This is a genomic window from Pseudomonas sp. MF6747 (assembly GCF_963890955.1).
In the GTDB taxonomy this organism is placed as follows: domain Bacteria; phylum Pseudomonadota; class Gammaproteobacteria; order Pseudomonadales; family Pseudomonadaceae; genus Aquipseudomonas.
In genome coordinates, this window is record NZ_CAWPSZ010000004.1 from 1 (window position 1) to 114,017 (window position 114,017).

Consider the following 114,017-nt stretch of genomic DNA (forward strand, 5'->3'; position numbering starts at 1 on the left):
CGACATCAGCAAAGTCGACGCGCCGCTGGACGGCATCCTCGTGGTCAACCAGGCCGACGGCAAACTGCTGGTGGTGTCCAAAGACATCACTCCCGAGGCCTTCGCCGCCTACACCACCAAAGGCCAGCCCCGACACCACAACCTCCCCCCGCGCCGGCGAACCCAAAGCCCCCGAGCGTATCTTCAATGCCCTGCTCAACCAGGCCAAAACCCTGGCAGCCGCCGGGCCGGGCGATAAAACCTTCAAACCCAAGGTACTCGCCGCACACACCGACACCCCCCTGAAACCCGCCAGCCAGATCAAACCTGACGACTACAAGGAAGTCACCGCCCTGCCCGCCAAGCTCGATATCGACACGCTCAAGGTCGTGTCCGAAGACAAAGACACCGGGGTGATCTATTTCGAACAAGACGGCAACAGATTCAAGATCACCCGCGAAGCCGCCGAACAAGTCCAGGAAGGCTTCGACACCCTCAAGGGCCTGCACTTCGGCCACGCGATAGCCCCCGTCAACCAGGGCGGGCCAGACGCAGGCACCCCACTGTATGACCTGCTGCACACCCTCGCCGACACCCAAGACACCCCCGCCGGCAAAGCAATCCGTGAAGCCCTGAGCAACCCCGACCAGCAACTGCTGCGTGAAGACGACCCCGGCGTGCGCCTGGCCGCTATCAAATCGGTGGGCCAAGCCAAAGACGGCGTGGTCAAGGTCGCCCTGGAAAACGGCCAGACCCTGGTGATTTCCGAGACACTCACCCCTCAAGCCTTCGCCAGCTACAACAGCGCAGGCGTGACCAAAGAGGCCCTCGCCGACGGCAAGGCCAAGGGGTATGAAGAAGTCACCAGCCTGCCCGGCGACCTGGATTTCAGCCAGCTCAACGTGGTATCCGAAGACCCGAAATCCGCGGTGATCCTGTTCGAACATCAAGGCAAAAAATACATGATCAGCCAGTCCGAGGCCGCCCTGCCGCAGCCCGGCGCCGACCTCAACAACCCCAACCCCAACGCCGGCAGCTCGTTCTATCAGTTCCTGCATGCGGTGCACGCCAGTGAAGGTTCCCAGGCCTTCGACTACATCAAGAATGCCCAGTCCCTGCCCGGCCAGGCACTGCTGCGCAAAGATGAGGCCAGCCTCACACTGGGCGACATCAGCAAAGTCGACGCGCCGCTGGACGGCATCCTCGTGGTCAACCAGGCCGACGGCAAACTGCTGGTGGTGTCCAAAGACATCACTCCCGAGGCCTTCGCCGCCTACACCACCAAAGGCCAGACCCTGGCCGGTATCGAGAAGGCCAAGGGCGACGGCTACAGCCTGGCCGGGCCGGACGATTACCTGGCCTCTACCGAAGACATCATGAGCGTCGGCGGCGTCGGTGATTACGGCCCCGGCCTGATCGCCTTCACCCAGCACAAGCCCGGCGGCAGCGAAGAGAAAATCGTCGTCAGCGAAGACAGCAACCCGCAGATGTTCGAGCAGATTTCCAGCTACCGCACCGATATCGCCCAGCAAACCACCGACGTCGACGCCTTGCGCGCCAGTAACGGCCTGCCGCCGCTCAAGGACGTCTCCGTCGACAGCCTCACCACCACCGAAAAAGACGAAAGCGGCAACCCGCTGTCGGTGCAGGACCTGTCGATGAAAACCCTGGTGGACAGCTACCGTGCCGGGGTCAAGGACGGCAGCATCGGCAAGGACGACCCGCGCGCCAAGTTCCTGCGCGCCGTGGAAGCCAAGAGCATGGCAGACAACGGCATGTCGATCATTCCCGAACATGGCTTCGGCAACCAGGGCATTGCCACCACGCCTATCGACGTGACCTCGCGGGATGTACGCGACAACATCTTCGACACGCAGTCGATCGACAAGACCATCAGCGAACTGCTCGGCGACTCGACCATCCAGGCCGACATCAAGGCCAATCACGACGCAGCATTGGGCAAAGTCGACGGCGGCCAGGCCAAGGTCGATGAGGTTCACCAGAAGTTGCTCGACAGCACCTCCTCGGAAAACTTCACCCAGTACATCAAAGCCCTGCAGGACGGCGGCAAGACCGAACTGGCCACCCAGGAAATCCAGACCGCCTACACCGCGCTGGCCGACATGGACCCGGCCAAGGCCGACAATTTCCTGCAAAACCTGCAGATCGACGGCTACACCGACGCCGTTGAAAAGCTGATGGACGACCCGAGCAAAATCAGCGACGACAACACCGCCCTGGCCACCACGGACAACACCCTGGCGATCTTGTCGATGCTCAAGGGCGGCGCCGACGGCCTGCCGCGCCAGGCGCTGGGGGTGTATTCCAAGTTTGTCGACCAACTGCTCAAGGACAAAGGCGCCGCCGCCGACTTCGGCAAGGCCATGATTTCGTTGGGCGACACCTGGCAGAAAAACGGCGTGATCAGCTTCAGCGATATCGACCACGCGGTAAGCAAAGAGATCATGCCCGGCCTCAGCGACGAGAACCGCAGCGCCTTTGTGAAGAACCTGAGCTTCCTCAAGGACAACGGCGTACTGGGTTCGGTCGGCGGCGCCATCGGCATGGGCCGTATCGTCTACCAACTGGCGGGCCAGGGCGGCAAGCTGGCCGACACACCGATGAAACGCCTGGGAATCGCCAACGATTTTCTCGGCTTTCTCGGCACCGGCTCCCACTTCGCCACGCTTGGCCTCAAGGTGTACGACAAGCTGCGTGGCACCAACGCCTACAAACTGATGGGCTTTGACCGCTCCCTGCCCGACCTGTGGGCCAAGCCCGGTGAGGGTTACCATGCGCTGCCCAAAGACGCCGAGGCGGTGCAGAAGAAGTACTTCGAGATCGTCGACCAGGCCATGGACGACGGCAAGGACGTGGGCAAGGCGCTCAACAGCGGCGGCTGGAGCGACGAAGGCGCGAAGAAGGTTCAGGAAGGCATAGAAAAAGGCATCGCCAGCCGTGGCGGCGTGGCCGGTGCCGGCTTTGGCGCCAAGTTCGCCAGCAGCGCGATCAAGGTCATCGGCATGGCCACCGACGTCGCGGGTGGTGTGATCAGTGTGGTCCAGGCTGCGTTCACCCTGCGTGACGGCGTGCGCGAAAAAGACCCGGTCAAAATCGCCTCCGGTTCCTTGTCGATGGCCGGCGGTGTCAGCAGCCTGGTGGCCGCAGGCGGGGGGGTGTTGACGACCCTTGGCGTCACCGGGCGGATCATTCCGTTTCTCGGGCCGGTGGGTTTCCTGATCTCTGGCGCTCTGTCGTTTGTCGGCGCGATCCTCAGCACCATCCAGTCGCACAAGCTGCACAAGATCTCGATGCAGAACTGGGACCAGATCCAGGACTTCAAGCAGGACGGATTACTCAAGCCCAACGGCGATGAAGCCTATGTGTGGCTGCAGACTTACCTGTCCGACTGGGGCCAGCGCGACGCGCCGCAGGACCAGAGCATTTTTGACTTTCGCAAGGAAGAATGGGATGCGCGTTCAAGCATTCGGGGCGGCGATCACCGGCGTGACCACCCGGACTACATCGGCGATGGCAACAACCGTAATTCGGAGGACTACAAGTATTCACTGAAGCCGTCGGAATGGACCAACGACAACCACGACATTATCTGGCGCGTGGGCGACGGGTATGGCGGTGAGTATCACGATGTAGACAAGCCCTGAGGCGTGTCGGATAAGGCCCCCATCGGATGGGGGCCCGTTCGCGGGGTGCATTCAGTTGGTGTCGAAACCCAGCTGGCGGTACAACGTTTTCATGTCGTAATAATCGGTGCATTCGACAATCTTGTTGGCTTCAATCCTGATCACGCAGGTGCCGTCGACATTGATCTTGCGGTGAGTCGCCGGATAGCCGAACAGCTCGCCCTCATGGGTGCCCGTCATATGCCACTGGATCGTCCCGCCGCGCTCGCCAAGGCTGATCAAGTCGCGGATAACCTCGAAATCGGGCAATGCCTTTCTGATCAGGTCGAAAAAGTCGCCCAGCGCCGGGCGCCCTCGCATGATTTGCCCTGCGGCCTTGTCTTCATAGACGGTCGCCTCGGAAAAGATCGCGAGAAACCGGTCTTTGTCGGCGGTAGACCAACTGTCGGCCCACTCTTGGATCAATGCACGGTGTTGATCTGTCATGGTGAATCTCCTGGGAAATTTGGAACAATGCAGCGCCACCCGATTGGTTGACGCCTGCGTCCATCGCCCGTGACAGATACACCTTCAGCTCCTGCTGAGCAGATACTCCCTCCGTACCAAAGCGCCAGACAAGCGTAGTACGCGCGGCGATTAAATCAACCGTGCCGCGACCAGCCAGTCCGCTACTGCCTGGAACGAAGCATCCGGCACCGGATCACCGGGCACGGTCTTGCGCGCGATGTCAGCGGCCAGGCCCTTGTCCGGCGCATGCGGAATCCCCAGGTCATAAGCCTCCTGCAACATCAGCAGCGCCTCCTCCGGTGACGCCCGGCACACGATCACCGGCACTGGCGTCTCACCACGCACATAGCGCACGCCAATCACCCAGCCATCGGTGGTGCCGATCATCATTGACGCCCTGCCCAACCCCAGCTTGGTCGCCAACGCCTGCATTTCATTGCGCTGGCGGCGCCGCTCGCTCTTGATCAGCGGGTCGCCGTCGATGTCCTTGCGTTCGCGCTTGGTTTCGCTGCGGGTCATTTTCATGTCGCGGCCGAACAGCCAGCGCTGCATGATCACGTCCACCGCACCGACCAGGATGAACGCGCACAACACGGTGAACACCAGCGGCTTGAGCACCAGGAAAAACGTCGACTCCATGCACTCCGCGCCACAGCGTGAAGACTCCATCAGCGCCTGCAACGCATGCTTGCCGATCACATAAAACGCGATCGCCAGCACATGCACCTTGATCAGCCCCTTGATGAACTCCACCAGGTTGCGCAGGGCAAAAATCTTCTTCAAGCCCTCAGCCGGGTTGATGCGCTTGAACTCGGGTTTGATCGGGTCCACCGAGAACACAAAGCCGCGCATGGTGATGATATTGGTCAGGATCACCACGCCGGTGGTCACCGCCATCACCGGCAAGGTAATGCTGATGACCAGTTGCTCGGCATGGTCGAGCACCCGCGGCCACACCGTGGCGAACGGCTCAATGTAGATGTGCGCGGTGAGGTCGATCAGCGCCGTGACCTGGGCCTTGGCGCGCGGCGCCAGGATCGAGATGCACAGCGTGCAAAACAGGATGACCATGCCCGACACCAGGTCCTGGCTCTTGGCGACCTGGCCTTTCTGGCGTGCGTCCCTGAGCTTCTTGTCCGTGGCCGGCTGGGATTTTTCTTCGCTGGTATCGGCCATGGGCTACTCCATGCCGGCCAGGGTTTTGAGCAACTCGACAGTGCCGCGAAATTCCGCCAATTGATCGAGCATCAACGGAATCAAAAAGCCGATGTAGATCACCATCAGGATCGAGAAAAACAGGTTTTTCACCGGCAGCGACAAGTCGAACATATGCAGGTTCGGCGCCATCCGCGACAGGTAGGCAAGCATCAGGTCGGTGATCAGCAATGAGATCAGCAAGGGCGAAACCATCAGCACGCCGACGCGCATGATCTGGTCGAGAATCGACAGCACCGCCAGCAACGCCGAGCTGGCAAACACCGGCGTGAATGAAGTCACCGGCCATAACTGGTAGCTGTGGTAATAGCCGTCGACCATCAGGATAAAGCCGCCGGACATGAAGAACAGCGTGATCAACATCACCGTAAGCAAGGTCGCCATCACGCTGGATTCACCGGATGACAACGGGTCCACCAGCTGCGCCATGGTCGAGCCACGTTGCAGGTCGATCAACTCCCCCGCCACTTCCGCGGCCCAGAATGGAATACCGAACAACAGGCCGATGAGGATGCCGATCAGGAACTCCTTGATCAGCAGCCCGGCGATAAACACGCTGCCGTGCTCGGGCATTCGGGTCAGCGCGTCGAACACCGGAAAGAACATCGGGATCGAAATGGCCACCGCCACACAGCCGCGAATCATGCCGGTAAGGCCCAGGCGGTTGAACGCCGGGGTGATCACCACCACCCCCATGGCGCGGCAGGCGGCAAGCGAGGCGGCGCTGATCACCGGGTAGGCGACCTCCAGAAACTGCGCGGTAAGGCTGGCATCCATGGGCAGTCAGCGCGTCCACAGCGGGAAGTTATCCAGCACCTGGCTGCCCAGCTCCGCAACTTGGCCTGCGAGTACCGGGCCAAGAAACACGATGGTCAACAGCACCGCCACCAGCTTCACCACCTGCGGCAAGGTCTGGTCCTGAATCTGCGTCAGCGCCTGGAACAGCCCCACGCTCAAGCCCACGATAATCGCCACGCCCAACGCCGGCGCGGAGAGCATAAGCACGGTCATCAGTGCCTGTTTCATCAATGACAGGAAAACGTCCTGGCCCATGGGTCGTGCCTCAGCCGTAACTCAGAATCAAACCGTGCATCAAGCGCGACCAGCCACTCAGTGACACGAATAAAAAGATCTTCAGCGGGATCGAAATCAGGTTCGGCGAGACCATCGACATGCCCATCGCCATCAACACGTTGGACACCAGCAGGTCCACCACCAGGAACGGGATGTAGAGCAGAAAGCCGATCTCGAAGGCGCGGGTCAGCTCCGAGCTGACAAACGCCGGAATCAGCACCACGAGGTCATCGTCACGCAGGTCGGCGCGGGCTTCCGGCGACCAGATGGTCTCGGTGGCCTGCACAAAAAAACCGCGCTCGGACTCATTCGCAAAACGCTTCAAATGCGCCTGCAGCGGCGGGCGCAGCGCATCGCCCAGGTCCTTGAGTTGCTCGACATGCTCGATATTGAGGTCGCGTCCCTCGACCTGGCGGTACATGTCGCCAATCAATGGGGTGGTCACGTACACCGACAGAATCAGCGCGATGCCGTACAGCACCAGGTTAGGCGGTGTCTGCTGCACGCCAAGGGCGTTGCGGATCAGGAACAGCACCACCGAAATCTTCATGAACCCGGTGAGCGTGACCACTGCCAACGGGATCAGCCCGATCGTCGCAACGACCAGGATGATCTCGATCAGGTTCGGCTGATAACCGGTCATGGGGTGGCAAAACTCAGCAGGCGCACGCCCAGGCCGTCGCCGATTTTTACCAGTTGGCCCTGGCCGACGCGACGCCCGTTGACCATCAGGTCAACGCTGTCCACGCCGGGCGTGTTGAGCTGCAACAGGCTACCCGCACCCAGTTCCCGCAATTGCGCCAGGGTCAGTTCCAGGCTGCCGACCTGGCACACCAGTTTGAGCGGCAAGTCATCCAGGGCCGCGGCGGCATCAACATCAGTCATCGTGTTCTCCATGTGCAAAAGGGGGGCTTGTAGTTCTTCCTGCAACTGCAATGCTTCACCCTGGTATTGGCAGCGGGCCTGCAAGCGCCCGTCCAGGTCGAGCAACAGGCCCGAGCCCTGCTCCAGCATCAGCACATCGCCGGGCCGCAGGCTGCGCAATTCGCCCAGGGTCAGCCACTGCCGCCCGGCCACCACCGCCAGGGTCTGGCGCAGGGCGGGCAGCGGGTCGGGTTCGATCTGGCCGTATTGCGCCAGCAGCTGCGCCACCAGCACGGCAGCGCCTTCGCTCAGGTCCAGTTGCGCGCTCATGGCCGGCTGGTTGCCAAAGGTCAATTCGAGCGCCAGGTGCACGGCATAGGCGCGCTGATCGTCAGTGGCCTCGACTAACTGCACCGGGTGGCCGAGCACGGGTTCCAGGGTCTCGATCAGGTCGAGCACCGCCAGTTCCAGCAGCAACGAGCGTGGCAACGATGGCAGCAATTGCGCATCGAACTGCAACGCCAGCGGCACCAGTACTTGCTCCAGCGCGGCCGACGACAGGCGCAGGCGCACCGGGGCGCGACCGAGCAACAAAAACACATCGCGCGAATTGCCCAGGCCTTGCGCTTGGGCGGCCCAACTCACGCGCAACGCTTGCCCGGCGCAACGGCCCTGCCAGGCGCGACGGCGACGGTGCAGCTGGTTATGCAGCGCCAACAGCGCCGGGTCGTACTGCGTCAGCCAGGGTGCCAACGGGTCGGCAAGGGCGGTGATCATGTGCCGGTGCCTTCTTCGCGCAATTCACCGACACGGCGCTCATCACTTTCACGCCCTTCCAGCAGGCTTTGCCAGGCTTCGGACTGGCGTTGACGGCTCAGGCGTTCCTGGCGAAACAGGTCACGCTCGCGCTCCTGGCTTTGCAGGGTGGTGGACACGTGGTGCACGTCGTTCTCGAGCACCTGCTGGTCATCCGACAGGCCGCGCAAACGTTCCTGAGCCGCCTGCCAGCTGGCCACCGACAGCCCCTCGGTCAGGGATGCATAAACCTGGCGGGCTTCCTCGGCAATCGCTTCACGGTGCAGGCGCAGTTGCTCCCTGGCGTCGTTCAACACGTCGTGGGTCTGCGCGCAGCGTTGCTGTTGGGCGGCCAGTTGGTTGGCGGCGCGTTGTTCACGCAGCACCCGTAGGGTTTGCAGGGTGCGCAGTTGGTCGGTTTTCATTGGGGTTGCTCCTTTCTGATGCCAGCACAGCAATCTGTAAATCCATGAAAATCAAAGGTGGGAGCTGGCTTGCCTGCGATGGCGGTGGGTCAGCTTGCCCTTGTGTTGCTGATATACCGCTATCGCAGGCAAGCCAGCTCCCACAGGGTTTTGCATGGGCCTGAAGTTCACTGTTGTTCATTGACCTCATGCCAACACCTGGCGCATGCGGATCAGGGTCTGGTCCAGGCTGCTCGGCTCGCCGGCGTTCTGGCGCAGGAACGCTTCAATGGCCGCATGGCGGTTGATGGCTTCGTCGGCCAGCGGGTCGCTGCCGGCGGAGTACTCGCCGACGCGGATCAGCATTTCGATTTCGCCGTAGCGCGCCATCAGCTCACGTATGCGCATGGCCAGGCGTTTGTGTTCTTCACCGGCGACCTGCTCCATCAACCGGCTGCGGCTGCGTAACACGTCAACTGCCGGGAAGTAGTTGCGCTGGGCCAATTCCGCGCTGAGGGCGATATGCCCGTCGAGGATTGAACGGGCTTCTTCGGCCACCGGGTCACTGGCCGCATCCCCTTCCGTCAACACGGTGTACAGCGCGGTGATGCTGCCGGTGGGGCCAGGGCCGGCGCGTTCGAGCAGGCGCGGTAAGGCCGAGAAAAACGACGGCGGATAACCGCGACGGGTTGGCGGTTCGCCCACGGCCAGGCCGATTTCGCGTTGGGCGCGGGCAAAACGCGTCAGGCTGTCCATCAGCAGCAATACATTGCGGCCCTGGTCGCGGTGGTACTCGGCCAGCGTGGTGGCGACAAACGCCGCACGCACGCGCTCGGCCGCCGGGCGATCCGAAGTCGCAACCACTGCCACGGTACGTGCGCGCGCCTGGGCGTCGAGTTGCACGTCGAGCAGTTCGCGCACTTCCCTGCCCCGCTCGCCGATCAGGCCGATCACAATCACATCGGCTTCGCTGTTGCGGACAATGCTGGCGAGCAACGACGACTTGCCCACGCCCGGCTCACCAAAAATGCCCATGCGTTGGCCCTGGGCCAGGGTCAGCAGGCCGTCGATGGAGCGAATGCCCAGCGCCATCGAACGCACGATCAGTTGCCGCGAAAACGGTGCGGGCGGCTCGGCATGCAGTGGGTAACGCTGCAAGGCCAGGGTCGGCGGGACGCCATCGCCGTCGAGAAAATCGCCCATGGGGCTGATCACCCGGCCCAGTTGCGCATCGCCCACGGCGACGCCCAGGGTTTCGCCGGTCGCCGTGATTTGCGTGCGCGTCGACAGGCCTTCCATGGAGCCGATCGGCGACAGAATCGCCTCGTCGCCATCAAAGCCGATCACCTCGGCGCTCAAGCTGCGGCCGCTGCCGGGGTCGCGCAGTTGACACAGTTCACCGATGCTCGCACCGGCCACACTGGCGCGCAGCAGGACACCGCGAATGCTCAACACCGTGCCGTGCATCGGCCGTGGACGGGCTTGCGCCAACCGTTCAGTCAGGCGCGGCAGCAGCTGTTGCAGGTTCATGCCACACCTTCTTCGGCAAAGGGCAGCAAGCTGCGGCGCAGGGTTTGCAACTGCGCCTCCAGGCCCAGTTCGACGGACCCGGCTGGGCTGTTGAGGCGCGCCTGACCGGCGCTCAACTGCTCATCGGCGTCCACGGCAATGGCCAGGCCTTCGTGCTTGAGGCGTTGGCGCAAGGCCTCGACTTCGGTCGGCGGCACCCACAGGGTCAGTGCCTGGTCCTGGCGAAATGCACTCAGGGCCTGGCGGGTGCAACGCACCACCCGGTCGGCGCTGTCCAGCTCACCCAACACCTCGCGCACGATGCCCAGGGCCAGGTCGGCCAACGACGCTTCCAGGCTGCTCAAGTAGTGCTGCACCTGGGATTGGGTTTGCACCAGCAACTGCGCGACTTGCTCGGCGCCTGCCTGGCGCGCGCTTTCAAAGCCCTCGGCGCGGGCGGCGTGCAGCCACTGGTCGCTGTCGGCCTTGATCTGTTCGGCCTGGTCCTTGGCGGCTTGCAGAAAAGCAAATCCATCGGTCCACAGCGCTGCTTCTTCGGCACGCAGGATGCGCGCGGTCGGCCGGCTCGGTAATTCACTCATGGGCGTTGTCCTCGGCCGCAAGGCTCGCCGCAGCGGCCTGGACGATTTCCAGGTCGCGGGGCAAGCGTGCGCTGTGGCCCTGGGGGAAGGCGAAACGCAGGCGCAGCCAGCCCTGCAAGTCGGCGTGCTGAGCCTGCAGCCAGGCGGCAACACAGCCTTGGCCGTCGCGGTCGATGGCCTCGATCAGCTCCGATGGCTCGCGCAGCAGGTCCGCGGCGCCGCCAAGTTGGCGCTGCGCTAGCGCCTGGCTGAATACCTCGGCACCGAGTCCTTCGCGCAATTCGTTGACCACCTCACGGCGGATCTCGCGGCTCAGGGTCGAGGCATGCCAGATGGCACCGCACAACCGTGGCAGGCGTGAAAACTGCGCAGGTGACAACAGCAACACCGCCAGGTCGGCAGCGGACGGCGTCACCAGGTGCGCAATCGGCGCCAACTGATAATGGTTGACCAGCAACTGCTCCAGGCGCTGACGAAAACGCGCCTGGCCTTGCATGGCCTGCAGCACTTCATCGGGCAACTCATCGGCGAAACAGGCGCCCAGGCTCGGCCCGCGCACAAACTGCAGCGGCTCGGCGATCAGCCCCTGCCAGCGTTCAACCAGGCTCATTCACCCTCCTTGAGCACATACATCGCCTGGGACTGACGCCGCGCCCAGTGTTGGCGAGCCAATACCCCAAGCGCGCCGAGGGCAATCAGCAGCAAGCCGCCAAACATCACGCGTGCCTGCGCCAGGTTGTCTTCCAGCAACCACAGCCCCATGAAGCGCGCCAACCGCGGTTGCGCCGGGTTCTGGCTGATGGCGACGGCGGCCTTGATCGCCGTCACCGAGACGCCGTCGTAGCTCAGGCCGGAAATGCCGTTGGCGACCAGGGTCTTGATCTGCGGGATCAGCGTATTGATGTCGGTGCCCGGGTCGTAACGTACCAGCACCGAGGCCGACGACGGTGAAATCACGCGCTTGAGCAGGTCGTTGTCGGGCAGCACCACGTGCACGCGGGCGGCGACGATGCCGTCGATCTGCGACACCGAGTGCGACAGTTCTTCGCTCAGCGCATAGATCATCTGCGCGCGCTCCTGCACCGGCGACGACACCAGGCCATTGCCCTTGAACACCTCGCCCATGTTGGAAAAACTCTGTTGCGGCAGGCCGGCGTTGTCGAGCAGCGTCATGGCTTCGGCAAAGCGCTCCTCGTCCACCACCACTTTGAGCTGGCCGTTGTCCTGGGTCTTGCGCTCCGCCGGGATGCCACCGCGCAGCAGCACCGCGACCATGGCGTTGGCATCGCGCTCGCTGAGGTTGGTATAGAGGTCGGTGTTGCACGCCTGCAAGAGGCTGGCGAGCAGGCCGATCAGCAGCAGGCGCAGCGCGCGGTTTGGGCTTGGCATAGCGTTATTGCCCCTTGAGCAACGTGTTGGCGGACCCGGAAATCTGCGTCGCACCGCGCACCACCATCTGGGTTTCGATGGAGTAATCGAACATCTTGCCCAGGGAGTGCACGATCTGGTCGACCTGCTGCTCGCCGACTTTTTTGCCCGGCTCGCCCTGCGGCGAAGCACTCGCCGTGCGGATTTCCACCGAGGCCGGCGGCGGCGCCGACGGGTTATTGGTGAGCACGTCGGCGCGTTCGGAAAACGCGCGCGTACGGTCGATGAAACTGTTCATGCGCTCCATCAGGCCCGAGCCGATCTGGTGCGGGCTGGCGCCTTCGGGCATGCCCTTGGCGGTATTGGCCATGTGCTCGAACAGGTTCTGCGAGGCCCCGGCGGGCCCCGCACCGGCGGACGGCGGCAAGGCCGTGGCGCCGGCGGCGAGACTGATAGTCATAGGGGCTCCCTACTCTTCGTCGTCATCGGACATGGCGTCGTTCAGCAGTTCCTGCATCTTCGGCATGATGATGAACTGACCGCCGATGGTGACGGCCTGGGTGATCAACGCATCGTTGAATTCGGCGTCGCTGGTCTCCGACGGTTTGTCGGCGGCCTTGGCGTTATCCACCGCGGCGTTGAACTTGGCTTCAGGGCTGGCGCCACCGGGGGCGAGGTTGCTGTCTACGGCCGTTACGGACATGGTGCTGCTCCTTTACTGGGTTGGGGTTTCGGTACTGACTTGTGCGCCACGGAACACTCGCACCCCGCGCTCGCGCGCCACCGGGGCGGCCACGACCGTGGGTTGCAGGTGGTCGACATGCTGTTGCACCAGCGCCAGGTACGGCGGCGGGCCGGAAACAAACACTTCATCGCCCTCGGGACCGTTGCGCATGGAGAGTTGCTGGCCGAACACGTCGAGGGTGTTCAGGTAGGCCTGCAACTGGTCCAGGTTCAGGGCGCTGGCCTTGAACAGCTTGGTGCTGATTTCATCGCTGGCATTGAGGTACAACAGGTTGCCGTCGAAGTACCAGGTCAGGCCGTTGGTGCTGCACAAGGTCTGCAGGAACTCACCGGCGGTGGCTGCGCGGATGGTGCTGCGCGCCTTGCCGCGTACCTTGTCGGAAAGCACCAGCGGCACGTCGAGGTTGTGGCCGAATTCTTCCAACGCGCTGCGAACGTCCTGATCGACCAGCACGTAGGCGTAGGGCTGCGAGAACCACGCGGGCTCCTCGGCCGCGTTGGCAAAACCCGCACCGAACAGGCATAGGAGCGCCATCAAAAATATGCTTACATGGCCTGCGCCTTCGCCCGACGAGTTGTGACGATGACCCACAAATTTCTGCTCGCCAGCACTTTGCTGCTGGCTGCCTGCTCCAGCAAACCTGCGACCGATACCGACAAATCCCTGCAACTGGCCAACGACCTGAGCAAGCGCGGCGACTACAGCAGCGCGGCTGCGTTGTACGAGCGCGCCACCCAGCAACCGGGTGCCGGCATTGAGCTGTGGCTCAAGCTCGGCCAGGCCCGGCTCGACGCCAAGGACGCGCTGGGCGCCGAACGCGCCTTCCAGCAGGCGCTGGGGTTTGATGCCCACAACGCCGACGCCCTGCTCGGCCTTGGCACTGCGCAGTTGCAATTGGGCAAGACCCAACGCGCCGTGACGGCGTTGGGGCAGGCTGCCCAGATCAATCACCTGCCGGTGGCCTACACCCGCCTGGGCATCGCCCAAGTGCTGAATGGCCAGGCCAGTGCCGCACAAACCGCCTTCGCCAAAAGCCTGAGCCTGCAGCCCGATGACCTCGACAGCCGCTGCAACCTGGCCCTGGCTTATGCGCTTGGCGGGCAGCCGCAACAGGCGCTGGATACCATTGCGCCCGTCACCCAATCGCCGCGCGCATTGCCGAGGCATCAGCGCAATGAGTTGTTGGTGATGGTGTTGGCCGGTTACGAGCAGCGGGTTGCAAGCCTGCCCCTCGACGACATCCCCGCCGCGGAACGCGCGCGATTGGTGATGGAGGCCAAGCGAATTAAGGCGATCAGTGATCCGGTGGTGCAGGCCAAAGAGTTGGGGTTGGTGGACCCGCGTTGAGACACGACCGGGCCGCTGTTGATCTGCTTTGGATTGTGATCTCAGGCGCACCGTTAAACCACGCTGGCCGAACGTAGGTTTTGGCGCGTGGGGCCAAGCATGGCCCAGTGCGGCGGCACAGGCTCCAAAGCCTGCGTGAGGGCACGCCGAGCCTGGGCGAGGTGCCGAGTGGTGGGCCGAGGACGTTTTGGTTACTTTCTGATCCTTCAAACAGTCACCCGCTGTAAGAGCGGAACCATAAGTGGCCGTTACCGCAGCCATGGCTATGTACTCCGACCCAAGACCTATGCCGCCTGTCAGATAGCTTTCGCGAGCAAGCCCGCTCCCACATTTGGATTGCAGGGTGTCAGGGAGGTTTGGGTGGGTCGGACGGGCGGCATCGCAGGCAAGCCAGCTTTCACGTGGGATAGGTGTGCACCTGGTCATTGTTGGCCTCCGGTGGCGCCGGCTTTGGCTTCTTGCTGATCTTTGCGCCGCTGCAGCTGCTCGCGGTCGAAGCCTTCGATGTAGACCTGGGCGGCGCGGCCGACCGGGGCGGCCATGGCCGGGCCGGTGGTGCGGCCTTGGGTCAGGTCCTGCCTGCGCTCGACCATCTGCATCAAATTCAAATTGTTCGCGCAGCCCAACGGCAGCGTCGGTTTGAAATCTTCGTCCAGCCCGATTGCGTCCTTGGCCGCCGGTTGCTGGCACTGGCTCGGCAAGCCATCAGCGCGAAACTCCGGCGCGTAATACACCGGCGCCAAGTGGGTCTGGCAACCCATCAGCGCCAGGGGCAAGAGCATCAACACACGCAAAGCAGTCATCGCAGGCCCCCTCATCAATTCATGTAAAAACCGAACGCGCCGCCGCTGCGCGGTCCGCTGGCTGCGGCCGTCGCCGGTTGTGCGTCCAGCGGCGTGGCGAGCGTACGACTGCGCACCGGCTCCACCAGGTATGGAGTAATCAGGATCACCAGTTCGGTTTCATTGCGCTGGAAACGCTTGGAGCGAAACAGGTTGCCCAGGATCGGCAAGTCGCCAAGCAGCGGCAGCTTCTCGATGTCCTGGCTGCTTTCACGTTGAAACAGGCCGGCAATCGCAAAGGTCTGCCCGCTGCCGACTTCCACCCGCGTGTCGGCGCGGCGCACGCTGAAGGACGGCACATGGAAGTTGCCAAAATCCACGGTGCCGCCACTGACCACGCTGCTGACTTCCGGACGTACTTGCAGGGCGATGCGGCCGTTGGGCAACAGCGTCGGGTTGAACAGCAGTGACACGCCGAACGACTTGTATTCGATGCCCACCAGGTCACGGTTGACCGGCACCGGGATCGCCACTTCGCCACCGGCGAGGAAGCTGGCGGTCTGGCCGGTCATGGCGGTGATATTCGGCTCGGCCAATATCTGCAAAATGCCGTTGGCCTGCAGCGCGTCGAGCATGCCGTCGATGTTCACATTGCCCGAGCCGGTGCCTGCCGTTGCCAGGCCACCGGCCGTTGCGGCTGCCAGACCGCCGCCGGTGATCAGGCCGAAGGAGAAGGTGCCGTTGCTGAACATCGCGTTCCAGTTCACGCCGTAGTGCAGCAATTCGGAGCGCGACACTTCGGCAAACCGTACGCGCAAGTTCACCTGGGCCGCGCCTGCGTATTCGGTGGTGTTGATTGCGCTCTGGAAGCCCTGGCCCTGAGGGTTGAGCAGCGCGTTAAGGTCCGTCGCTTCGGCCACCGAACCGACGGTGCCCTTGGCGATCAGGCGGTTGCCGGCCCCGCTGATTTGCGCGCCATTGCCAGGGTGCAATGCCTGCATCGGCGTGGTCACCGCGGCGGTACCGCTGCTGACCGACAAGGTCAGGCTGGCCAGTTGTTTGCCGTCATTGCCAAGGGCAATCAGGCTGGTATTGCCTGGCGCCTTGCCGAAAATATAAATCGTGCCCGGCGACACCACTTGCAGGTCGGCCACATTCGGCTCGGCGACCAGTACCGAATCCACCGGCGCCACAAAATGCAGAATGCGCCCTTCTCCGGACGCCAGGTTGATCGAACCCGAGGCCCCGTTGGCAATGTCCTGAGCCTGACTTGCAGCGGTGACCAGAGCCAGCAACAACATACAAAAACGCATCATGAGGCAGACGCCAGGGAGGTGACGGAAGCCGCGGCAGGCGCGCGGCGGTTGGAAATATCGGTGAGGCTGATGGTCACCAGCGCTTGCAGGTTGTACTCGGTGGCCAGCTCGCGGAACGACAGCACCGCCAGCTCCAGTTCACCGCGCAACACCAGACGGCGCAGGCTGCGCCGCAGCTCCGGGTGCACCAGCAATACCGCGCTGTTGACCTCGCGGGTGTTTTCACAGGCCTGGCGCAGTTGCGCGAGCAAGGCGCGGCTGACGTCTTCGGGGATCAATTCGCGCTGCGGCTCCTGACGACGCAGGGACGCGCGCAGTTGGTCTTCCAGGCCCGGCGCCAGCACCAGTGCACCGATGACGCGGTTACGGTCGGCGTACTGATGGCTGATCTGCCGCGCCAACGCCGCACGCAAATGTTCGGCCAGCCGCCCGGCATCGGTCTCGCGGGCGCCCCACTCCACCATGGCTTCGAGCAAGGCGCGCTGATTGCGGATCGACACGCCTTCGCCGACCAACAGGCGCAAGGTCTCGGCAACACGCTGCAAGGGGACCAGGCGCAAGGCTTCCTTGACCAGTTCGCCGTACGTGGCTTCGGTGCGTTCGAGCAGCAGCCGGGTTTCCTGGATGCCGAGGAAATCGGCGGCATAGCGGCGCAGGCTGCGTTCCAGCACGCCGCGCAAGACTTCGTCGGGCAGCAGGAAACCGATGCCGGCGTTGCGCAGGGTCTCTTCGTGCTGGCGCTCGATCCAGTGGGCATTGCGGCCGTTGAGCGGTGAGTCGGCTTGCACAGTGGCGATGTCCAGCAGTTGCACGTGCACCGGGTCGTCCTGCACAAGCAGGCAATTGATCGGCAGTTCGCCTTCGCTCACCGGCACGCCTTCCAGCGACACGCGGAAACTGCCCGGTGCGGCCTTGGCCTCCATGTAGATGCCCGGCACCGGCACATCCACGCCCAGGTCAGTACGGATGTCATGACACAGCGCTTCGACACGCTGGCGCAGCAACTGGCGCGGCGCGCTCTGGGACAGTCCGCTGCCAAGGGTGAGCAGCACGCGAGTATCGGGCAGCAGGTTGTCATCCAGTTCGGCCTGTGCCTCGACCACCGGCTCCGGGGGTTCGGCCAAGGCTTCCAGCTCGCCCTGGGGCTGGCGGGTGTGCCGGCGATACATCACGAACGCTGCGCCGCCAAAGGCTGCGGACAAGCCGAGGAATACCCAGGTCGGAAAACCGGGCAACAGGCTGACGCCGATCATGATCAATGCCGTCAGGCCCAGTGCCCGGTAGCTGGCGCCCAGCTGCTTGATGATCTCGCTGCCCAGGTCGCCGGCTTCACCGTCGCTGTTGACCCGCGTGACCACCGTGCCCGCCGCCACCGAAATCAGCAGCGCCGGGATCTGTGCGATCAGGCCGTCACCCACGGTCAGCAGCGAGTAGGTGTGCACCGCCACACCGAACGGCATGTCGCGCTCGATCATGCCGATCAGCATGCCGCCGAGCAGGTTCACCGCCAGAATCACCAGGCCGGCGATGGCGTCGCCTTTGACGAATTTCATCGCGCCGTCCATCGCGCCGAACATCTGGCTTTCGCGCTCCAGGCGCGAACGCCGGCGGCGCGCTTCGGCCTGGTCGATGTCGCCATTGCGCAGGTCGTTGTCGATGCTCATCTGCTTGCCGGGCATCGCGTCCAGGGTGAAGCGCGCGGCCACTTCGGCCACGCGTTCGGCGCCTTTGGTGATCACCACGAACTGCGCCACGGTGATGATCAAAAACACCACCATGCCGACCACGACTTGGCCGGCGATCACAAAATCACCGAAGGCCTTGACGATATGGCCGGCGTCGCCGTGCAGCAGGATCAAGCGGGTGGTGGTGATCGACAAGGACAAGCGAAACAGGGTGCTGAGCAGAATCAGCGGCGGCAGCGCGGAGAATTCCACGGAATGGCCGATGTAGAACGCGACGATCAGGATCAGGATGCTCAGGGCAATGTTGAGGCCGATCAGCATGTCCACCAGGTAGGTGGGCAGCGGGATGATCATCATCACAATCGCCATCAGCATGAATGCGACGATGATCACGTCGGTGCGCTGCGCCGCCATGCGCGCCAGGTTGTTCAGGCGGTTGAGGGCACTCATGCGCCGGCCCTGCGCGCAGCCAGGTAGCGTTTGAAGCACTGGCGCGCTTCGTCCTTGCGCTCGCCGTACCACAGCGCGCGGGCGCGCAGCAGCAACAGGCTGGCGGACTCGCCTTCCAGTGCCACCAACCGGTCGAGGGCACCCAGGGCGCGGGTGGCGTCGCCGCTGTCGGTGAACGCGAGCACCAGCGAGCGCAGCAACACGCCGTCTTCGGGCGCGACACTGACGGCAATCAGCAACATCACCAGCGCGCGCTGGGACTGGCCGTTGCGCCGGTACAGCTCGCCAATGCCCTTGAGCAATTGCACGGCGTCGTCGTTATCGCGGGCCATCAGGCATGTACCTCCGAGCGTTGCTGTTCGAGGGTGCGGCGCATCTCGATCTCTTCGCTGATCAGGTCATGGGCCAGTTCCTTGATGTCCGTCTCGGCATCGAGGGACGGCAGGATGTGTTCCATCACGTGTTCCAGCAGCTCCAGGGAGCGGGCGCTGCCGAACAGCAGGGAGTCAACGCCCGCGGCGCTGGTGAGTTCTTCGAGGTCACTGCGCAGCGAGCGGCGGGTTTGGGTCTTGCGGGTTTTGAGCACCGCTTCGAACGCAGTGGCCTGGCGTGAGTTGACCGGGCGAACGGCTTCGACGGGGGCGCTGCGTACGTCGCTGGGGATGAGCGGGCGGGGTTCGACTTTCATGCGTGGGCCTGCGAGCAGCGTTTATGGCTGGATAGGTACTCCGACCCAGGACCTCCAGCGCCTGACAGATAGCTTTCGCGAGCAAGCCCGCTCCCACAGTTGGGCGTGGGGGTGTCAGGTTGAACTGGGTTGGCCGGGAGAACGCCATCGCGAGCAAGCCCGCTCCCACAGTTGGGCGTGGGGGTGTCAGGTTGAATTGGGTTGGCCGGGAGAACGCCATCGCGGGCAAGCCCGCTCCCACATTTGAATGGCGTGGCGGCGGGTTGAATTGGGTTGGCGGGGGGGACGCCATCGCAGGCAAGCCAGGTCCCACGGGTGGGTTGGGTGCGTTCCATGGGGCGACTCATAAGGTGAAGGTGAAGCGCTCTTCGCCGCGGGCGAGGATCACTTGGTTGTTCTCGATGCGCTCCAGCACCCAGTTGTCCGCCAGGGGCGCGCCGGGGTACAGGCGCTTGCCGCTGTCGTTGATCACGTAGGGATTGGTGCCGAACCACACGGCCTGGAAGCGCACACGCGGGCGTGCGGCGTCGGCGCGTACGCTGACGCGAGGGTTGAGGACGATCTGTTGGCCGTAACGTTCATCGAAGGCTTGTTGCAGGGCCAGCCACTGAGGTTTTTGCGACTGTTCGAAGCTGCCGACGGCACTGAGCTGGCCGTTGGCGTCAGTGACCTTTATGGCATCCAGATGGGCAGCCTGGAGTTGCTGCTCCAGCCAGGTTTTGGCGTGTTCACGCGACGGTTTTTGCAGCGCAGGCACCTGCGCCGCGACCGCGGTTTGGGTGAGCGGCGTGTCGTTGCGCACTGCCAGCGCACCCGCACACAAAAACAGCAGGACGATCGCGACAATCCAGGGCGTGAATGTGCGTGTGGCGTCCGAAGGTTTTTCTGCCCCCTCAGGCGAGGCCAGGCTTACTCCCGCCGTGCCGATACGCAGCTGCAAAGGCAGTCGCGCACGATGGCCGCTGCCTTGGGGAATACGCACATTGTTGCCAAGCACAACATCGCCGCCCAACGCTTCGACTGCCACCTGGCCACCCTCAAACCGCAGGCGCAGGTGCAGGCCAGCGATGCCGGGATCGCTGAGTACCAGGTCGGCCGCGAGGTCCGCGCCGAGGGTGTAGACAGGCTGGTCGAGCACCAGGGAACTGCCCTGATGCAAACCGCTGGTCACAGTCAGGGTCGGTGCGCCAATACCAGCGACCGGACCCAAGGAAATCAAGGCTGTCATGTTCGGGTTTGCCCCCTTGAGCATGTGCAACGGGGTCAACAATCAGAAGGTGAAAACACTCAGCAGGTAAACGGGCAGCGCCGGCGCCGCCCGTTTTGGCGAATCAGTTCTGCGGACGCTGTTTGGTGGCGTCGAGCTCCGCTTTTTTCGCGGTGCTGATTTCAGTGATCTTGGCCGACTTCTCGATAGCCATGTTGAAGGTCGCTTCCATCTTCGCGATAGCGTCGTCGGCGCCGCCGGCTTTTACTGGTGGGACATCAGCCATGTTCATCTCCTTGCATCGATAGGGAAGTTATTCAGTTGCGCAACAGCACACTGAAAGTATGCAAACCGGTGAATGCCCAAAACGTCAGACAGTGAGCCTTCGAACCGTCGTTGGTTTGCATGGCCCCCATACTACTCACGATCAAAACGCCTTCGCTGTGAAAGCTTGTGAAACGTTTCGCTGACAGGGTGTGAAAGGTTTGGCTCAACCTGGCAGTGAGAAAAACTCATGCATCTGGGGCCGTTGAACTTTTTTCAAAAAATACACACACGCAAAAGGCCCAGTGTTTGCGGGCCTTTCGCGGCATCATCTGGACAGTTTTCGAACTTACAGCCCGTGGTTGAGTGTTCGATCCGGGACGTTATCAGCGCTATTTTCGCGACGACTTCACATTTTTCGCTAATAGCCTTTTGCCCAACTTTGCAGATATTTCCATTTGTAACAAAAGCGACTTGATCATCACGTTTGATAGCTCGGCGCGAGTGGCCTTAATGCCCGCGAGCAACTAATTGCCTGCGCCGAATTAGTACAGTTGCACTAATAGCCGAAATCGTTAGTGCGCAGGTCCTGATATATGAAAGAACTTCCAGGTGATCATTTATGCCAGCGATCCCAAGTAGTCGTGACCCTGTTGACACTCCGGGCACAGACGGCTCGCAGAAAAAATTCGAAACCGCGTTGTTCACGGCCGTCAACCAGCCGACATTCGATCCGTCGAAGATCCGCGGCCCTTCGATCCCCCTGCCCTATCAGAATGTGCAGGCGCCGGTGAACAACAGCATCACCTATACGCCACTGGGCAGTGACAAGCCGGTAACCCTCAAGCAAATCGACAACCCCCGGCTCTACGAGAAACTGGTCGACCAATACAATGCACAACAGGCCGACGCCAGCGTCGAAAAAAACCTCGCCGACAGCAAGGCCGCCGGGTACACCGAAGCCGACGCCAGTACCGTGGCGCCGGGGCTGGGCAACTACAAGGCGATTGGCAGCACGACGGAATTGGGCCCGGGCCTGATCCGATACGAAACCACGTCCGGTGACAAGATCGTGGTCAGCCAGAAACAAACCCCGACGTTGTTTGCCCAGGTCAGCGGCGACTCGAGCAAAATGTTCGCCATCAACGCCAGCCAGGCCGAAGGCTATCGCTTGGCCGGCCCCAACGAAACCATGGACCCGGCTGCCAACATCGGCGCACCCGAGGAAGTCGGGCCGGGCCTGATTCGCTATAACACCGCTTCCGGCGACAAAGTCATTGTGTCCCAGGACATCACCCCCGCCCTGTACGACCAAGTGGCCAAGCTGTATGCCGGCACCACCGGCGCGGCCGGCGCCTCGGACACCTCGTGGATCGACACCTCGTCGTTCGGCGTCTCCGGCGCCGAGGACTGGGACACGATTACCGGTAACACCAGCGGTACGCCAACCAAGGAAGAACTCGACCTGAACCGCCCGCGCGCCGCTGCGCAATTGCTCTCGCAAAACTGGGATGCCTGGGGCCTGCATGGTGCGCCGATTGACTTCGCCAACCCGCCCACGAGCCTGCCGCCCGAAGCCCAGGCGGTGCTCAAATACGTGGCCAGCAGCCCGAACCTGATGGCCGCGCTGGACAGCGGCGGTCGCGGTAAAGCCGACAACGTGATCACCCATTCCGACGTCGACCACTTTATCGACAACGCCAACAAAGACCTTGGCGCGGCGTCGAAATCCTTCGCCAGTTTCATGGGCAGCAAGCCCGGCGAACTGGCCACCGCCAACGCCAAGTCCGCTGCCATCGTGATGGCCAACGAGAGCCTGGTCGCAAGTTCCGGTACCGCGATGCGCCCAGGCGATAACCAGCGCAGCAACGACGGCATGATTCGCCCCGACAACCTGGAGGCGCTGGGCAGTGATTCGGCCTTGAGCAACGAACTAACGGGTGCTGCGGCCATGTGGTCCAGGCCCGGAATGTTCCACGCACTGGAAACCGGTGGCGACAACCCGGCGACCGGCAAATCGGACAACATCGGTACGCGCGACAACATCGGCGCGTGGCTGGAAAAACAGGCGCCGAAAACCGACAGCGACACGCTGACCTTCCTCGACGGCGCCGCCACCCGCGATGCCGTGGCCGGTGTCGACACCTCCAAGCTGACCGCCGACATTCTGGCCAACCCGCAGAACTACAGCGGCGCACAAAAGGCTGCGGTGCTGGTGCAACTGACCGATGCGCAGACGCGCCTGCTGGTCAGCGACTACGTGCCCCATGCCGGTTTGATGGACAAGTACACCTCGCCGAACTGGGGCCTGAACCCCAACGAGGACAAGATCAAGGCGCAGTTGCAGAGCGGCATCGAGACCCTGTCGGCGGACCCGGATGTGCAAAGCTTTCTGCAGAACAACCGCGGCCCAGCACTCAGCGACATCGTCAGCAGCGACCCGACCATGAAGGTCGCCCTGCAGAACTACTTCGCCGATGGCATCGAGTCGGGCAAGAACCTCAACGACAACCTCAATGCCAAGGATCAGAACGGCAAGCAGATCGACATGGGCATGGGCCTGCAAAACGCCGCCAACGATGCAACCATCGCCAACCTGGCACTGGGCGGCAAGGGCCATGTCGACTTGAGCAAAGTCGCCGCCAACGCCGGGCAAAGTGACGCGATCCAGAGCTACTACAAGAACGAACTGGTCACCGGCAAAGCTTTCACCGACGCCGTGGCCGGTGGCATGGACCCGACCGTGGCGGCCAGCAGTTTTGCGGCCAGCGCCGCGTCGGCCCAGGCCTTCCTCGGGGACAAGGCCACAGCAGACGACGCCGCGACCTTGCAGGTTAATTTCAACGAAAACCTCAGCGATGCCCTGCTCGGCGGCGCGACCACCGACACCCTCAATGTGACGCTGGGCGATGGCAAAGGCAATTTTGACGAGGCCAAAGTCACCGCCGCGATCAACGATGCCCAGCAGAAAAACCCCGAGATGTTTGTTACCGCCGATGGCGGCAAGATCGACCCGGCACAAGTGGTGTCGATGCTGCGCTCGGTGTGGGACATCGGTCGCCAGGGCAACAAGATTGCCGACGCCTTGCCCAAGGCCATCGAAGGCATGAAGTTCGGGGATGTGAGCCCGGCGTTCAAGCAAGGCCTGCTGCACATCGGCAGCGCGGTGTTGATGAGCGGCGTGCTGATGGCGCGTTCGGCCAACGGCAGCAATACGCCGGTGGCGGACGCCAACCGCGTGTCGGCGGGGCTGCAATTCGCCGGCCTGTTGCTGGAAGGCGGCACCAAGTACGCCAAGGAAGCCGGTTACGGGGTGACCTGGGTCAACCGTCCGGACGGCGGCACCATCGGCGACTTCCCGGGCAAGGTGCCGGTGGGCAAAGGCCCGTTGTCAGCCGAACAGATCGCCAATATCGGCGCGGCGGGCAAGATCATCGGTTCGGCCGGTGGGATCATCGGCGGCGTGATCGGGATTATCGGCGGTGTCGATTCCCTGAAGAAAGGTGATTACCTCACCGGCAGTTTCTCGGTCGCCACCGGCGTACTCGGCACGGGCGCGGCCGTCGCCGGCCTGGTGGAAGCCGGCGCCGGCTTGTATGGCGCCACTGAGATCGGCGCAGTGGCCGGCACCATCAGCGGCATCCTCGGCGGGGCCACGGCGATCCTCGGCGGGATCGGCAGCGCGTTTCTGCCGTTCGCCCTGGCCGATGCCCACGGCAAGGCGCAAGACGCGTTCTACGGTCAACTGGCGCCGGTGCTGCAGCAATACGGTTTGACCGGCGGCCCGACCATGGACGGCGATTACCCCGCCGATCCGATCCCCGCCATCAACACCTGACCTCCCCCGACAGCCTGGCGCAAACGCAGCTGCGCCGGGCTGTTTCCCACGCCTAAAGGTTCAATGACATGACGTATTCAACTCGCCGCCACCTCACCGATGACGCCACCCTCGAGATCCACTTCGGCCCCTTCCAACTGCTGCCCCAACGTCATCGGCTGCTCAAGCACGGGCAACCCGTGGCCCTGGGCAGCCGCGCCCTGACCTTGCTGATCGCCCTCGCCTCCCGGCCCGGTGAACTGCTGGAAAAAGACCGCTTGCTGGCTATCGCCTGGCCGAAAACGGTGGTGGAAGAATGCAACCTGCGCACGCAGATCAAGACACTGCGCCGCGCCCTCGGCGACGAAGAGGCGTTCTACATCGCCACGGTGCCGGGCCAGGGGTATCGGTTTGTTGCGCCCACTTGGATCGAACGTACGCCCGTCACGCAACTAAAAGCGCCGGTGGTTCTCAGCCCGTATGGTTGCCGCCACTGCCGAGGCGCGGGGATGGCGCCGCTGTATGCCCAACTGGGTATGCACAACAGCTGACCGACAGGTGCCGCGAGCGGCGTTATTCTGGCAAGCGTCTTTGTCGTGGCAAGCCCACTTGTTGTGGCAAGAGGGCTTGCTGTGGCGATCGGGCTTGTTGTGGCGAGCGGGCTTGCCCCGCGTTGGGGCGCGAAGCGGCCCCTGCTACAAATACCCAGGTTTATCAGGCAAACCGACTAGCCGGTTTTGGGGCCGCTGCGCAGCCCAACGCGGGGCAAGCCCGCTCGCCACAACAAGCCCCCTTGCCACAACAAGCCTGCTCACCACAACAATCCCGGCTGCCACAGCAAGCCCGTTTGCCACAGCAACATCGCTCCCCACAACAAGCCCGCGCCCAGCGGTTTATAGGTGCGGCGTATAGCTGATCGCACTCAGGTCCAGGTGCCCGTCCTTCAGCGGCGGGCACCAGTAGTAGCCACCCGTCAACGGTGTACTGATGCGGTACAGCCCGTCCACTATCCCGTCTTCCAGCCCGCTCATGCGCCGCAGTTGGGCTTCAAATGCATCAAAGGAATGCCCGAAGGCGAGGAACATCAACCCTGCCTGACCGTTCTCGGCCCAAGGCATCGAGCGGCGCACCACGAAGGCTTCCGGCGTGAAACTTTCCTGCGCGGTGCGTTTGGTGTGCGCGGACTCGGGTGCGTCGTCCAGCTCTTCGTTATCGCCATGGCGGCGGCCGATGATGTGGTCGCGCTCTTGCGCAGGCAAAGCGGCAAAACCGTCGAGGTCGTGCTGCCACTGCTGGATCGCGGCAAAGCTGGCGCCGCTGTCGGTCATCGCGGCTTCGACCGCGGCGTCGTCGTGGGGGTTTTCAGTGCCGTCTTCATAGTCGGTCAAATCGAAGCCGGTCTTGTAGCGGAAACCTTCGGTCATCTGCACCAGGCGAAAGGCCGGCGCCATGGCTTTTTCAACACTGCGGCTGCGCAACAGCAGCTCACCGCGATCCACGCCATGCAGCCATACCCACAGCGCCTGCTGGGTGGAGGGGTTATGCGCGCCCGGGCCGCTGACGGCAGGGAACGCGCGCAAGCCGTCAATGGTTGCGCCCAGTGCAGTCACCAGCGGCTCACCCAAACCCACCACCGCGGACGAATCGGTCAACTGCACCAGCGCGTCCAATGCGCCGGGTACGGCAGCCAGGCAATCCACGGCAAAAAACAGATGGCGTGCCTGCAAGGGCACCGGTGCGGCAAGAATGCCCGGCTGGTACTGACTCATGTGAACTCCTTCAAGAAAGCCGCGTAGTTTAACCGCCGCACGCCTGCTTTTGCTCAGGCTTTTCCAGGTCACGCGGGTCCAGACCCAATTGCGCCTTCAACTGCGTCCAGCCCGTGGGCGTGACCCGTACCGCGCGGGAATCTTTCGAGCGGCGCAACCAACCGGCTTCGCACAACGCGCTGAGCAACTGCACGCCCAACGGCCCGGCCAAATGATGGGTGCGCTCTGATGCTGATCGCCGCGCGCGTGCTGCAGGGCGTCGGCGCGGCATTGCTGGTGCCCGCTTCCCTGGCACTGATCAATCAGGCCTACCTCGACAACCCTGCCGGGCGCGTGGCGGCTATCGGCGTATGGCCCGGGTGCGGCGGCATCGCCATGGCCGCCGGGCCGTGGGTGGGGGGCGTGCTGATCCAGATGCTGGGATGGCGAAGTCTCTTCCTCGTCAATCCGCCACTGGGACTGCTCGCCGTCGCACTGAGTGCGCGCCTTGCCGCCAGTGCCAGACAACCGCGGGCAGCGGGCGGGCTGCGCCTTACGGTGCAACTGTTCGGCAGCCGCGTGTTCAGCCTGTGCGCGGCGGTTTCCCTGGTATCTGCATTGCTGCTGTACGGCCTGATGTTTTTACTCGGCCTGTATTTCCAGCGAACGTTGGGCTTCTCGCCACTGTGGACCGGCGTCGCATTTTTGCCGCTGACGGTGCTGGTGAGCATTGGCAGCCTGATGGCCGGCCAATTGGTGCGCGCGTTCGGCAGTCGCTGGCTGATCGGCGGCGCCCTGGTGCTGTACGTGGCCGGCTTCGGCCAGTTGCTGATGAGCGGCACATCCCCCGACTATGCCCTGCTCGTGGTGCCCCTGCCGATCATCGGCCTGGCGGCGGGGCTGATCACTCCCGCCACCACCGCCGCGCTGATGAACGCGGTGCACCCGGCACAGGCCGGAATTGCCGCCGGCACCCTCAACACCGCGCGACAAATCGGCGCAGCGCTGGGCGTGGCGTTGGCAGGGACGCTGCTGTAATGCGTCTGGCGCTTGCCACACAGCCCTTGGATGGGTGACTCTCTAGTCATGTTTTGCAACTATTCCAGGGGTAGCGACATGACCACCAGTAACCTGCTCGACCAGCTGTTTCCGACCTCCGCCGCCGATATTCCCGAGCAATTTCGCCTGGCGGCGCCCATTGAACAGCGTGATTACCTGGTCGACGGCCAGTTGCAGGTGTGGAACGGCCCTTTGGCCCAGGTACTGAGCCCGGTGCAACTGGGCGATGAGCGCGTGCATATCGGCAGCACGCCCCTGCTGGACGCCGACACCGCCCTGACTGCCCTCGACGCCGCCGTGCGCGCCTATGACCGAGGCCAGGGCGAATGGCCGACGATGCGCGTGGCCGAGCGCATCCAGCATGTGGAAGCTTTCTTGCGGCGCATGCGCGAACAGCGTGATGCGGTGGTCAAGCTGCTGATGTGGGAGATCTGCAAGAACCTCAAGGACTCGCAGAAAGAATTCGACCGCACCTGCGACTACATCACCGACACCATCAATGCCCTCAAGGAACTCGACCGCCGCAGCAGCCGCTTCGAGCTGGAACAGGACACGCTGGGGCAAATCCGCCGCGTGCCGCTCGGCGTGGCGCTGTGCATGGGGCCTTATAACTACCCGCTGAACGAGACCTTCACCACGCTGATCCCGGCGCTGATCATGGGCAACACCGTGGTGTTCAAGCCGGCCAAGCTTGGCGTGCTGTTGATTCGCCCGCTGCTGGAGGCGTTCCGTGACAGCTTTCCGGCCGGCGTGATCAACGTGATCTACGGCAGTGGCCGTGAAACCGTCAGTGCGCTGATGGCCAGCGGCAAGATCGATATCTTCGCGTTCATCGGCACCAACAAGGCCGCCAGCGACTTGAAAAAGCTGCACCCCAAACCACACCGCCTGCGCGCGGCCTTGGGCCTGGATGCGAAAAACCCTGGCATCGTGCTGCCCGAGGTGGACCTGGACAATGCGGTCAACGAAGCCGTCACCGGCTCGCTGTCGTTTAATGGCCAACGCTGCACTGCGCTGAAAATCCTGTTTGTGCACGAAGATGTCGTCGAGCGCTTTATCGAGAAATTCAACACCAAGCTGGCCACGTTGAAACCCGGCATGCCCTGGGAAGACGGCGTCTCGCTGACGCCGCTGCCGGAAGTCGGCAAGGTCGATTACCTCAACGCGCTGGTGGCCGATGCGGCGCAGCATGGCGCCAAGGTGGTGAATGCCAATGGCGCAACCAGCCGCGGTTCGTTCTTTTACCCGGCGGTGCTGTACCCGGTGAACCCACAGATGCGCGTGTACCACGAGGAGCAGTTCGGGCCAGTGGTGCCGATTGTGCCTTACCGTGACCTGGGCACAGTGATCGACTACGTACTGGACTCGGACTTCGGTCAACAACTGAGTATCTTCGGCACCAACGCCGTGGAGGTCGGGCGCCTGGTAGATGTGTTCGCCAACCAGGTTGGCCGTATCAACCTCAATGCCCAGTGCCAGCGCGGCCCGGACACGTTCCCCTTCAACGGCCGCAAGAACTCGGCCGAGGGCACGCTGTCGGTACATGACGCATTGCGCGTGTTCTCGATCCGCACGCTGGTGGCGACCAAGTTCCAGGAAAGCAACAAGGCGCTGGTCAGCGATATCCTGCGCAACCGTGACTCAAGCTTCTTGACGACCGACTACATTTTCTAAAGATGGCGCAGTTCAACAGGTGGGAGCGGGCTTGCTCGCGAAAGCGCAGTGTCAGTCAACACATCTTTGACTGACACCGCGCACTTGCAAGCAAGCCCGCGCCCACCACTTAGACCGCGTTCGCACTGACTACTAAGGCCACGTCAATACCGATGAACCTGCATTTGCCCGCGTTCGCACGGCGCCTGTTGCGCCCCTTGCTGGACCCCTACCGCCGCTATCGCCATGCCAAACTGATCCACGCTGTGCGCGTGTCCATCGGTTTGCTGGCGACCATCCTGCTCACCACCGGCATCAACCTGCCGCACGGCGAGTGGGCCTCGGTGACCATGCTGATCGTGATCGGCGGTTTGCAGCACCACGGCAATATCGGCAAAAAAGCTGTGGAGCGCGCCTACGGCACCTTGATCGGCGCCAGCGTCGGCTTGTTGCTGGTGGTGCAACAGGCCTATTTCGGTCAGCCATTGCTCACGTATCTGTTGATGTCGGTGGTGTGCGGGTTCTTTTCCTATCACGCCATCGGCAAGGGCGGTTACATCGCGCTGTTGTCGGCGATCACGGTGTTTATCGTCGCGGGGCACGGGGATAATCCGATATCCGACGGCTTGTGGCGCACCGTCGACATTCTGATCGGCATTGTCTTGGCGCTGGCGTTCTCCTTCGCCCTGCCGCTGTACGCGGTGTACTCATGGCGCTACAACCTGGCCAGCGCGTTGCGTGACTGCGCGCAAATCTATAGCCGAATCATCAGCGGCCAGTCGGTCACCGATGATGAACACTTGAAGCTGCTCAACCGCTTGAATGCGGCCATGCTGCAGTTGCGCTCGTTGATGCCGTCAGTGTCCAAGGAAGTGCGCATCTCCATGACCGAACTGGATGCGATCCAACGGCACCTGCGCATGTGCATCAGCACCCTGGAGATTCTCGGCAATACCCGGCCCGATCCACGCGATGCACAGGCGATGGCACGGATGCAGGTGATGTTGAAGGCGGAGCACCGGCAGATTCGGGTGCAGTGGGTGGGCATGGCACGGGCCTTGAAGCTGGGGTTTACCGAGCGGCTGGAACGGCCTGCCACGCACACAGCGGATGACGACGCACTGGAAGCGCCGGTACAGAGTGCGCTGGACGGGTATCGGTTATTGACGTTGCAACTGGCGGCGAATGTGGATGCCATGCGCCAGCGGCTGGCCAAGACGGCGAGTCACTGGAAGATTTGAGGGGCATGCAAAAGGGACAGCGCACGGTTAAGCAGCACTGTCCCGCCCCACGCTCAAACATGACTGCTGATCAGGTCAGACGGGTGATTCGCAGCGAGTTGACGATGAAGTCATTGCCACCCTCCGCACCACTGCCGCCCCCTTTGGCCTGGTAGTTATAAAGTACAACTTCTGCACCGCCCATATTGCCGACAAACTCGGCATCCAGGACATACCATTGCTGCCGGGGTATGGAGACTGGGCCTTTGAGGGTCTGCCCTGCCACATATATAGCCAGTAGCGGATCGTTATAACCCGACTGATTATAGATAGTTGCATCCACCCGATAACGGTGAGCGCTATTGAAATTACGCACCGCATTGAACAGTACACCCGCGTTCGAGGCTGGCCAGAGTGCGGTGACGACTTGAAAACCGGTGCCCGACATATAACCGCCCGCCGCACCTGCACCGGCACTCCAGGGCCCATAGCTTCCACCCGGAAAGTTGGATACAGCGTCCGTCCACGAATCGTTGATGATGTAGCTCGCGGTTGGAAACACTACGGCTCGCCATTTGTCCGTGCCGCCATCGTAGGCCACTCGAGTCTCAATCTGAAACCGGGAGTTCCTCGGCAGCGCTGTCAAAACGTTACGCAGCACTGCCTGGTTCACCAGGCCATTTATCGCGTCATTAGTCTTGACCACATAATCCGTCAGCACCTCCTGCGATCGCCCCTCTCCCATCAACGTAATCCATACACGCTGCCCTGCTTTACTTAACGGCCATTGGCTCAACGTCAACTGAGCATTGCCCGCAAAGTTGTTCAAGTCGATGACCGTTCCGTTGGCCTGATAATTAATTGTGGGCGTTGGCAACAGGGATGGCGCAATAGCCCCGACGGTAACGGTTTGAACGGTTGACTGAGCCGTTCTTCCACCTCGTTGAATCGAATACTTCAACTGCACCCGGCTATTGACACTGTGATGCAGCACCTGAGCCGCCGTCAGGTCGAACACTACCGCGCCACTCGCATGACCACTCAGGGTGGTTTGATACTGACTTCCATCCTGATAAATCCAACTCAGTGTGATGCTGTCCGTGGCAAGCATGCCAGGGTATTTAACCGTCACACCGGTGTTGTATTGAATAGCCAGCGGATCAACTGTCGTCACTTGCGCAGTGGTTGAAGCGCCGTTGAGTGTTGGGTAGGGCAATACATCGGGAGTCGGTGTACCTACCACCCTGACCACACTGGTGCCCGAATGCCCCAGTGGCGAACCAGTGCCGGTTTGCCACTCGAACCTTAAGCTGACCGTGGCATCCGTCAGCGAGCTGAGCACGTCGTTGCCGATAGGAATGCTCTCCCCCCGCAGGTTTCTGTCGGTAACCGCAGGCAAACGAAGGGTGCGGGTTGACTCTCCATACTCGGTAACCTGGGTAATCACCAATATGAGCACAACGCGGTTGCTCGGGCTCGGCGTCGGCGTCTTGCGCGGCAACGCAACCAGCGCGGCAAAGCGTGCCGCGCTGAACTGATCCAGATCGACGACAGAGGCTTCGACCTCGTTTACCGTGAAAATCGGCGGGTCAAGCAGGCTGGGGTCCAGTTCGCTGTTGAGGAGGTATGGCCGGGAATAGGCGTATTTCTCACCGGAGGTGTTGTTCACTACGTCGCGCACCATGAACTGCACACTCACCGGGCCGTACAGGTTGCCCGCCTGGATAACCGACGGGCTGATAAAAACCCGGATCGGCCCCGGCCCGGCAGCCTCGTCCGGGCTGACAACATGGTCGATCGTCGTGGCGCCGTAGGCGACGGTGACGGTGTCGTTCTTGCGGATGTTTTCGTACCTGGTAATCAGGCACCACAGCCCGCTTGTGATGTTGGTCGGATTAAGGATTGCACCCGCCGCAAACCCTTCAACCGACAGGATCAAGCCTCTGTGAAATTGTTCGGACGCCCAGAACGTCAGGCCACCGGGCCGCTTGGTTTTCACCAAGTAGGTGTCAGGCATCGAGCGCACCAACTGCCCGCTGGCAGCGCGCGTGACCTGGCCGTACACCGGGAACTCGCCTTCCGGAATCTTGGTCTTGGGGATGGACAGGTTGTAGCGATCACTCACCTTGGTGACGACGGCCGAGGCCACCGCAATGCTCGAGTCCCGCCAGTAGATCGCGTAAAGATCGTTGACGGTGGCAGCGTACCAGTTCTCAAAGGTGAAGAGCGCATTGGGGTCGGTTTCGCGCTGGCCCAGGCCCCACTTCGCGGTTTCCGGGTATAGGGCCTGAGCCAACGGAACAGACGGATAGACCGAATAGGGCGGCGGTGAGAGTTCTTCAGTGGGGGTGGTCATGGTCATCACCTTGCTGGTTGGGACGCACGCAAATGGCGTCACGGGCAAGGTCAATGAAGCGCTTGGGACCGTCACTGAATCTACTGTCAGAACTGACAGTAGCGATAAATGGTAGAGCGCGTTTCACCGCGTCAGCCAGCGGCCAGGCTGGCGAGTCATTGCAAGCGGCAACGAAAAAGGGACAGCCTGCGCTGACGCAGTGCTGTCCCCTGCACTTCCTGGCGTTTTGCCTGGGGTACCGAAGGGCCTTAAAGCGGGACGAAACTCACACTGTCCGAGCCGTTATTGACGACCAGGACTACGCCGGCGGCGGGTGAGAAGGCTATGTTTGCAGCGTTGCTGAACCCGGTGAGGCGTTTAGTAATCTGGTTGGTGTTGGTGTTGATGATGTACACCGAATCGCGATTGGACCCAATCCCACCAGGGCCCACGCCTCCCACCCAGAGCTCCGGCGCATTTGGGTTACGCGTGATGCCCCACGCCCAATTGATGCCCGTGATTTTCTGGATGATGAGGTTACTCATCAGGTCAACAACCAGGACGCCATCCACGTCACTGACGTAGGCGTAGCGCGCCGGACTGCCTGCACTGAAGGCTATTTGTACGGGCCGATTGGTACCACTGATTCTCGCCACGAGCGCATTGCGGGTACCGGCGCTGATGAAATCCAGCACCGAGGCTGAAGCGACGAGCACCTGTGTTTGTTCCGGGTTGACCGCCACGCCGAACGGGTTCACCCCAACGGAGACCCGACCGAGAACGGCGCCCGAGGCGGTATCATGGACGGACACAAAGGAATTTCGGGTGCAGGCAACAAACAATCGCGAGCCATCCGCCGTAATGGCGAGTCCCGAAAGGTCGTTGCCGCCCGCGATCGGAACCGTCGAAAGGATCCTGTACGTGGAGGTGTCGATGACGGTGTAACTTGAGCCGTCAAAATTGCCCACATACAGACGCCGGTTGTCTGGACTGAGCACCGACAGGAACGCCGAGTTCACGTTGAAGAGGGTGTAAATGACTTTACGCGACCTCACATCAATGACTGAAACCGAATGGCTAAACTGACAGGTTACAAAGGCCCGCAGCCCATCGCTGGTGATACTGATCCCGTGGGGGGCCATCCCGACATCAACCGTCTCGGTCAACCCGCCGCCCTGGGCTTGAAACGTCAGTTCCTGAATAGCCGAGGATTGTGTCTTGGTCCCCGTCGTCACCTCATAAGACAGCTTGATGAGCTGGCCTGGGCTTTGCGCGATGATTTGCGCGCTGATGGAAAACAGCACCAGGCCGCTGCTCACCCCGGCCTGCACGGGAATACTGGCAACAGTGCCATCGGCAAAGGTCCATTTGAGCCTGATGATCTGCGCCTCGGTCATGCCCTGGTACGCCACGGCCACAACGGCGCCACTCAGATAGTTGCTGGCGAGGACGACCTGAGGCCCTGTTTTGTTATCGAAGGCAGGTGCCAGGAGCCTCAACGCCGACGTGCCGACCACTTGGACCACACTGGTGCCCGAGCGATTGAGCACCACTCCCCCAGCGGTTTGCCACTCAAAGCTCAGGCTGATCTTGGCATCTGTCAGCGAGCTGAATACGCCGTTGCCGATGGGAATGCTCTCGCCCCGCAGGTTTCTGTCGGTCACCGCTGGCAAACGAAGCGTTCGGGTTGACTCGCCGTACTCGGTTACCTGGGTAATCACCAGTATCAGCACAACCCGGTTGCTGGGGCTCGGCGTCGGCGTCTTGCGTGGCAAGGTGACCAGCGCCGCAAAATGTGCCGCGCTGGACAGATCAAGATCGACGATAGAGGCCTCGACCTCGTTCACCGTGAAGATCGGCGGATCCAGCAGGTTGGGGTCCAGTTCGCTGTTGAGAATGTAAGGCCGGGAATAGGCGTACTTCTCCCCGGAGGTGTTGTTCACCACATCGCGCACCATAAACGCCACGCCCACCGGACCGTGCAGGTTGCCCGCCTGGATAATCGTCGGGCTGATAAAAACCCGGATCGCCCCCGGCCTAGCCGCCTCGTCGGGGCTGACAACATGGTCAATGGTCGTGGCGCCGTAGGCGACGGTGATGGTGTCGTTCTTGCGGATGTTTTCGTACTTGGTAATCAGGCACCACAACCCACCGGTAATGTTGGTCGGATTAAGGATCGCACCCGCCGGGAATCCCTCGATGGACAGGATCAAGCCTCTGTGAAATTGCTCCGCAGCCCAGAACGTGAGGCCACCGGGACGCTTGCTCTTGACCAGGTAGGTTTCAGGAAGCGAGCGCACCACTTGACCGCTGGCCGCGCGTGTGACCTGCCCGAACACCGGGAATTCGCCTTCCGGGATCTTGGTCTTGGGGATCGTCAGGTTGTAGCGATCAGCCACCTTGGTCACGACAGCCGAAGCCACCGCCATACTCGAATCGCGCCAGTAGAGCGCATAAAGATCGTTGACGGTGGCCGCGTACCAGTTCTCGAAGGTAAAGAGCGCGTAGGGGTCGGTTTCACGCTGGCCCAGGCCCCACGTCGCGGTTTCCGGGTAAAGCGCCTCAGCCAATCGGACAGCAGGGTAGACCGAATAAGGGGGTGGAGAGAGTTCTTCAGTGGGAGTGGTCATGGCCATACCTTGCTGGTTTAGCGCGCTGAAACGGCGCGACGGGCAAGGTGAATGAGGCGCTTGGGGCTCTAATCGAATCTACTGTCAGAACTGACAGTGGCGACGAATGGTAGGCTTGCAGGAAAAATCCGACAGACACACGCGGGATCGAACATCTGTTGTTACCCACCCATTTTCTTACATATTTTTCACGATTTATTCACATCCGCAGACGTAGGGTGAAGCCTCATCCGTTACAAACGTTGCACATCAAGCCCGCCGCCCCAGCGGGCTTTTTTTTGCGTTGGATAAAGGCTTATCGCGCTGCCTTGGTGGCGGGCGCTGCCGCTTGTTCACGAATGGCACGCTGGGTATCCAGCACCTTGGCCAACGCGGTTTCAGCTTCAGCGCTTTGCTGCGGCACACGAATCGCGGCCGACACCAGCGTGATCAACTTGGCCATTACCTCGGCGTCCGTGGCCGGGCGGCCCAGGCTCATGGAGTTCATCAGCAGGCGCAGTTCCGTCCCCGCCATCACCCCGGAAATCGCCTTGAGCGCAAATTGCAGGCGCACGCCCAACTCATTGCGGGGCAGGTCCGGCAAGGCCAGTGCGAACGCTTCGAAAAAACGCTGGAACACCGGCTGATAATGAACCTTGAGGTATTCCTGGATAAACGGCGAGGTGTCGCTGTAAACCCGACCCAGGAAACGAATGAATGAGCGCCCTTCCCCGCTGGCGGGGTCACTGCGCTCCAGGCCCATGGCCGGGGCGAACAGCACGCCAAGCAAGGTATCGCAATCGAGGGGCCCGTCGGATTCGGCTTCGCAGCGCGCAAGCAGTTCCAGGCGCTGCTCGTTGAGCGGCTCCAGGCGCTGCATCAGCAGGGTTTTCATCAGGGAATCCTTGTCCCCGAAGTGGTAGTTCACGGCGGCCAGGTTCACCTGGGCGCGCTCGGTAATCTGCCGGAGCAGAACGGCATCGTAGCCGTACTTGATGAAGAGAGCCTCTGTCGCATCCAGCAGTCGAGTCTTGGTAACGTTTGGAGCGCTGAGTTTCTTCGCGACCATAGGAGTTCCACGGGGGAAATATTGTTTTAAAAAATAATTTGATTTTTTATACCGGGGCAGCCCTTCGAAAGCAAGTACTGACACTGCGCTGTCCATCTAAAAGCCTGTATAACCGGGACTTCCGCGACTCGCCGAGGGCATCGCAAGTCGCTCGAACGCGTATGCGATAAATTCGTTTCAAAGGGTAAAACCGCTCTACATCCATGGCTGGCGAAGCGCATGGAACGCGGTTACTATTCAAACAATATTTTAAAAACAAGAAATAAAACCAGTCCGTGACGCGTACCAAGCAGCTCCCGAACTTGTTACAAGGATTTACCGGGCGCAAGCGGCACCGTCGAGACTGCAGGCGTAGTCATGATGACAGATACCCCCGCGCACCCAGGCTTGATTTCCCTGCAAGGCATCGGCAAACGCTATCAGCTTGCCGGCCAGGAACTGACCATCCTCAATGATGTGTGCCTGTCCATCGCCAGCGGCGACAGTTGCGGCATTCTCGGCGCCTCCGGCTCCGGCAAAAGTACCCTGCTCAATATCCTCGGCCTGCTGGATTTGCCCAACTGCGGCCAATACCGCTTTGCCGGCCACGATATTTTCAGCGCCAGCCCCGATGAGCTGGCGGCGATCCGCAACCAGCAGATCGGTTTCGTGTTCCAGAGCTTTAACCTGCTGCCGCGCCTCAGTGCCCTGGACAACGTCGCCCTGCCCTTGAGTTACCGTGGCGTGTCGCGCCACGAGTCGGTGGAACAGGCGTTGCGCATGCTGGAGCAGGTCGGCCTGGCCGAGCGCGCCCACCACCGCCCCGCCGACCTCTCCGGCGGCCAGCGTCAACGCGTGGCGATTGCGCGTGCGCTGGTTGGCAAACCCTCGGTGATTCTTGCCGACGAACCCACCGGCAACCTCGACAGCACCACGGCCCAGGAGATCATGGATCTGCTTCTGGGCCTCAACCGCGAACAGCAAGTGACGCTGATCATCGTCACCCATGACCCGCATATCGCCGAGCGCCTGGAGCGCAAGATCCTGGTACGCAATGGCGTGGTGCATGAGGCCGGGCGCCTATGAGCTTGCGGGTCGAGCAGAGCCTGAGCCAACTGCTGCATGAAGCGTTTGTGAGCCTGCGCACCCTGGGCAAGCGCTCGGTCCTGGCGCTGCTGGGCATCGTCATCGGCAGTTCATCGGTGGTGGCCTTGATCAATATCGGCCATAACGCGGCGGTGGATGCCGCGATGATCTTCAAGGACATGGGCACCGACACCCTGGTTGCCCAGTTTCCGCCCAAAGGCAACAGCAGCGCGCCGATGCGCGCCAGCCTCGACCTTGAGGCCGTGCGCGACACCGTGCCCGGCATTGCCCATATCGGCGCCCTCAGCGTGTTCGGTGGGCCGATCGTGTTCCACGGCCGCACGGCTAACGCCAACCTGGTCGGCACCACAGCCGATATCAAGGACGCCATGCGCCTGGTGGTGCGCGACGGGCGCTTTCTTTCGCCCTTCGACGCCAGTGAAACCTACGCCGTGATCGGCGACCAGCTCGCTCAGGCCCTGGGTATGCCGGGTGACCCGCTGAAACCGGGCGACCGCATACGCATCAACGACTACCTGTTCCTGGTAGTGGGCATCCTGCACAACCAGGCCCGCGCCATGCTCATGCCGGTGCAGGCCAACGAATCGCTGTTCATCCCCGCCGAAGGCATGCGCCGCATCTACCCGACCCCGCAAATCGGCAACGTGATTATCCGCGCCACGCCGGGCCAGGACATGGAGCGCATCGCCCGCGACGCCTCCAGCGCCTTGAAACGCCAACTCACCGACCACGATGTCGACATCCAGGTACCCCAGCAAATGATCGATGGCATGACCCGGCAAAGCCGCACGTTCGCCTATTTGTTGCTGGCGCTGGGTGCGATCTCGCTGGTAGGCGGCGGCGTCGGTGTGATGAACGTGATGCTGATGAATGTCTCGGAGCGCCGCCGTGAGATTGGTATCCGCATGGCCCTGGGCGCGCGTCAGCGTGACATCCGCAACCTGTTCCTGCTCGAAGCCGTGACCCTGACGGCCGTCGGCGCACTGTGCGGCGCCGTGCTGGGCATGGGCGCCGCCTGGCTCTATGCCTGGCTGTCGGGCTGGGCGTTTGCCCTGGCCGCCGCCGCCCTGCCCCTTGGGGTGGGCAGTACGTTGCTGGTGGGCTTGTTCTTTGGCATTTACCCAGCGGTGTCCGCCTCGCGGCTGCAACCGGTGGAGGCCTTGCGTGATGAATAAATGGCCGCTGTTACTGGTGATGGCAAGCCTGCCGGCCATGGCTGGCGACGTGGTGATCAACCCGTCCGCGCCCAGCAGCACCCGCACAGGTTACGAGCGCGGCGTGTCGTTGAATGCCCAGGTCACCACCCTGACCCTGGGTGATGCGGTGTACCTGGGCTTGCGCAACAACCCGGCAATCCGCAGCGCGTACCTGCAACGGGTGGCGCAGAAGTTCGACCTGCGCGTGGCCGAAGATGTGTTCAACCCCAAGCTCACGCTCAACAGTTATTACCGCCAAAGTCGCGGCACCGCCGATAACTCACGCAACGCCAACCTGGCCCCGAACGCCACCTTGCTCGGCGAATACGGCACGCGGCTGAGCATGGCCTGGACCCAACAACTGAACAACGCCGATCGCGCCGGCCGCTACCGCAGTGACGGCCTCGACCTGGCGCTCATCCAGCCGCTGGCGCGCGGCGCCGGTTGGGACGCCACCACCGCGCCGCTGCGCCTGTCGCGCCTGTCGGAACAGGCCAACCGGCTCAACCTCAAGGCTACCGTGGCGCAGACCATCAGCCAGATCATCGCCACGTACCGCGAACTGCTGCGCGCCCAGGAGCAGTTGAGCATCGTCCAGGATGCGCTCAAACGCTCCAACACGTTGCTGGAGGTGAACAAGGCATTGATCAGCGCAGGCCGCATGGCCGAGTTCGAAATCGTGCAGACCGAAGCTGACATCGCCACCCAACAACTCGGCGTCGAAGAAGCGCAGAACCAGCTCGATACAAGCCGCCTGGCCCTGCTGCGCCTGTTGGCGCTGGACCTGTCGACGCCCATCCGCGCCAGCGAGGCGCTGGAGGCCAGGCCGATGACCATTGACAAGCGCCAGGCCTTCAACCTGGCGCAGACCCAGCAGCCGGAATACCTCGCCGCCCTGCTGGGCAGCCAACAGGCCGACCTCAACCTGGTGATCGCCAAGGATTCCGGGCGCTGGCAGGTCGACCTGGTGGCCGGGGCCAACCAGATCCGCGATGCCTACAGCAACAACGACAACGGCAATGGCAACGGCAACGGCAATGGCAACAACCGCACGTGGAACAGCTACGCTGGCGTGCAGGTGCAAATCCCTATCGGTGACATCAGCACGCGACAGGCCGAGGTGCGCGCGCGGGTCAACGTCGAGGACCAGCAGATCCGTATCACCGATGCGCGTCAGGAGCTGGAACGCAACGTCAACGACGTGGTGCGCGACCTCGGCACACGCTGGCGCCAATATGAAATCTCCCAGCGCGCTGTCGAGCTGTCGCGGCGCAAGATCGAAATCGAGCGGGAAAAACTCAGTGCCGGGCGCTCCACCAACTTTCAGGTGTTGAGTTTCGAGACCGACCTGCGCAACGCCGAGAACGCCCAGCTCAATGCGCTGATCGCTTATTTGAACGCCCAGACCCAGCTCGACCTGACGCTGGGCATGACGCTGGAAAGTTGGGAAATCGCCCTCAATGACTACTGATAAAAAACGCCTGCTCGGCGCTGTATTGGTCGTGCTGCTGACCGGCACAGGCATTGCCGTGCTCAGCCATCGCAGTGACGCCGGGCAAACCCGGACGGCCGAGCAATGGCTGGCGGTAAAACCCGACGCACTCGTGCACCAGATCGGCCTGGTGGGCAAGATCGAACCCGAGTCCACCGTCACCCTGACGGCGCCGTTCGACGGCAACGTGCTGGACAACCTGGTCGAGCAAGGCCAGCGTGTCGACGCCGGCCAGGTGCTGTTGCGCATGGACCCGGCCACCCTCGAGGTGCAGCTGCGCGACGCATTGTCGGCCCAGCTCAAGGCCCGGCGCACCGTGCAAGAGATGCAAGACTGGGACAGCAGCCCCGCCGTCAGCCGTGCGCGCCGCAGCCTGCGCACCGCCGAAATGACCGCCGGCAACACCCAGCGCAAACTCACCGAAAGCGAAAACCTGTTCAAGCGCGGCATCATTCCGCGCAACGAACTGGACGACCTCAAACAGCAGACTCAGCAGCAGCAACTGGACCTCGCCTCCGCCCGCAGTGAACTGCAGCAGGCGCAGGACCAAGGCCAGGGCGAATACAAGCAGATCGCCGACATGGAACTGACCAACGCCACGGTCAAGTACGACGCCCTGCACAAACTGCTCGATGGCAAGGAGGTCAAGGCGCCGTTCTCCGGCATCGTGGTGCCCGCCCCCGGCAGCACTACGTCGACGCCAGGCGGTGGCAACAGTAACGCGCCGGTGCAGGCCGGCAGCAAAGTCAGCCAGGGCCAGGTGCTGTTCGGCCTGGCGAACATCGAACGGCTGAAAATCGTGGCCAAGGTGTCGGAGCTGGACATCAACCAGCTGCACCAGGGCCAGGCGGTGGAAGTGATGGGCGATGGCTTCGACGGGGAGCGGCTGATCGGCTCGGTGAGTGTGGTCAGCGGCTTGGCGATTGCCAGCGACAGCCAGGGCAGCGCGCAATTTCCGGTGACCTTGTCGATACCCAAGCTGACGCCGCAGCAACTGCAGCGCGTGCGGCTGGGGATGAGTGCGCGATTGACCATTGTCACCTACAACAATGAGCAGGCGATTGTGGTGCCAAGCCAGGCGATCAACCGCGCTGACATGACCGTGGAGTACCGCGCGACGATGGACCAACCGGTGGAGCGGGTGAAGGTCACCACCGGGCAGTCGACCGCGCAGGGGGTGGAAGTGTTTGGCCTCAAGCCTGGTTTCGTGAAAATTGGAAGTTGAAACGCCGATCAACTGTGAGAACGGGCTTGTCGGATCGCCGCACCGCTGCGATGGCATCAACGGCTTATGCCTGATGCACCGAGTTGCCTGCATCGCAGGCAAGCCCGTTCCCACAAAAAAGCAGAGCACAGCGGTGTGGTAGACGCACTCGGTTGAACTGTGGGGGAGCGGACGTGCTCGCGAAGGCGGTGGGTCAGCCCGCTCATGTGCAACTGACACACCGCCTTCGCGAGCAAGCGCGCTCCCACATTAGATATTTGTCAGCTTCAACGCCAACGCCTTGGCCTGAATCGCCACGTCGGTCACCGCCGTGCTTTCCCACCACATCCCGCGTAACGGCGGGCCCATGGCGAACAGGCGCCGGCTGACAGTGCCCTCGGCATCCACCACAGCGCCCGACACATCCGCCGCAATCCCCAACGCCAACGGCCCGGGCTGGATCAACCCACGCTTGAGCAACTGCTGGGGCAACGGCCGGGCCACACGGCGCCAGTCGTACTCAATGCCACTGGAATTGATCAACGCCGCCCCCGACACGTGCGTCACCTCCTGCTCGCCGCGACGACGCAAGCGGACTGTCACGCCGCCGTCCGAGGCCACCACGCCCTTGAACGACGCTGCGTGAACCCGCAACCGCCCTTCGTCCTGCAACCGTGCCACCAATTGCGCGCTCAACGGCGGCGAACGGTGATGATGACTTTCCCACCACGGCCGTACATGGCGCACGAACTGGCGCTTTTCGACGTCGCTGGCCTGGCTCCACAAACGGGCAACATGCGCACGCACGGTGTCCAGCGGCGCCTGCCAATCGATGCCTTGCTGCAGCGCGCTGAGGCATTGGCGGCGCACTTCGCGCAGCAGTTGCCTGGGGCTGCGCAGGCGATGGTCCTCGGCGAGAAAATCCACCCAGCCCGGCGGCTGCCGCCGTACATGCGGCAGCAGCCCGTGGCGCGAAAAAATCTCGATCGGGCCTCGATGGCCGGCCTGCTCCAGCGACACCACGGCATCCACCATGGTCAGCCCGGAGCCGATGATCAGTACCGTCGATTGCGGGTCGATCAGGGTCATCGCCTGCACATCCCACGGGTCCACGGCTGCCGCGTTCAAGCCGCTGGAGTCGGTCTGCGGCGTACGCGCTGCGGGAAACATGCCGGTGGCCAATACCGCGAAGGCGCCGCGCAGTTGCTGGCCGTTATCGAGTGTCAGCACTGTGGACCTTTCATCCACGTGCAGGTCGATGACCTCGCCACGCACATGCTCCACCGTCGAAGCCGACAACGCCTTGGCTTCGGCCAGCCGCTGCTGCGCGTACAGCCCGAAGATCCCGCGCGGCGGGAACAGCTCACTGATCGGCACGGCTTGCTGGTGCGCCTGCGGCCACCCACCGGCGCCGATGTAGTCGGTGAGCCATTGGGTCAGGTCGTCGGCGTTGTCCGGGTCGACGCTCATGCGCGCGGCGTTGCCGTTCAAGGTGTGGCCCAGTTCGACCGCGCTGTACGCCTCGCCACGGCCCAGCTCGGCGCGTGGTTCGATCACCAGGATGCGGCGCTGCCCCGGCAGGCGCAGCAATTGCACGGCCAACATCGTGCCGCTCAGGCCGCCGCCGATGATCAAGACATCAGCGTTGCGGATGGATTCAGTCATGCACATTCGCCCTTACTGTTTACCCAGATAAATATCATGCAAATCGCCGCGCGCCCGCAGTTCAGCGGCGCTGCCACCCAAGACCACCCGGCCAGTATCCAGCACGTAGCCCTGGGACGCATAGGTGAGCGCGACGTTGATGTTCTGCTCGGCGATCAAAAAGCTCACCTGCTGCTCACGGTTGAGCTGGGCGATGATCGCGAAGATTTCCTGCACGATCATCGGCGCCAGGCCCATCGACGGCTCATCGAGCAGCACCAGGGCGGGCCGCGTCATCAACGCGCGGCCGATGGCGACCATCTGCTGCTCGCCGCCGGAAGTCAGCCCGGCACGGGTGTGACGCTTGGTCTTGAGGCGTGGAAACCAGGCGTAGATGCGTTCCAGGTCATGCTCCATGGCCTTGCGGCTCAAGCGCCGCACAAAGCCGCCGCTGCGCAGATTGTCTTCGACCGTCAGTTGGCCGAACACGTGCCGGCCCTCCAACACATGGACCATGCCTTTACGCACGCGCTGGCTGGGGTCGATGCCGGCAAGGTCGCGGCCGGCGTATTCGATCACGCCCCGGCTGACCTCGGCCCGTTCGGCACGCACCAGCCCCGAGATCGCCTTGAGCGTGGTGCTTTTGCCCGCGCCATTGGCGCCGAGCAAGGCAACGATGGCGCCCTTGGGCACGCTCAAGGACACCCCGGCCACCGCCAGGATTGCGCCGTCATAGATCACTTCGATGTCATCGACCGTCAACAGCGCTTGGCTGGCGGACTCGGCGGCGGGTTGGCTCATGAGTTATTCATCCCCAGTGCAGGTGCGCGGCGTCAGGCCTTTTTCCTTGGCGAAAGCGGCGGATTTTTCGTCGATCAACGGGCGCAGCAACGCGCGGTCGGCGGCGATCCAGTCGCTGATCAGCGTCCAGCTGGCGCCGTCCCATTGCTGCACACGCGCCGAGCCACCGCCTTCATGGTCGCGGCACGACAGCTTGAGGTTTTGCATCAGGCCCAGGTAGCCCATGTCCTTCAAGCGCGCGTCGTCGATGTTCAAGTGTTCCAGGCCCCAACGGCCTTCTTCACCGTTGAGGGGGCGCTTGCCGAATTTGGCCTGGCCGGTGCGGATCGCTTCCACGGCCACGGCGGCGTTCACCAGGCCGGAGTTGTAGTAGACGCTGCCGAAGTTTTTCAAGTCCTTGAGGTCACTGTGGCCCTTGTCGAGGATGTATTTCTGGAGGCGTTTGTGGATCTCGAAATCGGCACCGGCCGGGTATGGCGTCAGCGCCAGATAGCCTTTGGCGGACGCGCCGGCAGGCAGCACGTCTTCGCTGGAGCTGGCCCAGATATCGCCGATGATATGGTCGACCGGGAAGCCAAAACGCGCGGCGGTTTTCACCGCTACGGGCGTCGAGACGCCCCAGGTGCGCAGGAACACCCAGTCCGGATTCGCCTGGCGTACCTGGCGCCACTGCGCCGACTGTTCATTGCCCGGGTCGGCCACCGGAATCTGGATATTTTCAAAGCCGTATTTCTCTGCCAGCAACTTCAGCGGGCCAAGGGTTTCGCGCCCATAGGCCGAGTCGTGATAGACCGTGGCGATTTTCTTGCCCTTGAGTTTGTCGAAACCGCCTTCACGCTGGGCGATGTAGTTCACCAGGGTTGAGGCCTCGCTGTAGAAGGTCAGCATCACCGGGAAGTTGTACGGGAATACCGTGCCGTCGGTGGCTTCGGTGCGGCCGTAACCGAGGGTGATCAGCGGGATCTTGTCCACCTCGGCACGCTCACTCAGCGCGTACGCGGCCGGGGCGCCATTGGGTTGATAGACCGCGACCGGCGCGCCATCCAGGCCATTCTTGAAGCGCTCGTAGCACTCGATGCCCTTCTCCGCCGTCCACTCGGTTTCGCATTCCTGCCACACCAGTTTCACGCCGTTGATACCGCCTTCGACCTCGTTGATATAACGCAGGTAGTCGATCATCCCGGCCCACACCTGCACGCCGCTGGAGGCGTACGCGCCCACACGGTAGGTGGCCAGGGGAATGAATTGCTGGTCGGGCGAAGCCGTCGCCTGGGGCACGGCGCCCGCCAACGCGGCCAGCGCCAGGGCGGCGCCGACCAGGGAACGTTTCAAGGTTGCACGCATGTTGGATTCTCTTGAAGGAATGTTAGAAGCGCAGCGGCCACTGCCGCAGACGGTCACGCAGGTTCTGCAACAGACGAATCAACCCCTCGGGCTCCTTGATCAGGAACACGATGATCAACACGCCAAAGATGATTTTCTGCAGGTTCTGCAATTGCCCCGCATCCACCGAGCCGCCGAACAAGGCTTGCCCGGCATGGCTGAGGAAAATCGGCAGCAGGCTGATAAACGCCGCGCCGACGAAGTTGCCGGCAATGCTGCCCATGCCGCCGATAATGATGATGAACAGGATCTGGAACGAGCGGTTGATATCAAAGCTGCTGGCGCTGGCCGTGCCCAGGTAAGCGAACGCCCACAGCGCACCGGCAATGCCCAGGTAGAACGAACTGACGGCGAACGCCAGGCGCTTGTAGCGCACCACCGGGATACCGACCACGGCGGCGGCGGTGTCCATGTCGCGGATCGCCATCCAGTTGCGGCCGACCTGGCTGCGCACCAGGTTGACGGCGGTCCAGGTCAGCAGCAACACCGTGACCAGCGTCAGCAGGTAACGACCCAGCGGCGTGTTCAGGTCATGGCCGAACAGCGCCAGTTTCGGCGCAGAAATGGTGCCGGAGGAGCCGTAGTTGTAGAACCAGGGAAATTTGACGAACAGCCACTCCAGGAAAAACTGCGCGGCCAAGGTGGTGACCATCAGGTAAAAACCCTTGATCCGCGAACTCGGCAGGCCGAACAACAGCCCCACCAACGCGCTGATCACCCCACCGCCGAGCAGCGCCACCGGCAACCCCAGCGCTGGCAGACGCAGCAAAAACCCGTAGGTGGCGAACGCGCCGACAGCCATGAAACCGACCGCGCCCACCGAGGTTTGGCCGGTGTAGCCGGTCAGCAGGTTCAAGCCCAGCCCGGCCAGCGACAGCACCAGAAACGGGACGAGAATCGCATTGAGCCAATAGTCATTGCCCCACAGCGGCACGACGATAAAGGCCAGCGCCAACAGGCCGATCAGGCCCCAGGGCACACGCCGCTGGATCAACACCAGCGGCGCGGTTTGTTGAACAACAGGAATCGACATGGGTTCAGACTCGCTCGATGGCGCGCTCGCCGAACAGGCCGGCGGGGCGGATATACAGGAAGGCCAGGGCCAGTACGTAGGCGAACCACGGCGTGATACCGCCGCCGATCAGTGGGCCGATATACACCTCGGCCAGGTTTTCCGCTGCGCCGACAATCAGCCCGCCGACAATCGCCCCGCCAATCGAGGTGAAGCCGCCGATGATCAATACCGGCAAGGCCTTGAGCACCACCAGCGACAACGAAAACTGCACACCCTGGCGCGCGCCCCACAACAGCCCCGCCACCAGCCCGACCACACCGGCCACGGCCCAGACGATCTGCCAGATACGGTTGAGGTTGATGCCGATGGACAGCGCCGCCGTGGTGTCATCCGCCACAGCGCGCAACGACACGCCGATGCGGGTCGTGTTGAACAGCAGCGCCAGTACCGTCACCAGCACCACGGCGGCCGCGGCGGCGATAAGGTCGAACTGACTGAGCATCAGCGGCCCGACAAACAGCGGCACGTCGTCGATGCCCAAATCCAGCGCGCGCACCTGCGAACCCATCAAACCCTGGGCCAGGCCTTCGATAATGAACGACAGGCCCAACGTGGCCATGAACAGGGTGATCTGCGAACGGTTCACCAACGGGCGCAACACCAGCCGCTCGATCAGCAAGGCGCCGACGATCATCACGATCACCGTCAGCAACACGGCCAGGGCAAACGGCACGCCCTGGTCATGCAGGCTGACAAAGGTCAGCGCGGCAAACAGGAGCATCGAGCCTTGGGCGAAGTTGAATACGCCGCTGGCCTTGTAGATCAGCACGAAGCCGATGGCGACCAGCGAGTACAGGGTGCCGGCGAGCAAGCCGCCGAGCAGGGTTTCGAAAAAGAACGTCATCAGTGTGCGACTCCCAGGTAGGCGCTGATCACCTCGGGGTTGGCCTGTACCTCGGCGGGCGTGCCGTCGCCGACCTTGCGCCCGTAGTCGAGCACCACCACATGGTCGGACAGGCCCATGACCACGCCCATGTCGTGCTCGATCAACACCATGGTGGTGCCCAGGTCGCGGTTCACGTCGGCGACGAAGCGCGCCATTTCCTGTTTTTCTTCGGCGTTCATCCCGGCCATGGGTTCGTCGAGCAGCAACAGGCTCGGGCCTGCGATTAACGCGCGGCCTAACTCCACGCGTTTTTGCAGGCCGTAGGACAGGTTGCCCACCAGCACGTCGCGGTGGGCTTGCAACTCAAGGAATTCAAGGATGCCCTGGGCACGCAGGCGAAAGGCCTCGGCCTCACGTCGGGCGCGCGGCAAGCCCAAGGCCTGTTCGATAAAGGTGCTGCGCATATGCCGCGACAGGCCGGTGAGGATGTTGTCGAGCACGCTCATCTTTTTGAACAGCGCGTTGTTCTGGAAGGTACGGCCAATGCCTCGACGCGCCGCGCCCAATGGGTCGATGCGGTGGAAGTGTTGTTGATCGAAGACGATCTCGCCGGCGTCAAAGCGGTACACACCGTTAAGCACATTGAGCAACGAACTCTTGCCGGCGCCATTTGGCCCGATCAGCGCGCAAATCTCGCCGCGCTGCACGTCAAACGACAAGGCATTGATCGCCTTGACGCCCTTGAATGACAACGAAATGTCGCGCACCTGGAGAATGGCCTGGCTCATGCGATGTCCCGTTTGAATTCGGCCAGCCATGTCGGCTCGGCCTTGGATTTGAGCGGTTGCCAGATGTAGGACAGACGCTGAAAGCCCAGCAGCCTGCGCACACGGTTTTTCAGCAACCGGCGCAGGCCACTTTGCGGGTGGGCGATGGCCCAGTCGCACAGGCGTCGGCGCCAGGTACCGTGGGGCGCCAGGCGGCTTTCGATGTCGTCGGCCAGGTGGCGCAAACGCTCAGGTGATAACAGCAGGCCGGTCGGCGCGACTTCACTGCGATCGCGGCGGGCCGAGGCGAGGTTTTCCGGAAACGCCAGGCCATGGCCGCTGTTGAGCCACTGCTCCAGCACCACGGCCAACCCGCCCTGCCAGTGAGTGCCCTCCTCGCTCCACAACGCGCTTTCGCCGGTGGGTTGCCACCAGCGCTGCAAGTGCTGCGCCGGGTCCAGCGGGCCGAGCAACTGGGCAAAATCCAGTCGGTTGGCAGACGCCCAGTGCCGCACTTGCCGGCGGTCCTGCACATACGAATGGGTCGGGCGAATACGCCACAGCTGTTGGTACAGGACTTCGGGCTCGAGGTCATCGGCCAGGGTCACCACCTGCCCGCCGACCGATTGCGCAGCCAACGCCAACAACAGCAGGTTCGGCTCGAACGCGCCGCTGAGCGCCAGCCGCGACTGCTCGCCAAAGCCTTGCTGGCGCAACCCATCGGCCAGGCGCTCGACGTCGCGCAAGGCGTCAATCCACCGCCAGGCATACCACTGGCCCTGGCGCTTGTGGCGCAGGGCTGTCTGCAACGGCGTGATTTGCGCCCAGTGGTGCAGGTGTTCCAAAGGCTCGCACAGGTTGCCGAGCAGTTCGGCGGGCCATTCCAGGGCCAGCGGACGTTTGAGTTCGTGCACGCTCATAGGGGTGATGCTCCTATTAAAGGGGTGTGCGTGCGGTGGTCCGCTGGCTAGGATTGATCAAACAATCGAGGTCACATGGGGGAGCAGCCTTGCTCGCGAAAAGCGCTGGCTCAGTCAACATTCATGTTGAATGTCAGTCCGCATTCGCGAGCAAGCCCGCTCCCACCTTGGTTTTGTATGAACCCGATAAGTCGCGGTAAGCGGCGCCCGGATGATTCGCCCCCAGCCGCGCGCCGTCGCCGAACAGCTTCTCGCGCAAGGTGCCCTGGGCGTATTCGGTCTTGTACACGCCGCGCTTTTGCAGCTCCGGCACCAACAGGTCCACAGCGTCGATAAAGGTTTCGTGGGTCAGCGCATAGGCCAGATTGAAACCGTCCACGTCAGTCTCCTCGACCCATTCCTGCAGCAGGTCGGCCACGGTTTCAGGGCCACCGACAAACAACGGGCCAAAGCCGCCGATGCCCACCCAGTCGGCCAGTTCGTTGGGCGTCCAGACTTTGTTCGGGTCCGCGGTGGAGAAGGCCTCCACCGCCGACTGGATAGCGTTGGTGTGCACGTGCTTGAGCGGTTCATCGGGTTTGAACTGGCTGAAGTCGATACCGGTCCAGCCAGAAATCAATGCCATTGCGCCTTCGTAGCTGACGTAGGATTTGTACTCGTCAAACTTGGCCTTGGCCTTGGCGTCGGTCTCGCCGACGATCACCGTCTGCAAGTTGAAAATCAGGATTTTCTTCGGGTCGCGCCCGGCTTCTGCGGCGCGGCGGCGGATATCGGCCACGGTCTTTTTCAGCAATACCTTGGACGGCGCCGCGACAAACACACACTCGGCCTGCTCGGCGGCGAACTGCTTGCCACGGCTGGACGCACCGGCCTGGTACAGCACCGGCGTGCGCTGCGGCGACGGCTCGCACAGATGAATACCGGGCACCTGGAAGTGTTTGCCGACGTGGCGGATTTCGTGGATTTTGCTCGGGTCGCTGAAAATCCGGCGCTCGCGATCACGCAGGACCGCGCCCTCTTCCCAGCTGCCTTCCCAGAGCTTGTAGCAAACCTCCAGGTATTCCTCGGCGTAGTCATAGCGCGCGTCGTGTTCGGTCTGGGCTTTCTGGCCGAGGTTCTTGGCGCCGCTTTCCAGGTACGAGGTGACGATGTTCCAGCCCACGCGGCCCTTGGTCAGGTGATCGAGGGTGGAAAGCCTTCGGGCAAACGGGTACGGGTGCTCGAACGACAACGAGGCGGTCAGGCCGAAACCCAGATGCTCGGTGACCAGTGCCATCGGCGCGATCAACGACAGCGGGTCATTGACGGGCACCTGCGCCGCCTGGCGAATCGCCGCATCACCGTTGCCGTTGTACACGTCGTAAATACCCAGCACGTCGGCGATAAACAGCCCGTCGAATTTGCCGCGCTCAAGGATTTTGGCCAGGTCGGTCCAGTATTCCAGGTCTTTGTACTGCCACGAACGGTCACGCGGGTGCGCCCACAGGCCGGGCGACTGGTGGCCGACGCAGTTCATGTCGAAGGCATTCAAGCGGATTTCACGGGACATCAAAGCGCTCCGTTGAGGTGATAGTTGCCGACAATCTGGTATTTCGTGCGCAACGGATCATCAAGGCTGGGCGGCAGCGCGGTGCGCTGGCCGGTGAGTTCGAACTCGGCATTGCTGGCAAAAATCAGCGCTTCGGCGGCGGCGATCTGCGCTTCGGTGAGGGCCACCGGGCTTGGGTCGGTGTCGGCGCGCTCAAGCAAGGCGGCGGCCACATCGACGCGGATCTGCCAATCGCCGAAGCGGCTGATCACGTAGGGGTCATCGCTTCGCTCAACCGTACGGCGGGTGCTTTCCAGCAATTGGCGCGCGTAATTCAGTGCGGTCATGGGTCAGGTTCCTCAGTTCCAGGCGTGGCGGGCGGGCTTCACGCCGTTGAGCACGAAGTTGCCGATCAGGTGATATTTCCAGCGGGCCGGGTCGTGCAGGGTGTGGGTGCGCGCATTGCGCCAGAAGCGGTCGAGGTTGTGCCTGGCGGTCACCGAGCGAGTGCCGGCGAGTTCGAAAAGTTTGCTGCTGGCGAGCAAGGCGGTTTCGGCCGACAGCACTTTGGCCTGGGCGACGACCAGCGAGGCGTGGGCCACGGTGTCTTCGTTCGGCTCGGCCAGGGCCAGGTCGACCGCTTTGCCGGCTTTGGCGAGAATGGCCTCGGTGCCGTGCACGCGCCATTGCAGGTCACCGATGGCGGCGATGGTGAAGGGGTCTTGCCAACCATGCTCTTGTTGGCTGTCAATCCAGGGGCGTGCCTGGCGGGCGTGGATTTTGGCGTGCTCAAGCGCGCCAAGCGCGATGCCGGTGTCGACGGCGGCCTGGATGATCTGCGAGATCGGGCCATTGGCGGTGGGTTGGTCAAAGGCCAGGTGAGCCGGGATCACTGCGGTGCGCGGCACGGTCACACCGTCGAGTGTCACCGCGCCGCTGGCGGTGGTGCGCTGGCCAAAGCCGTCCCAGCTGTCAATGACCGTGAGGCCCGGCGCATCGCGCTCAACGAACGCGATATAGGCCTGGCCGTTTTCATTGTTGCCGACGGTGGGCACGATATGCGCGAACAGCGCGCCGGTGCAGTAGAACTTCTCGCCGTTGATGTGTGCGGTGTCGTGCTCAAAACGAATCTGGGTATCAAACGTGCCGGCGTTTTTGCTTTTGGCTTCGGAGAAGGCATTGCCGAACCGATAACCCGCCAGGACCTTGCCGAAGTAGTGGCGCTTTTGTTCCTCTGTGGCGGTTTGCAGCAGGATGTCCACCACGCCCAAATGGTTCTGCGGGATTTGCCCCAGCGATGGGTCGGCGGCGGAGATCAACTTGATCACCTCGGCCACCGTCACATAAGACACCTCGGCGCCGCCATAGGCTTCAGGAATGGTGATGCCCCACAAACCGCTGGCAGAAAACTCGTCAAGTTCGGCCACAGGCAAGCGCCGCTCGCGGTCGCGTGCGCTGGCGTCGACGGCAAAGCGTGCGGCCAGGCGCGTGGCGACCTCGATGGCTTCGGCGTCCGAGCGGATGATATGGGCAGGTTGTTGAGGGTGGGCTGACATGGCCGACTCCAGGCTCCGGTGAGATGACCTGGGTGGTTGCAGGAGTCGTGCCTGAATGTAATCGCCAATAAAATCAGGGTGTTGCGGCTAAAATCTTGAAAGGCCTGCGTGTGCAGGCGAGCAAAGTGTCCATCCACTGTTGCCTGGCAGACAGTTAGATCACCACGTTGCGCACAAAGCGCACCGCCACCTCACCATCATTGCGATAGCCGTGGGCCTGGCGGCTGGCGAACATGAAGAACTCACCGGTGGCCACGTGTTTTTCTTCGTCATCGAGGATCAGGGTCAGGCGGCCTTCGAACACAAACAGCTGCACGCTCCAGCCTTCCGGGTCGGGTTCCGGGCTGTAACGGTCGCCCGGTTCCAGGCGCATCTCCCACAACTCCACCTCGCGCCGGGCAGTGGCCTTGGCCAGCAATACGGCTTTACTGCCGGGAATGTCGCCGGCCCACGCCAGCTCGTTGATGCGGCTGTGATCGCCGGCATCCGGCGCCTGGATCAAGTCGCTGAAGGCTACATCCAGAGCTTCGGCGACGCGGTCCAGGGTGGACAGGCTGACATTCTTCTCGCCCGCCTCGATGGCCACCAGCATGCGCCGGCTGACGCCGGACTTTTCCGATAGCGCGGTCTGGCTCATGTCGGCAGCATGCCGCAGACGACGGACGTTCTGGCTGACGTGTTGCAGGACCGACGCCCGATGTGGATTTTCTTTGTGCACTATATTGCTCAATAGGTAGGTGTGCGCAGTATACTGCCCAGCGTGCGGCGCATTGTGCGGTCCGTGCCTTTCCCTTGCAAGACCGAGCCGCCATGACTGCCCCGAACCCCTCCTCACGCTTCAACCGTTTCAGCAAAGCCGAATGCATTCTCGTGGTGATCACCATGATCTGGGGCGGCACCTTTTTGCTCGTGCAACATGCGATGACGGTCAGCGGGCCGATGTTTTTCGTGGGTCTGCGGTTTGCCGCAGCGGCCATCGTGGTGGGGTTCTTTTCGTTGCGCACCCTGCGCGGCCTGACCTTGTTCGAGTTGAAAGCCGGCGCCTTCATCGGCACTTCGATCATGTTCGGCTACGGCATGCAGACCATCGGGCTGCAGACTATTCCGAGCAGTCAGTCGGCGTTCATCACGGCGCTGTATGTGCCGTTCGTGCCGCTGCTGCAGTGGTTGGTGCTGGGTCGCCGCCCAGGGCTGATGCCGGCCATCGGCATCATGCTGGCGTTTACCGGTTTGATGTTGCTCACCGGCCCGGCAGGCGCGTCGCTGAACTTCAGCCCCGGCGAAATCGCCACGCTGATCTGTGCAGTGGCGGTGGCCGCCGAAATTATTCTGATCAGCGCGTTTGCCGGGCAGGTGGATGTACGCCGGGTGACCGTGGTGCAACTGGCCACGGCGTCGTTATTGTCGTTTCTGATGGTGGTACCGATGGGGGAACCCTTGCCAGGGTTTTCCTGGTTGCTGGTATTCAGTGCGGTGGGCCTTGGCTTGACCAGCGCGGTGATCCAGGTCGCGATGAACTGGGCGCAGCAGAGTGTCTCGCCGACACGCGCCACCTTGATCTACGCCGGTGAACCGGTGTGGGCCGGCGTGATCGGGCGGATGGCCGGTGAGCGCTTCCCGCCGATCGCGATGGTGGGGGCGGCGTTGATTGTGGCGGCAGTGATTGTAAGTGAGCTGAAGACTAAAGGGCAGAAGGCCATCGACCTGCAGGATGAAAGGGAACAGGAACAGCAGGGCTAAGGTCTGACCGCTTGCACTGGCTGTCAGATCGCCATCGCGTGCGAGCCCGGCTCCCACAGGGGCCGTGGTGAGGGCTGCAACGGAGCCAGCCGAAACAATGCTAAACGGGGGTTTTCAGCCTACCTTGTAGGATCCTGCCACATCTTGGCGTTTGGTGATCGAGAAAGCGGCACGTATGATGCATCCCAAACTCCCGCAGATTAGAAGCCTATGTCCCTGATAGTTCTACTGCTTCTGCCGTTTATTGGCAGCTGTCTGGCGGCCTTGCTGCCGCACAATGCACGTAACACCGAATCCCTGCTGGCTGGCCTCGTGGCCCTGGTCGGCACCATTCAAGTCGCCCTGCTCTACCCTCAGATCGCCCACGGTGGCGTGATCCGCGAAGAATTCATGTGGTTGCCCAGCCTTGGGTTGAACTTCGTGCTGCGCATGGATGGGTTCGCCTGGCTGTTCTCGATGCTGGTGCTGGGCATCGGCTCGCTGGTGTCGCTGTATGCGCGCTACTACATGTCGCCGGACGACCCGGTGCCGCGCTTCTTCGCGTTTTTCCTGGCCTTCATGGGCGCCATGCTCGGGCTGGTGATTTCCGGCAACCTGATCCAGATCGTGTTCTTCTGGGAACTGACCAGCCTGTTCTCGTTCCTGCTGATCGGCTATTGGCACCACCGCGCCGATGCCAGGCGCGGTGCCTATATGGCGCTGATGGTCACCGGCGCGGGCGGCCTGTGCCTGTTGGCCGGCGTGATGCTGCTGGGGCATATCGTCGGCAGCTATGACCTGGACCAGGTGCTGGCGGCGGGCGATCAGATTCGCGCGCACTCGCTGTACCCGGTCATGCTCGCCTTGGTGCTGATCGGCGCCCTGAGCAAAAGCGCACAGTTCCCCTTCCACTTCTGGCTGCCCCACGCGATGGCGGCGCCGACGCCGGTTTCGGCCTACCTGCACTCGGCGACGATGGTAAAGGCCGGCGTGTTCCTGCTGGCCCGCCTGTGGCCGTCGCTGTCCGGCAGCGAAGAATGGTTCTGGATCGTCGGCGGTGCCGGCGCCATCACCCTCCTCCTCGGCGCTTACTGCGCCATGTTTCAAAACGATCTCAAGGGCCTGCTGGCCTACTCCACCATCAGCCACCTCGGGCTGATCACCCTGCTGCTGGGCCTCAACAGCCCGCTGGCCGCCGTCGCTGCGGTGTTCCATATCCTCAACCACGCCACGTTCAAGGCCTCGCTGTTCATGGCCGCGGGCATCATTGACCACGAAAGCGGCACCCGCGATATTCGCAAGCTCAGCGGTCTGGTGCGCCTGATCCCGTTTACCGCGACCCTGGCGATGGTGGCCAGTGCGTCGATGGCCGGGGTGCCGTTGCTCAATGGCTTCCTGTCCAAAGAGATGTTCTTCGCTGAAACGGTATTTATCTCGGCGACCGCCTGGGTGGAAATCGCCCTGCCGATGATTGCAACCATCGCCGGCACCTTCAGCGTCGCCTATGCGCTGCGCTTTACCGTCGATGTGTTCTTCGGCCCGCCCGCAACCGACCTGCCGCACACGCCCCACGAACCGCCGCGCTGGATGCGCGCGCCGGTAGAACTGCTGGTGTTCACCTGTCTGCTGGTGGGCATCTTCCCGGCCCAGGTGGTCGGCTCGATCCTCGCCGCTGCCGCACTGCCGGTGGTCGGTGGCGTACTGCCCGAGTACAGCCTGGCGATCTGGCACGGCTGGAACGCGCCGATGATCATGAGCCTGGTGGCGATGTCCGGCGGCGTGGTGCTCTACCTGCTGCTGCGCAAACAGCTCAAGCGGGGCCGCTTCAAGTACCCGCCGGTCATCAGCTACTTCAACGGCAAGCGCATGTTCGAACGCAGCCTGGTGGTGATGATGCGCGGCGTGCGCCGGATCGAAAAACGCATCAGCACCAAACGCCTGCAGACCCAGCTTTTCCTGCTGGTGATGGCAGCGGTGATTGCAGGTTTGATCCCGATGCTCAACAGCGGCCTCAGCTGGGGCGACCGGCCGAAAATCCCGGGCTCCATTGTGTTTGTGACCCTGTGGCTACTGGCGATTGCCTGCGCCCTCGGCGCCGCCTGGCAAGCCAAATATCACCGGCTGGCGGCCCTGACCATGGTCAGCGTGTGCGGCTTGATGACCTGCATCACCTTCGTGTGGTTCTCGGCGCCGGACCTGGCGTTGACGCAATTGGTCGTCGAAGTGGTGACCACCGTGCTTATCCTGCTGGGCCTGCGCTGGCTGCCACGGCGGATTGAAGAAGTGTCGCCACTGCCCAGCTCGCTGCGCAAGGCGCGCATTCGCCGCCTGCGTGACTTCCTGCTGTCCACCGTGGTGGGCGGCGGCATGGCGCTGCTGTCTTATGCGATGCTGACCCGCCAGACCCCCAACGACATCTCCTCGTTCTACCTCAGCCGCGCCCTGCCCGAAGGCGGCGGCAGCAACGTCGTCAACGTGATGCTGGTCGACTTCCGTGGCTTCGACACCCTCGGCGAAATCACCGTGCTCGGCGCCGTGGCGCTGACGGTGTATGCCCTGCTGCGGCGCTTCCGCCCGTCCAAAGAAAGCATGCAACTGCCCGCGCAACAGCGCCAGTTGGCGCCGGACGTGGCCACCGACCTGGTCAACCCGCGCCAGGCCAGCGACACCGCGCTGGGCTTCATGATGGTACCTGCGGTGCTGGTGCGCCTGCTGCTGCCGATTGCGCTGGTGGTGTCGTTCTACCTGTTCATGCGCGGTCATAACCAGCCGGGCGGCGGCTTTGTCGCAGGCCTGGTGATGTCGGTAGCGTTCATCCTGCAATACATGGTTGCCGGTACGCAGTGGGTTGAGGCGCAGATGAGCCTGCGGCCAATGCGCTGGATGGGTTTCGGCCTGCTTTCGGCCACCCTGACCGGGCTCGGCGCACTGTTTGCCGGTTACCCGTTCCTCACTACCCATACCTGGCATTTCAGCGTGCCCGTGCTCGGCGATATCCATATCGCCAGCGCGCTGTTCTTCGACGTCGGCGTGTACGCCATGGTCGTCGGTTCCACGCTGCTGATGCTCACCGCCCTCGGCCACCAGTCCGTGCGGGCCCACAAACCGAGCAACCAGGCGAAAAAAGTGGTTGCCGCAACGCAAGGAGCCGCCTGATGGAAGAAGTCATCGCAATTGCCATTGGGGTCCTGGCGGCCTCCGGCGTCTGGCTGATCCTGCGGCCACGGACGTTCCAGGTGGTGATGGGCCTGTGCCTGCTGTCGTACGGGGTCAACCTGTTCATTTTCAGCATGGGCAGCCTGTTTATCGGCAAGGAGCCGATCATCAAGCACGGCGTGCCGCAAGACTTGCTCCACTACACCGATCCCCTGCCCCAGGCGCTGGTACTGACGGCCATCGTGATCAGCTTCGCCATGACCGCGCTCTTCCTGGTGGTGCTGTTGGCCTCCCGCGGGCTGACCGGCACTGACCATGTAGACGGTCGGGAGCCCAAGGAATGACGTGGATCAATCAACTGATCGTCGCGCCGATCCTGCTGCCGTTGCTGACCGCCGCGCTGATGCTGATGCTCGGCGAAAAACGCCGGCCGCTGAAGGCAAAAATCAACCTGTTCTCCAGCGTCGTCGGCCTGGGCATCGCCGTCCTGCTGCTGTACTGGACACAACAAGGCGGCCCCGGCTCGATCGGCGTGTACCTGCCGGGCAACTGGCAGGTACCGTTCGGCATCGTGCTGGTGGTGGACCAACTGTCGGCGATGATGCTGGTGCTCACCGGGATTATCGGCGTGAGTGCGCTGCTGTTCGCCATGGCCCGTTGGGACCGTGCCGGTACCAGCTTCCACGCGCTGTTCCAGATCCAGATGATGGGCCTGTACGGCGCCTTCCTGACAGCGGACCTGTTCAACCTGTTCGTGTTCTTCGAAGTGCTGCTGGCGGCGTCCTACGGTTTGATGCTGCACGGCTCAGGCCGTGCGCGGGTGTCGTCGGGGCTGCATTACATCGCGATCAACCTGCTGGCCTCGTCGCTGTTCCTGATTGGCGCGGCGATGATCTATGGCGTCACCGGCACGCTGAACTTTGCTGACCTGGCGCTGAAAATCCCCTTGGTGCCAGAGGCCGATCGCGGCCTGTTGCATGCCGGTGCGGCGATTCTGGCAACAGCATTCCTGGCCAAAGCCGGCATGTGGCCGCTGAACTTCTGGCTGGCGCCCGCCTACTCCTCGGCCAGCGCGCCGGTGGCCGCGATGTTTGCGATCATGACCAAGGTGGGCGTGTACACCGTGCTGCGCCTGTGGACGTTGCTGTTTTCGGGGCAAGCCGGTGCTTCGGCACTGTTCGGCGGCGACTGGCTGGTGTACGGCGGCATGGCAACGATCATTTGCGCCGCATTGGCGATGGTCGCGGCACAGCGGCTCGAACGCATGGCCAGCTTGAGCATTCTGGTGTCGGCCGGGATTCTGTTGTCGGCCGTGGGCTTTGCCCAGCCAAGCCTGACGGCCGGGGCGCTGTTCTATCTGGTCAGCTCGACGCTGGCGTTGAGCGCGCTGTTCCTGCTGGCCGAACTGATCGAGCGTTCGCGCTCGGCCAATGACCTGCCGCTGGACGAGGAAATCGATGCGCTGCCCAAGGCCATGGAATCGTTGCATCCACGGCCCGGCGTGAACCTCGACGATGAACAGAAAGCCGTGGTCGGCCAGGTGATTCCATGGACCATGGCCTTCCTCGGCTTGAGCTTTGTCGCCTGCGCATTGCTGATTATCGGCATGCCACCGCTGTCTGGCTTCATCGGCAAGCTCAGCCTGTTGAGCGCGCTGGTTAACCCGCTGGGGCTGGGGAATGCCGTGGATGAACCCATACGCCCCGCCGCCTGGGGCTTGGTGACCTTGCTGATCCTGTCGGGCCTGGCGTCGCTGATCGCCTTCGCCCGCCTGGGCATCCAGCGCTTCTGGACGCCGGAAGAACGCCCCTCGCCGCTGCTGCGCCGCTACGAGTGCCTGCCGATCTTCTTCCTGCTCGGCCTGAGCATTCTCCTGACGTTCAAGGCCGAGCCGTTGATGCGCTACACCCAGGCCACCGCCGAAAGCCTGAACAACCCGGAACACTACGTGATGGCCGTCTTGGCGACGCGCCCGGTGCCAAGCCCTGAAGCCAAGACCGCCGCCCTGGAGGTGCAGCCATGAGCCGTCTGTTCCCTGCCCCCTGGTTATCGCTGGCGTTGTGGCTGTTATGGCTGGTGCTGAACCTGTCCGTCAGCCCCGGCAACCTGCTGCTCGGCGCGTTGCTGGGCTTTCTTGCCCCGCTGCTGATGGCCCCGCTGCGCCCGTTGCCGATCCGCATCCGCCGCCCTGGGGTGATCCTGCGCCTGTTCCTGGTGGTGGGCCGCGACGTGATCATCTCTAATCTGCAAGTGGCCTGGGGTGTGCTGATCTGCGGCTCGCGTGCGCCGCGTTCGCGCTTTATCAAAATCCCGCTGGACCTGCGCGACGCCAACGGCCTGGCCGTGCTGTCGATGATCACCAGCGTCACACCCGGCACGGTCTGGTCGGAACTGGCGCTGGACCGCAGCATTCTGCTGTTGCACGTGTTCGACCTTGAGGATGAAGCGCCCTTTATCGAGCACTTCAAAACCACCTACGAGCGGCCCCTGATGGAGATCTTCGAATGAGCGCCCTGCTCTCCAACGCGATCCTGATCAGCCTGTTCCTGTTCTCGCTGGCCATGGTGCTGACACTGGCACGCCTGTTCAAAGGCCCGTCGGCACAGGACCGGGTTCTGGCACTGGACTATCTGTACATCCTGGCGATGCTGATGATGCTGGTGCTCGGCATCCGCTACGCCAGTGACACCTACTTTGAAGCGGCGCTGCTGATTGCGCTGTTTGGCTTTGTCGGGTCGTTTGCCCTGGCGAAATTCCTGCTGCGTGGTGAGGTGATTGAATGATGCCGTTATGGGTTGAAGCCTGCGTGGCGGTATTGCTGGTGCTGAGCAGCGTATTCGCACTGATCGGCGCAATCGGTCTGCTGCGCATGAAGGACTTTTTCCAGCGCATGCACCCGCCGGCGCTGGCCTCTACGTTGGGTGCGTGGTGTGTGGCGTTGGCGTCGATCATCTACTTTTCGGTGCTCAAGTCCGCGCCGGTGCTGCACGGCTGGTTGATTCCGATTCTGCTGTCGATCACGGTGCCGGTGACCACGCTGCTGCTGGCTCGCACTGCACTGTTCCGCAAGCGCATGGCCGGGGACGATGTGCCCGCCGAGGTCAGCAGCCGCCGCTGATTTCTCAGGCGGACACAGTAAAACATGTGGGAGCGGGCTTGCCCGCTCCCACATTGATTTTGCGCTAGGCGAAGGATCGGATTCTGGCCGCCAGCTCTGCCAACTCAGCATCATCCGCCCGCACATGATCGTGGGACGAGATATAGCCCTCATACGCCTCGAAGAACTTATCCACCTTCGAGCTCAACGGCTTGAAGGCACTGTCCGAGCCCGTCCCATGCATGGGAAACAACTTCGCATGCAGGTGATCCACCCCATACCCCTCCAGCATCATTCCCGTGCGCGCTACATCGGGAAACGCCCGGTCAATCTGCAGTGCGGTTTTCTTGGCAGCCACCGCAAGCCCGGCCAACACCTCATCCGACTGCGCAAACGCATAACTGCCGTAATGCTGCTTGGGGATCACCACGCTGAAACCCGGCGTGTTAGGGAAGATCGACAGGAACGCCATGTGGTGTTCGTCTTCCCACAGAAGGTGGGCCGGGGACGTTTTGCGGACAATGCTGCAGAAAATACACTCCATTTAAATCACCGCCAGTTTCATCATGGGTTTGGTCGTGGTGGACATCTAAAGCCATGATTGGGCAAGCGTCAAAACAAAAGAGAATTTTCCGAAAGCTCTTACGAAATTGAGATCAGAAAACGCCACGGTGATGGGCCGCCCTGATCGATGAGCTGATCATCACCCGTATCCCGGTGCTTTTGGGACAAGGGATTCCCTTGTTCAGCCAGATTGGTAGTGAGCGTGAACTGCGCCATGTCGGCACGTATGCGTCGCAGAATGGGTTTGGCAAGGTGCTCTGGGACGGTAAAGGGGCCAATCAACAGCCCCAATCACACGTCAAACCAAGGTCACCGCGTTGGCGTAGATGTCAGTCGGTGGACTCCCGCCTTGCCTACCCCACACTTCCTCTCGCCCATTGATCACTGCAAGCGAATGGCCCACCATTTGACCGTTAACCGCAACGCCATGAGTCACAAGGCCCAGTTGCCCACGCGCCAAGTTTTCAACAGTGGTTTTTTGGATGTGGGCACTCAGGCCCAGGCGCACGAACCCATTGTAATTGTGACCAAAGGGCTCACCGTCATTGATGCTGTATAACGCGCTCTCGAAACCTCGCGCGGCATAACCGTCGTTATTCTCCACTTGCGCCCGTTTAGCACTCACGGCATACAGAAAATTAGCATCTGCCACCATCGCCGGATTATCGCCACTGAACTCAGATCTATAGGTTGCCTGCGCCAGCTCATCTTTGGACAGGTGGTACCAGCGGTCATCCCGCATCTGTATGTTCCAGCCATCACCCGCTGCTATTACCTGCTTGTAAATATCGGTCGGCTTCTGGCCAAACTTCATCATTGCGACCTTTATGGCTGCCACCGTCGTGCAATTGCTTTTATTTGGCCCCTGCTTGAAACCACTCCAGATATTGCCGGGTTCATTACCCACGCCAGGTCTTCTGCCAGGATTACTCCTGTCGGTGTAGAGGTCATCAAGACTCATCCTCTGAGTGGGAGTGTTATGACTTACCTGCCGCGGATGACGAAGCCCAGGTCCGTTATGTGCACGGGGGTGGCCAGTGTCATGCGACCGGCTGGAGAGAGACTCTCGCCCCGCATCCGGGAACAGGTGCTGTATAGACTGAAAAACTGCCGCTTGGGAGGCTATGTAAACGTCCAAGGTTTGAATCAGCTTGTGGAGATCGTTCTTGAACGTACCGCTGTCCACCTTTTCCAGAAGCGCCTTCAAACTGAAAGATAACCGTTGAGCCATTTGTGCCTTGGAACCTGTCGCATCAAATAACTCATTGAGCTGCTGTTTGACCGCAACCACTTCGGCCGCAGGCGCAACGGAAACCGCCCTGGGTCGCACCCCATTTGGCGCATACCCGGCGCCCACACCTCCCGTCCCTGCCGCCCCTGAATTCCACATCTGCAACGCTCCCGATTAAGTGAAAAGCCCGCAGGGCTCTCACCCGCTCAGTGGTAAGTCGGATGCGGACAGTTCCATACCCTGTGTAGGCTCGCTGCCCTGTCCATCGCAGAACTTTCAACGACAATTCGAGGAAGCGCTGGCGTGCCCTTCGATAGCATTGCCTGGGTAACGCTGATGCACCGAGGCGTCTGCATCGCAGGCAAGCCAGCTCCCACAGAAAAGCAAAACCCAGGCGGCATTGCAGCCAACCAAATTGTGGAAACTTAACTCGGTCGAATTGCGGGAGCGGGCTTGCTCGCTCCCACACTGGATCGAGTGAGCCGTTAAAACGATGTGCAAAAAAAACGCCCCGAACCAGTCGGGGCGTTTTCATTCAGCGTTTACCAATCAAGCCTGATCAGCCAACCGCCACGTCGTCCCGCCCTTCCCGTCTTCCAACACCACACCCATCGCGGTCAGTTGGTCACGGATACGGTCGGATTCCGCCCAGTCTTTGTTAGCCCGCGCAGCCAGACGCGCCTGAATCAGCGCATCCACTTGCGCCGCATCCACACGCCCTTCAGCGCCGGCTTGCAGGAAGTCATCGGCTTCCATCTGCAGCACACCCAGCACGCTGGCCAGCTCTTTCAAGCGTGCAGCCAGCCCGGCCGCTGCTTCCAGATCGGTCTCGCGCAAGCGGTTGATCTCACGCACCATCTCGAACAGCACCGCGCAGGCTTCCGGCGTGCCGAAGTCGTCGTTCATCACTTCGGTAAACCGTGCCACGAACGCTTCACCGCCGGCAGGCGCCACGGCTGGCAGGCCTTTCAACGCGTGGTAGAAACGCTCCAGGGCGCCTTTGGCGTCCTTGAGGTTGTCTTCCGAGTAGTTGATGGCGCTGCGGTAGTGGCTGGACACCAGCAGGTAACGCACCACTTCCGGGTGGTACTTTTCCAGCACGTCGCGGATGGTGAAGAAGTTGTTCAAGGACTTGGACATCTTCTCGCCATTGATGCGGATCATGCCGCAGTGCATCCAGGCGTTGGCGTACGTCTTGCCGGTGGCGGCTTCGCTTTGGGCGATTTCGTTTTCGTGGTGCGGGAACTCGAGGTCGCTACCGCCGCCATGAATGTCGAAAGTCTCGCCCAGGCAGCAGGTGGACATCACCGAGCACTCGATGTGCCAGCCCGGACGCCCGGCGCCCCATGGCGACTCCCAGCTCGGCTCGCCGGGCTTGGTGCCTTTCCACAGCACGAAGTCGAGCGGGTCTTGCTTGGCTTCGTCGACTTCGATGCGTGCGCCGATGCGCAGGTCTTCGATTTTCTTGCGCGACAGCTTGCCGTAGCCCATGAACTTGGCCACGCGGTAGTACACGTCGCCATTGCCGGGAGCGTAGGCATAACCCTTGTCGATCAGGGTCTGGATCATCGCGTGCATGCCCGGGATGTGGTCCGTGGCGCGCGGTTCCATGTCCGGCTTGAGGATGTTGAGGCGCGCCTCGTCCTCGTGCATGGCAGCAATCATGCGTTCGGTCAGCGCGTCAAACGACTCGCCGTTTTCGTTGGCACGGTTGATGATCTTGTCGTCGATGTCGGTGATATTGCGCACATAGGTCAAGTCATAGCCGCTGAAACGCAACCAGCGGGTCACCAGGTCGAAGGCAACCATGCTGCGGCCGTGGCCGATGTGGCAGTAGTCGTACACGGTCATGCCGCACACGTACATGCGCACCTTGTTGCCATCCAGCGGCTTGAAGACTTCTTTGGTCTTGCTCAGTGTGTTGTAGATCGTTAGCACGATGCGTCCTTTTCTCTGTATGCAAAGCCGCTCACGGCTGCATCACTGGCCCCACGAATCACGCAGGGTCACGGTACGGTTGAATACCGGCTGACCAGGTTTCGAGTCCTTGATATCTGCGCAGAAGTAACCTTCGCGCTCGAACTGGAAACGGTCTTCCGGCTGTGCGTCGCCAAGCGATGGCTCGGCACGACAACCGGTGAGCACTTGCAGGGAATCAGGGTTGATGTTGTCCAGGAAGCTCGCGCTGTCTTCAGCCTTTTCAGGGTTCGGCGAACGGAACAGACGATCGTACAAACGCACTTCGCATTCGATGCTGGCAGCCGCCGGCACCCAGTGGACCACGCCTTTGACCTTACGGCCTTCCGGGTTCTTGCCCAGGGTTTCGGGGTCGTAGGAGCAACGCAGTTCGACGATGTTGCCATCGGCGTCCTTGATCGCTTCATCGGCGCGGATCACGTAGCTGCCGCGCAGACGCACTTCGCCATTCGGCTCCAGGCGCTTGTAGCCTTTTGGCGGCTCTTCCATGAAGTCATCGCGGTCGATGTAGATTTCGCGGGCGAACGGCAGCTTGCGCACGCCGAGTTCTTCTTTTTGCGGATGACGCGGCAGTTCGAGGTTGTCGACCTTGCCTTCCGGGTAGTTGGTAATCACCACTTTCAACGGACGCAGCACGCACATGGCGCGCGGTGCGTTGGCGTCGAGGTCCTGACGGATGCTGAACTCGAGCATGCCGTAGTCGACCACGCCGTCGGAGCGGTTGGTGCCAACCATCTCGCAGAAATTACGGATCGACGCCGGGGTATAACCGCGACGACGAAAGCCCGACAGCGTCGACATGCGCGGGTCGTCCCAGCCATGCACATGCTTTTCATCGACCAGCTGCTTGAGCTTGCGCTTGCTGGTGATGGTGTAGTTCAGGTTAAGGCGGCTGAATTCGTACTGACGCGGGTGCGCTGGCACCGGCAGGCTGTCGAGGAACCACTCGTACAGCGGGCGGTGGCTTTCGAACTCCAGGGTGCAGATCGAGTGGGTGATGCCTTCGATGGCGTCCGACTGACCGTGGGTGAAGTCGTAGTTCGGGTAGATGCACCACTTGTCACCGGTCTGATGGTGATGGGCGTGGCGGATGCGGTACATAATCGGGTCGCGCAGGTTCATGTTCGGCGAGGCCATGTCGATCTTGGCGCGCAGCACGCGGGCGCCGTCCGGGAACTCACCGGCGCGCATGCGGTTGAACCAGTCCAGGTTCTCTTCGACCGAACGGTCGCGGAACGGGCTGTTCTTGCCCGGCTCGGTCAGGCTGCCGCGGTATTCCTTGGCTTGCTCCGGGGTCAGGTCGTCGACGTAAGCCTTGCCGGCCTTGATCAGCTCGACGGCCCAGTCGAACAACTGGTCGAAATACTTGGAGGCATAGCGCACTTCACCGGACCACTCGAAGCCCAGCCACTTGATGTCGCTTTCGATGGCGTCGATGTATTCCTGGTCTTCCTTGGCCGGGTTGGTGTCGTCGAAACGCAGGTGCGTGACGCCACCGAACTCCTGGGCCAGGCCGAAGTTCACACAGATCGACTTGGCGTGGCCGATGTGCAGGTAACCGTTGGGCTCAGGCGGGAAACGGGTGACGATCTGCGTGTGCTTGCCCGAATCCAGGTCCGCCTGGATGATCGGGCGCAGGAAATTGACCGGGACGGCAGGTCCGGCCTTGGAATTCGAGGTAGGGTCGACAGTGGGCTTGCTCATAGGATCCTTGAACAGACGAAGTGCTTGGCCAGAAGTGGGGCCGATAAAACAAAGGGCTTATGATAGCCGAAGCTGTCAAGCCGCTGACAGAGCGTGGTCGAAAACTGCTGCATTTAATGCATCGGCGGTAAAAAACCACCTCGAAATTCCTGCAGGTCACGCTAAACTGCGCGCCTTGGCCTCTGTTTAGCCAATCAGGTGAGGCGCTCAGGCGTCCAAACCCACGAATTCCCTGAAAAGAGTAGTGAACATGACTCAAGTCAAACTGACCACCAACCACGGTGACATCGTCATCGAGCTGAACGCCGAGAAAGCGCCGATCACCGTCGCCAACTTCATCGAATACGTTAAAGCCGGCCACTACGAAAACACCGTTTTCCACCGTGTCATCGGTAACTTCATGGTCCAGGGCGGCGGTTTCGAGCCTGGCATGAAAGAAAAGAAAGACAAGCGCCCAAGCATCCAGAACGAAGCGGACAACGGCCTTTCCAACGACAAGTACACCGTCGCCATGGCCCGTACCATGGAGCCGCATTCGGCCTCCGCGCAGTTCTTCATCAACGTCGCCGACAACGCCTTCCTGAACCACAGCGGCAAGAACGTGCAGGGTTGGGGCTACGCGGTATTCGGTAAAGTGACCGAAGGCCAGGACGTCGTCGACAAGATCAAAGCCGTGCAGACCACCGGTAAAGCCGGTCACCAGGACGTTCCGGTAGAAGACGTTATCGTCGAGAAAGCCGAGATCGTTGGGTGATACTGCTGATTTCAGATTTGCATCTGGAAGAGGAGCGCCCGGACATCACCCGGGCGTTTCTGGCTTTGCTCCACGGCCGCGCCCGAGGCGCCCAGGCGTTGTACATTCTGGGCGACTTCTTTGAAGCCTGGATTGGCGACGATGGGATGACACCTTTCCAGCGCTCGATTTGCGCAGCATTGCGTGAGCTGAGCGACAGCGGCACCCCGATTTTCATCATGCACGGCAACCGCGATTTCCTGATCGGCAAGGCGTTCTGCAAAGCCGCAGGTGCCACCTTGCTCAAGGACCCGAGTGTCGTGCAGCTCTACGGTGAGCCTGTGCTGTTGATGCACGGCGACAGCCTGTGCACCCGCGACGTTGGCTACATGAAGCTGCGGCGCATCCTGCGTAACCCGATTGTGCTGTTTATCCTGCGGCACCTGCCATTGCGCATCCGCCACAAGCTGGCGCGCAAGCTGCGCAGTGAAAGCCGCGCGCAGACACGCATGAAAGCCAACGACATTGTCGATGTGACGCCCGAGGAAGTGCCGCGGGTGATGCAGCAGTTTGGCGTGCGCACCCTGGTCCACGGCCATACGCACCGCCCGGCAATCCATAAGTTGCAGATTGGTGATCAGGCGGCCAAGCGCATTGTGCTGGGGGATTGGGACAAGCAGGGCTGGGCGTTGCAGGTGGACGAGCAAGGGTTTGCGCTGGCGGCATTTGACTTCGTTAATCCGCAGCTGGCGCTGCCTGGCGCCTGATTCTCAGACACCACCGACCCAATGTGAACAGAGATCCAAATGTGGGAGCGGGCTTGCTCGCGAAGGCGGCGTGTCAGTCAACTCAAGTATCGACTGAACCACCGCCTTCGCGAGCAAGCCCGCTCCCACCTTTTTGACCGCGTACAACCTCGAATCAGTGCCCCGAAGCCTCCGGCCCGGCCTTCGCCGCAAACGGTGGTTTCGCCAGCCACACAATCACGATCAAGCCCATGAACATCCACCCCAGCAGCGTGAAGTAATCCACGGTGGACATCATGTACGCCTGGCTGGTGAGGATCTGATCCAGCTGCGCATAGGCCTTGTGCCCTGCCCCGCCGAGTGCCTGCAAGGCGTCACGGGTGGCCGAGTCGTAGGTGGTGATGTTCTCGCTCATGTAGGCATGGTGCTGGTCCGCCCGGCGAATCCAGATCCAGGTGGTCAGCGAGGCCGCAAAACTGCCGCCCAGGGTCCGCAGGAAGGTCGCCAGGCCCGCGCCGTCGGCGATTTGCGCCGGCGGCAGGTCGGACATCAGGATGCTCAAGGTCGGCATGAAGAACAGCGCCACGCCAATGCCCATGAACAGCTGCACCAGGGCGATGTGCGTGAAGTCGACTTCATTGGTAAAGCCGGCACGCATGAAGCAACTCAGGCCAATCGCCAGGAACGCCAGCCCGGCCAGCAAACGCAGGTCGAACTTGTTCGCATACTTGCCCACGAACGGCGACATCAACACCGGCAGAATCCCGATCGGCGCCACCGCCAGGCCCGCCCAGGTGGCGGTGTAGCCCATCTGGGTTTGCAGCCATTGCGGCAGGATCAGGTTGATGCCGAAGAACCCTGCATAACCCAGCACCAGCACAATGGTGCCGATGCGGAAGTTGCGGTAGGCAAACAACCGCAGGTTGACCACCGGGTGCTTGTCGGTCATTTCCCAGATGACGAACACCGCCAGAGCTATCGCCGAAATCACGGCACCGATGATGATGAAGTTGGATTCGAACCAGTCCAGGTCATTGCCCTTGTCGAGGATGATCTGCAACGCGCCGACACCGACGATCAGGCTCAGCAGCCCGACGTAATCCATCGGCTGGTAACTGGTGACCACCGGACGTTTCTTCAACTGCGAACGCACCACCAGCACCGCAAAGATGCCGATGGGCACGTTGATAAAGAAGATCCACGGCCAGCTGTAGCTGTCGGTAATCCAGCCGCCAAGGATCGGGCCGGCAATCGGCGCCACCACCGTGACCATCGCCAGCAGCGCCAGGGCCATACCGCGCCTCGCCGGCGGGTAGACCGCGATCAGCAACGTTTGAGTCATCGGGTACAGCGGCCCGGCCACCAGGCCCTGCAGCACCCGAAAGCCGATCAGCTCAGGCATCGAGGTGGAAATACCGCAGAGGAACGAGGCCAGCACAAACAGGATGGTCGCCCACAAAAACAGCTTCACCTCGCCAAAGCGCCGGCTCAACCAGCCGGTCAGCGGCAAGGCAATCGCGTTGCTCACCGCAAACGAGGTGATCACCCAGGTGCCCTGCTCCGAACTCACGCCGAGGTTGCCGGAAATGGTCGGCAAGGCCACGTTGGCGATCGTGGTGTCGAGCACCTGCATAAAGGTCGCCAGCGACAGGCCAATAGTGGCCATCAACAGGCTGGGTGGCGTGAACGAGGCGTTATTGCTCATCAGCGTTGCACAGCCTTGGGCGCGGCGAGGCTGTTGTCATGGATCAGCTGAGTGATCATGGCATCGGCTTCGGCCAATTGGCGGTCGTACACGTTGGTGGTGAACGAGGCCTTTTGCGGCGCCTGTTGCGCCAGTACCGGGCCGCTCTTGTCGTGCAGGTCCACGTTGACCACGGTGCTCAAGCCCACACGCAGCGGGTGCTTGGCCAGCTCGTCGGCGTTGATGTGAATACGCACGGGCACCCGTTGCACGATCTTGATCCAGTTACCGGTGGCGTTCTGCGCCGGCAGCAAGGCAAACGCGCTGCCGGTACCGGCGCCCAGGCTGTCCACGGTGCCGCTGTACTTCACGTCACTGCCGTAGATATCCGACTCGATGTCCACCGGCTGGCCGATACGCATATCGCGCAGCTGGGTTTCCTTGAAGTTGGCGTCGATCCACAACTGGTTCAGCGGGATCACCGCCATCAACGCGGTACCCGGCTGCACGCGCTGACCCAATTGCACCGTGCGCTTGGCCACATAGCCGGTTACGGGTGCAATCAAGGTGCTGCGGGCGTTGGTCAAGTACGCCTGGCGCAGTTGCGCGGCGGCGGCCTGCACGTCCGGGTGGGACGAAATCACCGTGTCGTCCACCAGCGCGCTGGAGGTCTTGAACTGTTGCTGCACGTTGGCCAGGGCGCTTTGCGCCGAGGTCAGGTCGTCACGGGCGTGGGACAGTTCTTCCTGAGAGATCGCGCCGCCGGCGGCAAGGTTCTTACGACGGTTGTAATTGTCCTGGGCCTTTTGCACGTTGGCTTGCTGCGCCAGCACCTGGGCTTTCATGCCATCAACGTTGCTGTACAAGCCCCGTACCTGGCGCACGGTGCGCGCGAGGTTGGCCTGGGCACTTTGCAGGCCGACAGCGGCGTCATTGGGGTCGAAGTTGATCAGCACCTGGCCTTCGTGGACCAGGTCGCCGTCGTCGGCACCGATGCTGACCACGGTGCCAGTGACCAGCGGGGTGATTTCCACCACGTTGCCGTTCACATAGGCATCGTCGGTGCTCTCGTTGAAGCGCCCGTAAAGCTCATACCAGGCCCACACGCCGATCACGCCGAGAATCACGATCAGCGCCAGGCCGATCAGCATGATTTTGCGTTTGCGTGGGTTGCTGTCTTTCTGCTGCTCTTTGGGTTGCTCTGTTGCGTTGTTGCTTTCGGCAGTGGCCATGACAAATACCTCAAATTATTCCGTGCGTGTAGCTGGGGTGGTTGCGGCCACGTTATCGGCGTTGTACCCGCCACCCAGGGCTTGCATCAATTGAATCGACAGATCGATCTGCGCAGCATTCAAGGCCGCCAACTGACGCTGGGCCTGCAGCAATTGCTGCTCGATGCTGAGTACATCCAGGTAATTCCCGATCCCCGAGCTGTAGCGCTGAACCCCGGTGTCGTAGGACTGCTGGGCAATGTCCGCGGCGTGTTGCTGGGCCTGGATCTGCCGACCGGTATCGCGCAATTGCGAAAGGGTGTTGCCAATATCACCCAAGGCTTGCACCAGGGTTTTGTTGTACTGGGCCACCGCCAGGTCGTAATCGGCGTCGCGGGCATCGAGGTCGGCGCGCAGGCGGCCACCGTCGAAGATCGGCAACGAGATTGTCGGCGCAATGCTGAAGAAACGGCTGGCCGAGCCAAACATCGCGTCGCCCAACAACGACTCGGCCCCGGCGCTCGCGCTCAGGTTGAGGTTGGGGTAGAAGCGGGTTTTGCTCGCGGCAATGTTCTTGCTCGCGGCTTCGACGCGCCAACGTGCAGCGATCAAGTCCGGGCGACGGCCCAGCAACTCGGCCGGCAGCACAGAAGGCACGGCAACGGCGCTGGGTTTGAGCACGTTCGGGCGGGTCAGCTCGCTGCCACGGTCGGGGCCTTTGCCAAGCAATACGGCCAGGGCGATCTTGGCGCTTTGCAGCTGTTTTTCTGCATCGATCAATTGCGACTCAGAGCTGGCTTCCAGGCTTTCGGTCTGCTGGTACTGGTACTGGCTGTCGATGCCGGAACTCAGGCGGCGCTTGCTCAGGTCGAGCATCTGACGGGTGCGCTTGAGGTCGTCGGCGGCCAGGTCTCGCACGATGTGCGCCTGGCCCAGGTCGCTGTAGGCCTTGGCCACGTTGGCGGCCAGGGTCAGGCGCGCGGCTTGCTGATCGACTTCGGCGGCACGCGCCTGGCCCAACGCAGCTTCCCAGGCGGCGCGCTGGCCACCCCACAGGTCAAAGTTGTAGTTGAAGCTGGCGCCGATGTTACGCACGGTGGCGTAGGCATCGCCCTGCCCCAGCGGGTCCTGATCCTTGGCCAGACGCGAACGGCTCACGCCGGCGCTGGCATCCAGGGTCGGCATGCGGGCGGCATCGGCGGCGTAGGCAGCGGCCTGCGCCTGGTGGGCACGGGCGCTGGCGACTTGCATGTCAGGGCTGTTTTGCAGGGCTTCATGGATCAAGCCGTCCAACTGCGGGTCGCCGAGGCTCTTCCACCAATCGGCCGTCGGCCAAGCGGCGCTGGACAAGGTCACGCCACTGAGGGACTTGCCGGTTTGCAACGTGTTGGCGTCGAGGCGTTGGCCCTGGGTGTCGAGGCCGCTGAAGTTGGCACAACCGGCCATGCTCATCGCCACCAGCACCAGGCTAAGTGCGCGTGTGTTCATTGATTACCTACCCGCTGGATGACGATGGCGTCACCGGCAGCTACCAGAATTTTCGTGAGGATTTTTTCCAGGGTTTGCAACTCGCCGGGCTGCAGGGCGCCGGCCAGCTCATTCATCGACTGCGCGCCGATGTGCGGCAGCATGTCTGCCAGGCGCTGGCCGTCTTCGGTCAGTACCAACTGCACCTGGCGCCGGTCCTGCTCGGAACGCTTGCGCGCCAGCAGGCCCTTTTGCTCCAGGCGGTCGAGCATGCGGGTCATGGAGCCGCTGTCCAGCGACAGGTTGCGACACAGCTCGGCGGGCGTGTCGACCTCATACTGGGCAATGATGATCAACACCTTGAACTGCGCGGCGGTGACGCCATGCGGTTCCATGTGCGTGTCGATAATGCGGTCCTTGAGCAGCGCGGCGCGGCCCAGCAACAGGCCGAGGTGGCAGTTGCGAAAGCTGTCAGGGGTGAAGTGGGTCATCGAAAGTCACCTTATTACTGCCTAGGCAGTGAATGTATGACAAGATGTTACTGCTTAGGCAGCGAATGTCAAATGGAATTATTAGTTTGCTTGCTAATTGACCGAGAGGTGGGCTGCACCGCAAACAAATGTGGGAGCGGGCTTACCGGCGATGCCGGCCTGTCAGTCAATAAATCATCGACTGATGGACCGCCATCGCCGGCAAGCCAGCTCCCACCCTGTTTGTGCGTGAAGGTTTAGAAATCGCGCTTGTAGAAGATATCCAGTGAACTGGCCACGCCACTGGCCACTTCCAGGTACACCTTCTTGCTCAGCAGGTAGCGCAAGGCAATCGTACTGGCCGGTTCGAACACCCCGACCCCATACCGCAGGCTGAGTTTTTCGGTGATCTTGCCGCTGGCCACCACGGCGGTGTTATTGCCGGTGCCCTGGGTGTCGAGGTCGAAGTCCTGAATGCCCAGCTGGTTGGCGATATCCGAGGTGACCCCGGCGCTGCCCATCAACCCCAACCCCAGGGCGGCCTCGGCCAGCATGTTGTTGTCTTCGCCGGTGTTGTTGCGCGAACGCCCCAGCACCAGATACGAGAGCGCATCCTCCTGAGGCATGGTGGGCTCGGAGAAGATCTGCGTGGTCGGCTGCTCGGCGCTGCCGCTCAAGCGAATACCGGCCGTCACCGTTCTGGACGGTTCGGTAACGACGCGCACGGCCTCGACATCCAGGAACGGTTGGTCCAGTGGCCCTGCAAACAACAGCCGCGCGCGGCGCACGTCAAGCCGCTGCCCGTAGGCACGGTAGCGGCCGTCGTTGAGCCACAGCTCGCCACGGGTGTCCATGCTGTCGCCGATGTGCACATGGCCCTGCACTTTGGCGGTGAGCCCGAAGCCCGCAAAGTTGAGCTGGTCTTCGCCCACCACCACGTCGATGTCCATGGCCATCGCCATCGGCGGCTTGCCCTGGGCGGTCTGGCTGCCGACGATCACCGTGTCATCGGAGACCTTGACGGTGGACGGCGGCAATTCACGCACGGTGATGTCGCCACGCGGGATGTGCACCTTGCCGGCAATCGCCAGCTTGTCGTTTTTCAGGCTGATTTTCAGGTCCGGCGCCACTTCCAGCTTGGCGTAAGGCTCAACCGTGACCGGCAGTTGCGCGCCTTGCAGGCTGAGGTCCACCACCAGCGCCTGGCCCCAGTCGATCTGCCCCTTGAGGCTGCCCTGCCCGGCCTTGCCGCTGCGCCACGCGCCATTCAACTGCACGCTTTCGCCGGCAATCAGTGCTTGCACGTTCAAGCCTTCGAGGCTGATCGGCAACTCGGGCCCGGAGACTTCACCGCCCACCAGATTCACGTTGCCGTTGACCTGCGGTGCCAGCAAACCACCGGAGATACGCCCGTTGCCGTTGAGCTTGCCCGTGAGTTTGTCCACCATCGGCACAAACGGTCGGGCCACGGCGAGGTCCAGGCCGTTGAGGCTGAAATTACCGGTGATCGGCTTGTTGTTGGGCAGCGGGTTGATCTGCGCCTGCACCAGCAACTCACCGAGCTTGCCGCCGCGGAAGGTCAGCTGAGTGTCGATGCGTTTAGGGTTAAGGGTGGTTTCCAGCTTCAGGGTGTCGTAGGGGAAATCCACCCACTGGGCCTTGTCCTTGACGCGCAGCGTGCCACCGCTGGCATCCACCGCGATCACGCCTTTAGGGCCGCTGGCGGGCAGGTCGAGCTGCACGTCGGCGTTGAGCTTGCCTTGCCAGGCGAAATCCTTGGGCAGGAAGGCAGCCAGACTGTCGATGGGGAATTGCTTGAGGTGGTAACGCAACTTCGGCTCAGGCATCAGGCGCTGATCTTCACCGCACAGGCTGGCAGGGCCGGACACCCAGCAATGCGCCGCAAAGGTCAGCTTGCCGTCCGCCAGGCGTTCGATCCTGGCCGGGGCTTGCAGCTTCCAGTCCTGGCCACCGGCTTGAACGTCACCGCTGGCCAGGCGCCCGCGCCAGTTACCTTTGTCGAGGTCGCCATCGAGTGCCAGGCCCAGCTTGACGAGCGGCCCGGCCAGGTCCAGCTGGACTTTCTGGCGCTTGATATCACCTTGAGCGCTGGCGGTCAGGGTGCCGACCTGGGTGTCACCGGCCTGGATGCCACTGCCCTTGAGGTCGATCTTCGCGCGCTGGGCGTTGTCGAGCGTGGCGTCCAGGGTGAGGTTTTGCAGTTGATTGTCGGCGAACGCCAGTTGCTGGCCTTTAAGGTCGAGTTTGCCTTGCGGCGCCTGCAACGTACCGGCCACATCGACACGCCCGTTAATCTGCCCGCGCAGTTGCGGCCACAGCTGGGCCAGGCGCATCAGCTTGATATCGATCTGCCCGGCCACACGTTGCTGCAGGCTGCCGCTACCGTTGATGCGGTTATCACCCAGGCGAATGTCAAGGTTGGCCAGGGTCCATTGCTCACCTGCGCCTTGCGCCTTGGCGGCCAGCACGGCAGTCTGCCCGCGCAAGCGGCCCTTGAGGTCGAGGTCGGCGTTGAGCTTGAGTTGTTCATGTTTGAACTCGCCCTTGCTGCGCAGCGGCCCGGCCAACGTGCCCGGCAGCTCCGCGACCCAGTACGCCGGGTTCAGCGCCGACAGGTCCAGCGCGGTGTCCCAGGCAATGCCGTCGGCAAACTGCAGACTCAGGTGGCCTTCAGCCTTGCCTTGGCCGGCTGTCAATTTCAGTTCGGGCAGGAAGAGTTGCTTGAGGTCGCCACTGAACGGCGTGACCACATTGAATTTGCCCGCCGGGCCGTCGAGGTCGGCCTTGAGGTTGCCGAGGTAATTGCCGTCTTTGTAGGAAATCTCGCCGTTGAGCGTATGCAGCGCGAACTGCGGCTCATCAATCAATGGGTAGAGGCGGTGCCAGGGAAAATCCAGCCAATCGATCCTGGCGTCGGCGCTGAAGCCCTGTTGCCAGTCCAGATTGGCGCTGAGCTTGAGGCTTTTCTGGTCGCCCGCATTCAAATCCAGGCCCGCGATCTGCGCGCCCTTGGCGTCAACCTTGCCCTGCAGCAGCAGGTCCACCGGGCCTTTTTCCGCTGGCAGCACGGCCTTGCCCAGCAGTTGATAACCGCTGCTCAGGTCGCCCTTGGCGGTAAGGTCCAGTTGATTGAGTTGCAGGGTGTCGGGCAAGTCGGCGCTGGGTTTGAAGCCGTCGGCGCTGATGTGCAATTGCGCGGGCAGGTTCTCCACCAAAGGTTGCAGCTCACCGCTGAGTTTGGCGGGCAGGTAGCCACTGCTGTCGGCGTCGAGCTTGAGGGTCTTGAGCAAGTCTCCGTCGACCTTGAGCGCAACCTTCCACGGCGCGCCGCCGGGCGCGTACGGCAGGCTCAGGTTGCCCGTGGCGCTCAGCGGCCAGTTGCCGGTCGGTTGCAGCAGACCGGCCAGGTCCAGCACCAGGTCATCGCGTTGCAGGTGCACCGAGTCGATCTGCAGGCCCGCGGCGGTCCAGTGCGCCGCGAGCTGCAAGCCCTTGAGCTCTTCGCTGCCATTGAACAGCAGGCTACCGACGCGTACGTCGCCCAACTGGATCGCCACCGGCAGTTTCAACTCCGGCAGCTGGATCGGCCCGCTGCTGCTGTCATCGGTACTGGGTGGAAATTGCAGGCTGACCTGTTCCACGTCCAGCTGGTTGATGCACAGGGTCATGCGCAGCAGGCATGCTGGCGACCAGTCGAACTTCGCCGCATTCAGCTCGACCCGGCTGGTGTCTTGCTGCCACAACAGGTGGTCGACACGCCATTGGCCACCCAAATGCCCCTGGAAATTCTCAACCGTCAATCCCGGCACCTGGCTCAAGGCCCAGCGGCTGCCCGCTTGGCTGCCGAGTACCGCCCACAGTGCCAGTAACACCACGGCGAAGACTGCCACGATGGCCAGCCCCGCTATTTTCAAACCACGTATCACAGCTCAGGCCCCATGGAAAAGTGCAAACGAATGCCGCCCGGATCTTCCAGGGCATGGGCCAGGTCGAGGCGAATCGGGCCGACCGGCGACACCCAGCGCACGCCCACCCCCACACCGGTTTTCAGGCTCGGCATGTCCAGACTGTTGAAGGAGTTGCCTTGGTCGACAAAGGTCGCAATCCGCCATTTTTCGGCGATGGAATATTGATATTCGGCACTCAACGCCACCATGTAGCGGCCGCCGATGCGGTCACCGCGATCGTTTTCGGGCGACAACGTCTGGTACTCGTAGCCACGCACGCTCTGGTCACCACCGGCAAAAAAGCGCAGCGACGGCGGCACCGATTTATAGCCATTGGTGGCACTGCCGCCGAACTGCGCGCGGCCGAGAAAGCGGTGGTTGTCCCACAAGGTGGTCAAGCCCTTGATGGTGGCAGTGCCGTAAAGCAGGTTGGTGTCGGAACCCAGGCCTTCCTTGGCGACCTTGGCGTCGAACATCAGGCGATAGCCATTGTGCGGGTCGATGCGGTTGTCGCTGCGCAGGTAGGAATAATTGATCCCCGGCATCACCAGGTTACTGAGGCCCGAGTCATTGCCCAGGCGGTATTCTTCGCGCTGATATTTGAGCGAGATGACTCGCGTCCAGCCGCTGGGCAATTTGCTGTGCCATTCAGGGCCGAGGGTGAGCAATTTACTCAGGGTGTCGGTATTGGCGATTTCTTCATTCTGGTAGCCGCCGGCAAACCGCAGTTTGTCGGTAAGCGGCGGGTCCAGCGGGATGTCGTACCACAGGCCGACGTTCTGGCGCGGCGCCGACAGCTCGGCTTCCCAGCCATAACTGTGACCTTGTGGGTTGACCCAGTGACGCGTCCAGTTGGCTTTGCCGCGCGGGCCGACGTCAGTCGAGTAACCCAGGCCCAGGCCCATGGTGCGCGGCTTGCGGGTGTCCAGTTGCACCGCCACCGGGATCACATCGTTGGCCGAGGCGGCGGGGCTTGCGTCTACGCGCACAGCTTCGAAAAAGCCACTCGCCTGCAGGTTCTGGTTGAGTTCGGCGATCAGCTCGGAGTCGTAAGGGTCGCCGCTTTTGAACGGCACCATGCGTTGCAGCAGGTCTTCATCAAACGGCGTGTCGCCGGCAAAGCTGACCTTGCCCATGCTGTAGCGTGGGCCGCTGTCGTAAATGAGTTCGATATCGGCGACGCCGGCTTTGGGGTCAACCGAGAGTTTCTGGCTGGTAAAGCGCCCGCTGAAAAAGCCGTAGCGCGAGGCCTGGTTCTGGATCAGACGCTTGGCGTCTTCGTAGTGGCCGTGGTTGAGCACGGCGCCGGATTTGAGGTCGCTGCTGTCGGGCACGCGAAAAGCCTTGAGGCTCGCGGCCTGGCCGTCAACCCGAAGGGTCACGTTGCGCAAATGCACCGGCTCGCCGGGGTCGATGGTGAGGATCAGGCGTGGATTCTTGCCGCCTTTTACATCACTGACGATTTGTGGCTGATAGTAGCCCAGCGCCTGGGCAGCCTTGCGGGCCTGCTCTTCGGCGCCGCGGCTGAACCGCAACAGGGCTTCTTCATCACGATCGCCTACCCCGCCGATATAGCCTTCGATGTTGGCTTTCAACGCGTCGTTTGTAGGCTTGATCCGCACGTCCAATTCGCTTTGCGCCAAGGCGCCGCAGCTTGTGAACAGCAGAATCAAGCCGCTGGTAAATCTTCCTGGAAGCTTCATAGGCGCGGATGCTACACGAGCTGGGGAGAGACTTTGAACCCGGAATAGTCTGAATAATTCTGCATTAAGCCGTTGCAGCATGTAACGACTGCGGATTGGGGTGAAAAAACACGTGTTCCAGGATAGGCCCGATTGCCACTTCGCCGATTTCCTCATAGCCCTGACGCTTATAAAAATCCAGGTAGCGTGAGTTGCCGGTATCGAGCACTACGCCTGAGGAGTGCGGGTCATCGGCGCACCAGTTGTGCACGGCCTCAAGCAGCTGCTCGCCATAGTGCTTGCCCTGAAATTGCGGGTGGATGCCCAACAACGGCAGTACGTGCACCGACTCGGTCGGCAGGCACGCCAGCACCGCATGATGGTATTCCAGGTAACGGCGAGTGCCGCGTACACCGGTGCTCAACCACATGCGCAATTGCCACGCCCAGCTTTCGGTAATGCCCAAGCGCCGTTGGGGTGGCGCAATCAGGGCAATGCCGATCAGCCGGTCGCTGACGAACAGGCCGATGGCGGGCAGTTTCTGAAAGAAATGCTGCTTGACCAGCTCACGCACCGTGGCGCGTACCCGCTGTTCATAGCCTGGGCGTTCAGCTTCGAAAATGTAGGCGAATGTCGGCTCATGCCGATAAGCCTGGTAGAGCATGGAGCGCGCTTCGCGCGAATAGCCGCTATTGAGCAGGCGGATCTCGGCAAGGGCCGTCGAAGTGTCAGGCATACAGTCAATCTCCCTGGGCGCCATTCAGAAGATGGCGTTCTTATGGGTACGAACCTACGCAGCACCAGTCGTTCCCAGACATTAGCAGTGCATCTGCTCGACCGCCACGCTGGCCCCCGTCGGACTTGTCGGCTAGCATCGCCCTTTTGCCAGACTGGACTGCCGACCATGAAAATCGTCTCCTTCAATATCAACGGGCTGCGCGCCCGCCCTCATCAGCTGGCGGCGCTGATTGAAAAGCATCAACCGGACGTGATCGGCCTGCAGGAAACCAAGGTTCATGATGACCAGTTCCCGTTGGCCGAAGTGCAGGCGTTGGGCTACCACGTTTATTACCACGGCCAAAAAGGCCACTACGGCGTGGCCCTGCTCTCGCGCAAAGAAGCGCTGAGCGTGCACAAAGGTTTTGCCAGCGATGAAGAAGACGCCCAGCGCCGCTTCATCTGGGGCACCTTCGCCGATGAGAACGGCAACCCTGTGACCATCATGAATGGTTACTTCCCCCAGGGCGAAAGCCGCGACCACCCGACCAAGTTTCCGGCCAAAAAACGCTTCTACGAAGATTTGCAGCACCTGCTGGAAAGCCAGTTCAGCAATGACCAGGCATTGGTGGTGATGGGCGACATCAACATCTCCCCGCAAGACTGCGACATCGGTATCGGCGCCGACAACGCCAAACGCTGGCTGAAAACCGGCAAATGCAGCTTCTTGCCGGAAGAACGCGAGTGGATGGCCCGCCTGAAAAACTGGGGCCTGGTGGACAGCTTCCGCCACCTCAACCCTGACGTGGCCGACCGCTTCAGTTGGTTTGATTACCGCAGCCGTGGGTTCGAAGATGAGCCTAAGCGTGGCCTGCGCATTGACGTGATCATGGCGTCCAACGGCCTGGTGCCGCGGGTCAAGGATGCCGGCGTGGACTACGAGCTTCGGGCGCTGGAAAAACCGTCCGACCACGCGCCGATCTGGCTGGAACTGAGCTGACGCGACTCAAAGTGGGAGCTGGCTCGTGTGGGAGCTGGCTTGCCGGCGATGCAGGCACCCAGGTTTTCCAGCTAAACCGGGTTGATGCTATCGCAGGCAAGCCAGCCCCCACCTTTGGGTTGGTTGTGTGCCAGTCACACCGTTGAAACCTTACTGACTTAATCTCCCGGCACTCCCCTTGGCTTAAGAAGGTGCCGGCATGATGCTGCGCGTTCTGCTTCTGTTGATCCTGCCCCTCTACGCAGTTGCCGCTCCCCTGCCCGTTCCCGACCAAGGCCCCGCGTTGCGCATCCAGGGTTCCAACACCATTGGCGCCGCGCTCGGGCCCGCGCTGGTCATGGGCATGATGCAACACCAGGGCGTGCAGGCGGTGCACAGTGAACCGGGCGACGGCGCCAATGAACAGCGCGTGATCGGCAAGACCCGCCAAGGCAGGACGGTCACCATCGAGGTGGCGGCCCACGGCTCCAGTACCGGGTTCGCCGCGCTGAAAAACCTCAGCGCCGACCTCGCCGCGTCGTCGCGCCCGATCAAGGACAGCGAACTGGTGGACCTTGAACCCTTGGGCGACCTGAAAAGCCCCGAGGCTGAGCAAGTGATCGCGATTGATGGCCTGGCGATTATCCTTAACCCGAAAAACCCGTTGAATACCCTGAACACCGAGCAACTGGCGCAAATTTTCAATGGCGAAGTCGACACGTGGGAGGCACTGGGTGGCATCGGCGGGCCGATTCATTTGTATGCCCGGGATGATCAGTCCGGCACCTACGACACCTTTAAGGAACTGGTGCTACGCCTGCGCGGTAAACCCCTGGCGCCTGCCAAGCGTTTTGAGTCCAGTGAGCAACTGTCCGATGCCGTAAGCCAGGACGCTCAGGGCATCGGCTTCATCGGCCTGCCGTATGTGCGCCAGGCCAAGGCCGTGGCAATCGTCGATGGAGACTCACAACCGATGTTGCCGTTGAACAGTCTGATTGCCACCGAGGACTACCCGCTGTCACGCCGACTGTTCTTTTACCTGCCGCCATCGAGCCACAACCCGTGGGCCAAGGCGCTCGTGGACTTCACCCAGAGCAGCAAAGGCCAGGCGATTGTTGCAGCCAACGGTTTTATCGCGCAGCAGGTGCAGGCGATCAGCGTGGAGCCGCGCCCGTCGATGCCTGCGGACTATCAAGCCATCGCGCGTGAGGCCCAGCGATTGAGCGTGAATTTTCGCTTCGAAGAGGGCAGCGCCAGCCTCGACAACAAGGCACGCCAGGATCTGCAGCGGGTGGTGGCGTACCTGAAAAGCCACGACAAGCTCGACAAGCAGGTGACGCTCGTAGGGTTTGGCGACGCCAAGAATGACCCACAACGCGCCGCGCTACTGTCGAAATTGCGGGCAATGGCGGTGCGCCGCGAACTGGTGAGGAACGGCGTGGTGCTGCGCGATATTCTCGGGTTCGGCGCGCAGATGCCGGTGGCGGCGAACACGGCGGATGAGGGCCGGATCAAAAATCGGCGAGTGGAGGTTTGGGTGCACTGACGCCTGGCGAGCACGCCTGCGTAGCGAGCGGGCTTGCCCCGCGTTGGGCTGCGAAGCAGCCCCATAATCACGCTTCCAGGCAGAACCGGTCGCAGGGTTTTAGGGCTGCTGCGCAGCCCTACACGGGGCAGAGCCCGCTCGCCACACTTACTGCCCGCTGCGCATCAGCTCTTTGGGCACGTACTTGCCGATCTCGAACTTGCCGATTGCCGCACGGTGCACTTCATCCGGGCCGTCGGCCAGGCGCAAGGTGCGTTGCATGGCGTACATGTAGGCCAGCGGGAAGTCGTTGGAAACGCCGGCGCCGCCGTGAATCTGGATGGCGCGGTCGATGACCTTCAACGCCACGTTCGGCGCCACCACCTTGATCTGCGCGATTTCGCTTTTCGCAACTTTGTTGCCCACGGTGTCCATCATGTACGCCGCTTTTAACGTCAGCAGACGGGCCATGTCGATTTCCATCCGTGAGTCGGCGATCTTGTCGATATTGCCGCCCAGGCGGGCCAACGGTTTACCGAACGCGGTGCGGCTGACGGAGCGTTTGCACATCAGTTCCAGCGCGCGCTCGGCCATGCCGATGGAGCGCATGCAGTGGTGGATACGGCCTGGGCCAAGACGACCCTGGGCAATTTCGAAGCCGCGACCTTCGCCGAGCAGTACGTTTTCGTACGGCACGCGCACGTTGTCGAACAGCACTTCGGCGTGGCCGTGCGGGGCGTCGTCGTAACCGAAGACCGGCAATGGGCGCACGATTTTGACGCCGGGGGCATCCACTGGCACCAGGATCATCGAGTGCTGCTGATGACGTGGCGCATCCGGGTTGCTCAGGCCCATGAAGATCAAAATCTTGCAGCGCGGATCGCAGGCGCCGGAAGTCCACCATTTTTTGCCGTTGATCACCCACTCATCGCCCTGGCGCTCGGCGCGGGCAGCCATGTTGGTGGCGTCCGAAGACGCCACGTCCGGCTCGGTCATGGCAAAGGCCGAGCGAATCTCGCCGCGCAGCAACGGCTCGAGCCAGCGTTGTTTTTGCTCTTCGTTGGCGTAGCGCACCAGCACTTCCATGTTGCCGGTGTCGGGGGCGGAGCAGTTGAACGGCTCCGGGCCCAGCAGCGAGCGGCCCATGATCTCGGCCAGTGGTGCGTATTCGAGATTGGTCAGGCCGGCGCCCAGTTCCGATTCGGGCAGGAACAGGTTCCACAGGCCTTCGGCCTTCGCCTTGGCTTTCAGCGTTTCCATGATGGCGGTGGGCTGCCAGCGATCACCTTCGCTGACCTGGCGTTCGAACACCGGCTCGGCCGGGTAAACGTAAGCGTCCATGAATGCGGTGACGCGTTCACGCAGTTCCTGAACCTTGGGCGAATAGGCGAAATCCATGAGCAGCTCCCTTCTCTGAGAGGTTGTTTAGGTCATGCAATCGATGCTAGAACAGCGCTGATAATTTACCTAGCCTATTCTCGGCGTGTATTAACATTCATCACCGATATATGATCGACGCCTGAACACCTGACAAATCGCCACCTAACAATAAGAGCGCAACGAAATGAATCTGAGCAAGGTCGACCTCAACCTCTTTATTGTCTTCGACGCGATCTACACCGAAGCCAACTTGACCCGTGCCGGGCAGATCGTCGGCATTACCCAGCCGGCGGTGTCCAACGCGCTGGCGCGCTTGCGCGAAACCTTCAATGACCCGCTGTTCGTGCGCACGGCCCAAGGCATGGTGCCCACGCCGATGGCGCAGAACATCATCGGCCCGGTGCGCAATGCGTTGTCGTTGCTGCGGGTGTCGGTGCAGGAAAGCCGGATTTTCAACCCGCAGCAGGCGGCCAAGACCTACCGCATCAGCATGACCGACCTCACCGAAGCGGTGATTCTGCCGCTGTTGTTCCAGCGCCTGCGCCGCCTGGCGCCGACAGTGGTGATCGAGAGTTTCCTGTCCAAACGCCGCGAAACCACCAAGGAGCTCGCGGCCGGGCGCCTGGATTTTGCCGTGGATGCGCCGCTTAACACCGACCCGCAAGTGCGCCACGTCAAGCTGATGGAAGACCGCTACGTGTGCGCCATGCGCAAGGGTCACCCGATGGCGGGCAAGGACAAATTCACGCTGGATGACTACCTGTCGCTGACGCATATCCATATTTCCAGCCGCCGCAACGGCCTGGGCCATGTGGACCTGGCGCTGGGCAAGATGGGTATCCAGCGCAAGATCGCCCTGCGCTCCCAGCATTACCTGATGGCCTCGCAAGTGTTGCAGCAGACCGACATGGTGATGACCGTGCCCGAGCGCTTCGCCCGCCGTCATGAATTGCACTGGTTCAACCTGCCGGTTAATGACGTGCCGCCGGTGGAAACCCACCTGTACTGGCACGAAAGCACCGACCAGGACCCGGCCAACCGCTGGATGCGCGAGCAAATGATTGAGTTGTGCCAACAGGTCACGGCGCATGAGAAGAAGCTCGACGGCAAGCAAGCCTGACCCGTGGCAAGCAGACCTTTTGTGGCTAGCAGGCTCTCTGTGGCAAACAGGCTCTGTGTGGCGAGCAGGCTTGCCCTGCGTTGGGCTGCGTAGCAGCCCCAACCCCCAGCGCCGCGTTTTTGCTGAAAATTGAATCAATATTTATTGCGGGCGCGTCCCCCCCAACGCAGGGCAAGCCTGCTCGCCACAACACGCCCGCTCATAAGGTTGGAAAGGCAGCTTGACGTTTACGTCAACCTGACATTAGCTTAGCGCCAAGACCTTCTTGAGCGCCCCCATGAGCACGACTTACAGCATCTCCGACCTCGCGCGCGAGCTCGACATCACCACCCGCGCCATTCGCTTCTATGAAGAACAAGGCCTGCTGGCCCCGGAACGCCGGGGCCAGGAGCGCATCTACTCGGCGCGCGACAAGGTCAGCCTCAAACTGATCCTGCGTGGCAAGCGCATCGGTTTTTCCCTGGCCGAGTGCCGCGAGCTGATCGAACTCTACGACCCCAGCAGCGGCAACCACATCCAGCTCAACAGCATGCTCGCCAAAATCGCCGAACGCCGTGAGCAGCTTGAGCAACAACTGCTGGATATCGAACAGATGAAGCTGGAACTGGACACCGCCGAAGAGCGCTGCACCCAGGCCCTGGCGCAGACCATGAGCCAGGTTGGCCAATAACGATAAGGTAGCCATCATGCCCCTCCCCTCACACGTACGCCTGGTGGAAGTCGGCCCGCGCGACGGCCTGCAGAACGAAGCCCAGCCCATCAGCGTGGCCGACAAGGTCCAACTGGTGGATGCCCTGACCGACGCGGGCTTGAGCTATATCGAAGTGGGCAGCTTTGTCTCGCCCAAGTGGGTGCCGCAGATGGCCGGGTCGGCGCAAGTGTTTGCGCAAATACAGCGCAAACCCGGTGTGACCTACGGCGCACTCGCACCGAACCTGCGAGGTTTTGAAGACGCCGTGGCCGCTGGCGTAAAGGAAGTCGCCGTGTTTGCGGCCGCGTCCGAGGCGTTTTCCCAGCGCAACATCAACTGCTCCATCAGCGAAAGCCTGGAGCGCTTTGCGCCCATCATGGCGGCGGCCAGGCAGCACGGCGTCAGCGTGCGCGGGTATGTGTCGTGTGTGTTGGGTTGCCCTTACGAAGGTGACATCGCGCCGGAACAGGTCGCGGCGGTCGCACGCGAGTTGTATGCCATGGGCTGCTATGAAGTTTCCCTGGGCGACACCATCGGCACCGGCACGGCGGGCGCTACGCGGCGGTTGTTTGAGGTGGTCGGCGCGCAGGTGCCACGGGACAAGCTGGCCGGGCACTTCCATGACACCTACGGGCAGGCGATTGCGAATATCTACGCCAGTGTGCTGGAAGGGATCACGGTGTTCGACAGCTCCATCGCGGGCCTCGGCGGCTGCCCTTACGCCAAGGGCGCCAGCGGTAACGTGGCGACGGAAGACGTGGTGTACCTGCTCAACGGCCTGGGTATCGACACCGGCATCGACCTGCAGGCGCTGATTCTCGCGGGCCAGCAAATCAGCAGCGTGCTTGGCCGGCCTACCGGGTCGCGGGTTGCCAAGGCGCGTAACGCCAGTTGAGTAGAGCGGCTGTGACAATGTGTTACCGCACGGCTACATATCGAGTAACACGGGAACATATTTTGTCGCATTCGCCGTAGGTATTTTCCTACCAAAAATTCAAGCCATTGATTTATAAGGAATTTAAAAAGTTGGCACGGCTTCTGCTATCTCTATCGCATAACAAGAATAAAAAGCGCCAAACCTAATAAAAATAAGACGAAACGACTCTGACATAACAAAAACAACACGGCAGAGACGCAGCTAACAGATTTTTTTGGAGAAGATGTGCTTCGCAGGGTACGGCATGCCGAAACCCGCAACCGGTTAGAGAAAAATAAAACTACCTCAGGTAGCTGCCACTGGTTGGATCGGTAACGAAGAAGCAGATCAGCGCTCAAAAAAATACGTTTGCTCTTGACCCCGGATGGGGGTCGCCCAAAACAGCGGTAAAGGGTAACGGCTGCTAAAAACAACAACAGGCCGCCCCTCAATAATAAAAAAGAGCACGCAACGACAAATTAAAGGGGACCTTCGGGTCCCCTTTGTGCTTTCCGGGATTCGACAAATGCTTGTCGGGCACCGATCAAAAAGCTGGGAGCGGGCTTGCTCGCGAAGGCGGTGTGTCAGTGTCAGATGAGCAGGCTGACCCTGCGCAGTCGCGAGCAAGCCCGCTGCCAGATGGGTTAGGGTTGTCAGTTGGGCTGGCTTTTCAGCTCCGCGATCGAGATTTCGCGCATGCGAAATTTCTGGATCTTGCCCGTCACCGTCATCGGAAACTCTTCCACGAATTTGAAATGCTTGGGCGTCTTGAAGTGCGCGATGCGCCCCTTGCACCAGATTTGAAGCTCCAGCTCGTTGGCCAGATGGCCCGGATGGAACTTGACCCAGGCGACGATCTCTTCACCGTAACGCTCATCCGGGATGCCAATGACTTGCACATCTGCCACCGCCGGGTGGGTGAAGAAAAACTCTTCGAGCTCGCGCGGGTACACGTTTTCGCCACCGCGAATGATCATGTCCTTGTTGCGCCCGGCGATACACACGTAACCGTGTTCATCCATGGTCGCCAGGTCGCCGGTGTGCATCCAGCCCGCGTCATCGATGGCGTCACGGGTGCCATCGGGGTTGTTCCAGTAGCCGAGCATGACGCTGTAGCCGCGCGTACACAGCTCGCCGATTTCACCGCGCGCGACGGTATTGCCGGCGGTGTCGATGATCTTGTTTTCCAACTGCGGCTGGGTGCGGCCCACGGTGGTGACGCGGCGCTCGAGGTCATCATTGGCACCGGTTTGCAGTGACACCGGGCTGGTTTCAGTCATGCCATAGGCAATCTGCACTTCACCCATGTGCAGTTCGCTGATGACGCGGCGCATCACCTCGATAGGGCATGTGGCCCCGGCCATGATCCCGGTGCGCAAGCTTGTCAGCTCGAATTCGCCGCGGCGGGGGTGATCGAGGATGGCGATGAACATGGTCGGCACGCCGTAGAGGCCGGTGGCGCGCTCTTCGGCGACGGCGCTGAGGGTCAGCAGCGGATCAAAGCCGTCATTCGGGTAAATCATCGTGGTGCCGTGGGTGATGCAGCCAAGGTTGCCCATGACCATGCCAAAGCAGTGATACAACGGCACCGGGATCACCAGCCGGTCGTGCGCCGTGAGGCCCAGGCTTTCGCCAACCATGTAACCGTTGTTGAGAATGTTGTGATGGCTGAGGGTGGCGCCCTTGGGAAACCCGGTGGTGCCGGAGGTGTACTGAATGTTCACGGCCTGGTCGAAATGCAGGCTGGCCTGGCGGCTGTGCAGTTGTTCGGGCGGGACGCCAGCGCCCAGGGCCGCCAGCTGCGACCAGGACAAAAAACCCTGGGGTGGGTTGGGATCGAGGCTGATCATGGCGCCCAGGTTGGGGCTGAGTGCCTGCAGCATGGCGTGGTAATCGGAGCCTTTGAATGACCCGGCGCACACCAGCCATTGGCAACCGGACTGCTTGAGCACGTATTCCAGCTCACTGCTGCGGTAAGCCGGGTTGATGTTGACCAGGATCACGCCAAGCTTGGCGCTGGCAATCTGGGTGATGCACCACTGTGCACAATTGGGCGCCCAGATGCCCAGGCGGTCGCCGGTTTGCATGCCCAGGGCCAGGAACGCACGGGCGTGCAAATCAACCGCCTCGGCCAGTTGCCGCCAGGTGTAGCGGCGTTGCTGATGGCGCACCACCAACGCTTCACCCTCGGGGTAGCGCGAGACCGTGTTATCGAAGGCCTGGCCTATGGTCATGGCCAGCAAGGCCTTGTCCTGAGCGCCACGGCTGTAGCTCTGATTCGATTGATCCATAACGACCCCTTTTGTCTTTTTTGTAAGGTGGACGGCGGCTGCTTGACGTAAACGTAAACTACGATTGACAGCCTCGCAACGCAAGCTTACGTTAACGTAAAGGTGAGCGCCCTCCCCGGCGCTTAACCACACAACAACAAAGCTCACATTAAGGTGCCTGTCCATGAGTTACCCGTCCCTGAACTTCGCCCTCGGCGAAACCATCGACATGCTGCGCGACCAGGTGCAGTCCTTCGTGGCCAAGGAAATCGCGCCCCGCGCGGCTCAAATCGACAGTGACAACCTGTTCCCCGCCGATATGTGGCGCAAGTTCGGTGACATGGGCCTGCTCGGCATTACGGTGCCGGAAGAGTACGGCGGCGCCGGCCTGGGCTACCTGGCCCACGTGGTAGCCATTGAAGAAATCAGCCGAGGCTCGGCGTCAGTCGGGCTGTCCTACGGCGCTCACTCGAACCTGTGCGTCAACCAGATCAACCGTAACGGCAGCCACGAACAGAAGCTCAAATACCTGCCGAAGCTGATCAGCGGCGAACATATCGGCGCCCTCGCCATGAGCGAGCCGAACGCCGGCTCCGACGTGGTCTCAATGAAACTGCGCGCCGAAAAACGCGGCGACCACTATGTGCTCAACGGCAGCAAGACCTGGATCACCAACGGCCCCGACGCCAACACCTTCGTGATCTACGCCAAGACCGACGTGGAGAAAGGCCCTCACGGCATCACTGCATTTATCGTCGAGCGCGACTGGAAAGGCTTCAGCCGCAGCAACAAGTTCGACAAGCTCGGCATGCGCGGCTCCAACACCTGCGAGCTTTTTTTCGATGACGTGCAGGTGCCCGAAGAAAACATCCTCGGCGCACTCAATGGCGGCGTGAAAGTGCTGATGAGCGGCCTGGACTACGAACGCGTGGTGCTGGCGGGCGGCCCGATCGGCATCATGCAGGCGTGCATGGACCTGATCGTGCCCTACATCCACGACCGTAAGCAGTTCGGCCAGAGCATCGGCGAATTCCAGCTGATCCAAGGCAAGGTCGCCGACATGTACACCCAGCTCAATGCCGGCCGCGCCTACCTCTACGCGGTGGCGCAGGCGTGCGAGCGCGGTGAGACCACGCGCAAGGATGCCGCCGGGGTCATCCTGTTCAGCTCCGAGCGCGCCACACAAATGGCCTTGGACGCCATTCAGATTCTGGGCGGTAACGGTTACATCAACGAATTCCCCGCCGGGCGCCTGCTGCGTGACGCCAAGCTGTACGAAATCGGCGCCGGCACCAGTGAGATTCGCCGGATGCTGATCGGCCGCGAACTCTTCAACGAAACCCGCTGAAGGAGCGCCCATGGCCACCTTGCACACCCAACTCAACCCGCGCTCGGCAGAATTTGCCGACAACAGCGCAGCCATGCGCCTACAGGTCGACGCCCTGCACAGCCTGCTCGCCCACGTGCAGCAAGGCGGTGGCGCCAAGGCTCAGGAGCGGCACACGTCGCGCGGCAAACTGCTGCCCCGTGAGCGGATCAATCGTTTGCTCGACCCGGGCTCGCCGTTCCTTGAACTGAGCCAACTGGCGGCCCATCAGGTGTACGGCGAAGACGTGCCGGCGGCCGGGGTGATTGCCGGGATCGGCCGCGTAGAAGGCGTCGAATGCATGATCGTCGCCAACGACGCCACGGTAAAAGGCGGCTCCTACTACCCGCTCACGGTAAAAAAACACCTGCGCGCGCAGACCATCGCCGAGCAGAACCGCCTGCCGTGCATTTACCTGGTGGACTCCGGTGGCGCCAACCTTCCGCGTCAGGATGAGGTCTTCCCGGATCGCGATCACTTCGGGCGGATCTTCTTCAATCAGGCAAACATGAGCGCCCAGGGCATCCCGCAGATTGCGGTGGTGATGGGCTCGTGCACCGCGGGCGGTGCCTATGTGCCGGCCATGGCGGACGAAGCGATTATGGTGCGTCAGCAGGCGACCATCTTCCTCGCCGGCCCGCCGCTGGTGAAAGCGGCGACCGGCGAAGTGGTCAGCGCTGAAGACCTGGGCGGCGCCGACGTGCACTGCAAGATCTCCGGTGTGGCCGACCACTATGCCGACAGCGATGAACACGCGCTGGCCCTGGCCCGGCGCAGTGTGGCCAACCTCAACTGGCGCAAACAGGGCCAGTTGCTGCAACGCCCGCCGGTGGCGCCGCTGTACAGCAGCGAAGAGCTTTACGGCGTGATCCCGGCCGATGCCAAGCAGCCGTTTGATGTGCGCGAAGTGATCGCGCGGCTGGTCGACGGCTCGGTGTTCGATGAATTCAAGGCATTGTTTGGCACCACGCTGGTGTGTGGTTTTGCCCACCTGCATGGCTACCCGATTGCGATTTTGGCCAATAACGGGATTCTGTTCGCCGAAGCCGCGCAAAAAGGCGCGCACTTTATCGAACTGGCCTGCCAGCGCGGGATTCCGCTGCTGTTTTTGCAGAACATAACCGGCTTCATGGTCGGCCAGAAATACGAAGCCGGCGGCATCGCCAAGCACGGCGCCAAGCTGGTCACCGCGGTGGCCTGTGCCAAGGTGCCCAAATTCACGGTGATCATCGGCGGCAGCTTTGGTGCCGGTAACTACGGTATGTGCGGCCGGGCTTACGACCCGCGCTTTTTGTGGATGTGGCCCAATGCCCGCATCGGCGTGATGGGTGCCGAACAGGCGGCCGGCGTGCTGGTGCAGGTCAAGCGTGAACAAGCCGAACGCGCCGGCGCAGACTTCAGCGCCGAAGAGGAAGCTGCGATCAAGCAGCCGATCCTCGACCAGTATGAAACCCAGGGCCATCCCTATTACTCCAGCGCGCGCTTGTGGGATGACGGCGTCATCGACCCGCTGCAGACCCGCGACGTGCTGGCCCTGGCCTTGTCCGCTTCGCTGAACGCCCCCATCGAGCCGAGCCGCTTCGGCGTGTTCCGCATGTAAATGGAGCTGTACCCCATGAGCGATTTCAACACCCTCGAGCTGATCACCGACCGCCGTGGTTTTGCCACGCTGTGGCTCAGCCGCGAAGCCAAGAACAACGCGTTCAACGCCGAAATGATCCGCGAACTGATCATCGCGCTCGACCAGGTGCAGGGCGATTCGTCGCTGCGCTTCGTGGTGCTGCGCGGGCGCGGCAAGCACTTCAGTGCCGGTGCCGACCTGGCGTGGATGCAGCAATCGGCCGAGTTGGACTACCACACCAACCTGGACGACGCCCGCGAGCTGGCGGAGTTGATGTACAACCTGGCCAAGCTGAAAATCCCGACCCTGGCCGTTGTGCAGGGCGCGGCCTATGGCGGCGCGCTGGGCTTGATCAGTTGCTGCGACATGGCGATCGGCGCCGATGACGCGCAGTTCTGCCTGTCGGAGGCGCGCATCGGCTTGGCTCCGGCGGTGATCAGCCCGTTCGTGGTGCAGGCCATCGGCGAACGTGCGGCGCGGCGTTATGCCCTGACCGCTGAGCGTTTTGGCGGCCAGCGAGCACGCGACATTGGCCTGTTGGCAGAAAGTTACCCCGCCGGTGAGCTGGATCAGCACGTCGAACACTGGATCGCCAACCTGCTGCTCAACAGCCCTGCGGCGATGCGCGCCAGCAAGGACTTGTTGCGCGAAGTGGGCAACGGCGCCCTCACCCCGGCGTTGCGCCGCTATTGCGAAAACGCCATCGCGCGGATTCGCGTCAGCGCCGAGGGCCAGGAAGGCTTGCGCGCCTTCCTGCAAAAACGCCCGCCCAGCTGGCAAGCACAGGAGCCGCGTTCATGAGCCCACTGACAACTGTGCTGGTGGCCAACCGCGGCGAAATTGCCTGCCGAGTGATGCGCACCGCCAAGGCCATGGGCCTGACCACCGTGGCGGTACACAGCGCCATCGACCGTGATGCGCGCCACAGCCGCGAGGCAGACATCCGTGTCGACCTGGGTGGCAGCAAGGCCACCGACAGTTACTTGCAAATCGACAAGCTGATTGCCGCCGCCCAAGCCAGCGGCGCCCAGGCGATCCATCCCGGGTATGGGTTTCTATCGGAAAACGCCGGTTTTGCTCGCGCGATTGAAGCGGCCGGGTTGATCTTCCTCGGCCCGCCCGCCTCGGCCATTGATGCAATGGGCAGCAAATCGGCCGCCAAGGCGCTGATGGAAAAGGCCGGCGTGCCGCTGGTGCCGGGTTACCACGGTGAAGCTCAGGACCTGGACACCTTCCGCGCGGCCTGTGAGCGCATCGGCTATCCGGTGCTGCTCAAAGCCACTGCGGGGGGCGGCGGCAAGGGCATGAAGGTGGTCGAGGACGTCAGCCAACTGGCCGAGGCCCTGGCTTCCGCACAGCGTGAGGCACTGTCGTCGTTTGGCAACGGGCAGATGCTGGTGGAGAAATACCTGATCAAGCCGCGTCATGTGGAAATCCAGGTCTTTGCCGACCAGCATGGCCACTGTTTGTACCTCAATGAGCGCGACTGCTCGATTCAGCGTCGCCATCAAAAGGTCGTGGAAGAAGCGCCGGCGCCGGGCCTGAGCGTTGCGCAGCGCAAAGCCATGGGCGAAGCCGCCGTGCGCGCGGCCCAGGCCATCGGTTATGTGGGCGCGGGCACGGTGGAGTTTTTGCTCGACGCGCGTGGCGAGTTTTTCTTCATGGAAATGAACACGCGGCTGCAGGTGGAACATCCGGTGACCGAGGCGATTACCGGCCTCGATTTGGTGGCCTGGCAGATCCGTGTCGCCCACGGCGAGCCGCTGCCGATCACCCAGGACCAGGTGCCCTTGATCGGGCACGCGATTGAAGTGCGCTTGTATGCCGAAGACCCGGCCAATGATTTTCTGCCGGCCACCGGGCGCCTCGCGCTGTACCGCGAAAGCGCACCCGGCCCGGGCCGTCGCGTCGACAGCGGGGTAGAACAAGGCGACAGCGTTTCGCCGTTCTACGACCCGATGCTGGGCAAACTGATTGCCTGGGGCGAAGACCGTGAACAGGCGCGCCTGCGTTTGTTGAGCATGCTCGATGAGTTCGCGGTGGGTGGGCTCAAGACCAACCTTGGCTTTTTGCGGCGCATCATCGGCCATCCGGCGTTTGCGGCGGCTGAATTGGATACCGGGTTTATTCCGCGCTACCAGGCTGAGTTGTTGCCGGTGCCGGGCGAATTCAGCGACGAATTCTGGCAGGCCGCAGGCTCAGCGCTTATGCAGAGTCTGCCACCAGGTGATGGGCCGTGGGCGGACACGCGGGGTTTTCGCGCGGGTCTGCCTGCCGAGGTCTCGCTGCATTTGAGCAGCGGCGCGCAGGATCGACGGGTGACGTTGGGTGGAGGCGCTGCGCAGCTACGTGGCGAGCAGTTGTGGCTTGAGCACAACGGCGTACGCCGTGCCCATCTGGCGGTACGCGGCGAAGGTTGCGTGTACCTGCGCTGGGACGGCGAGATGCATGCAGTGAGCCTGTTCGACCCGATTGCAGCGGTCGAGGCCAACCAATCTCATCAGGGTGGGCTCACGGCGCCGATGAACGGCAGCATCGTGCGGGTGTTGGTGGAAGTCGGCCAGGCCGTCGAAGCCGGTACACAATTGGTGGTACTGGAAGCGATGAAGATGGAGCACAGCATTCGCGCGCCGCACGCCGGCGTGGTCAAGGCGCTGTTTTACCAGGAAGGTGAAATGGTTGCCGAAGGCAGTGCCCTGGTGGCGCTGGAAACAGCGGATTAAAACTTCGCCGTGGCTTGCACGACAACGCCGAGGATTCGGCAGTCATCGGTAAACAGCTGCTTGGGATAAGTGGGATTGAGCGGCACCAGGTAGCGCTGGCCGCTTTCTTCCATTAACTGGCGAAAGGTCGCCTGGGGGCTGTCGGCCCATTGGGCGACCACCAGTTTGCCGGGTTCGGCATCAATGGCCGGGTCCACCAGAATCAACATGCCTGCGCCAATACTCAAACCACTGGGGGCAGTCATCGCATCTCCCGTCACAGGCAGCCAGTAGGCTTCGCCCCGGGCGTGGTAATCGGTCAACTCAAAACGCGCGGCGCCGTAGGCCGGGCGCTCCTCGCGTATTTCGCAGACGCCCTTCCAGTCGCTGACCGGGTAGCGAAAATACGGGTTGTAGTGTTTTTCCAGGGTCGGCGCCTGATCGGCTTTCGGCCGAATTTCGAGCGCAACCTCCAGATACTCCAACCCTAACTCGGCGAGTACCCGGTTCATGTCCGCCAGGCTTGGCACGCGACGCTTGTTGAGCCAATGGCCCACGCCACCCTGGGACATGCCCAGGCGTTCAGCCAGTTCATCCTGCGTGACCTTGCGGTCTTTCATGTTGGCTTTGACCAACGCTATCCAGTTATCCATGGGCGGTGACAATACGTTGTGCAGAGGCCACGACAATAAACAGTTTGTAGTAATCCATCAAATGACATAAATACGATTCGTATTAGTATCGGACGCAGGTTTTCGACATTCACTCAGAGTAACCACCCTCATGACGACCCGCCCGTATCAACTGCCCGGCACCGCTGAAACCGAACAACTGTCGGGGCTGCGCACCAGCGGCGCGGCTCAGCGCGCATTGGATCATTACTTGAAAGACGATGTGTCGGCACCGCTCCCGGACGAGTGTTTCTTCGACATCAAGCCCAACGTCAGCCACGAGGATGCACTGGTGCATGCTTCGGAGCTGTTACGCAGCGCGGCAGCGGCGGCCTACGAACTGGCAAGCAGTCGGCAGGGCAACCAGCGGGACCTGGCGTTTTCAGTGGTGTATTTGATTGATATGGCGAAGGTGATGGTGGAGCGGACGCTGCAGTCGCCGGTGGCTCAGGCAAGCGCATAACAGACACAACGCAAAATATTTCTATCCCGCGGATAAAAACATTTGACTTGCAAATGATAATGATTATTATTGGGCTCAGCTGATCGCGAGATCAGTCGATAGACCAAGGGACCTTAGGTCGGACTCTTGGAATATCTCCTCATCAGGCTAATCACGGTTTTTGACCCGGCTCTTTGGCCGGGTCTTTTTTTTGCCAGTTTCCCTGGCATGGCTTCAGGCTAATGAAGACTGTGTGTTGCTTGATGGCGCGCATGGTAGCAAAAGACCATCGTCAAAAGAAAGCCGAACGAGCGCTCTAGCCCCGATCTTTCGGAAATAGCGCTTGAGAATCAATCTCATAGATTCTAAGCTGCTGCTGCGTCAAGGATGATGCCCCCTCCTCCGTGCAAAAATATTGCATCAAGATTTTGCCTGACTCCTGTGTAAGATATCCGCCACAACACTCATATTCAGGCAATCAGACTATGACCGTGGCCTTGACCTCCATCAAGATCAGCACCGACTTCGACAGTGGCAACATCCAGGTTCTGGATGCGAGTGATGCCTATCAGTTATTGCTGGCGATCAAACCCGACACCCGCAGCGCACACTTCCAGTGGTTCCACTTCAAGGCCGAAGGCATGCACGTGGGCCACACCCACACCTTCCGCCTGAGTAACGCGAGTCAGTCCTCTTACAAAAATGCCTGGAGCGGCTACAACGCCGTGGCGTCCTACGACCATATCAACTGGTTTCGCGTCCCCACGCGCTTTGATGGCGAAACATTGCACATCAGCCTGGAAACCCGCGAAAAACAAGCCTGGATCGCCTACTTCGAACCCTACAGCCGCGAACGTCACGACGCCTTGATCGAGCAGGCCGTGACCCGCGCCGGCACCCAGTTACTCGCCACCGGTAAAAGTGCTGAAGGCCGAGATATCCAACTGCTGCGCCGCGGCAAGGGTGGCGAGGGCCAGCGCAAGGTCTGGATCATCGCCCAGCAGCACCCCGGCGAGCACATGGCCGAATGGTTCATGGAAGGCGTCATAGAACGCCTGCAACAGGACGGTGACGCCGAGTTGAAAAAACTGCTGTCCGTCGCTGACCTGTACCTGATCCCCAACATGAACCCCGACGGCGCCTTCCACGGCCACTTGCGCACCAATGCCATGGGCCAGGACCTCAACCGTGCCTGGCAGAGCGCCAGCCAGGAAATCAGCCCTGAAGTGCTGTTCGCCCAGCAGCAGATGGAAAAATACGGCGTCGATCTGTTTCTCGATATTCACGGCGACGAAGAAATCCCCTACGTGTTCACCGCCGGCTGCGAAGGCAACCCAGGCTACACGCCTCGCCTCGAAGCGCTGGAAAAACACTTCCGCAGCCACTTGAGCGCGCTGACTCGCGACTTCCAAACCACCCACGGTTACACCCGCGACCTGCCGGGCGAGGCCAACATGACGCTGGCCTGCAATGCCGTCGGAGAGAAATTCGACTGTCTGTCGCTGACCCTGGAGATGCCCTTTAAGGACAACGACGATGCGCCCAACCCGAAAACCGGTTGGTCAGGTGAGCGCTCCAAACAGCTGGGCAAGGACGTCTTGAGCACGGTTGCCGATATCGTCACGGCACTGCGCTAAACCGTCCCGCCCCCGGCATCAGTCCTTGGTGCCGGTCATGCTTTGCAGCACGCCGTCACGGCGAATCAACCCGTGAAACAGCGCCGCCGCCAGGTGCAACAGCACCGTCAGAAACAGCAGATACGCCAGATACCCGTGGGCCTTGCGCAACACCGCAAACAACGGCGCATTCGCCCCCACCAACGCCGGCAACTGCACTGAACTGCTGAGCATTACCGGGTCACCCGCCGCCGAAATCATCGCCCAGCCCAGCAGCGGCAACACCAGCATCAACGCGTACAACAGCACATGAGAGGCCTTGGCGGCCAACCTTTGCCACAGCGGCAAATCATCAGGCAGCGGCGGTTGCCGAGTGGAAAAACGCACCACCAGCCGCACGATCACCAGCGCCAGAATCGCAATCCCCAGTGGCTTATGCAGGTGGATCAGCCACTCATGGCGCTCCGACACCGACGCCGCCATGCCCGCACCGATAAACAACATAGCGATGACCATCAGCGCCATCAGCCAATGCAGCACCCGCGCCAGCGGCGCGAAATAGCGTGGTTGAACATTCATGGCTTCGACTCCTGAGGGGCGCTGTGCAGCGGGCTGACTTCACCGGCACGACGCACGTACGAGCTGGCGTAGGCTGCCGAACGCGCTGCCAGCAGCGGGTCGTCGGAGGCCTGGATACCACTGGGCAAAATCAGCGGATCAAAGTTGATATCGCGGCAATCGCCGTCCGCTTGCGGCTGGCTGCTCTGCAGTACCAGCGTTCCGGCGTTGAGCACCTTGTGTTCGCCGGTCCAGGTTTTGCTCGCATCGTCCAGCGGGTCACCAGGGTTGGCCAGGGTCATGTTCAGCTGCCAACGCAGCGGGCCGGACGCCAGGCGCTGCACCAGGTCTTTTTCAAGAAAGTCACTGCCCGACGGTGCGGTATCGCCCGCTGCATCCTGGCTCTGCGGCACAACGCCCCAACGCACTGCCTGGCGTTTGCCGTCAGCGCTGACCAGATAAAACGCATTGATGCCGTTGTAGGTCTCTGTCGCATAGCTGGCCGACGGCTTGGCCGTCTTGACCCACGCCAGGAACGGCGCAGTCTCCGGGTGCGCGGCAAAAAACGCCGGCATGCCCGCCGGGTTCGGCTTGCCGGTGGCCGGGTCTGGCGCGCCCGCCTTGAGCATCTGGTAAAAGGCTTCAGGCGTGCCCACCGGAAACACCGGCATGCTGTTCATCCCGGTGCGCCATTGCTGGCCGTTGGCTTGGCTCAATTGCAAGGCAAAACTGCGGATCGGCACACTGCTGTCCGGCGCGTAAGGGTTGCCACTGGGCAAGGCAAATCGGCCGATCACCGGCGTTCTCGCTTCGCTGAACACCTGGGCACTGGAATACGCCCGCGCCTCGGCGCTGCTCTCGAAGTAACCCGCCACACACACGCCCTTGGCATGGTTGCGGCGAAAACCAGGGTGCAGTCCGTTATTGGTTTCCAGGGCATTAACCAGGGTTTTGGGGCGCAGGCGCTGTGGGTCGAGGGTGCCGTTGACGTAGGCAAATGCCCCGGCAACAACGGCAACCACGGCACCGATACCGGCGAGCCGTGCGATCAGACTCGCGGTACTCAACGGAGGACGGGGCGGTGATGAGTGATCTACCATGAAGTGACTCCAGGGCCAGAGGCCTAAGCGGTGAAACATAAGGTCGGAGCATTAAGACGAACGCCGATCCGCTCTATTCCCACGCCCTGTGTTTATTTTTCAGGCTTGGGAATAACCTTCAACGTCAGACGTCTCTCTAGTCCCAGCGTAACGACCAGCCAGATTCCCATGCATGAACTCGACGAACAGTTACGTGAACTGATCCCCAGGATGCGGCGCTTTGCCGTGTCCCTGACCCGTAACACCAGCAGCGCCGACGACCTGGTGCAGTCGACCCTGGAACGCGCAATCACCCGATGGGCCGACAAACGCATCGAAGGCGACTTGCGCGCGTGGCTGTTCTCGATTCTTTACCGGCAATTCCTCGACGCCCACCGCCGCAGCCGGCGTTACGCGCGCATGCTCGACTTCTTCACCGGCCGTGACGACGCGCAACCTTCGGTGGAGCGCACGGTGATGGCCCAATCGGCCTTGCAGGCCTTTGACCAACTCAACACCGAACAGCGCGCCCTGTTGCTCTGGGTGTCGGTCGAAGGCTTAAGCTACAAGGAGGTTGCCGTCATCCTTGAGGTGCCCGTCGGCACCGTCATGTCGCGCTTGTCCCGGGCGCGCCAGGCCCTGCGCCAACTCAGTGATGGCGAAATTGCCAGCCCTTCCCTGCGGATACTCAAATGATCAGCCTGCCCCCCAGCGAACGCGATTTGCACGCCTACGTCGATCACCAACTGCTGGAGAGCGATCGCCGCGTGCTTGAAACCTACTTGGCGACCCACCCCGACGTCGCTGCCCAGGTGCATGCCTGGCAACAGGATGCGCAAGCACTGCGCGCGTCATTGAGCGGGGCCTTGCAACAACCGACCAACCCCGCGCTGGACCCGGCGCTGATTCGCCAACGCATCAAACACCAATCGCGTCGCCACTTCGCCACGGCTGCCGTGTTGTTGATCGCCGTCAGCCTGGGCGGTTTTGGCGGCTGGCACGCCCGCGAAGCGACCCAGCCTGCCCTGTTGCCGATGGCCGACGCCATGCAAGCGTTCCGCCTGTTTGCCCAGGACGGCATCATGCCCGCCGACTACAACGCCCAGGACGGCGGCTCGATGCAGGCCTGGCTGGATCGCTACTTCAACCAGGCGCACCGCCTGCCGGACTTGAGCCAGGCAGGTTTCAAGCCGGTCAGCGGGCGCTTGCTCACCACTGAGCAGGGCGCTGCCGCGATGGTGCTGTACGAAGACCCGCAGGGCCGGCGCATCAGCTTCTACATCCGCCCGCCTGGCCCGGAAAACGGCTTTCTGCCCCGCGGCAGCCGCAGCGCCGATGGTTTGCAGGCCGAGTACTGGTCCGGCAGCGGCTACAACTACGCGATGGTCAGCCCGGTGGATCAACCAACCACGCAGATGATGAAGTTCTAAAAGCCCACGTCCAGCACCACGTTGTCCAGATAGGTGCCGCCCGGCGGCGTGGTCTGGTCGGTGTAGACCTTGGCGTTGTAGTTGAACACCTGGCTGCCGGTGCCCAGGCCGTTGCCAGGGTTGACCTCGGCCGTTGAACTGGCCCGACGCGCCGTGCCCACGCTGCCCCAGCGGGTTGTGCTGGCACTCTTGAAGATGTCGTAAGCAAGGAAGTTACCGGCGGACACCATCTGCCGGCGGCCACCCACACTCACCGGGTTCTGCCCGTCACTGAGGCCCACGGTGTAGGCGCTGCCCTTGGTGCAGGCAACGCTGGCCTGCCCGTTGACGGTGGAAAATGCACTGACCACCGGCGCGCTGCCAAAGGCGATGGCGGGCGTAGTGATCTGGCAGTCATTGACCACGGTCATGCTCACATTCAGCGTGGTCGTGCCGTTGTTGATCTCGCGGCCCGCGCAAATCCCACCAATGCCAATGCCTGAACAGTAGTTCCAGTTCCAGAAGATACTCAGGGTTTCGGTGTACACACCTGCCGCCACGTTACTGCCGACGGTGGTGGCGAAATACAGCGGCACAATTTTGGTACCCGGCCCGAACACCAGGCCAAGGGAGGCGGCAATGCCACCACTGCCGCCAAAATCGAACGCGGTGCCGCGCGTCATTGGGAACGCGGTGGTGTTGTTGGCGTAGATCGTATAGCTGATGACATCCCCGGTCGGCCCGACCAGGCCGCCTTGCGAGGAGCCGGTGACGGTCGCATAGAAATGGTCATTGGAGGTCAAGACTGACAGCAGCGCCGGCGTGCAGCTCAACCCAGCGTTGGTGGTCGAACTCGGCTGGGAGGTGGTGCGCACGGTCATAGAACTCACCGTGGTGCCGAAACTGGCCGGCACGGTGGCGCCCACCGTGCACACCGCCTGCACCTGCACCGACACGCCCAGGCTCGCCAACAGCAATAACCGCAACAGCCAATCCTTGACCTGCACACGCACACTCCTTATGTCATTGGCACACCAGTGGCCCGATCAGCGGCACCTGCTCCTGTGTGGTATCCAGTTCGAACGTCGCCTGGCAGGTCTGGCCATCGCCGACGGTGACCTGCAAGGTATTGTGGGCCGCCAGGTTTTCCAGGTAGACCAGCCCGTCCCACCCCACCACCGCCAGCGCGCCGCTTTGCTCGTGTCGCACCTGGCTGCCCAGGGGCAAGTCCTGATGCTGGGCATCGACCAGGGTGATGCTCGCCGCGAGCACCCGGCGCACCGGAAACTCCAGTAGGTAGCCACTGCCCCGGCGCACGGCCACGCGCTGCTCGACGTTGGGCACTTGCATGTTGGCCGGCAGGTTCAGCGGGTCGATCTCGTATTTGGCCCGGTAGTAGGCGCTGGTCCACGGCACCAGCAAGTGCCCGTTGCGGTCGGTTTCACCCACCACTTGGTTCTCGTAGCGCACCGGTACGCCGCCGACGCCATCGGTGCTCACCACCACAAACGCATCGTCGACACGGTTGGCTGCGAACACGTGGTGGTCCATCCATACCAGCGAGCCACTGGCATCCGCCCAGCGGGTTTCGGCGTCGCGGTTGCCATACACGCCGGCCTGCAACTGCACCGACTGCAAGCGCCAGGTCAGGTCGGCCTGCCGATAAGCCGGCCCGTCACCGCTGGCGTAACCCAGGTTAAAGCCCACGCCGCCCTCGGCCGGCACTGCCCGGCTGTAGTTGACGCGCTGCTGGCTTTGTCCGGTTTTGCTGCGTTCGCTGCCCACGCTGAGGCTGCCGTAGATGTCGAAGGGCACCACCACTTGGGCCTGCACTGCCCAACTGCTGTCACCGACCTCGTGGTTGGCCGACAGGTAGAAACTGCTGTTGCGCCACAGCGCTTTACTCCAGGTCATGTTCACCAGGCGGGTGCGAGAATCATCCGCCGCCTGCACATCGAAATACCCCACGCCCAAACTGCCGAAATCGTAGAGGTTCAGGCTCAAGGTCGCTTGCTGGCTGCGCTTGCTGAGGCTGGCATAGGGCGTGTCGACCAGGCTCAGGTCGGCGTACTCATCGCGGCGCTCTACCCGTTGATAAGACACGCTGTAACGCTGATTGCTGTACTGGTAGCCCAGGCTCAGTTGCTGGCCTGTGCGCCCGTCGAACTGGCTTTGGCTGACGGCGGTATTGAGCACGCCGAAGTTGCCCATGCGCAGGTTGCCGCCGACACCGCCCAAGGCCAGGTCACCCGCGGCTTCGGCGTGGCTTTCCAGGGTAAACGCATCCGACAGCCCGTACCGAAACGTGCCGCTCGCCACGCCGGAGCCGTAGCCAAAATCGCGCACGGTGTAGTCGCGGCGCAGGTTACCCGCCGCCACCGAAAAGTCCGACAAGCCCTTTTGCAACAGCGTACTCGTGACGTAGAACGGCACCGTGGTCGAGACCTGCCGGCCCAGGGCGTCGGTGGTCACCACCACCGCCTCACCCGCGCCGTTGATGAACGGCACGTTGGTCAGGGTGTACGGCCCAGGCTGCAGGTCGGCGCTGCTGGTTTTGTAGCCGTTGATAAACAGGTCCACCGACGACGGCACGGCGGCCTCACCGGCAAACTGTGGCAGCGGGTAGGTGACCAAATCCGGACGCACACCAAAATCGCGCGACACCTGCACACCGCCAAGACGCACCGAGGTGCTCCACGGCAAGGCACCGCTGATCACGTCGCCGGCCTCATAGGTCAGCAGGCGCTCGTCGTCGGAAAACCGCCACGTGGTGTCATAACGCCGATAGCCGTTGTCCAGGCTGCCGCCGGCTGTCTCCCGGCCAAGCGTGGTGCGGTACTGGCCGGTGTTGGACAAGGTGCCCCAGGTGTCGAACAACCTGACTTCGTTGAAGATGCCGAGGTAGGTGCCGGCGTCATCGGTGTCGTTGAGGTAGGCGTCATAGTTGAGCAGCGCGCCAAAGCTGGTCAGCGCCTGGGTGCGCGGGTAATTGTTGCGGTTGCCGATAAATTGCTCCGGCAACCAGGCCGGTGGCACGCTGAGCATCAGGCGCTGGCCCTGGCTGTCGTAATCGGTGTGCATGCCTGGCAGGTTTTCCAGCGCAACCTCGGCGGGCACTTCACCCGGCAGCTTCATGCCGATTTCCTGCAACACCGACGCCGGCAAGAACAACTGCCCGGCACGCTGATTGACGGCGACCACGCGCCCGGTATCCATCTGATTGACCACCAGTTCCAGAAACAACTGCGCATCGGCAACAGCCTCCATACTGCTGGGAGGGGGCGGCAATGGAGCGGCCACACCCGGCGCCGCAAGCACCAGGCCAGACAGGCCACTCACCACCCACACCGATCGCCATAAACCTCTCGCCCGTTCATGGCTCACCAAGGCTTTGTGTCCATCAATGGACATCTCCATCCGTTAACACCAGGGGCTGCTCCATGCCCTACCGCACTGATTTATCGCCCCGGTGCAAGGTTCTCCAATTGCGTCGCACCATTGACTCGCACCTGCAGCGGCTGATCAGCCGGCAGGCCCTCCGGCACCGGCCAGCGCATGGTTGCGCCCGGCAGCACATAGCCCATCAGGCCTTCCACCAGCGGCCGCGGCTGACCGCCCTGTTTGAACGTGGCGTCGGTCAAGCGTGCATGCACGGCGCCCTGGTTGCGCATTTCGACGTAGTTGCGCCCACCCACTGTGAACTTTTTCCAACTCAGGTCCGGCTTGCCGGCACTTTTGGGGTCGCGCTCGCGGGTGCCATCTACCTTGCTCCAAAGGCCCGGGCCATAGGCGAACAGCGGCACCGAATAGCGCATCTGGAAGCGAATCGCAGCGGCCGTCTTGCCATCAGCCGGGGCCGCAGGCGGCGCGGCCGGGGGGATTTCATCGATGATGATCCGGTAGGCCAGTTCCCGGCCCGGCGGCACCTCTTTGGTCCGGGTCAGGCGCACCAGCTGTTTCTGCCCCGGCTCGATTTTCGCCACCGGCGGGCTGCCGATCACGTCGCGCTGGTTCTGGTACTGCTCATCAAAACCGCTCTGGGTCCAGGCAAACACGCGGATTTGCAGGTTGGCGGTCTCCGTGCCGCGATTTTCCAGCCACAGGGCGCTGGCCTGTTGGTCGGCCTCCAGCACCGGGTCAATCGGCCAGATCAGCACCGAGCTGGCCGCGTGCGCCTGCCCTGCCGTCAACGCCCACAACGCGCTCAAACCTGCTGCCCACCAGTGCCGGGAAGCTGCATACATAAGTCTTACTCCTCATTGCCAATCGCCTTACCACGACAGCTGCACCTGCAACGTGTCGCTGTACGTCCCCCCAGGCGTATTACCCGGTAACTGCACTCGCCCATAAATCGGCAAGGTGATACTGGCTGCGTTGGTGTAGGCCACGCTCACGCTTTGGCTGATGCCCAGGCTCTGGCTGAACGCCGCGTCCCGAAACAGCTGATAAGCCACTTGAGCAGTGCCGCTATTGAGCTGCATCCGCCGACCGCTGTTGTTGTGCAAACCGCCATCGACACTCATGCTCAGCGCAACCCCCGGCGTACATTGCAAGGTCACGCCCCCCGTGAGTGCGACAGACGCCGTGCTGGTCGCCAGGGCCGAATAAGTGCCGAAGGCCAGGCTGCCGTAGTTCGTCCCGCCACCCACCACCAGGCATCCAGGGGTGATGGTCGCGCTGACCTGGAACGACTGACTGGTCACCGCCAGCAGCGACACCGGCATGCCCCAGCCGATGCACACCACACACGCCGCCCACCCTGCCCGGCTCATGGCACTTAGAACGTCAGCGTCACGTTGACCGTGTCGGTGTAAGTCCCGGCCGGCAGCCCGGCCTTGCCGTTGGCCTTACCGTAAATATTCACGGCCTGAGCCACGCCCGTGCTGGGTGCCAGGTTGATCACCCCACCGATGGCGAGCAAATTGGAATGGCCACTGTCGGTGAACAGGTCATACGGCACGTAATTGGCCACACCGTCGTACAGCGCGCGACCACCGCCCACAGACTTGCCGTCGTTGGCGCCGGCAGACACGGTCAGCGTCGGTGAAGTGCCCGCCGAACACAGAATCGACAACGCGCCACCGCCGCCGCCCAGCACCTGGCCGTCGGCTTCAGTGAACAGGCTGTTGGCCGTACCGAAGTTCAGGTTACCGAAGCTCATCCCGCCGGTGGCCGCCGCACCATTGACCTGGCAGCTGCTGGTCAGCACCAGCGTTGCGGTGACGGTGCCGGCGACCGTGGCCGCCTGCGTACCCGATACCCACACCAGCGCCATCAATGGAAAAACTGCTTTCGATACAAGTGCATGCATGATGTTCATCCTCATGATTTACCAATCCAGAGTCACCGTCAGGGTGTCTGTGTAGATGCCGGCCGGTAGGGCCCTGGTATTCGCCACCACCGAGCCGAATACCGGGATCGGTACTTGTGTGCCCTTGGTCACGACGAAATTGCGTTGTTGGCCAATGCTGTAAGTGCTCTGGCCCAGCGGATCGGCCGACAGCCGATACGGGATGGTCTGACGCCCGTTGCTCAAGCGTCGCGTGGTGCCATCGCCGTGCGCGCCGCCGTCGATCGTCACGGTAAAACTGCTGACCACCGACGGATTGCAGGACACCGACAGCGGCGCCTTGTCGCCATCGGAAACGGCTGCGCCCAGTGGGTTGCTCCAGGTCGGGCCCTGGCTGCCAAAGTCGAGCATTGCCGTGCCGCCCGCGGGGCTCACGGGCGCGCTTGCGGCGCCTTTGCTCACCTCACAACTGGCGGTTATCACCAGCCGCGCATGAATCTGCCCGGCCACGGCCGCCTGGGCGTCTTCTGCCAGCAGCAACAGGCCGCCCATGGCCACGAGGGCCCAGCCCCGGCTTACCATGTGACCGTGACCTTGAGCAGGTCGGTGTAGCGGCCGACGGCGGGGATGTCCTTGAGCGGTTCGATGCGGCCATATAAGGGCAAGTCGACGCTGCCCGAGTCCGGCACGCGGCCACTGAGCGGTTCATTCACGGGCAAGGCAATACGTCGCGCGGCGTCGGCGTAAAGGCGATAGGGAATAGGTTTACTCGAGGGGGTCGCGGCGCTGAGGTAGCGCACTTCGCCGACGCCGCCATGCAGGCCGCCGTCAACGCGCATTTGATAGGGTGTGTCCGGGTTGCATTCCAGGCGCGGCTGGCGCTGGCTGATCAAGGCCGCACTCAAGGGGCCGGCCGGGTCATTCAGACGCGGGCCGCTGCCAAAGTCCAACACGCCCAGCTGCTCGATACCCGCATCGCGGGTGATGCCCACCAGCTGGCAGCCCCGTTGCACGTCGATGCGCACTTCTACCTGAAGTTGCGCAGCGTAAACCGTGTTACAGAGTATGGCGCCCATGACTGCCAATACTGCTCGTCCCTTCACTGCCCCAATTCCTTATACAGGGGTGACAACTGTGTATGAGGTTAGCCATTTAAGAAGAAACCGCCAGTTTGCCCAGGACTACCCCCTCGCCATGCTTTTTCGAGATAGCTGGCGGCGCGCTTCTCTATTGGTCAAATCGCCTCGGGCGCCCTAAAGTGGGCGACCACCGCACGACAGAGTGACTTGCATTGGCTGTGCTTCCCCTGATTCAGCGTTTGCTGGGCAAAAAAACCGCCGTCCTGGCCCCCTCGCCTATCCCGGCGTTCTTTGAAAACAAGGCCAGGCAATAGGGCTATACCCTGAGCGCAGGCCAAACCCGGGCGATTGCCGCCCTCGCCCGCGAGACCCAGCACCTGCTCGCCAACCGTGCAACGCGCAGCCTGTACCTGCACGGCCCGGTGGGGCGCGGCAAAAGCTGGCTGCTCGATGGGTTTTTCCAGGCGCTGCCGATTGCCGACAAACAGCGCGTGCACTTCCATGCGTTTTTTGCCCGCCTGCATCGGGGCATGTTTGCGCACCGTGAGCACGACGACGCCCTGGGCGTGACCCTCGATGAGCTGTTGGCGGGATGCCGGGTGCTGTGTTTCGACGAATTCCATGTTCACGATATCGGCGATGCCATGCTTATCAGCCGGCTGTTCAAAGCCTTGTTTGCGCGCGGCGTGCTGGTGCTGGTGACCTCAAACTATGCGCCCGAGGGGCTGCTGCCCAACCCGCTGTACCACGAACGCTTCAAGCCGGTAATCGACCTGATTGCCGCGCGGATGGACGTGCTGGAGGTCAGCTCACCCGAGGATTTTCGCAGCTTGCCCCAAGCGCATGCCGAGCAGCACTTCACCGCTGGCCAGTATGTTTGGCCGGGCACGCCCGCCCAGCGTGAAATGCTCGGGCTGCCCGCCACCGATTGCCCGGCGCAAAGCCTGACCGTCGGCAATCGTCAGCTGATATGTCGCCACCATCAGGCGCCAACCATCGCGTTCACCTTCAACGACCTGTGCGAACAACTCACGGCCGTGATGGATTACTTGCTGCTCTGCGAGGACTTCGACCACTGGATTGTCGACGGGCTGCCCCAGTTGGCAGACTGCCCGATCGCCGTGCAACAGCGGTTTATCAACCTGGTGGACGTGCTGTACGACCAGGACAAACGCCTGACGCTGATCGGCCAACACCCCTTGGCGCATGCCCTTGAAGGGCAGGCCATCGACCTGGCTCGCACCGCGAGTCGTCTGAACCAATTGCAAACCGTCTGCCCGCAACCGGCGCCTCACCCGGTATCATGAGCGCCTTTTTACGCCCTCTTGCCGAGTGACTGCGCCGTTCATGAATACCCTCGCCCAACTCAAGGCCGGCCAACTGGCCGGCATCACGCGCCTGGACCTGTCCTGCGGGCTGACCGAATTCCCGCGGGAAATCTTCGAACTGGCCGACTCCCTGGAAATCCTCAACCTCACGGGCAACGCCCTGAGCAGCCTGCCCGACGACCTGCATCGCCTGTCGCACCTGCGCGTGCTGTTCTGCTCGGACAACGCCTTCACCGAGCTGCCGGCGTGCCTGGGCCAGTGCGCACAGCTGAGCATGATCGGCTTCAAGGCCAACCGGATCAGCCACGTGCCCGCCGCCGCGCTGCCGCCGCAGTTGCGCTGGCTGATCCTCACGGATAACTGCATCAGCCAATTGCCCAACGAATTGGGCGAGCGGCCGTTGCTGCAAAAACTGATGTTGGCCGGCAACCAATTGGCGCACCTGCCGCAAAGCCTGGCCAACTGCCACAACCTGGAACTGATCCGCATCGCCGCCAACCGCCTGACTCAACTGCCGCAGTGGCTGCTGACGCTGCCGAGCCTGACCTGGCTGGCCTATGCCGGTAACCCGGTGGAAATGGCCGTGGATGTGGCGGGCGATGACGCGACACCGAACATTCCCTGGTCGGAACTGGAACTGGGTGACGTGCTGGGCGAAGGCGCCTCGGGGATCATTCGCAAGGCGGCGTGGCGACCGCGGGGGATGTCTGTCGCAGTCAAACTGTACAAAGGCACGATCACCAGCGACGGCTCTCCGCTGCACGAAATGCAGGCCTGCATCGCCGCCGGGCTGCACCCCAACCTGATCAAGGTGGAAGGCCGCGTGGTGGGCCATCCCGATGACCAGGCCGCACTGGTGATGGACCTGATCGACCCGAGTTATCGCAACCTTGCCGCACTGCCGAGCCTGGCGTCCTGTACGCGCGATATCTACGCGCCCGACACGCGCTTCAGCCCCCAAGTGGCCTTGCGCATGGCGCGCGGCATAGCGTCGGTGGCGGCCCATCTGCACCGCCACGGCATTACCCATGGCGACCTGTACGGCCACAACATTCTGTGGAATGCCGAGGGTGATTGCTTGCTCGGGGATTTTGGCGCGGCGTCGTTCCATGCCACGGCGGACACCTTGGAAACCCAGGCGTTGCAGCGTATTGAAGTGCGCGCGTTTGGGGTGTTGCTGGGGGAGTTGCTGGCGCGGGTTGACACGCCGTTCAACGACCAGGCGTTGGTGGCGCTGCAAAAACGCTGCTGCCAGCCTGATGTGTTGGCGCGGCCAGGCTTTGAAGAGATCGAGACCTTGCTGCAAGCTCTGCCACACCACTGATCAAATGCGGGAGCGGGCTTGCTCGCGAATGCGTAGTGTCAATCACTGATTGGGTGACTGACACATTGCATTCGCGAGCAAGCCCGCTCCCACATTTTTTACCGCGTTCTATTCCGCGATAAATCAGCCAGCCAGGCCGACGAACATATCCTGCACGTCGTCATGGTTGTCCAGCCCTTCCAGGAAGGCTTCGACTTCGGCCATCTGCTCATCGGTCAAACCACTCACCGGGTTCTTCGAAATGTAGCCCAGCTTGGCCGACAACACTGTGAAACCCTGCTCCGGCAGGGCCTTCTGCACGGCATCCAGGTCGGTGGTTTCGGTGATGAACAGGGTGGTGCCCTCTTCTTCGCCGTCTTCGAAATCCTGGGCGCCGGCTTCGATAGCCGCCATTTCCGGATCAGCGTCCGGGGTGTCCGGCGACGCTTCGATCAGGCCGACGTGGTTGAAGTCCCAGGCCACAGAGCCCGAAGCACCCAACTGACCTTTGCGGAACGCCACGCGGATTTCCGCCACGGTGCGGTTGATGTTATCGGTCACGCACTCGACGATCAGCGGCACCTGGTGCGGGGCGAACCCTTCGTAGGTCACACGGTGGTACTGCACGGTTTCACCCAGCAGGCCGGCGCCTTTTTTGATCGCGCGCTCCAGGGTTTCCTTGGGCATCGAGGCCTTTTTGGCTTGCTCAACCACCAGACGCAGGTGGGCGTTGGTCGCGGTGTCGGCACCGTTGCGGGCGGCGATGGTGATTTCCTTCACCAGCTTGCCGAAGATCTTGCCCTTGGCATTGGATGCCGCTTCTTTATGTTTGACTTTCCACTGTGCGCCCATGACTCACTCTCTTTTGTCCATCGCGCCGAGACGTCTACTGGCCGGCGCTTTGGGGGCAGAGTTTATAGGGCAAAAAAAAATCGTTCCAGCAAAAAACCGTCAAGACGCCAACTCGAAAAACGCCTGGATCAGGCGCAGTGAACGGCGCCGCTCCATGCAACCGAGCATGTGCCGGTTGACCAGCCCGTCGCCCTGCAGGGGTATGGCGTGCACGCGCGGATCGCGGCTGACCTCCATTGACGACACCACCCCTACGCCCAGTTCAGCGGCGACGGCTTCGGTCACCGCCTCACGGCTGTCCAATTCGAGCAAGACCTTGGGCTGCACAGCGGCGCTGGCGCACGCGCTGTCGAAGGTGCGCCGGGTAATCGAGCCGGGCTCGCGAAGCACCATGATCACTTCGTGCAATTGCTCAAGGCGAATGCCCGCCGGGTCGGCCAGCCACGGGTGCCCTGCCGGCACCAAGGCGCAGATCCGCGATTCGTTCAGGGCTTGTAGGTGCAGGCCATTGCGCGGTTCCACCTCGGTGAGCACCGCCACATCCGCATGCTCGGACAACAGCGCCGCCAGGGTTTCCTGAGCATTGCCCAAGCGCAGGTTCACGGTGATGCCTGGGTAGCGCGCACGTAACCTGGCGATCATCGGCATCACCAGATGCGGGCCGTCGGCCGCCACCTCCAGGCGCCCGGTGAGCAACTGACGATTGGCTTCCAGCAGGGTCTGGGCCTCGTCCACCAGGCCAAAGATCGCGCGGGTGATCGCCGCCAGTCGCGTGCCCTCCTCGGTCAACTCCACCCGCCGCGCCGTACGCCGTAACAACGGGATCTGATAATGCTCCTCCAGAGCCTTGATGTGCCCGGTCACCGCCGGCTGGCTGATAAACAGCCGCGCCGCCGCCCGGGTGAAACTGCCCTCGCGGGCTACGGCATCGAATGCACGCAGTTGGAACAAGTTCATAGCTATCGGCCTCACTGATAGCTCGCATAACAACAAACAATTTGATTGATAACAAGCCAAACTGCACTTTAGGCGCCGTAGCTTCCCCAAGACTTGCGAGGACTTGAGATGACCACCGCCGCGCCCATTCTGCTCACACCCGGCCCCCTGACCACGTCCGTGCGTACGCGTCAGGCCATGCTGGTGGATTGGGGTTCATGGGACCAGCGATTCAACCAACTCACCGCCAGCGTCTGCGAGCAGTTGCTGGCGATCCTCAACGCTGCCGACAGCCATCACTGCGTGCCCCTGCAAGGCAGCGGCACCTTTGCCGTCGAAGCCGCCATCGGCACCCTGGTGCCGCGTAGTGGCAAGGTGCTGGTATTGATCAACGGCGCCTACGGCAAGCGCCTGGCCAGGATCTGCGAAGTGCTCGGCCGCCCATTCAGTACCTTTGAAACCGCCGAGGATGAACCTACCACTGCGGCCGATGTGGACCGTCTGCTGCGCGCCGACCCGGCCATTACCCACGTGGCGCTGATTCACTGCGAGACCAGCACCGGCATTCTCAACCCGCTGCCGCAGATTGCCGAGGTGGTGAAAAGCCACGGCAAGCGCCTGATCATCGACGCCATGAGTTCCTTCGGCGCGCTGCCAATTGACGCTCGCGAAGTGCCGTTCGACGCACTGATAGCAGCCTCGGGCAAATGCCTGGAGGGCGTGCCGGGCATGGGTTTTGTGTTTGCCGACAAACAGTCGCTGGCCGCCGCCCAAGGTAACTGCCACTCCCTGGCGATGGACTTGTTCGACCAGCACAGCTACATGGCCAGGACCGGGCAATGGCGCTTCACCCCGCCAACGCACGTGGTCGCCGCCCTGCACGAAGCGTTGCTGCAATATCACGAAGAAGGCGGCCTGCCTGCGCGTCACCAGCGCTATACACGCAACTGTCAGGCGCTGCTCGATGGCATGGCCGAACTGGGCCTGCGCAGCTTCCTGCCGGCAGCGATCCAGGCGCCGATCATCGTCACCTTTCATGCGCCAAAGGACCCGCGTTACCAGTTCAAGGCGTTCTATGAGCGGGTCAAGGCCAGGGGTTTCATCCTGTATCCCGGCAAATTGACCCAAGTGGAAACCTTCCGCGTGGGCTGTATCGGCCACGTCGATGCGGCCGGCATGCGCGCCGCGGTCAAGGCGATCGCGCAGGTGTTGCAAGAAATGGAAGTGCTGGACATTTGATTTCCCCCATTACCCCCAGGATCTGCACCATGAATTACCAGAACCCCAACACCCTCCAGGCCGTTATCCTCGATTGGGCCGGCACCGTGGTCGACTTCGGCTCCTTCGCCCCCACGCAGATTTTTGTCGAAGCCTTCGCCGAATTCGACGTGCACGTGTCCATCGAAGAAGCCCGAGGCCCGATGGGCATGGGCAAGTGGGACCATATCCGCACCCTCTGCGATCAGCCGCAAGTGGCCGAACGTTACCGCAAGGCCTTTGGTCGCACTCCGACCGACGACGACGTAACCGCCCTCTATGAGCGCTTCATGCCGCTGCAGATCGAGAAAATCGCCGAACACTCGGCGCTGATCCCCGGAGCACTCGACACCATCGCGCGGCTGCGTGCGCAAGGCATCAAGATCGGCTCTTGCTCCGGCTACCCCAAGCAAGTAATGGACAAGGTCGTCGCCCTGGCCGCCACCAACGGCTACCTCGCCGATCACGTGGTCGCCACCGATGAAGTGCCCAACGGTCGCCCATGGCCGGCCCAGGCACTGGCCAACGTGATCGCGCTGGGCATCGATGATGTGGCGGCCTGCGTGAAGGTCGACGACACAGTGCCCGGCATTCTCGAAGGCCGTCGCGCCGGAATGTGGACCGTGGCGCTGACTTGCTCGGGCAATGCCCTGGGCCTGACCTACGAGCAATTTCGTGCCCTGGACAGCAGCACACTGGCCCGCGAACGCGAGCGCATCGAGGCGATGTTCAAAGGCGCGCGCCCGCACTATCTGATCGACACCCTCAACGACCTGCCCGCCGTCATCACCGATATCAACCAGCGCCTGGCGCGCGGTGAAATGCCGCAAAGCCACTGACAGAGGTCAAAACAACGGCATTTACGCCAGGCAAAGCGCTCAAAACCGGCATACAGTTAAAGGACTCCGTCACCAAGAACGGAGGTTTGCCCTGATGAGTGAGGAACACAGCGATGCCGTGGAAAAACTCCGATACACGCTACAGCACCATGTCGATTGCGCTGCACTGGTTGATGGTGGTGCTACTGGCGGTGGTTTACGCCTGCATAGAGTTACGCGGCCAGTTTCCCAAAGGCAGTGGCGCGCGTACGTTGATCGTCGAAATGCACTTCATGTTTGGCCTCACTGTGTTCGTGCTGGTGTGGCTACGCCTGTTCGCGCGCAGCCTGGGCGTTGCGCCGAAAATCGTGCCAGCGCCCCCGCAATGGCAAAGCCTGTTGGCCACGCTGATGCACGGTGCGCTGTACGCGTTGATGATCGGCATGCCGATCGCCGGCTGGCTGATCGTCAGTGCCGAGGGGCATTCGGTGATGTTCTATGGCATTGAGCTGCCGCCGTTGATCGCTGAAAACAAGGCGCTGGCCAAAGAAATCGAAGGCTGGCACGTGCTGTTCGGCAAGATCGGCTACTGGCTGATCGGGCTGCATACATTGGCGGGGATCCTGCACCATTACGTGATCCGCGATAACACGGCGCTGCGCATGATGCCGGGTGGAAGCGGGCTTGGGCGCAAGGGCGGTGGATCAGCCACCAAATGGGTCGATTGATGCAGCGCAATCGCGGCCGGGTAGCCGACCGGAGTGAAGCAATGGCCGGAAAAAAGCACAGCAACACCGGATATACCTGGCTGCAATGAAAAGCCAATGTGGGAGCGGGCTTGCTCGCGAATGCGCTGGGTCAGTCAGCTCATTTGTACTGACCCACCTCATTGGCGAGCACGTCCGCTCCCACCCTCGGATTTGCGCTAGGCAGTAAACCCACGGCGACCTTGCAGGCCGCCGGTATGCACGAAGATCAGACGAGTGCCGGGGGGAAAACGCCCGGCCTCGATTTGCTGCTTCAGCGCCAGCAAGGCCTTGGCGGTGTAAAGCGGCTCCAGCGGCAAACCACTGGCCTGCTCCGTGGCGTGCATGAACTCGAGCAATAACGGATCGACCTTGGCGAAACCGCCTCGGCTTGCGTCCACCAATTCATACCCTTGCTGCACGATGGCCTGCACGTTTTGAGCGACGCCGTGGTCATCCGGCACCGCCATCGCGCCAAAGACTGCGTGCGCGCCCGCCTCGGCCAACGTCAACCCGGCCAGGGTCGTACCGGTGCCCGCCGCCAACCACCAGGCGTCGTAGTCGGCCCAGCCGAGGGTATTCAATTGCGCGCGCACTTGATCGACCAATACCGCGCAACCCAGGGCACCGGCCATTCCACCGCCGCCTTCCGGCACTGGGTAAAGTTGCGGGTATTGTGCGTGCCACGGCAACCAGAAATCCGCCGCATGCCGCGCGCGATAGCCGCCGTAGCCGAGCCAATGCAGCTGCATGCCAAAGGCTTTCAGGTCGAGCACAGTGGGTGTGTCTTGAGGATGGCCGCGCAACAGGCCCACGGTCGGAAAACCGAAGCGTTTGCCGGCTGCCGCCAGCGCGTGCAGGTGGTTGGAGTGCGCGCCGCCGAGGCTGATGACTCCGCGGGCTCCGGCCGCCTGGGCATCGGCCAGGTGCTGGGTGAGCTTGAACCACTTGTTGCCGCTGATCAGCGGGTCGATGCAATCCAGGCGCAGCACTGCCACCTCGACGCCGTTCAGCCAATCCAGCTGCAACAGTTCAAGGGGCGCGTGGGGAAGCCAGTCGAAAGGGCCCATCGGGAGGCCTCTGAACGAAAAAAGGGGCGGCAGTCTACCACCGCCCCTTTTTTCGTCTTACAACTCGGCGGCGAGGCGCGAGCCCTGGTTGATGGCGCGCTTGGCATCCAGCTCGGCCGCCACGTCGGCGCCGCCGATCAGGTGCACGTTCTGGCCTGCGGCGATTAGGCCGTCCTGCAACTCGCGCAGCGGGTCTTGCCCGGCGCAGATGACGATGTTGTCCACCGCCAGCAGCTGCGGCTCGCCGTCGGCGCCGATGCGGATATGCAGACCCTGGTCATCGATGCTCAGGTATTCGACGCTGTTGAGCATCTGCACACGCTTGTTCTTCAGGCCTGTGCGATGGATCCAGCCGGTGGTCTTGCCCAGGCCGTCGCCGACCTTGGAGGTTTTGCGTTGCAGCAGGAACACTTCACGCGCCGGCGCATGCGGCGCAGGCTTGATGCCGGCCACGCCGCCACGGGCTTGCAGTTGCGTGTCGATGCCCCACTCTTTCCAGAACGCTTCGCGGTCCAGGCTGGTGGACACGCCTGCGTGCACCAGAAATTCAGAGACGTCAAAGCCGATACCGCCAGCGCCGATCACCGCCACGCGCTTGCCCACTGGCTTGCGCTCAAGAATCACGTCCAGGTAGCTCAGCACCTTGGCGTTGTCGATGCCTGGAATCGCTGGCGTACGCGGCGCAATGCCGGTGGCCAGGATAATCTCGTCATACCCGCCCGCCGCCAGTTGCGCGACATCCACACGGGTGTTGAGGCACACCTCGACGTGGGTGGTCTGCAATTTGCGCTTGAAGTAGCGCAGGGTTTCAAAGAACTCCTCTTTGCCCGGCACGCGCTTGGCGATATTGAACTGGCCGCCGATTTCGCTGGCGGAATCGAACAAGGTCACTTGATGGCCGCGCTCCGCCGCCACGGTAGCCGCTGCCAGGCCCGCAGGACCGGCACCGACCACGGCGATTTTCTTGATCTGCTTGACCGGCAGGTAGTTCAGCTCAGTTTCGTAGCAAGCGCGCGGGTTGACCAGGCAGGTGGTCAGCTTGCCGCCAAAAGTGTGGTCCAGGCAGGCCTGGTTGCAGCCGATGCAGGTATTGATTTCATCGGCGCGGCCGGCAGCGGCCTTGTTGACGAACTCAGGGTCAGCCAGGAACGGCCGCGCCATTGAGACCATGTCGGCATCGCCCTCGGCGAGGATCTGCTCGGCAACTTCCGGCGTATTGATACGGTTGGTAGTAATCAGCGGAATCTGCACCGCGCCGCGCAGCTTGGCGGTGACTTTACTGAACGCGCCACGCGGCACTTTGGTGGCGATGGTCGGGATACGCGCTTCGTGCCAGCCGATACCGGTGTTGATGAGGGTCGCACCGGCTTGCTCAATGGCCTTGGCCAACTGCACGATTTCTTCCCAACTGCTGCCGCCCTCGACCAGATCGAG

102 protein-coding genes and 1 pseudogene (1 of these 103 running past the window's edge) are annotated in these 114,017 nt (G+C 62.2%); 39 read left to right on the forward strand and 64 right to left on the reverse strand.

Annotated elements, in window-relative coordinates; all coding sequences use genetic code 11:
- Both AACW30_RS05100 and AACW30_RS05105 read left to right on the forward strand, forming a co-directional pair.
- Positions 1-238: hypothetical protein (locus AACW30_RS05100; RefSeq protein WP_339385051.1), on the forward strand; the 238-nt coding region annotated here is incomplete at its 5' end.
- The gene (locus AACW30_RS05105) at positions 180-3,644 is read left to right on the forward strand and encodes a hypothetical protein (protein ID WP_339385050.1); all 3,465 of its coding nucleotides are present in this window, start codon (positions 180-182) and stop codon (positions 3,642-3,644) included. The genes AACW30_RS05100 and AACW30_RS05105, both read left to right, overlap by 59 nt.
- Positions 3,645-3,695: 51 nt before the next feature.
- Here the strand turns inward: AACW30_RS05105 and AACW30_RS05110 are convergent, their stop codons facing one another.
- The 14 genes from AACW30_RS05110 to AACW30_RS05175 form a co-directional block, all read right to left on the reverse strand.
- Complete coding sequence (locus AACW30_RS05110; RefSeq protein WP_119739925.1) at positions 3,696-4,109, reverse strand: ester cyclase; 414 nt, start codon at positions 4,107-4,109, stop codon at positions 3,696-3,698.
- A 150-nt stretch (positions 4,110-4,259) separates the two neighbouring features.
- Positions 4,260-5,306, reverse strand: coding sequence for an EscU/YscU/HrcU family type III secretion system export apparatus switch protein (locus tag AACW30_RS05115; protein WP_119739923.1), 1,047 nt, complete (start codon positions 5,304-5,306; stop codon positions 4,260-4,262).
- A gap of 3 nt (positions 5,307-5,309) precedes the next feature.
- Positions 5,310-6,122 (reverse strand): type III secretion system export apparatus subunit SctT, encoded by an 813-nt coding sequence (sctT, locus tag AACW30_RS05120; RefSeq protein ID WP_106578746.1) that lies wholly within the window; start codon positions 6,120-6,122, stop codon positions 5,310-5,312.
- A 6-nt stretch (positions 6,123-6,128) separates the two neighbouring features.
- The gene (gene sctS, locus AACW30_RS05125; protein WP_003208314.1) at positions 6,129-6,398 is read right to left on the reverse strand and encodes a type III secretion system export apparatus subunit SctS; all 270 of its coding nucleotides are present in this window, start codon (positions 6,396-6,398) and stop codon (positions 6,129-6,131) included.
- Positions 6,399-6,408: 10 nt separating this feature from the next.
- A complete protein-coding gene (gene sctR / locus AACW30_RS05130) occupies positions 6,409-7,062 on the reverse strand; it encodes a type III secretion system export apparatus subunit SctR (RefSeq protein WP_017137580.1) in 654 nt (217 codons plus the stop codon).
- Positions 7,059-8,060 carry a type III secretion system cytoplasmic ring protein SctQ gene (gene sctQ, locus AACW30_RS05135; protein WP_119739919.1) on the reverse strand — a complete coding sequence of 334 codons (1,002 nt, stop codon included), beginning with the start codon at positions 8,058-8,060 and terminating at the stop codon, positions 7,059-7,061. The genes sctR and sctQ overlap by 4 nt, the downstream gene beginning before the upstream one ends.
- The gene (locus tag AACW30_RS05140; protein ID WP_119739917.1) at positions 8,057-8,503 is read right to left on the reverse strand and encodes a hypothetical protein; all 447 of its coding nucleotides are present in this window, start codon (positions 8,501-8,503) and stop codon (positions 8,057-8,059) included. Before AACW30_RS05140 ends, sctQ begins: the two co-directional genes overlap by 4 nt.
- Before the next feature lie 186 nt (positions 8,504-8,689).
- Positions 8,690-10,012: a FliI/YscN family ATPase gene (locus AACW30_RS05145; protein WP_119739915.1), complete on the reverse strand. Its 1,323-nt coding sequence runs from the start codon at positions 10,010-10,012 to the stop codon at positions 8,690-8,692.
- Entirely contained in the window at positions 10,009-10,593 is a 585-nt protein-coding gene (sctL, locus tag AACW30_RS05150) for a type III secretion system stator protein SctL (protein ID WP_179677160.1), read from the reverse strand. The genes AACW30_RS05145 and sctL overlap by 4 nt, the downstream gene beginning before the upstream one ends.
- Positions 10,586-11,203, reverse strand: coding sequence for a type III secretion protein (locus AACW30_RS05155; RefSeq protein WP_119739913.1), 618 nt, complete (start codon positions 11,201-11,203; stop codon positions 10,586-10,588). Before AACW30_RS05155 ends, sctL begins: the two co-directional genes overlap by 8 nt.
- A complete protein-coding gene (sctJ, locus tag AACW30_RS05160; RefSeq protein ID WP_106578752.1) occupies positions 11,200-11,982 on the reverse strand; it encodes a type III secretion system inner membrane ring lipoprotein SctJ in 783 nt (260 codons plus the stop codon). The genes AACW30_RS05155 and sctJ overlap by 4 nt, the downstream gene beginning before the upstream one ends.
- A 4-nt stretch (positions 11,983-11,986) precedes the next feature.
- Positions 11,987-12,421, reverse strand: coding sequence for a hypothetical protein (locus tag AACW30_RS05165; protein ID WP_106578753.1), 435 nt, complete (start codon positions 12,419-12,421; stop codon positions 11,987-11,989).
- A gap of 9 nt (positions 12,422-12,430) precedes the next feature.
- Positions 12,431-12,664, reverse strand: coding sequence for a hypothetical protein (locus AACW30_RS05170; RefSeq protein WP_119739909.1), 234 nt, complete (start codon positions 12,662-12,664; stop codon positions 12,431-12,433).
- Between the two features lie 12 nt (positions 12,665-12,676).
- Entirely contained in the window at positions 12,677-13,240 is a 564-nt protein-coding gene (locus tag AACW30_RS05175; RefSeq protein WP_119739907.1) for a type III secretion protein, read from the reverse strand.
- Positions 13,241-13,288: 48 nt separating this feature from the next.
- On the opposite strand from AACW30_RS05175, the gene AACW30_RS05180 reads away from it, so the two are divergent.
- A complete protein-coding gene (locus AACW30_RS05180; RefSeq protein WP_169367091.1) occupies positions 13,289-14,053 on the forward strand; it encodes a tetratricopeptide repeat protein in 765 nt (254 codons plus the stop codon).
- 422 nt (positions 14,054-14,475) lie between these two features.
- Here AACW30_RS05180 and AACW30_RS05185 read toward each other — a convergent pair whose 3' ends face one another.
- The 7 genes from AACW30_RS05185 to AACW30_RS05215 form a co-directional block, all read right to left on the reverse strand.
- Entirely contained in the window at positions 14,476-14,856 is a 381-nt protein-coding gene (locus AACW30_RS05185; RefSeq protein ID WP_106578757.1) for a hypothetical protein, read from the reverse strand.
- Between the two features lie 14 nt (positions 14,857-14,870).
- Positions 14,871-16,151: a type II and III secretion system protein family protein gene (locus tag AACW30_RS05190; protein ID WP_119739900.1), complete on the reverse strand. Its 1,281-nt coding sequence runs from the start codon at positions 16,149-16,151 to the stop codon at positions 14,871-14,873.
- Entirely contained in the window at positions 16,148-18,286 is a 2,139-nt protein-coding gene (gene sctV / locus AACW30_RS05195; RefSeq protein ID WP_200624399.1) for a type III secretion system export apparatus subunit SctV, read from the reverse strand. Before sctV ends, AACW30_RS05190 begins: the two co-directional genes overlap by 4 nt.
- The gene (locus tag AACW30_RS05200) at positions 18,283-18,618 is read right to left on the reverse strand and encodes a tetratricopeptide repeat protein (RefSeq protein WP_106578760.1); all 336 of its coding nucleotides are present in this window, start codon (positions 18,616-18,618) and stop codon (positions 18,283-18,285) included. The genes sctV and AACW30_RS05200 overlap by 4 nt, the downstream gene beginning before the upstream one ends.
- Positions 18,618-18,974 (reverse strand): hypothetical protein, encoded by a 357-nt coding sequence (locus AACW30_RS05205; protein WP_119739895.1) that lies wholly within the window; start codon positions 18,972-18,974, stop codon positions 18,618-18,620. Before AACW30_RS05205 ends, AACW30_RS05200 begins: the two co-directional genes overlap by 1 nt.
- A 343-nt stretch (positions 18,975-19,317) precedes the next feature.
- Positions 19,318-20,202, reverse strand: a complete 885-nt coding sequence (locus AACW30_RS05210) for a SctD/MshK family protein (protein WP_200624400.1) — start codon at positions 20,200-20,202, stop codon at positions 19,318-19,320.
- A 103-nt stretch (positions 20,203-20,305) separates the two neighbouring features.
- Entirely contained in the window at positions 20,306-20,467 is a 162-nt protein-coding gene (locus AACW30_RS05215) for a hypothetical protein (RefSeq protein ID WP_016969018.1), read from the reverse strand.
- A gap of 600 nt (positions 20,468-21,067) precedes the next feature.
- Between AACW30_RS05215 and AACW30_RS05220 the strand changes: the two genes are divergently transcribed.
- Both AACW30_RS05220 and AACW30_RS05225 read left to right on the forward strand, forming a co-directional pair.
- Positions 21,068-24,283: a type III effector HrpK domain-containing protein gene (locus AACW30_RS05220; RefSeq protein ID WP_200624401.1), complete on the forward strand. Its 3,216-nt coding sequence runs from the start codon at positions 21,068-21,070 to the stop codon at positions 24,281-24,283.
- A 68-nt stretch (positions 24,284-24,351) separates the two neighbouring features.
- Entirely contained in the window at positions 24,352-24,813 is a 462-nt protein-coding gene (locus AACW30_RS05225) for a winged helix-turn-helix domain-containing protein (protein ID WP_200624402.1), read from the forward strand.
- A gap of 342 nt (positions 24,814-25,155) precedes the next feature.
- Here AACW30_RS05225 and AACW30_RS05230 read toward each other — a convergent pair whose 3' ends face one another.
- Both AACW30_RS05230 and AACW30_RS05235 read right to left on the reverse strand, forming a co-directional pair.
- The gene (locus AACW30_RS05230) at positions 25,156-26,031 is read right to left on the reverse strand and encodes a Dyp-type peroxidase (RefSeq protein WP_106578765.1); all 876 of its coding nucleotides are present in this window, start codon (positions 26,029-26,031) and stop codon (positions 25,156-25,158) included.
- A 28-nt stretch (positions 26,032-26,059) separates the two neighbouring features.
- Positions 26,060-26,242, reverse strand: a complete 183-nt coding sequence (locus AACW30_RS05235; RefSeq protein ID WP_124417898.1) for an ArsR family transcriptional regulator — start codon at positions 26,240-26,242, stop codon at positions 26,060-26,062.
- A 17-nt stretch (positions 26,243-26,259) separates the two neighbouring features.
- On the opposite strand from AACW30_RS05235, the gene AACW30_RS05240 reads away from it, so the two are divergent.
- From AACW30_RS05240 to AACW30_RS05250, 3 genes are all read left to right on the forward strand, one after another.
- A complete protein-coding gene (locus AACW30_RS05240; RefSeq protein ID WP_200624404.1) occupies positions 26,260-27,048 on the forward strand; it encodes an MFS transporter in 789 nt (262 codons plus the stop codon).
- 78 nt (positions 27,049-27,126) lie between these two features.
- Complete coding sequence (locus tag AACW30_RS05245) at positions 27,127-28,743, forward strand: NADP-dependent glyceraldehyde-3-phosphate dehydrogenase (RefSeq protein ID WP_200624405.1); 1,617 nt, start codon at positions 27,127-27,129, stop codon at positions 28,741-28,743.
- A gap of 158 nt (positions 28,744-28,901) precedes the next feature.
- Positions 28,902-29,963: an FUSC family protein gene (locus AACW30_RS05250; RefSeq protein ID WP_200624517.1), complete on the forward strand. Its 1,062-nt coding sequence runs from the start codon at positions 28,902-28,904 to the stop codon at positions 29,961-29,963.
- A gap of 70 nt (positions 29,964-30,033) precedes the next feature.
- Here the strand turns inward: AACW30_RS05250 and AACW30_RS05255 are convergent, their stop codons facing one another.
- The 3 genes from AACW30_RS05255 to AACW30_RS05265 all read right to left on the reverse strand — a co-directional run bounded on the left by AACW30_RS05255 (position 30,034) and on the right by AACW30_RS05265 (position 35,955).
- Entirely contained in the window at positions 30,034-32,298 is a 2,265-nt protein-coding gene (locus AACW30_RS05255; protein WP_200624406.1) for a hypothetical protein, read from the reverse strand.
- A 248-nt stretch (positions 32,299-32,546) separates the two neighbouring features.
- Positions 32,547-34,907 (reverse strand): YncE family protein, encoded by a 2,361-nt coding sequence (locus AACW30_RS05260; RefSeq protein WP_200624407.1) that lies wholly within the window; start codon positions 34,905-34,907, stop codon positions 32,547-32,549.
- 295 nt (positions 34,908-35,202) lie between these two features.
- Positions 35,203-35,955, reverse strand: coding sequence for a TetR/AcrR family transcriptional regulator (locus AACW30_RS05265; protein WP_106578771.1), 753 nt, complete (start codon positions 35,953-35,955; stop codon positions 35,203-35,205).
- Between the two features lie 357 nt (positions 35,956-36,312).
- Here AACW30_RS05265 and AACW30_RS05270 point away from each other — a divergent pair, with 357 nt between their 5' ends.
- The 4 genes from AACW30_RS05270 to AACW30_RS05285 are packed head-to-tail and all read left to right on the forward strand — an operon-like array spanning position 36,313 to position 40,954.
- Positions 36,313-37,020: an ABC transporter ATP-binding protein gene (locus AACW30_RS05270; RefSeq protein ID WP_119739874.1), complete on the forward strand. Its 708-nt coding sequence runs from the start codon at positions 36,313-36,315 to the stop codon at positions 37,018-37,020.
- Entirely contained in the window at positions 37,017-38,216 is a 1,200-nt protein-coding gene (locus AACW30_RS05275; protein ID WP_200624408.1) for an ABC transporter permease, read from the forward strand. The genes AACW30_RS05270 and AACW30_RS05275 overlap by 4 nt, the downstream gene beginning before the upstream one ends.
- Positions 38,209-39,708: a TolC family protein gene (locus AACW30_RS05280; RefSeq protein WP_106578774.1), complete on the forward strand. Its 1,500-nt coding sequence runs from the start codon at positions 38,209-38,211 to the stop codon at positions 39,706-39,708. The genes AACW30_RS05275 and AACW30_RS05280 overlap by 8 nt, the downstream gene beginning before the upstream one ends.
- Positions 39,698-40,954 (forward strand): efflux RND transporter periplasmic adaptor subunit, encoded by a 1,257-nt coding sequence (locus AACW30_RS05285; RefSeq protein ID WP_119739867.1) that lies wholly within the window; start codon positions 39,698-39,700, stop codon positions 40,952-40,954. Before AACW30_RS05280 ends, AACW30_RS05285 begins: the two co-directional genes overlap by 11 nt.
- A gap of 249 nt (positions 40,955-41,203) precedes the next feature.
- Here AACW30_RS05285 and AACW30_RS05290 read toward each other — a convergent pair whose 3' ends face one another.
- The 11 genes from AACW30_RS05290 to AACW30_RS05340 all read right to left on the reverse strand — a co-directional run bounded on the left by AACW30_RS05290 (position 41,204) and on the right by AACW30_RS05340 (position 52,151).
- Positions 41,204-42,598, reverse strand: coding sequence for an FAD/NAD(P)-binding protein (locus tag AACW30_RS05290; RefSeq protein ID WP_200624409.1), 1,395 nt, complete (start codon positions 42,596-42,598; stop codon positions 41,204-41,206).
- 12 nt (positions 42,599-42,610) lie between these two features.
- Complete coding sequence (locus tag AACW30_RS05295) at positions 42,611-43,378, reverse strand: ABC transporter ATP-binding protein (RefSeq protein ID WP_200624410.1); 768 nt, start codon at positions 43,376-43,378, stop codon at positions 42,611-42,613.
- 3 nt (positions 43,379-43,381) lie between these two features.
- Positions 43,382-44,722 carry an ABC transporter substrate-binding protein gene (locus tag AACW30_RS05300; protein WP_106578778.1) on the reverse strand — a complete coding sequence of 447 codons (1,341 nt, stop codon included), beginning with the start codon at positions 44,720-44,722 and terminating at the stop codon, positions 43,382-43,384.
- A gap of 22 nt (positions 44,723-44,744) precedes the next feature.
- A complete protein-coding gene (locus AACW30_RS05305) occupies positions 44,745-45,794 on the reverse strand; it encodes a branched-chain amino acid ABC transporter permease (RefSeq protein WP_200624411.1) in 1,050 nt (349 codons plus the stop codon).
- Between the two features lie 4 nt (positions 45,795-45,798).
- The gene (locus AACW30_RS05310) at positions 45,799-46,680 is read right to left on the reverse strand and encodes a branched-chain amino acid ABC transporter permease (RefSeq protein WP_106578780.1); all 882 of its coding nucleotides are present in this window, start codon (positions 46,678-46,680) and stop codon (positions 45,799-45,801) included.
- Positions 46,680-47,450: an ABC transporter ATP-binding protein gene (locus tag AACW30_RS05315; RefSeq protein ID WP_200624412.1), complete on the reverse strand. Its 771-nt coding sequence runs from the start codon at positions 47,448-47,450 to the stop codon at positions 46,680-46,682. Before AACW30_RS05315 ends, AACW30_RS05310 begins: the two co-directional genes overlap by 1 nt.
- The gene (locus AACW30_RS05320) at positions 47,447-48,349 is read right to left on the reverse strand and encodes an AMP-binding protein (RefSeq protein ID WP_124417909.1); all 903 of its coding nucleotides are present in this window, start codon (positions 48,347-48,349) and stop codon (positions 47,447-47,449) included. The genes AACW30_RS05315 and AACW30_RS05320 overlap by 4 nt, the downstream gene beginning before the upstream one ends.
- 133 nt (positions 48,350-48,482) lie before the next feature.
- Positions 48,483-49,898 carry an LLM class flavin-dependent oxidoreductase gene (locus AACW30_RS05325; RefSeq protein WP_119739852.1) on the reverse strand — a complete coding sequence of 472 codons (1,416 nt, stop codon included), beginning with the start codon at positions 49,896-49,898 and terminating at the stop codon, positions 48,483-48,485.
- A complete protein-coding gene (locus AACW30_RS05330) occupies positions 49,898-50,224 on the reverse strand; it encodes an acyl-CoA dehydrogenase (protein WP_200624413.1) in 327 nt (108 codons plus the stop codon). Before AACW30_RS05330 ends, AACW30_RS05325 begins: the two co-directional genes overlap by 1 nt.
- 12 nt (positions 50,225-50,236) lie before the next feature.
- Positions 50,237-51,433 carry an SfnB family sulfur acquisition oxidoreductase gene (locus AACW30_RS05335; protein WP_179677142.1) on the reverse strand — a complete coding sequence of 399 codons (1,197 nt, stop codon included), beginning with the start codon at positions 51,431-51,433 and terminating at the stop codon, positions 50,237-50,239.
- Positions 51,434-51,587: 154 nt separating this feature from the next.
- Positions 51,588-52,151 carry a helix-turn-helix domain-containing protein gene (locus AACW30_RS05340; RefSeq protein WP_106578787.1) on the reverse strand — a complete coding sequence of 188 codons (564 nt, stop codon included), beginning with the start codon at positions 52,149-52,151 and terminating at the stop codon, positions 51,588-51,590.
- Between the two features lie 92 nt (positions 52,152-52,243).
- Here AACW30_RS05340 and AACW30_RS05345 point away from each other — a divergent pair, with 92 nt between their 5' ends.
- From AACW30_RS05345 to AACW30_RS05375, 7 genes are all read left to right on the forward strand, one after another.
- Complete coding sequence (locus tag AACW30_RS05345) at positions 52,244-53,173, forward strand: DMT family transporter (protein ID WP_119739848.1); 930 nt, start codon at positions 52,244-52,246, stop codon at positions 53,171-53,173.
- 210 nt (positions 53,174-53,383) lie between these two features.
- Positions 53,384-56,308: a monovalent cation/H+ antiporter subunit A gene (locus tag AACW30_RS05350; RefSeq protein WP_106578789.1), complete on the forward strand. Its 2,925-nt coding sequence runs from the start codon at positions 53,384-53,386 to the stop codon at positions 56,306-56,308.
- A complete protein-coding gene (locus tag AACW30_RS05355) occupies positions 56,308-56,652 on the forward strand; it encodes a Na+/H+ antiporter subunit C (RefSeq protein ID WP_200624414.1) in 345 nt (114 codons plus the stop codon). The genes AACW30_RS05350 and AACW30_RS05355 overlap by 1 nt, the downstream gene beginning before the upstream one ends.
- The gene (locus AACW30_RS05360; RefSeq protein WP_106578790.1) at positions 56,649-58,331 is read left to right on the forward strand and encodes a monovalent cation/H+ antiporter subunit D; all 1,683 of its coding nucleotides are present in this window, start codon (positions 56,649-56,651) and stop codon (positions 58,329-58,331) included. The genes AACW30_RS05355 and AACW30_RS05360 overlap by 4 nt, the downstream gene beginning before the upstream one ends.
- Positions 58,328-58,816 (forward strand): Na+/H+ antiporter subunit E, encoded by a 489-nt coding sequence (locus AACW30_RS05365; protein ID WP_106578791.1) that lies wholly within the window; start codon positions 58,328-58,330, stop codon positions 58,814-58,816. Before AACW30_RS05360 ends, AACW30_RS05365 begins: the two co-directional genes overlap by 4 nt.
- The gene (locus AACW30_RS05370; protein WP_106578792.1) at positions 58,813-59,091 is read left to right on the forward strand and encodes a K+/H+ antiporter subunit F; all 279 of its coding nucleotides are present in this window, start codon (positions 58,813-58,815) and stop codon (positions 59,089-59,091) included. Before AACW30_RS05365 ends, AACW30_RS05370 begins: the two co-directional genes overlap by 4 nt.
- Complete coding sequence (locus AACW30_RS05375) at positions 59,088-59,426, forward strand: Na+/H+ antiporter subunit G (protein WP_106578793.1); 339 nt, start codon at positions 59,088-59,090, stop codon at positions 59,424-59,426. The genes AACW30_RS05370 and AACW30_RS05375 overlap by 4 nt, the downstream gene beginning before the upstream one ends.
- A gap of 64 nt (positions 59,427-59,490) precedes the next feature.
- Here AACW30_RS05375 and AACW30_RS05380 read toward each other — a convergent pair whose 3' ends face one another.
- The 4 genes from AACW30_RS05380 to AACW30_RS05400 all read right to left on the reverse strand — a co-directional run bounded on the left by AACW30_RS05380 (position 59,491) and on the right by AACW30_RS05400 (position 64,881).
- Complete coding sequence (locus AACW30_RS05380) at positions 59,491-59,949, reverse strand: HIT family protein (RefSeq protein WP_200624415.1); 459 nt, start codon at positions 59,947-59,949, stop codon at positions 59,491-59,493.
- A gap of 318 nt (positions 59,950-60,267) precedes the next feature.
- Complete coding sequence (locus AACW30_RS05390; protein WP_234452605.1) at positions 60,268-61,326, reverse strand: hypothetical protein; 1,059 nt, start codon at positions 61,324-61,326, stop codon at positions 60,268-60,270.
- A 423-nt stretch (positions 61,327-61,749) separates the two neighbouring features.
- Complete coding sequence (cysS, locus tag AACW30_RS05395) at positions 61,750-63,138, reverse strand: cysteine--tRNA ligase (RefSeq protein WP_124417914.1); 1,389 nt, start codon at positions 63,136-63,138, stop codon at positions 61,750-61,752.
- 42 nt (positions 63,139-63,180) lie between these two features.
- A complete protein-coding gene (locus tag AACW30_RS05400) occupies positions 63,181-64,881 on the reverse strand; it encodes a glutamine--tRNA ligase/YqeY domain fusion protein (RefSeq protein WP_200624416.1) in 1,701 nt (566 codons plus the stop codon).
- A 250-nt stretch (positions 64,882-65,131) separates the two neighbouring features.
- Between AACW30_RS05400 and AACW30_RS05405 the strand changes: the two genes are divergently transcribed.
- Both AACW30_RS05405 and lpxH read left to right on the forward strand, forming a co-directional pair.
- Positions 65,132-65,635: a peptidylprolyl isomerase gene (locus AACW30_RS05405; RefSeq protein WP_106578797.1), complete on the forward strand. Its 504-nt coding sequence runs from the start codon at positions 65,132-65,134 to the stop codon at positions 65,633-65,635.
- Complete coding sequence (gene lpxH, locus AACW30_RS05410) at positions 65,632-66,381, forward strand: UDP-2,3-diacylglucosamine diphosphatase (RefSeq protein ID WP_200624417.1); 750 nt, start codon at positions 65,632-65,634, stop codon at positions 66,379-66,381. The genes AACW30_RS05405 and lpxH overlap by 4 nt, the downstream gene beginning before the upstream one ends.
- A gap of 154 nt (positions 66,382-66,535) precedes the next feature.
- On the opposite strand, the gene AACW30_RS05415 is transcribed toward lpxH, so the two are convergent.
- From AACW30_RS05415 to AACW30_RS05445, 7 genes are all read right to left on the reverse strand, one after another.
- Positions 66,536-68,065, reverse strand: coding sequence for a DHA2 family efflux MFS transporter permease subunit (locus AACW30_RS05415; protein WP_200624418.1), 1,530 nt, complete (start codon positions 68,063-68,065; stop codon positions 66,536-66,538).
- Entirely contained in the window at positions 68,065-69,276 is a 1,212-nt protein-coding gene (locus tag AACW30_RS05420; protein ID WP_179608734.1) for an efflux RND transporter periplasmic adaptor subunit, read from the reverse strand. The genes AACW30_RS05415 and AACW30_RS05420 overlap by 1 nt, the downstream gene beginning before the upstream one ends.
- Positions 69,277-69,291: 15 nt before the next feature.
- Positions 69,292-70,743, reverse strand: a complete 1,452-nt coding sequence (locus AACW30_RS05425) for an efflux transporter outer membrane subunit (protein WP_200624419.1) — start codon at positions 70,741-70,743, stop codon at positions 69,292-69,294.
- Positions 70,740-71,213 (reverse strand): MarR family winged helix-turn-helix transcriptional regulator, encoded by a 474-nt coding sequence (locus AACW30_RS05430; protein ID WP_106578802.1) that lies wholly within the window; start codon positions 71,211-71,213, stop codon positions 70,740-70,742. Before AACW30_RS05430 ends, AACW30_RS05425 begins: the two co-directional genes overlap by 4 nt.
- Before the next feature lie 236 nt (positions 71,214-71,449).
- On the reverse strand, positions 71,450-75,139 hold the full coding sequence (locus AACW30_RS05435; protein WP_200624420.1) for a translocation/assembly module TamB domain-containing protein: 3,690 nt from the start codon (positions 75,137-75,139) through the stop codon (positions 71,450-71,452).
- Complete coding sequence (locus AACW30_RS05440) at positions 75,136-76,863, reverse strand: autotransporter assembly complex protein TamA (RefSeq protein ID WP_106578804.1); 1,728 nt, start codon at positions 76,861-76,863, stop codon at positions 75,136-75,138. Before AACW30_RS05440 ends, AACW30_RS05435 begins: the two co-directional genes overlap by 4 nt.
- A 64-nt stretch (positions 76,864-76,927) precedes the next feature.
- On the reverse strand, positions 76,928-77,578 hold the full coding sequence (locus tag AACW30_RS05445; protein WP_200624421.1) for a GNAT family N-acetyltransferase: 651 nt from the start codon (positions 77,576-77,578) through the stop codon (positions 76,928-76,930).
- 168 nt (positions 77,579-77,746) lie between these two features.
- Here AACW30_RS05445 and xthA point away from each other — a divergent pair, with 168 nt between their 5' ends.
- Both xthA and AACW30_RS05455 read left to right on the forward strand, forming a co-directional pair.
- Entirely contained in the window at positions 77,747-78,559 is an 813-nt protein-coding gene (gene xthA, locus AACW30_RS05450) for an exodeoxyribonuclease III (protein ID WP_106578806.1), read from the forward strand.
- A gap of 199 nt (positions 78,560-78,758) precedes the next feature.
- On the forward strand, positions 78,759-80,084 hold the full coding sequence (locus tag AACW30_RS05455) for a substrate-binding domain-containing protein (protein WP_200624422.1): 1,326 nt from the start codon (positions 78,759-78,761) through the stop codon (positions 80,082-80,084).
- 147 nt (positions 80,085-80,231) lie between these two features.
- On the opposite strand, the gene AACW30_RS05460 is transcribed toward AACW30_RS05455, so the two are convergent.
- Positions 80,232-81,461, reverse strand: a complete 1,230-nt coding sequence (locus AACW30_RS05460; protein WP_106578808.1) for an acyl-CoA dehydrogenase — start codon at positions 81,459-81,461, stop codon at positions 80,232-80,234.
- A gap of 166 nt (positions 81,462-81,627) precedes the next feature.
- Between AACW30_RS05460 and AACW30_RS05465 the strand changes: the two genes are divergently transcribed.
- From AACW30_RS05465 to AACW30_RS05475, 3 genes are all read left to right on the forward strand, one after another.
- Entirely contained in the window at positions 81,628-82,563 is a 936-nt protein-coding gene (locus AACW30_RS05465; protein ID WP_017136514.1) for a LysR family transcriptional regulator, read from the forward strand.
- 277 nt (positions 82,564-82,840) lie between these two features.
- The gene (locus tag AACW30_RS05470) at positions 82,841-83,233 is read left to right on the forward strand and encodes a MerR family transcriptional regulator (protein ID WP_106578810.1); all 393 of its coding nucleotides are present in this window, start codon (positions 82,841-82,843) and stop codon (positions 83,231-83,233) included.
- 16 nt (positions 83,234-83,249) lie between these two features.
- Complete coding sequence (locus AACW30_RS05475) at positions 83,250-84,149, forward strand: hydroxymethylglutaryl-CoA lyase (RefSeq protein WP_106578958.1); 900 nt, start codon at positions 83,250-83,252, stop codon at positions 84,147-84,149.
- 674 nt (positions 84,150-84,823) lie between these two features.
- Here the strand turns inward: AACW30_RS05475 and AACW30_RS05480 are convergent.
- On the reverse strand, positions 84,824-86,461 hold the full coding sequence (locus AACW30_RS05480) for an AMP-binding protein (RefSeq protein WP_200624423.1): 1,638 nt from the start codon (positions 86,459-86,461) through the stop codon (positions 84,824-84,826).
- Positions 86,462-86,624: 163 nt separating this feature from the next.
- Between AACW30_RS05480 and AACW30_RS05485 the strand changes: the two genes are divergently transcribed.
- The 4 genes from AACW30_RS05485 to AACW30_RS05500 are packed head-to-tail and all read left to right on the forward strand — an operon-like array spanning position 86,625 to position 92,150.
- Positions 86,625-87,788 carry an isovaleryl-CoA dehydrogenase gene (locus AACW30_RS05485; protein WP_106578812.1) on the forward strand — a complete coding sequence of 388 codons (1,164 nt, stop codon included), beginning with the start codon at positions 86,625-86,627 and terminating at the stop codon, positions 87,786-87,788.
- A 10-nt stretch (positions 87,789-87,798) separates the two neighbouring features.
- Complete coding sequence (locus tag AACW30_RS05490; RefSeq protein WP_200624424.1) at positions 87,799-89,406, forward strand: carboxyl transferase domain-containing protein; 1,608 nt, start codon at positions 87,799-87,801, stop codon at positions 89,404-89,406.
- A gap of 15 nt (positions 89,407-89,421) precedes the next feature.
- Positions 89,422-90,228, forward strand: coding sequence for a gamma-carboxygeranoyl-CoA hydratase (locus AACW30_RS05495; RefSeq protein ID WP_106578814.1), 807 nt, complete (start codon positions 89,422-89,424; stop codon positions 90,226-90,228).
- Complete coding sequence (locus tag AACW30_RS05500) at positions 90,225-92,150, forward strand: acetyl/propionyl/methylcrotonyl-CoA carboxylase subunit alpha (RefSeq protein ID WP_200624425.1); 1,926 nt, start codon at positions 90,225-90,227, stop codon at positions 92,148-92,150. The genes AACW30_RS05495 and AACW30_RS05500 overlap by 4 nt, the downstream gene beginning before the upstream one ends.
- Here AACW30_RS05500 and AACW30_RS05505 read toward each other — a convergent pair.
- Positions 92,147-92,782 carry a LexA family protein gene (locus AACW30_RS05505; protein ID WP_200624426.1) on the reverse strand — a complete coding sequence of 212 codons (636 nt, stop codon included), beginning with the start codon at positions 92,780-92,782 and terminating at the stop codon, positions 92,147-92,149. The genes AACW30_RS05500 and AACW30_RS05505 overlap by 4 nt on opposite strands.
- Before the next feature lie 130 nt (positions 92,783-92,912).
- Between AACW30_RS05505 and AACW30_RS05510 the strand changes: the two genes are divergently transcribed.
- Together AACW30_RS05510 and AACW30_RS05515 are read left to right on the forward strand one after the other, a co-directional pair.
- Positions 92,913-93,263, forward strand: coding sequence for a DUF6124 family protein (locus tag AACW30_RS05510; protein WP_106578817.1), 351 nt, complete (start codon positions 92,913-92,915; stop codon positions 93,261-93,263).
- 464 nt (positions 93,264-93,727) lie between these two features.
- On the forward strand, positions 93,728-94,879 hold the full coding sequence (locus AACW30_RS05515) for a M14 family metallopeptidase (protein WP_179608751.1): 1,152 nt from the start codon (positions 93,728-93,730) through the stop codon (positions 94,877-94,879).
- An 18-nt stretch (positions 94,880-94,897) separates the two neighbouring features.
- On the opposite strand, the gene AACW30_RS05520 is transcribed toward AACW30_RS05515, so the two are convergent.
- Together AACW30_RS05520 and AACW30_RS05525 are read right to left on the reverse strand one after the other, a co-directional pair.
- Positions 94,898-95,437, reverse strand: coding sequence for a cytochrome b (locus AACW30_RS05520; RefSeq protein ID WP_106578819.1), 540 nt, complete (start codon positions 95,435-95,437; stop codon positions 94,898-94,900).
- Complete coding sequence (locus AACW30_RS05525; protein ID WP_200624427.1) at positions 95,434-96,516, reverse strand: catalase family peroxidase; 1,083 nt, start codon at positions 96,514-96,516, stop codon at positions 95,434-95,436. The genes AACW30_RS05520 and AACW30_RS05525 overlap by 4 nt, the downstream gene beginning before the upstream one ends.
- Before the next feature lie 168 nt (positions 96,517-96,684).
- Between AACW30_RS05525 and AACW30_RS05530 the strand changes: the two genes are divergently transcribed.
- Entirely contained in the window at positions 96,685-97,191 is a 507-nt protein-coding gene (locus AACW30_RS05530) for a sigma-70 family RNA polymerase sigma factor (protein ID WP_106578821.1), read from the forward strand.
- Complete coding sequence (locus AACW30_RS05535; RefSeq protein ID WP_119739808.1) at positions 97,188-97,925, forward strand: anti-sigma factor family protein; 738 nt, start codon at positions 97,188-97,190, stop codon at positions 97,923-97,925. The genes AACW30_RS05530 and AACW30_RS05535 overlap by 4 nt, the downstream gene beginning before the upstream one ends.
- Here AACW30_RS05535 and AACW30_RS05540 read toward each other — a convergent pair.
- From AACW30_RS05540 to AACW30_RS05570, 7 genes are read right to left on the reverse strand one after another with little or no spacing between them, the layout of a single operon-like run.
- On the reverse strand, positions 97,922-98,911 hold the full coding sequence (locus AACW30_RS05540; RefSeq protein WP_372239727.1) for a Csu type fimbrial protein: 990 nt from the start codon (positions 98,909-98,911) through the stop codon (positions 97,922-97,924). The two genes, AACW30_RS05535 and AACW30_RS05540, sit on opposite strands and share 4 nt — an antisense overlap.
- 16 nt (positions 98,912-98,927) lie before the next feature.
- Positions 98,928-101,321: a fimbria/pilus outer membrane usher protein gene (locus AACW30_RS05545; protein WP_200624428.1), complete on the reverse strand. Its 2,394-nt coding sequence runs from the start codon at positions 101,319-101,321 to the stop codon at positions 98,928-98,930.
- Positions 101,322-101,362: 41 nt separating this feature from the next.
- Positions 101,363-102,148 (reverse strand): fimbrial biogenesis chaperone, encoded by a 786-nt coding sequence (locus tag AACW30_RS05550; protein WP_200624429.1) that lies wholly within the window; start codon positions 102,146-102,148, stop codon positions 101,363-101,365.
- A 27-nt stretch (positions 102,149-102,175) separates the two neighbouring features.
- Entirely contained in the window at positions 102,176-102,676 is a 501-nt protein-coding gene (locus AACW30_RS05555; protein WP_371924160.1) for a Csu type fimbrial protein, read from the reverse strand.
- A 5-nt stretch (positions 102,677-102,681) separates the two neighbouring features.
- Entirely contained in the window at positions 102,682-103,215 is a 534-nt protein-coding gene (locus AACW30_RS05560) for a Csu type fimbrial protein (RefSeq protein ID WP_106578825.1), read from the reverse strand.
- An 18-nt stretch (positions 103,216-103,233) separates the two neighbouring features.
- Complete coding sequence (locus AACW30_RS05565) at positions 103,234-103,776, reverse strand: Csu type fimbrial protein (RefSeq protein WP_106578826.1); 543 nt, start codon at positions 103,774-103,776, stop codon at positions 103,234-103,236.
- Entirely contained in the window at positions 103,770-104,297 is a 528-nt protein-coding gene (locus AACW30_RS05570) for a Csu type fimbrial protein (protein ID WP_442793511.1), read from the reverse strand. The genes AACW30_RS05565 and AACW30_RS05570 overlap by 7 nt, the downstream gene beginning before the upstream one ends.
- 188 nt (positions 104,298-104,485) lie before the next feature.
- Here AACW30_RS05570 and zapE point away from each other — a divergent pair.
- Together zapE and AACW30_RS05580 are read left to right on the forward strand one after the other, a co-directional pair.
- Positions 104,486-105,580: pseudogene (gene zapE, locus AACW30_RS05575) on the forward strand (cell division protein ZapE).
- A gap of 40 nt (positions 105,581-105,620) precedes the next feature.
- Positions 105,621-106,925 carry a protein kinase gene (locus AACW30_RS05580; RefSeq protein WP_106578961.1) on the forward strand — a complete coding sequence of 435 codons (1,305 nt, stop codon included), beginning with the start codon at positions 105,621-105,623 and terminating at the stop codon, positions 106,923-106,925.
- Positions 106,926-107,048: 123 nt separating this feature from the next.
- Here the strand turns inward: AACW30_RS05580 and AACW30_RS05585 are convergent, their stop codons facing one another.
- Together AACW30_RS05585 and AACW30_RS05590 are read right to left on the reverse strand one after the other, a co-directional pair.
- Positions 107,049-107,756, reverse strand: a complete 708-nt coding sequence (locus tag AACW30_RS05585; protein WP_090402660.1) for a YebC/PmpR family DNA-binding transcriptional regulator — start codon at positions 107,754-107,756, stop codon at positions 107,049-107,051.
- Between the two features lie 99 nt (positions 107,757-107,855).
- Positions 107,856-108,713 carry a LysR substrate-binding domain-containing protein gene (locus tag AACW30_RS05590; RefSeq protein ID WP_106578830.1) on the reverse strand — a complete coding sequence of 286 codons (858 nt, stop codon included), beginning with the start codon at positions 108,711-108,713 and terminating at the stop codon, positions 107,856-107,858.
- Between the two features lie 108 nt (positions 108,714-108,821).
- On the opposite strand from AACW30_RS05590, the gene AACW30_RS05595 reads away from it, so the two are divergent.
- From AACW30_RS05595 to AACW30_RS05605, 3 genes are all read left to right on the forward strand, one after another.
- Complete coding sequence (locus AACW30_RS05595) at positions 108,822-109,931, forward strand: 2-aminoethylphosphonate--pyruvate transaminase (RefSeq protein ID WP_200624430.1); 1,110 nt, start codon at positions 108,822-108,824, stop codon at positions 109,929-109,931.
- A gap of 29 nt (positions 109,932-109,960) precedes the next feature.
- On the forward strand, positions 109,961-110,788 hold the full coding sequence (gene phnX, locus AACW30_RS05600; protein ID WP_119739791.1) for a phosphonoacetaldehyde hydrolase: 828 nt from the start codon (positions 109,961-109,963) through the stop codon (positions 110,786-110,788).
- 113 nt (positions 110,789-110,901) lie between these two features.
- Positions 110,902-111,495 (forward strand): cytochrome b, encoded by a 594-nt coding sequence (locus tag AACW30_RS05605; RefSeq protein WP_200624431.1) that lies wholly within the window; start codon positions 110,902-110,904, stop codon positions 111,493-111,495.
- 197 nt (positions 111,496-111,692) lie between these two features.
- On the opposite strand, the gene AACW30_RS05610 is transcribed toward AACW30_RS05605, so the two are convergent.
- Both AACW30_RS05610 and AACW30_RS05615 read right to left on the reverse strand, forming a co-directional pair.
- Complete coding sequence (locus tag AACW30_RS05610; protein WP_200624432.1) at positions 111,693-112,583, reverse strand: 1-aminocyclopropane-1-carboxylate deaminase/D-cysteine desulfhydrase; 891 nt, start codon at positions 112,581-112,583, stop codon at positions 111,693-111,695.
- 57 nt (positions 112,584-112,640) lie between these two features.
- On the reverse strand, positions 112,641-114,017 hold the 3' portion of the coding sequence (locus tag AACW30_RS05615) for an NADPH-dependent 2,4-dienoyl-CoA reductase (protein ID WP_200624433.1). Its footprint extends 663 nt past the window's final position; only the last 1,377 of its 2,040 coding nucleotides appear in the window; its start codon lies off the right edge, out of view — the gene reads right to left on this strand; the stop codon is at positions 112,641-112,643.

What these genes read in the sequence shown, in the direction of transcription:
- AACW30_RS05110 (WP_119739925.1), bottom strand. Translation starts at nt 4,109, where the DNA reads ATGACAGATCAACACCGTGCATTGATCCAAGAGTGGGCCGACAGTTGG.
- AACW30_RS05115 (WP_119739923.1), bottom strand. Translation starts at nt 5,306, where the DNA reads ATGGCCGATACCAGCGAAGAAAAATCCCAGCCGGCCACGGACAAGAAG.
- sctT (WP_106578746.1), bottom strand. Translation starts at nt 6,122, where the DNA reads ATGGATGCCAGCCTTACCGCGCAGTTTCTGGAGGTCGCCTACCCGGTG.
- sctS (WP_003208314.1), bottom strand. Translation starts at nt 6,398, where the DNA reads ATGGGCCAGGACGTTTTCCTGTCATTGATGAAACAGGCACTGATGACC.
- sctR (WP_017137580.1), bottom strand. Translation starts at nt 7,062, where the DNA reads ATGACCGGTTATCAGCCGAACCTGATCGAGATCATCCTGGTCGTTGCG.
- sctQ (WP_119739919.1), bottom strand. Translation starts at nt 8,060, where the DNA reads ATGATCACCGCCCTTGCCGACCCGTTGGCACCCTGGCTGACGCAGTAC.
- AACW30_RS05140 (WP_119739917.1), bottom strand. Translation starts at nt 8,503, where the DNA reads ATGAAAACCGACCAACTGCGCACCCTGCAAACCCTACGGGTGCTGCGT.
- AACW30_RS05145 (WP_119739915.1), bottom strand. Translation starts at nt 10,012, where the DNA reads ATGAACCTGCAACAGCTGCTGCCGCGCCTGACTGAACGGTTGGCGCAA.
- sctL (WP_179677160.1), bottom strand. Translation starts at nt 10,593, where the DNA reads ATGAGTGAATTACCGAGCCGGCCGACCGCGCGCATCCTGCGTGCCGAA.
- AACW30_RS05155 (WP_119739913.1), bottom strand. Translation starts at nt 11,203, where the DNA reads ATGAGCCTGGTTGAACGCTGGCAGGGGCTGATCGCCGAGCCGCTGCAG.
- sctJ (WP_106578752.1), bottom strand. Translation starts at nt 11,982, where the DNA reads ATGCCAAGCCCAAACCGCGCGCTGCGCCTGCTGCTGATCGGCCTGCTC.
- AACW30_RS05165 (WP_106578753.1), bottom strand. Translation starts at nt 12,421, where the DNA reads ATGACTATCAGTCTCGCCGCCGGCGCCACGGCCTTGCCGCCGTCCGCC.
- AACW30_RS05170 (WP_119739909.1), bottom strand. Translation starts at nt 12,664, where the DNA reads ATGTCCGTAACGGCCGTAGACAGCAACCTCGCCCCCGGTGGCGCCAGC.
- AACW30_RS05175 (WP_119739907.1), bottom strand. Translation starts at nt 13,240, where the DNA reads ATGGCGCTCCTATGCCTGTTCGGTGCGGGTTTTGCCAACGCGGCCGAG.
- AACW30_RS05180 (WP_169367091.1), top strand. Translation starts at nt 13,289, where the DNA reads ATGACCCACAAATTTCTGCTCGCCAGCACTTTGCTGCTGGCTGCCTGC.
- AACW30_RS05185 (WP_106578757.1), bottom strand. Translation starts at nt 14,856, where the DNA reads ATGACTGCTTTGCGTGTGTTGATGCTCTTGCCCCTGGCGCTGATGGGT.
- AACW30_RS05190 (WP_119739900.1), bottom strand. Translation starts at nt 16,151, where the DNA reads ATGATGCGTTTTTGTATGTTGTTGCTGGCTCTGGTCACCGCTGCAAGT.
- sctV (WP_200624399.1), bottom strand. Translation starts at nt 18,286, where the DNA reads ATGAGTGCCCTCAACCGCCTGAACAACCTGGCGCGCATGGCGGCGCAG.
- AACW30_RS05200 (WP_106578760.1), bottom strand. Translation starts at nt 18,618, where the DNA reads ATGGCCCGCGATAACGACGACGCCGTGCAATTGCTCAAGGGCATTGGC.
- AACW30_RS05205 (WP_119739895.1), bottom strand. Translation starts at nt 18,974, where the DNA reads ATGAAAGTCGAACCCCGCCCGCTCATCCCCAGCGACGTACGCAGCGCC.
- AACW30_RS05210 (WP_200624400.1), bottom strand. Translation starts at nt 20,202, where the DNA reads ATGACAGCCTTGATTTCCTTGGGTCCGGTCGCTGGTATTGGCGCACCG.
- AACW30_RS05215 (WP_016969018.1), bottom strand. Translation starts at nt 20,467, where the DNA reads ATGGCTGATGTCCCACCAGTAAAAGCCGGCGGCGCCGACGACGCTATC.
- AACW30_RS05220 (WP_200624401.1), top strand. Translation starts at nt 21,068, where the DNA reads ATGCCAGCGATCCCAAGTAGTCGTGACCCTGTTGACACTCCGGGCACA.
- AACW30_RS05225 (WP_200624402.1), top strand. Translation starts at nt 24,352, where the DNA reads ATGACGTATTCAACTCGCCGCCACCTCACCGATGACGCCACCCTCGAG.
- AACW30_RS05230 (WP_106578765.1), bottom strand. Translation starts at nt 26,031, where the DNA reads ATGAGTCAGTACCAGCCGGGCATTCTTGCCGCACCGGTGCCCTTGCAG.
- AACW30_RS05240 (WP_200624404.1), top strand. Translation starts at nt 26,260, where the DNA reads ATGCTGATCGCCGCGCGCGTGCTGCAGGGCGTCGGCGCGGCATTGCTG.
- AACW30_RS05245 (WP_200624405.1), top strand. Translation starts at nt 27,127, where the DNA reads ATGACCACCAGTAACCTGCTCGACCAGCTGTTTCCGACCTCCGCCGCC.
- AACW30_RS05255 (WP_200624406.1), bottom strand. Translation starts at nt 32,298, where the DNA reads ATGACCACCCCCACTGAAGAACTCTCACCGCCGCCCTATTCGGTCTAT.
- AACW30_RS05260 (WP_200624407.1), bottom strand. Translation starts at nt 34,907, where the DNA reads ATGACCACTCCCACTGAAGAACTCTCTCCACCCCCTTATTCGGTCTAC.
- AACW30_RS05265 (WP_106578771.1), bottom strand. Translation starts at nt 35,955, where the DNA reads ATGGTCGCGAAGAAACTCAGCGCTCCAAACGTTACCAAGACTCGACTG.
- AACW30_RS05270 (WP_119739874.1), top strand. Translation starts at nt 36,313, where the DNA reads ATGATGACAGATACCCCCGCGCACCCAGGCTTGATTTCCCTGCAAGGC.
- AACW30_RS05275 (WP_200624408.1), top strand. Translation starts at nt 37,017, where the DNA reads ATGAGCTTGCGGGTCGAGCAGAGCCTGAGCCAACTGCTGCATGAAGCG.
- AACW30_RS05280 (WP_106578774.1), top strand. Translation starts at nt 38,209, where the DNA reads ATGAATAAATGGCCGCTGTTACTGGTGATGGCAAGCCTGCCGGCCATG.
- AACW30_RS05285 (WP_119739867.1), top strand. Translation starts at nt 39,698, where the DNA reads ATGACTACTGATAAAAAACGCCTGCTCGGCGCTGTATTGGTCGTGCTG.
- AACW30_RS05290 (WP_200624409.1), bottom strand. Translation starts at nt 42,598, where the DNA reads ATGACTGAATCCATCCGCAACGCTGATGTCTTGATCATCGGCGGCGGC.
- AACW30_RS05295 (WP_200624410.1), bottom strand. Translation starts at nt 43,378, where the DNA reads ATGAGCCAACCCGCCGCCGAGTCCGCCAGCCAAGCGCTGTTGACGGTC.
- AACW30_RS05300 (WP_106578778.1), bottom strand. Translation starts at nt 44,722, where the DNA reads ATGCGTGCAACCTTGAAACGTTCCCTGGTCGGCGCCGCCCTGGCGCTG.
- AACW30_RS05305 (WP_200624411.1), bottom strand. Translation starts at nt 45,794, where the DNA reads ATGTCGATTCCTGTTGTTCAACAAACCGCGCCGCTGGTGTTGATCCAG.
- AACW30_RS05310 (WP_106578780.1), bottom strand. Translation starts at nt 46,680, where the DNA reads ATGACGTTCTTTTTCGAAACCCTGCTCGGCGGCTTGCTCGCCGGCACC.
- AACW30_RS05315 (WP_200624412.1), bottom strand. Translation starts at nt 47,450, where the DNA reads ATGAGCCAGGCCATTCTCCAGGTGCGCGACATTTCGTTGTCATTCAAG.
- AACW30_RS05320 (WP_124417909.1), bottom strand. Translation starts at nt 48,349, where the DNA reads ATGAGCGTGCACGAACTCAAACGTCCGCTGGCCCTGGAATGGCCCGCC.
- AACW30_RS05325 (WP_119739852.1), bottom strand. Translation starts at nt 49,898, where the DNA reads ATGTCCCGTGAAATCCGCTTGAATGCCTTCGACATGAACTGCGTCGGC.
- AACW30_RS05330 (WP_200624413.1), bottom strand. Translation starts at nt 50,224, where the DNA reads ATGACCGCACTGAATTACGCGCGCCAATTGCTGGAAAGCACCCGCCGT.
- AACW30_RS05335 (WP_179677142.1), bottom strand. Translation starts at nt 51,433, where the DNA reads ATGTCAGCCCACCCTCAACAACCTGCCCATATCATCCGCTCGGACGCC.
- AACW30_RS05345 (WP_119739848.1), top strand. Translation starts at nt 52,244, where the DNA reads ATGACTGCCCCGAACCCCTCCTCACGCTTCAACCGTTTCAGCAAAGCC.
- AACW30_RS05350 (WP_106578789.1), top strand. Translation starts at nt 53,384, where the DNA reads ATGTCCCTGATAGTTCTACTGCTTCTGCCGTTTATTGGCAGCTGTCTG.
- AACW30_RS05355 (WP_200624414.1), top strand. Translation starts at nt 56,308, where the DNA reads ATGGAAGAAGTCATCGCAATTGCCATTGGGGTCCTGGCGGCCTCCGGC.
- AACW30_RS05360 (WP_106578790.1), top strand. Translation starts at nt 56,649, where the DNA reads ATGACGTGGATCAATCAACTGATCGTCGCGCCGATCCTGCTGCCGTTG.
- AACW30_RS05365 (WP_106578791.1), top strand. Translation starts at nt 58,328, where the DNA reads ATGAGCCGTCTGTTCCCTGCCCCCTGGTTATCGCTGGCGTTGTGGCTG.
- AACW30_RS05370 (WP_106578792.1), top strand. Translation starts at nt 58,813, where the DNA reads ATGAGCGCCCTGCTCTCCAACGCGATCCTGATCAGCCTGTTCCTGTTC.
- AACW30_RS05375 (WP_106578793.1), top strand. Translation starts at nt 59,088, where the DNA reads ATGATGCCGTTATGGGTTGAAGCCTGCGTGGCGGTATTGCTGGTGCTG.
- AACW30_RS05380 (WP_200624415.1), bottom strand. Translation starts at nt 59,949, where the DNA reads ATGGAGTGTATTTTCTGCAGCATTGTCCGCAAAACGTCCCCGGCCCAC.
- AACW30_RS05400 (WP_200624416.1), bottom strand. Translation starts at nt 64,881, where the DNA reads ATGAGCAAGCCCACTGTCGACCCTACCTCGAATTCCAAGGCCGGACCT.
- AACW30_RS05405 (WP_106578797.1), top strand. Translation starts at nt 65,132, where the DNA reads ATGACTCAAGTCAAACTGACCACCAACCACGGTGACATCGTCATCGAG.
- AACW30_RS05415 (WP_200624418.1), bottom strand. Translation starts at nt 68,065, where the DNA reads ATGAGCAATAACGCCTCGTTCACGCCACCCAGCCTGTTGATGGCCACT.
- AACW30_RS05420 (WP_179608734.1), bottom strand. Translation starts at nt 69,276, where the DNA reads ATGGCCACTGCCGAAAGCAACAACGCAACAGAGCAACCCAAAGAGCAG.
- AACW30_RS05425 (WP_200624419.1), bottom strand. Translation starts at nt 70,743, where the DNA reads ATGAACACACGCGCACTTAGCCTGGTGCTGGTGGCGATGAGCATGGCC.
- AACW30_RS05430 (WP_106578802.1), bottom strand. Translation starts at nt 71,213, where the DNA reads ATGACCCACTTCACCCCTGACAGCTTTCGCAACTGCCACCTCGGCCTG.
- AACW30_RS05440 (WP_106578804.1), bottom strand. Translation starts at nt 76,863, where the DNA reads ATGAAGCTTCCAGGAAGATTTACCAGCGGCTTGATTCTGCTGTTCACA.
- AACW30_RS05445 (WP_200624421.1), bottom strand. Translation starts at nt 77,578, where the DNA reads ATGCCTGACACTTCGACGGCCCTTGCCGAGATCCGCCTGCTCAATAGC.
- xthA (WP_106578806.1), top strand. Translation starts at nt 77,747, where the DNA reads ATGAAAATCGTCTCCTTCAATATCAACGGGCTGCGCGCCCGCCCTCAT.
- AACW30_RS05455 (WP_200624422.1), top strand. Translation starts at nt 78,759, where the DNA reads ATGATGCTGCGCGTTCTGCTTCTGTTGATCCTGCCCCTCTACGCAGTT.
- AACW30_RS05460 (WP_106578808.1), bottom strand. Translation starts at nt 81,461, where the DNA reads ATGGATTTCGCCTATTCGCCCAAGGTTCAGGAACTGCGTGAACGCGTC.
- AACW30_RS05465 (WP_017136514.1), top strand. Translation starts at nt 81,628, where the DNA reads ATGAATCTGAGCAAGGTCGACCTCAACCTCTTTATTGTCTTCGACGCG.
- AACW30_RS05470 (WP_106578810.1), top strand. Translation starts at nt 82,841, where the DNA reads ATGAGCACGACTTACAGCATCTCCGACCTCGCGCGCGAGCTCGACATC.
- AACW30_RS05475 (WP_106578958.1), top strand. Translation starts at nt 83,250, where the DNA reads ATGCCCCTCCCCTCACACGTACGCCTGGTGGAAGTCGGCCCGCGCGAC.
- AACW30_RS05480 (WP_200624423.1), bottom strand. Translation starts at nt 86,461, where the DNA reads ATGGATCAATCGAATCAGAGCTACAGCCGTGGCGCTCAGGACAAGGCC.
- AACW30_RS05485 (WP_106578812.1), top strand. Translation starts at nt 86,625, where the DNA reads ATGAGTTACCCGTCCCTGAACTTCGCCCTCGGCGAAACCATCGACATG.
- AACW30_RS05490 (WP_200624424.1), top strand. Translation starts at nt 87,799, where the DNA reads ATGGCCACCTTGCACACCCAACTCAACCCGCGCTCGGCAGAATTTGCC.
- AACW30_RS05495 (WP_106578814.1), top strand. Translation starts at nt 89,422, where the DNA reads ATGAGCGATTTCAACACCCTCGAGCTGATCACCGACCGCCGTGGTTTT.
- AACW30_RS05500 (WP_200624425.1), top strand. Translation starts at nt 90,225, where the DNA reads ATGAGCCCACTGACAACTGTGCTGGTGGCCAACCGCGGCGAAATTGCC.
- AACW30_RS05505 (WP_200624426.1), bottom strand. Translation starts at nt 92,782, where the DNA reads ATGGATAACTGGATAGCGTTGGTCAAAGCCAACATGAAAGACCGCAAG.
- AACW30_RS05510 (WP_106578817.1), top strand. Translation starts at nt 92,913, where the DNA reads ATGACGACCCGCCCGTATCAACTGCCCGGCACCGCTGAAACCGAACAA.
- AACW30_RS05515 (WP_179608751.1), top strand. Translation starts at nt 93,728, where the DNA reads ATGACCGTGGCCTTGACCTCCATCAAGATCAGCACCGACTTCGACAGT.
- AACW30_RS05520 (WP_106578819.1), bottom strand. Translation starts at nt 95,437, where the DNA reads ATGAATGTTCAACCACGCTATTTCGCGCCGCTGGCGCGGGTGCTGCAT.
- AACW30_RS05525 (WP_200624427.1), bottom strand. Translation starts at nt 96,516, where the DNA reads ATGGTAGATCACTCATCACCGCCCCGTCCTCCGTTGAGTACCGCGAGT.
- AACW30_RS05530 (WP_106578821.1), top strand. Translation starts at nt 96,685, where the DNA reads ATGCATGAACTCGACGAACAGTTACGTGAACTGATCCCCAGGATGCGG.
- AACW30_RS05535 (WP_119739808.1), top strand. Translation starts at nt 97,188, where the DNA reads ATGATCAGCCTGCCCCCCAGCGAACGCGATTTGCACGCCTACGTCGAT.
- AACW30_RS05545 (WP_200624428.1), bottom strand. Translation starts at nt 101,321, where the DNA reads ATGGAGATGTCCATTGATGGACACAAAGCCTTGGTGAGCCATGAACGG.
- AACW30_RS05550 (WP_200624429.1), bottom strand. Translation starts at nt 102,148, where the DNA reads ATGTATGCAGCTTCCCGGCACTGGTGGGCAGCAGGTTTGAGCGCGTTG.
- AACW30_RS05555 (WP_371924160.1), bottom strand. Translation starts at nt 102,676, where the DNA reads ATGAGCCGGGCAGGGTGGGCGGCGTGTGTGGTGTGCATCGGCTGGGGC.
- AACW30_RS05560 (WP_106578825.1), bottom strand. Translation starts at nt 103,215, where the DNA reads ATGCATGCACTTGTATCGAAAGCAGTTTTTCCATTGATGGCGCTGGTG.
- AACW30_RS05565 (WP_106578826.1), bottom strand. Translation starts at nt 103,776, where the DNA reads ATGGTAAGCCGGGGCTGGGCCCTCGTGGCCATGGGCGGCCTGTTGCTG.
- AACW30_RS05580 (WP_106578961.1), top strand. Translation starts at nt 105,621, where the DNA reads ATGAATACCCTCGCCCAACTCAAGGCCGGCCAACTGGCCGGCATCACG.
- AACW30_RS05585 (WP_090402660.1), bottom strand. Translation starts at nt 107,756, where the DNA reads ATGGGCGCACAGTGGAAAGTCAAACATAAAGAAGCGGCATCCAATGCC.
- AACW30_RS05590 (WP_106578830.1), bottom strand. Translation starts at nt 108,713, where the DNA reads ATGAACTTGTTCCAACTGCGTGCATTCGATGCCGTAGCCCGCGAGGGC.
- AACW30_RS05595 (WP_200624430.1), top strand. Translation starts at nt 108,822, where the DNA reads ATGACCACCGCCGCGCCCATTCTGCTCACACCCGGCCCCCTGACCACG.
- phnX (WP_119739791.1), top strand. Translation starts at nt 109,961, where the DNA reads ATGAATTACCAGAACCCCAACACCCTCCAGGCCGTTATCCTCGATTGG.
- AACW30_RS05605 (WP_200624431.1), top strand. Translation starts at nt 110,902, where the DNA reads ATGCCGTGGAAAAACTCCGATACACGCTACAGCACCATGTCGATTGCG.
- AACW30_RS05610 (WP_200624432.1), bottom strand. Translation starts at nt 112,583, where the DNA reads ATGGGCCCTTTCGACTGGCTTCCCCACGCGCCCCTTGAACTGTTGCAG.